General features: G+C 68.9%; 112 protein-coding genes, 1 tRNA gene and 2 pseudogenes (1 of these 115 cut by a window edge). 56 read left to right on the top strand and 59 right to left on the bottom strand.

Features of this window, described 5'->3' with window-relative positions; genetic code table 11:
• From AB0B61_RS21130 to AB0B61_RS21120, 3 genes are all read left to right on the top strand, one after another.
• Positions 1-306 carry the 3' portion of a response regulator transcription factor gene (locus AB0B61_RS21130; RefSeq protein WP_358434189.1) on the top strand. Its footprint begins 354 nt before the window's first position, so the window shows 306 of its 660 coding nt (coding positions 355-660); the start codon falls outside the window, past its left edge; the stop codon is at positions 304-306.
• 80 nt (positions 307-386) lie between these two features.
• Positions 387-1,277: an ABC transporter ATP-binding protein gene (locus AB0B61_RS21125; RefSeq protein ID WP_358434186.1), complete on the top strand. Its 891-nt coding sequence runs from the start codon at positions 387-389 to the stop codon at positions 1,275-1,277.
• Positions 1,274-2,014 (top strand): ABC transporter permease, encoded by a 741-nt coding sequence (locus AB0B61_RS21120; protein ID WP_358434183.1) that lies wholly within the window; start codon positions 1,274-1,276, stop codon positions 2,012-2,014. Before AB0B61_RS21125 ends, AB0B61_RS21120 begins: the two co-directional genes overlap by 4 nt.
• Before the next feature lie 40 nt (positions 2,015-2,054).
• On the opposite strand, the gene AB0B61_RS21115 is transcribed toward AB0B61_RS21120, so the two are convergent.
• From AB0B61_RS21115 to AB0B61_RS21095, 5 genes are all read right to left on the bottom strand, one after another.
• Complete coding sequence (locus AB0B61_RS21115; protein WP_358434180.1) at positions 2,055-3,239, bottom strand: ABC transporter permease; 1,185 nt, start codon at positions 3,237-3,239, stop codon at positions 2,055-2,057.
• Positions 3,236-3,982: an ABC transporter ATP-binding protein gene (locus AB0B61_RS21110; protein WP_358434178.1), complete on the bottom strand. Its 747-nt coding sequence runs from the start codon at positions 3,980-3,982 to the stop codon at positions 3,236-3,238. Before AB0B61_RS21110 ends, AB0B61_RS21115 begins: the two co-directional genes overlap by 4 nt.
• Complete coding sequence (locus tag AB0B61_RS21105; RefSeq protein WP_358434175.1) at positions 3,979-5,346, bottom strand: efflux RND transporter periplasmic adaptor subunit; 1,368 nt, start codon at positions 5,344-5,346, stop codon at positions 3,979-3,981. The genes AB0B61_RS21110 and AB0B61_RS21105 overlap by 4 nt, the downstream gene beginning before the upstream one ends.
• A gap of 138 nt (positions 5,347-5,484) precedes the next feature.
• Positions 5,485-6,279 (bottom strand): pyrroline-5-carboxylate reductase, encoded by a 795-nt coding sequence (proC, locus tag AB0B61_RS21100; protein WP_358434172.1) that lies wholly within the window; start codon positions 6,277-6,279, stop codon positions 5,485-5,487.
• 106 nt (positions 6,280-6,385) lie between these two features.
• Positions 6,386-7,267: a proline dehydrogenase family protein gene (locus AB0B61_RS21095; RefSeq protein ID WP_358434170.1), complete on the bottom strand. Its 882-nt coding sequence runs from the start codon at positions 7,265-7,267 to the stop codon at positions 6,386-6,388.
• Between the two features lie 205 nt (positions 7,268-7,472).
• Between AB0B61_RS21095 and AB0B61_RS21090 the strand changes: the two genes are divergently transcribed.
• The 6 genes and pseudogenes from AB0B61_RS21090 (at position 7,473) to clpB (ending at position 14,771) form a co-directional block, all read left to right on the top strand.
• A complete protein-coding gene (locus tag AB0B61_RS21090; RefSeq protein WP_358434167.1) occupies positions 7,473-7,817 on the top strand; it encodes a hypothetical protein in 345 nt (114 codons plus the stop codon).
• Positions 7,818-8,164: 347 nt separating this feature from the next.
• On the top strand, positions 8,165-10,036 hold the full coding sequence (gene dnaK, locus AB0B61_RS21085) for a molecular chaperone DnaK (protein WP_358434164.1): 1,872 nt from the start codon (positions 8,165-8,167) through the stop codon (positions 10,034-10,036).
• Complete coding sequence (gene grpE / locus AB0B61_RS21080; RefSeq protein ID WP_358434161.1) at positions 10,036-10,632, top strand: nucleotide exchange factor GrpE; 597 nt, start codon at positions 10,036-10,038, stop codon at positions 10,630-10,632. The genes dnaK and grpE overlap by 1 nt, the downstream gene beginning before the upstream one ends.
• A gap of 24 nt (positions 10,633-10,656) precedes the next feature.
• Complete coding sequence (gene dnaJ / locus AB0B61_RS21075; RefSeq protein WP_358434159.1) at positions 10,657-11,841, top strand: molecular chaperone DnaJ; 1,185 nt, start codon at positions 10,657-10,659, stop codon at positions 11,839-11,841.
• Between the two features lie 3 nt (positions 11,842-11,844).
• Positions 11,845-12,150 (top strand): annotated as a pseudogene (locus AB0B61_RS21070) (helix-turn-helix transcriptional regulator); the annotation flags it as partial.
• A 50-nt stretch (positions 12,151-12,200) separates the two neighbouring features.
• Positions 12,201-14,771: an ATP-dependent chaperone ClpB gene (gene clpB / locus AB0B61_RS21065; RefSeq protein WP_358434156.1), complete on the top strand. Its 2,571-nt coding sequence runs from the start codon at positions 12,201-12,203 to the stop codon at positions 14,769-14,771.
• Between the two features lie 190 nt (positions 14,772-14,961).
• On the opposite strand, the gene AB0B61_RS21060 is transcribed toward clpB, so the two are convergent.
• Positions 14,962-15,492 (bottom strand): tetratricopeptide repeat protein, encoded by a 531-nt coding sequence (locus AB0B61_RS21060; protein WP_225299024.1) that lies wholly within the window; start codon positions 15,490-15,492, stop codon positions 14,962-14,964.
• A gap of 164 nt (positions 15,493-15,656) precedes the next feature.
• Between AB0B61_RS21060 and AB0B61_RS21055 the strand changes: the two genes are divergently transcribed.
• Entirely contained in the window at positions 15,657-16,022 is a 366-nt protein-coding gene (locus tag AB0B61_RS21055; protein WP_358434153.1) for a hypothetical protein, read from the top strand.
• A 21-nt stretch (positions 16,023-16,043) separates the two neighbouring features.
• Here the strand turns inward: AB0B61_RS21055 and AB0B61_RS21050 are convergent, their stop codons facing one another.
• From AB0B61_RS21050 to AB0B61_RS21035, 4 genes are all read right to left on the bottom strand, one after another.
• Positions 16,044-16,724: a TetR family transcriptional regulator gene (locus tag AB0B61_RS21050; protein ID WP_358434780.1), complete on the bottom strand. Its 681-nt coding sequence runs from the start codon at positions 16,722-16,724 to the stop codon at positions 16,044-16,046.
• A 43-nt stretch (positions 16,725-16,767) separates the two neighbouring features.
• Complete coding sequence (locus AB0B61_RS21045) at positions 16,768-18,495, bottom strand: SDR family oxidoreductase (protein WP_358434150.1); 1,728 nt, start codon at positions 18,493-18,495, stop codon at positions 16,768-16,770.
• 41 nt (positions 18,496-18,536) lie between these two features.
• Entirely contained in the window at positions 18,537-19,628 is a 1,092-nt protein-coding gene (locus tag AB0B61_RS21040; protein WP_358434147.1) for a CapA family protein, read from the bottom strand.
• A gap of 132 nt (positions 19,629-19,760) precedes the next feature.
• Positions 19,761-20,597 carry a helix-turn-helix transcriptional regulator gene (locus tag AB0B61_RS21035; RefSeq protein WP_358434144.1) on the bottom strand — a complete coding sequence of 279 codons (837 nt, stop codon included), beginning with the start codon at positions 20,595-20,597 and terminating at the stop codon, positions 19,761-19,763.
• Between the two features lie 107 nt (positions 20,598-20,704).
• On the opposite strand from AB0B61_RS21035, the gene AB0B61_RS21030 reads away from it, so the two are divergent.
• From AB0B61_RS21030 to AB0B61_RS21020, 3 genes are all read left to right on the top strand, one after another.
• Complete coding sequence (locus AB0B61_RS21030) at positions 20,705-22,105, top strand: MFS transporter (protein WP_358434141.1); 1,401 nt, start codon at positions 20,705-20,707, stop codon at positions 22,103-22,105.
• 82 nt (positions 22,106-22,187) lie between these two features.
• A complete protein-coding gene (locus AB0B61_RS21025) occupies positions 22,188-22,595 on the top strand; it encodes a Fur family transcriptional regulator (RefSeq protein ID WP_358434139.1) in 408 nt (135 codons plus the stop codon).
• A 19-nt stretch (positions 22,596-22,614) separates the two neighbouring features.
• The gene (locus AB0B61_RS21020; protein WP_358434136.1) at positions 22,615-24,060 is read left to right on the top strand and encodes a catalase; all 1,446 of its coding nucleotides are present in this window, start codon (positions 22,615-22,617) and stop codon (positions 24,058-24,060) included.
• Between the two features lie 275 nt (positions 24,061-24,335).
• On the opposite strand, the gene AB0B61_RS21015 is transcribed toward AB0B61_RS21020, so the two are convergent.
• Both AB0B61_RS21015 and AB0B61_RS21010 read right to left on the bottom strand, forming a co-directional pair.
• The gene (locus AB0B61_RS21015) at positions 24,336-24,563 is read right to left on the bottom strand and encodes a DUF397 domain-containing protein (RefSeq protein ID WP_358434133.1); all 228 of its coding nucleotides are present in this window, start codon (positions 24,561-24,563) and stop codon (positions 24,336-24,338) included.
• Positions 24,564-24,618: 55 nt separating this feature from the next.
• On the bottom strand, positions 24,619-25,482 hold the full coding sequence (locus AB0B61_RS21010; protein ID WP_358434130.1) for a helix-turn-helix transcriptional regulator: 864 nt from the start codon (positions 25,480-25,482) through the stop codon (positions 24,619-24,621).
• A gap of 695 nt (positions 25,483-26,177) precedes the next feature.
• Here AB0B61_RS21010 and AB0B61_RS21005 point away from each other — a divergent pair.
• From AB0B61_RS21005 to AB0B61_RS20980, 6 genes are all read left to right on the top strand, one after another.
• Entirely contained in the window at positions 26,178-26,393 is a 216-nt protein-coding gene (locus AB0B61_RS21005) for a hypothetical protein (RefSeq protein WP_225299041.1), read from the top strand.
• A 1-nt stretch (position 26,394) separates the two neighbouring features.
• Positions 26,395-27,036 carry a hypothetical protein gene (locus AB0B61_RS21000; protein WP_358434127.1) on the top strand — a complete coding sequence of 214 codons (642 nt, stop codon included), beginning with the start codon at positions 26,395-26,397 and terminating at the stop codon, positions 27,034-27,036.
• 147 nt (positions 27,037-27,183) lie between these two features.
• Positions 27,184-29,373: a molybdopterin-dependent oxidoreductase gene (locus tag AB0B61_RS20995; protein WP_358434124.1), complete on the top strand. Its 2,190-nt coding sequence runs from the start codon at positions 27,184-27,186 to the stop codon at positions 29,371-29,373.
• Position 29,374: 1 nt separating this feature from the next.
• On the top strand, positions 29,375-29,986 hold the full coding sequence (locus AB0B61_RS20990) for an HD domain-containing protein (protein WP_358434122.1): 612 nt from the start codon (positions 29,375-29,377) through the stop codon (positions 29,984-29,986).
• Between the two features lie 120 nt (positions 29,987-30,106).
• A complete protein-coding gene (locus AB0B61_RS20985; RefSeq protein ID WP_358434119.1) occupies positions 30,107-30,928 on the top strand; it encodes a Rieske 2Fe-2S domain-containing protein in 822 nt (273 codons plus the stop codon).
• A 75-nt stretch (positions 30,929-31,003) separates the two neighbouring features.
• Positions 31,004-31,843, top strand: a complete 840-nt coding sequence (locus AB0B61_RS20980) for an NAD(P)H-binding protein (RefSeq protein ID WP_358434117.1) — start codon at positions 31,004-31,006, stop codon at positions 31,841-31,843.
• Position 31,844: 1 nt separating this feature from the next.
• Here the strand turns inward: AB0B61_RS20980 and AB0B61_RS20975 are convergent, their stop codons facing one another.
• The 4 genes from AB0B61_RS20975 to AB0B61_RS20960 form a co-directional block, all read right to left on the bottom strand.
• A complete protein-coding gene (locus AB0B61_RS20975; protein ID WP_225299053.1) occupies positions 31,845-32,066 on the bottom strand; it encodes a hypothetical protein in 222 nt (73 codons plus the stop codon).
• Positions 32,067-32,096: 30 nt separating this feature from the next.
• A complete protein-coding gene (locus tag AB0B61_RS20970) occupies positions 32,097-32,852 on the bottom strand; it encodes a sulfite exporter TauE/SafE family protein (RefSeq protein WP_358434114.1) in 756 nt (251 codons plus the stop codon).
• 32 nt (positions 32,853-32,884) lie between these two features.
• Complete coding sequence (locus AB0B61_RS20965; RefSeq protein WP_225299057.1) at positions 32,885-33,808, bottom strand: SPFH domain-containing protein; 924 nt, start codon at positions 33,806-33,808, stop codon at positions 32,885-32,887.
• Between the two features lie 93 nt (positions 33,809-33,901).
• Positions 33,902-34,690, bottom strand: a complete 789-nt coding sequence (locus tag AB0B61_RS20960) for an ABC transporter ATP-binding protein (RefSeq protein WP_225299059.1) — start codon at positions 34,688-34,690, stop codon at positions 33,902-33,904.
• A 70-nt stretch (positions 34,691-34,760) separates the two neighbouring features.
• Between AB0B61_RS20960 and AB0B61_RS20955 the strand changes: the two genes are divergently transcribed.
• Both AB0B61_RS20955 and AB0B61_RS20950 read left to right on the top strand, forming a co-directional pair.
• Positions 34,761-35,528, top strand: coding sequence for a hypothetical protein (locus AB0B61_RS20955; protein ID WP_358434110.1), 768 nt, complete (start codon positions 34,761-34,763; stop codon positions 35,526-35,528).
• A gap of 219 nt (positions 35,529-35,747) precedes the next feature.
• On the top strand, positions 35,748-35,954 hold the full coding sequence (locus AB0B61_RS20950; protein ID WP_358434108.1) for a hypothetical protein: 207 nt from the start codon (positions 35,748-35,750) through the stop codon (positions 35,952-35,954).
• Positions 35,955-36,391: 437 nt separating this feature from the next.
• Here the strand turns inward: AB0B61_RS20950 and AB0B61_RS20945 are convergent.
• The 3 genes and pseudogenes from AB0B61_RS20945 to AB0B61_RS20935 form a co-directional block, all read right to left on the bottom strand.
• Positions 36,392-36,514 (bottom strand): annotated as a pseudogene (locus tag AB0B61_RS20945) (LuxR C-terminal-related transcriptional regulator); the annotation flags it as partial.
• The gene (locus tag AB0B61_RS20940; RefSeq protein ID WP_358434105.1) at positions 36,510-36,704 is read right to left on the bottom strand and encodes a DUF397 domain-containing protein; all 195 of its coding nucleotides are present in this window, start codon (positions 36,702-36,704) and stop codon (positions 36,510-36,512) included. The pseudogene AB0B61_RS20945 and the gene AB0B61_RS20940, both read right to left, overlap by 5 nt.
• Positions 36,695-37,519: a helix-turn-helix transcriptional regulator gene (locus tag AB0B61_RS20935; protein WP_358434102.1), complete on the bottom strand. Its 825-nt coding sequence runs from the start codon at positions 37,517-37,519 to the stop codon at positions 36,695-36,697. The genes AB0B61_RS20940 and AB0B61_RS20935 overlap by 10 nt, the downstream gene beginning before the upstream one ends.
• 177 nt (positions 37,520-37,696) lie before the next feature.
• On the opposite strand from AB0B61_RS20935, the gene AB0B61_RS20930 reads away from it, so the two are divergent.
• Positions 37,697-38,026 (top strand): hypothetical protein, encoded by a 330-nt coding sequence (locus AB0B61_RS20930; RefSeq protein WP_358434099.1) that lies wholly within the window; start codon positions 37,697-37,699, stop codon positions 38,024-38,026.
• Positions 38,027-38,388: 362 nt separating this feature from the next.
• Here the strand turns inward: AB0B61_RS20930 and AB0B61_RS20925 are convergent, their stop codons facing one another.
• Positions 38,389-39,012 carry a response regulator transcription factor gene (locus AB0B61_RS20925; RefSeq protein ID WP_358434097.1) on the bottom strand — a complete coding sequence of 208 codons (624 nt, stop codon included), beginning with the start codon at positions 39,010-39,012 and terminating at the stop codon, positions 38,389-38,391.
• Positions 39,009-40,124, bottom strand: a complete 1,116-nt coding sequence (locus tag AB0B61_RS20920) for a GAF domain-containing sensor histidine kinase (RefSeq protein ID WP_358434095.1) — start codon at positions 40,122-40,124, stop codon at positions 39,009-39,011. Before AB0B61_RS20920 ends, AB0B61_RS20925 begins: the two co-directional genes overlap by 4 nt.
• Positions 40,125-40,236: 112 nt before the next feature.
• On the opposite strand from AB0B61_RS20920, the gene AB0B61_RS20915 reads away from it, so the two are divergent.
• Genes AB0B61_RS20915 through serB form a run of 3 tightly spaced genes read left to right on the top strand, consistent with a single transcriptional unit; the run spans position 40,237 to position 43,167 of the window.
• Entirely contained in the window at positions 40,237-40,893 is a 657-nt protein-coding gene (locus AB0B61_RS20915) for an SDR family oxidoreductase (RefSeq protein WP_358434092.1), read from the top strand.
• Positions 40,890-41,900 (top strand): S-adenosylmethionine:tRNA ribosyltransferase-isomerase, encoded by a 1,011-nt coding sequence (locus AB0B61_RS20910; RefSeq protein WP_358434090.1) that lies wholly within the window; start codon positions 40,890-40,892, stop codon positions 41,898-41,900. Before AB0B61_RS20915 ends, AB0B61_RS20910 begins: the two co-directional genes overlap by 4 nt.
• Before the next feature lie 49 nt (positions 41,901-41,949).
• Positions 41,950-43,167, top strand: coding sequence for a phosphoserine phosphatase SerB (gene serB, locus AB0B61_RS20905; RefSeq protein WP_357954532.1), 1,218 nt, complete (start codon positions 41,950-41,952; stop codon positions 43,165-43,167).
• Here serB and AB0B61_RS20900 read toward each other — a convergent pair.
• From AB0B61_RS20900 to AB0B61_RS20885, 4 genes are all read right to left on the bottom strand, one after another.
• Positions 43,157-43,633, bottom strand: a complete 477-nt coding sequence (locus AB0B61_RS20900) for a histidine phosphatase family protein (protein WP_358434087.1) — start codon at positions 43,631-43,633, stop codon at positions 43,157-43,159. The genes serB and AB0B61_RS20900 overlap by 11 nt on opposite strands.
• A 274-nt stretch (positions 43,634-43,907) precedes the next feature.
• Positions 43,908-46,217, bottom strand: coding sequence for a sodium-translocating pyrophosphatase (locus tag AB0B61_RS20895; protein ID WP_358434777.1), 2,310 nt, complete (start codon positions 46,215-46,217; stop codon positions 43,908-43,910).
• Between the two features lie 610 nt (positions 46,218-46,827).
• Positions 46,828-47,259 (bottom strand): ATP-binding protein, encoded by a 432-nt coding sequence (locus tag AB0B61_RS20890; RefSeq protein WP_358434084.1) that lies wholly within the window; start codon positions 47,257-47,259, stop codon positions 46,828-46,830.
• Positions 47,260-47,261: 2 nt separating this feature from the next.
• Positions 47,262-47,612 (bottom strand): STAS domain-containing protein, encoded by a 351-nt coding sequence (locus tag AB0B61_RS20885; protein WP_020542579.1) that lies wholly within the window; start codon positions 47,610-47,612, stop codon positions 47,262-47,264.
• Between the two features lie 408 nt (positions 47,613-48,020).
• Between AB0B61_RS20885 and AB0B61_RS20880 the strand changes: the two genes are divergently transcribed.
• Entirely contained in the window at positions 48,021-50,417 is a 2,397-nt protein-coding gene (locus tag AB0B61_RS20880) for a DEAD/DEAH box helicase (RefSeq protein WP_358434081.1), read from the top strand.
• Positions 50,418-50,744: 327 nt separating this feature from the next.
• Here AB0B61_RS20880 and AB0B61_RS20875 read toward each other — a convergent pair whose 3' ends face one another.
• Positions 50,745-51,335 (bottom strand): TetR/AcrR family transcriptional regulator, encoded by a 591-nt coding sequence (locus AB0B61_RS20875; protein ID WP_358434774.1) that lies wholly within the window; start codon positions 51,333-51,335, stop codon positions 50,745-50,747.
• Positions 51,336-51,414: 79 nt separating this feature from the next.
• Here AB0B61_RS20875 and AB0B61_RS20870 point away from each other — a divergent pair, with 79 nt between their 5' ends.
• A complete protein-coding gene (locus tag AB0B61_RS20870; RefSeq protein ID WP_358434078.1) occupies positions 51,415-51,855 on the top strand; it encodes a VOC family protein in 441 nt (146 codons plus the stop codon).
• On the opposite strand, the gene AB0B61_RS20865 is transcribed toward AB0B61_RS20870, so the two are convergent.
• Positions 51,832-52,041 carry a hypothetical protein gene (locus AB0B61_RS20865; RefSeq protein ID WP_358434075.1) on the bottom strand — a complete coding sequence of 70 codons (210 nt, stop codon included), beginning with the start codon at positions 52,039-52,041 and terminating at the stop codon, positions 51,832-51,834. The genes AB0B61_RS20870 and AB0B61_RS20865 overlap by 24 nt on opposite strands.
• Before the next feature lie 78 nt (positions 52,042-52,119).
• Positions 52,120-54,600 (bottom strand): hypothetical protein, encoded by a 2,481-nt coding sequence (locus AB0B61_RS20860; RefSeq protein ID WP_358434072.1) that lies wholly within the window; start codon positions 54,598-54,600, stop codon positions 52,120-52,122.
• Between the two features lie 752 nt (positions 54,601-55,352).
• Here AB0B61_RS20860 and AB0B61_RS20855 point away from each other — a divergent pair.
• On the top strand, positions 55,353-56,096 hold the full coding sequence (locus AB0B61_RS20855; protein WP_358434069.1) for a class I SAM-dependent methyltransferase: 744 nt from the start codon (positions 55,353-55,355) through the stop codon (positions 56,094-56,096).
• 30 nt (positions 56,097-56,126) lie between these two features.
• On the opposite strand, the gene AB0B61_RS20850 is transcribed toward AB0B61_RS20855, so the two are convergent.
• The 3 genes from AB0B61_RS20850 to AB0B61_RS20840 are packed head-to-tail and all read right to left on the bottom strand — an operon-like array spanning position 56,127 to position 57,153.
• On the bottom strand, positions 56,127-56,564 hold the full coding sequence (locus AB0B61_RS20850) for an Rv3654c family TadE-like protein (protein ID WP_358434066.1): 438 nt from the start codon (positions 56,562-56,564) through the stop codon (positions 56,127-56,129).
• Entirely contained in the window at positions 56,561-56,953 is a 393-nt protein-coding gene (locus AB0B61_RS20845) for a TadE family type IV pilus minor pilin (RefSeq protein WP_358434064.1), read from the bottom strand. Before AB0B61_RS20845 ends, AB0B61_RS20850 begins: the two co-directional genes overlap by 4 nt.
• 59 nt (positions 56,954-57,012) lie before the next feature.
• A complete protein-coding gene (locus tag AB0B61_RS20840) occupies positions 57,013-57,153 on the bottom strand; it encodes a DUF4244 domain-containing protein (protein WP_358434061.1) in 141 nt (46 codons plus the stop codon).
• Between the two features lie 66 nt (positions 57,154-57,219).
• On the opposite strand from AB0B61_RS20840, the gene AB0B61_RS20835 reads away from it, so the two are divergent.
• The 7 genes from AB0B61_RS20835 to AB0B61_RS20805 all read left to right on the top strand — a co-directional run bounded on the left by AB0B61_RS20835 (position 57,220) and on the right by AB0B61_RS20805 (position 64,436).
• On the top strand, positions 57,220-58,395 hold the full coding sequence (locus AB0B61_RS20835; protein WP_358434058.1) for a tyrosine-type recombinase/integrase: 1,176 nt from the start codon (positions 57,220-57,222) through the stop codon (positions 58,393-58,395).
• 8 nt (positions 58,396-58,403) lie between these two features.
• Positions 58,404-60,941, top strand: coding sequence for a tyrosine-type recombinase/integrase (locus tag AB0B61_RS20830; RefSeq protein ID WP_358434055.1), 2,538 nt, complete (start codon positions 58,404-58,406; stop codon positions 60,939-60,941).
• Complete coding sequence (locus tag AB0B61_RS20825; protein ID WP_358434052.1) at positions 60,938-61,582, top strand: DUF6262 family protein; 645 nt, start codon at positions 60,938-60,940, stop codon at positions 61,580-61,582. Before AB0B61_RS20830 ends, AB0B61_RS20825 begins: the two co-directional genes overlap by 4 nt.
• A 102-nt stretch (positions 61,583-61,684) precedes the next feature.
• Positions 61,685-62,536: a hypothetical protein gene (locus AB0B61_RS20820; protein WP_358434049.1), complete on the top strand. Its 852-nt coding sequence runs from the start codon at positions 61,685-61,687 to the stop codon at positions 62,534-62,536.
• A 20-nt stretch (positions 62,537-62,556) separates the two neighbouring features.
• Complete coding sequence (locus AB0B61_RS20815; RefSeq protein WP_358434047.1) at positions 62,557-63,534, top strand: hypothetical protein; 978 nt, start codon at positions 62,557-62,559, stop codon at positions 63,532-63,534.
• Positions 63,531-64,103 carry a hypothetical protein gene (locus AB0B61_RS20810; protein WP_358434044.1) on the top strand — a complete coding sequence of 191 codons (573 nt, stop codon included), beginning with the start codon at positions 63,531-63,533 and terminating at the stop codon, positions 64,101-64,103. The genes AB0B61_RS20815 and AB0B61_RS20810 overlap by 4 nt, the downstream gene beginning before the upstream one ends.
• Before the next feature lie 75 nt (positions 64,104-64,178).
• Entirely contained in the window at positions 64,179-64,436 is a 258-nt protein-coding gene (locus AB0B61_RS20805) for a hypothetical protein (RefSeq protein ID WP_358434041.1), read from the top strand.
• 66 nt (positions 64,437-64,502) lie between these two features.
• On the opposite strand, the gene AB0B61_RS20800 is transcribed toward AB0B61_RS20805, so the two are convergent.
• On the bottom strand, positions 64,503-65,318 hold the full coding sequence (locus AB0B61_RS20800; protein WP_358434038.1) for an SDR family oxidoreductase: 816 nt from the start codon (positions 65,316-65,318) through the stop codon (positions 64,503-64,505).
• An 881-nt stretch (positions 65,319-66,199) separates the two neighbouring features.
• Positions 66,200-66,679 carry a MarR family transcriptional regulator gene (locus AB0B61_RS20795; protein WP_358434035.1) on the bottom strand — a complete coding sequence of 160 codons (480 nt, stop codon included), beginning with the start codon at positions 66,677-66,679 and terminating at the stop codon, positions 66,200-66,202.
• 50 nt (positions 66,680-66,729) lie between these two features.
• Between AB0B61_RS20795 and AB0B61_RS20790 the strand changes: the two genes are divergently transcribed.
• Positions 66,730-67,116, top strand: a complete 387-nt coding sequence (locus tag AB0B61_RS20790) for a tautomerase family protein (protein ID WP_358434032.1) — start codon at positions 66,730-66,732, stop codon at positions 67,114-67,116.
• Positions 67,117-67,393: 277 nt separating this feature from the next.
• Here the strand turns inward: AB0B61_RS20790 and AB0B61_RS20785 are convergent, their stop codons facing one another.
• A complete protein-coding gene (locus AB0B61_RS20785) occupies positions 67,394-68,482 on the bottom strand; it encodes an FAD-dependent monooxygenase (protein ID WP_358434029.1) in 1,089 nt (362 codons plus the stop codon).
• Here AB0B61_RS20785 and AB0B61_RS20780 point away from each other — a divergent pair.
• The gene (locus tag AB0B61_RS20780; protein ID WP_358434026.1) at positions 68,481-69,056 is read left to right on the top strand and encodes a TetR family transcriptional regulator; all 576 of its coding nucleotides are present in this window, start codon (positions 68,481-68,483) and stop codon (positions 69,054-69,056) included. The two genes, AB0B61_RS20785 and AB0B61_RS20780, sit on opposite strands and share 2 nt — an antisense overlap.
• A 153-nt stretch (positions 69,057-69,209) precedes the next feature.
• Here AB0B61_RS20780 and AB0B61_RS20775 read toward each other — a convergent pair whose 3' ends face one another.
• The 6 genes from AB0B61_RS20775 to AB0B61_RS20750 form a co-directional block, all read right to left on the bottom strand.
• Entirely contained in the window at positions 69,210-69,362 is a 153-nt protein-coding gene (locus tag AB0B61_RS20775) for a hypothetical protein (protein ID WP_358434024.1), read from the bottom strand.
• Positions 69,363-69,581: 219 nt separating this feature from the next.
• On the bottom strand, positions 69,582-70,103 hold the full coding sequence (locus AB0B61_RS20770) for a type II secretion system F family protein (protein WP_358434021.1): 522 nt from the start codon (positions 70,101-70,103) through the stop codon (positions 69,582-69,584).
• Between the two features lie 528 nt (positions 70,104-70,631).
• Positions 70,632-71,342 (bottom strand): type II secretion system F family protein, encoded by a 711-nt coding sequence (locus AB0B61_RS20765; RefSeq protein ID WP_358434019.1) that lies wholly within the window; start codon positions 71,340-71,342, stop codon positions 70,632-70,634.
• Positions 71,343-71,750: 408 nt separating this feature from the next.
• Entirely contained in the window at positions 71,751-72,911 is a 1,161-nt protein-coding gene (locus tag AB0B61_RS20760; RefSeq protein ID WP_358434017.1) for a TadA family conjugal transfer-associated ATPase, read from the bottom strand.
• A 340-nt stretch (positions 72,912-73,251) separates the two neighbouring features.
• Positions 73,252-74,292, bottom strand: coding sequence for a septum site-determining protein Ssd (gene ssd / locus AB0B61_RS20755; protein WP_358434014.1), 1,041 nt, complete (start codon positions 74,290-74,292; stop codon positions 73,252-73,254).
• A gap of 956 nt (positions 74,293-75,248) precedes the next feature.
• Positions 75,249-75,980 (bottom strand): oxidoreductase, encoded by a 732-nt coding sequence (locus AB0B61_RS20750; RefSeq protein ID WP_358434012.1) that lies wholly within the window; start codon positions 75,978-75,980, stop codon positions 75,249-75,251.
• Positions 75,981-76,207: 227 nt separating this feature from the next.
• On the opposite strand from AB0B61_RS20750, the gene acs reads away from it, so the two are divergent.
• The 5 genes from acs (at position 76,208) to AB0B61_RS20725 (ending at position 81,472) form a co-directional block, all read left to right on the top strand.
• Positions 76,208-78,181: an acetate--CoA ligase gene (acs, locus tag AB0B61_RS20745; protein ID WP_358434009.1), complete on the top strand. Its 1,974-nt coding sequence runs from the start codon at positions 76,208-76,210 to the stop codon at positions 78,179-78,181.
• A gap of 284 nt (positions 78,182-78,465) precedes the next feature.
• The gene (gene nhaA, locus AB0B61_RS20740) at positions 78,466-79,674 is read left to right on the top strand and encodes a Na+/H+ antiporter NhaA (RefSeq protein WP_358434006.1); all 1,209 of its coding nucleotides are present in this window, start codon (positions 78,466-78,468) and stop codon (positions 79,672-79,674) included.
• A 31-nt stretch (positions 79,675-79,705) separates the two neighbouring features.
• A complete protein-coding gene (locus AB0B61_RS20735; protein ID WP_358434003.1) occupies positions 79,706-80,122 on the top strand; it encodes a phage holin family protein in 417 nt (138 codons plus the stop codon).
• The gene (locus AB0B61_RS20730; RefSeq protein WP_358434000.1) at positions 80,112-81,032 is read left to right on the top strand and encodes an alpha/beta hydrolase; all 921 of its coding nucleotides are present in this window, start codon (positions 80,112-80,114) and stop codon (positions 81,030-81,032) included. The genes AB0B61_RS20735 and AB0B61_RS20730 overlap by 11 nt, the downstream gene beginning before the upstream one ends.
• Positions 81,029-81,472, top strand: a complete 444-nt coding sequence (locus AB0B61_RS20725; RefSeq protein ID WP_358433997.1) for a DUF309 domain-containing protein — start codon at positions 81,029-81,031, stop codon at positions 81,470-81,472. The genes AB0B61_RS20730 and AB0B61_RS20725 overlap by 4 nt, the downstream gene beginning before the upstream one ends.
• Here AB0B61_RS20725 and AB0B61_RS20720 read toward each other — a convergent pair.
• Positions 81,469-82,659 (bottom strand): MarP family serine protease, encoded by a 1,191-nt coding sequence (locus tag AB0B61_RS20720; RefSeq protein ID WP_358433994.1) that lies wholly within the window; start codon positions 82,657-82,659, stop codon positions 81,469-81,471. The genes AB0B61_RS20725 and AB0B61_RS20720 overlap by 4 nt on opposite strands.
• A gap of 80 nt (positions 82,660-82,739) precedes the next feature.
• On the opposite strand from AB0B61_RS20720, the gene AB0B61_RS20715 reads away from it, so the two are divergent.
• Positions 82,740-83,276, top strand: a complete 537-nt coding sequence (locus AB0B61_RS20715) for a HEAT repeat domain-containing protein (RefSeq protein ID WP_358433991.1) — start codon at positions 82,740-82,742, stop codon at positions 83,274-83,276.
• Positions 83,277-83,285: 9 nt separating this feature from the next.
• Here the strand turns inward: AB0B61_RS20715 and AB0B61_RS20710 are convergent, their stop codons facing one another.
• Entirely contained in the window at positions 83,286-83,933 is a 648-nt protein-coding gene (locus tag AB0B61_RS20710; RefSeq protein WP_358433988.1) for a CoA pyrophosphatase, read from the bottom strand.
• Positions 83,934-83,971: 38 nt separating this feature from the next.
• A complete protein-coding gene (nth, locus tag AB0B61_RS20705) occupies positions 83,972-84,673 on the bottom strand; it encodes an endonuclease III (protein WP_358433985.1) in 702 nt (233 codons plus the stop codon).
• 62 nt (positions 84,674-84,735) lie between these two features.
• Between nth and AB0B61_RS20700 the strand changes: the two genes are divergently transcribed.
• On the top strand, positions 84,736-85,416 hold the full coding sequence (locus AB0B61_RS20700; RefSeq protein ID WP_185069893.1) for a Crp/Fnr family transcriptional regulator: 681 nt from the start codon (positions 84,736-84,738) through the stop codon (positions 85,414-85,416).
• Here the strand turns inward: AB0B61_RS20700 and AB0B61_RS20695 are convergent.
• The 4 genes from AB0B61_RS20695 to AB0B61_RS20680 form a co-directional block, all read right to left on the bottom strand.
• Complete coding sequence (locus tag AB0B61_RS20695; protein WP_358433982.1) at positions 85,398-86,186, bottom strand: MBL fold metallo-hydrolase; 789 nt, start codon at positions 86,184-86,186, stop codon at positions 85,398-85,400. The genes AB0B61_RS20700 and AB0B61_RS20695 overlap by 19 nt on opposite strands.
• Positions 86,187-86,217: 31 nt before the next feature.
• Entirely contained in the window at positions 86,218-87,021 is an 804-nt protein-coding gene (locus AB0B61_RS20690; RefSeq protein ID WP_358433980.1) for an NUDIX hydrolase, read from the bottom strand.
• Between the two features lie 68 nt (positions 87,022-87,089).
• Positions 87,090-87,548 carry a RidA family protein gene (locus AB0B61_RS20685; protein WP_358433977.1) on the bottom strand — a complete coding sequence of 153 codons (459 nt, stop codon included), beginning with the start codon at positions 87,546-87,548 and terminating at the stop codon, positions 87,090-87,092.
• Positions 87,545-87,700: a hypothetical protein gene (locus AB0B61_RS20680; RefSeq protein WP_165959776.1), complete on the bottom strand. Its 156-nt coding sequence runs from the start codon at positions 87,698-87,700 to the stop codon at positions 87,545-87,547. Before AB0B61_RS20680 ends, AB0B61_RS20685 begins: the two co-directional genes overlap by 4 nt.
• 178 nt (positions 87,701-87,878) lie before the next feature.
• Between AB0B61_RS20680 and AB0B61_RS20675 the strand changes: the two genes are divergently transcribed.
• Positions 87,879-88,874, top strand: coding sequence for an ArsA-related P-loop ATPase (locus AB0B61_RS20675; RefSeq protein WP_358180291.1), 996 nt, complete (start codon positions 87,879-87,881; stop codon positions 88,872-88,874).
• Entirely contained in the window at positions 88,871-89,998 is a 1,128-nt protein-coding gene (locus AB0B61_RS20670) for an ArsA family ATPase (protein ID WP_358433974.1), read from the top strand. Before AB0B61_RS20675 ends, AB0B61_RS20670 begins: the two co-directional genes overlap by 4 nt.
• A 44-nt stretch (positions 89,999-90,042) precedes the next feature.
• Here the strand turns inward: AB0B61_RS20670 and AB0B61_RS20665 are convergent, their stop codons facing one another.
• Complete coding sequence (locus tag AB0B61_RS20665; RefSeq protein WP_148036282.1) at positions 90,043-90,339, bottom strand: WhiB family transcriptional regulator; 297 nt, start codon at positions 90,337-90,339, stop codon at positions 90,043-90,045.
• A 286-nt stretch (positions 90,340-90,625) separates the two neighbouring features.
• Here AB0B61_RS20665 and AB0B61_RS20660 point away from each other — a divergent pair, with 286 nt between their 5' ends.
• Positions 90,626-92,791 carry a transglycosylase domain-containing protein gene (locus tag AB0B61_RS20660; RefSeq protein WP_358433971.1) on the top strand — a complete coding sequence of 722 codons (2,166 nt, stop codon included), beginning with the start codon at positions 90,626-90,628 and terminating at the stop codon, positions 92,789-92,791.
• 55 nt (positions 92,792-92,846) lie between these two features.
• Here the strand turns inward: AB0B61_RS20660 and AB0B61_RS20655 are convergent, their stop codons facing one another.
• On the bottom strand, positions 92,847-93,302 hold the full coding sequence (locus tag AB0B61_RS20655) for a GatB/YqeY domain-containing protein (RefSeq protein ID WP_357653642.1): 456 nt from the start codon (positions 93,300-93,302) through the stop codon (positions 92,847-92,849).
• Positions 93,303-93,401: 99 nt separating this feature from the next.
• Here AB0B61_RS20655 and AB0B61_RS20650 point away from each other — a divergent pair, with 99 nt between their 5' ends.
• The 3 genes from AB0B61_RS20650 to AB0B61_RS20640 all read left to right on the top strand — a co-directional run bounded on the left by AB0B61_RS20650 (position 93,402) and on the right by AB0B61_RS20640 (position 94,955).
• The gene (locus tag AB0B61_RS20650) at positions 93,402-94,295 is read left to right on the top strand and encodes a metallophosphoesterase (protein WP_357954461.1); all 894 of its coding nucleotides are present in this window, start codon (positions 93,402-93,404) and stop codon (positions 94,293-94,295) included.
• A 63-nt stretch (positions 94,296-94,358) separates the two neighbouring features.
• Positions 94,359-94,432 (top strand) — tRNA-Pro (locus AB0B61_RS20645).
• Between the two features lie 319 nt (positions 94,433-94,751).
• The gene (locus AB0B61_RS20640; RefSeq protein WP_358433968.1) at positions 94,752-94,955 is read left to right on the top strand and encodes a hypothetical protein; all 204 of its coding nucleotides are present in this window, start codon (positions 94,752-94,754) and stop codon (positions 94,953-94,955) included.
• On the opposite strand, the gene AB0B61_RS20635 is transcribed toward AB0B61_RS20640, so the two are convergent.
• From AB0B61_RS20635 to AB0B61_RS20620, 4 genes are all read right to left on the bottom strand, one after another.
• Complete coding sequence (locus AB0B61_RS20635; protein WP_358433966.1) at positions 94,931-95,110, bottom strand: hypothetical protein; 180 nt, start codon at positions 95,108-95,110, stop codon at positions 94,931-94,933. The two genes, AB0B61_RS20640 and AB0B61_RS20635, sit on opposite strands and share 25 nt — an antisense overlap.
• 205 nt (positions 95,111-95,315) lie before the next feature.
• On the bottom strand, positions 95,316-95,684 hold the full coding sequence (locus AB0B61_RS20630) for a hypothetical protein (RefSeq protein WP_358433963.1): 369 nt from the start codon (positions 95,682-95,684) through the stop codon (positions 95,316-95,318).
• A 330-nt stretch (positions 95,685-96,014) separates the two neighbouring features.
• Positions 96,015-96,182: a hypothetical protein gene (locus AB0B61_RS20625; RefSeq protein ID WP_358433960.1), complete on the bottom strand. Its 168-nt coding sequence runs from the start codon at positions 96,180-96,182 to the stop codon at positions 96,015-96,017.
• Between the two features lie 16 nt (positions 96,183-96,198).
• Positions 96,199-96,594 (bottom strand): hypothetical protein, encoded by a 396-nt coding sequence (locus AB0B61_RS20620; protein ID WP_358433957.1) that lies wholly within the window; start codon positions 96,592-96,594, stop codon positions 96,199-96,201.
• Positions 96,595-97,591: 997 nt separating this feature from the next.
• On the opposite strand from AB0B61_RS20620, the gene AB0B61_RS20615 reads away from it, so the two are divergent.
• Positions 97,592-98,293, top strand: coding sequence for an ATP-binding protein (locus AB0B61_RS20615; RefSeq protein WP_358433955.1), 702 nt, complete (start codon positions 97,592-97,594; stop codon positions 98,291-98,293).
• 43 nt (positions 98,294-98,336) lie between these two features.
• On the opposite strand, the gene AB0B61_RS20610 is transcribed toward AB0B61_RS20615, so the two are convergent.
• On the bottom strand, positions 98,337-100,553 hold the full coding sequence (locus tag AB0B61_RS20610; RefSeq protein ID WP_358433953.1) for an MMPL family transporter: 2,217 nt from the start codon (positions 100,551-100,553) through the stop codon (positions 98,337-98,339).
• Between the two features lie 119 nt (positions 100,554-100,672).
• Here AB0B61_RS20610 and AB0B61_RS20605 point away from each other — a divergent pair, with 119 nt between their 5' ends.
• The 3 genes from AB0B61_RS20605 to AB0B61_RS20595 all read left to right on the top strand — a co-directional run bounded on the left by AB0B61_RS20605 (position 100,673) and on the right by AB0B61_RS20595 (position 102,360).
• Complete coding sequence (locus AB0B61_RS20605) at positions 100,673-101,266, top strand: TetR/AcrR family transcriptional regulator (protein ID WP_358433950.1); 594 nt, start codon at positions 100,673-100,675, stop codon at positions 101,264-101,266.
• Positions 101,267-101,447: 181 nt separating this feature from the next.
• Positions 101,448-101,777, top strand: coding sequence for a hypothetical protein (locus AB0B61_RS20600; RefSeq protein WP_358433947.1), 330 nt, complete (start codon positions 101,448-101,450; stop codon positions 101,775-101,777).
• Between the two features lie 73 nt (positions 101,778-101,850).
• Positions 101,851-102,360, top strand: coding sequence for a hypothetical protein (locus AB0B61_RS20595; protein ID WP_358433945.1), 510 nt, complete (start codon positions 101,851-101,853; stop codon positions 102,358-102,360).
• Positions 102,361-102,433: 73 nt separating this feature from the next.
• Here the strand turns inward: AB0B61_RS20595 and AB0B61_RS20590 are convergent, their stop codons facing one another.
• Positions 102,434-105,916: a serine/threonine-protein kinase gene (locus AB0B61_RS20590; protein ID WP_358433943.1), complete on the bottom strand. Its 3,483-nt coding sequence runs from the start codon at positions 105,914-105,916 to the stop codon at positions 102,434-102,436.
• Positions 105,917-105,954: 38 nt separating this feature from the next.
• On the opposite strand from AB0B61_RS20590, the gene AB0B61_RS20585 reads away from it, so the two are divergent.
• Positions 105,955-106,278: a hypothetical protein gene (locus AB0B61_RS20585; protein ID WP_358433940.1), complete on the top strand. Its 324-nt coding sequence runs from the start codon at positions 105,955-105,957 to the stop codon at positions 106,276-106,278.
• A 197-nt stretch (positions 106,279-106,475) separates the two neighbouring features.
• Here AB0B61_RS20585 and AB0B61_RS20580 read toward each other — a convergent pair whose 3' ends face one another.
• Together AB0B61_RS20580 and AB0B61_RS20575 are read right to left on the bottom strand one after the other, a co-directional pair.
• Complete coding sequence (locus tag AB0B61_RS20580) at positions 106,476-107,588, bottom strand: hypothetical protein (protein ID WP_358433937.1); 1,113 nt, start codon at positions 107,586-107,588, stop codon at positions 106,476-106,478.
• 491 nt (positions 107,589-108,079) lie between these two features.
• The gene (locus AB0B61_RS20575) at positions 108,080-108,451 is read right to left on the bottom strand and encodes a hypothetical protein (protein ID WP_358433934.1); all 372 of its coding nucleotides are present in this window, start codon (positions 108,449-108,451) and stop codon (positions 108,080-108,082) included.
• Positions 108,452-108,944: 493 nt separating this feature from the next.
• Between AB0B61_RS20575 and AB0B61_RS20570 the strand changes: the two genes are divergently transcribed.
• Positions 108,945-110,918, top strand: a complete 1,974-nt coding sequence (locus AB0B61_RS20570) for a right-handed parallel beta-helix repeat-containing protein (RefSeq protein ID WP_358433931.1) — start codon at positions 108,945-108,947, stop codon at positions 110,916-110,918.
• Between the two features lie 146 nt (positions 110,919-111,064).
• On the opposite strand, the gene AB0B61_RS20565 is transcribed toward AB0B61_RS20570, so the two are convergent.
• Together AB0B61_RS20565 and AB0B61_RS20560 are read right to left on the bottom strand one after the other, a co-directional pair.
• Complete coding sequence (locus AB0B61_RS20565; protein ID WP_358433928.1) at positions 111,065-112,492, bottom strand: non-reducing end alpha-L-arabinofuranosidase family hydrolase; 1,428 nt, start codon at positions 112,490-112,492, stop codon at positions 111,065-111,067.
• 33 nt (positions 112,493-112,525) lie between these two features.
• The coding region (locus tag AB0B61_RS20560; RefSeq protein ID WP_358433925.1) for a cellulose binding domain-containing protein at positions 112,526-112,984 on the bottom strand (459 nt) is incomplete at its 5' end.

Genomic DNA, 112,984 nt, shown 5'->3' with positions numbered 1-112,984 from the left:
CACCGAGGCGAGTCCGCCGTGGCGCCGCGCCTGCTGACCCGCCTGATCGGCACGTTCGTACGGGCGTCGCGACCACGCCGCCGGGCGGCTCCCACGAAGCTGGACGGGCTGACCGAGCGCGAGCGCGAGACGCTCGTCCTGATCGCCCGCGGCCGGTCCAACACGGAGATCGCCGAGGAGCTGGACGTCTCCCCCTCGACCGTCAAGAACCACGTGACGAACCTGTTCGCCAAGATCGGCGTCCGGGACCGGGCTCAGGCGGTGATCGTGGCCTACGAGGCGGCGCTGATCACCCCTGGAGAGTAGGAGCAGGCTCCCAGAGGCCGCGCCCGCGAACGGTCCTCCAGCAGGAAGAGATTCCGGTCCCGCACGGCCACGCTTGGGTCATGACCGCGATCCGGGCAACGAACCTGAGCAAGCGCTACGGCGGCACCGTGGCCGTGGCGGACCTGTCCTTCGACGTCGAGCCCGGCCAGGTGACCGGGTTCCTGGGACCCAACGGCGCCGGGAAGTCGACGACCATGCGCATGATCCTCGGCCTGGACCACCCGTCGGGCGGGTCCGTCCTCGTGGACGGCAGGCCGTACGGGGAGCTGCGGCACCCGCTGCGGAAGGTCGGCGCGCTGCTCGACGCCAAGGCCGTGCACGGCGGGCGCAGCGCGCGCAACCACCTGCTGGCCATCGCGCAGACCAACGGCATCCCGGCGAGCAGGGTGGAGGAGGTGCTGGAGGCGGTCGGCCTGGCCAAGGTGGCCAGGCGGCGGGTCGGCGGGTTCTCGCTCGGCATGGCGCAGCGGCTCGGCATCGCCGCCGCGCTGCTCGGCGATCCGGAGATCCTGCTCTTCGACGAGCCCGTCAACGGGCTGGACCCGGACGGCATCCTGTGGATCCGCACGTTCATGCGGAAGCTGGCGGCCGAAGGGCGCACAGTGTTCGTCTCCAGCCACCTGATGAGCGAGATGGCGCAGACGGCCGACCACCTGGTGGTGATCGGCAAGGGCGCGCTGATCGCCGACACGAGCATGTCGGAGTTCATCGGGCGCAGCTCGCAGTCGTACGTACGGGTGCGCTCACCCCGCCTGGCCGAGGTGGCCGATCTGATCAAGGTCGGTGACCTGCACGCCGACCACCTGAGGGTGACCGGGGTGACGCCGCTGGAGATCGGCACGATCACCGCGCGGGCCGGATTGCCGCTGGAGGAGCTGACGCTCGTCCAGCCCTCGCTCGAAGCGGCCTACATGGAGCTCACCAAGGACAGCCTGGAGTACTCATCATGATCGACGTTTTCCGCGCCGAATGGACCAAGATCCGCTCCGTCCGCTCGACGGTGTGGACCCTGGCCGTCACCGCCGTACTGATGCTGGGCTTCTCCGCCCTCGTCAGCGCCGTGGCCCAGAACATGGCCAACGGGCCGGTACCGGGCTCGCAGGTGATCGCGTCGAGCCTGACCGGTGTGATGCTGGCCTCGATCTCCATGGCCACCCTGGGCGTTCTGGTGATCTCCAGCGAGTACCGCACCGGGGGCATCCGCACCTCGCTCATGGCCGTGCCCCAGCGCATGCGCCTGCTGACCGGCAAGATCGTGGTGTTCGCCGCGGTGTCGCTGGTCGTCTGCCTGGTCGCCTCGGTCGGCGCGGTCGGTGTCGCCCTGGCGATCTCCCAGCCGCCGTCCGTCGACATGGGGGAGGTGGCGCGGGCCTCGCTCGGGTCCGGTCTCTACCTGACCGCGTGCGGGCTGTTCGGGCTGGGACTGGGCACGCTGATCAGGCACACGCCGGGCGCGATCGTGTCGGCCATCTCGCTGATCATGGTGCTGCCCACGGTCGCGACCCAGCTCCCGGGCCAGTGGGGCAGGACCGTGGCCGAATACTTCACCACGAACGCCGGCCTGCTGGTCGTGTCCGGCGACAGCCACGGCTCCCTGGGCCCGTGGAGCGGGTTCGCGGTCTACCTCGCCTGGGTGGCGGTCGCCATGATCGCGGGCGCCGTGCTGATGCGGCGCCGCGACGCGTAGCCGTGTCGCTGGGCGCGTCACTCAGCAGTCGCTGGGCGCGTCACTCGGCGCGGAGGGCGATGACCGGGTCCAACCGGCCGGCCCTCCGCGCCGGCGCGACACCGAAGAAAACGCCCACCGCCGCCGAGACGCCGAACGCCAGCGCGACCGACCACCAGGTGACCGAGGCGGGCACCGGCGTGAGCGCCTGAATGGCGAGGGCGCCACCGACGCCGAGCAGGATCCCGATGACGCCGCCGATCGTCGTCAGCAGCACCGCCTCGATCAGGAACTGGGTCAGCACGTCGCGCTGCCGGGCCCCGAGCGCCTTGCGCAGCCCGATCTCGCGGGTCCGCTCCCGGACGCTGACCAGCATGATGTTGGACACGCCCACACCGCCCACCAGCAGCGAGATACCGGCGATCGCGGCCAGCACACCGGTGAGCATGCCGAGCACGCTGCCGATCGTGCCGAGCAGCTGGGTCTGCGTGACGGCCGAGAACTTCTCCCCCGGGTACCTGTCGGTCAGCGCCGCCACGACCCGGCTCTGCAGCGGCTCGATCTCGTCGGGCCCCGACGCGCCGACCGCGATGCCGTTGACCCTGGCGATGCCGAGCAGCCGCTGGGCCGTCGTCACCGGGATGTGCACCTCCTGGTCGCGCGAGACCCCGAAGGTCTGGCCGATCTTGGCGTAGACGCCGACGACCCGGAACCGCGCCCCGGAGATCGTCAGCTGCCGCCCGATCGGATCGAGGTCGCCGAACAGCTTGTCGGCGACCTCGGAGCCGAGCACGGCGACCCGGCGCCGGGTGTCGACGTCGGTCCCGCTCAGGTGGCGGCCCTTGTCGAGCGGGCGGTCGAAGATGTTGGTGAGATTCTGGTCGGTGCCGACGACGGTGACGAACGCCTCGGTCCCGCCGACCCGTACGGTCTCGCCCGACTGCAGCGACACCGTCACCTTGGCCGGGTCGCCGACCACGCGCCGCACGTACGCGACGTCGGCCAGGTTGAGCTTGCTCTGGGTCGGCGCCGCGCCCACGGTGAGCCGGCCCGGGACGACCAGGATGATGTTGGTGCCGAGGCCGGAGATCTCCTTCTCCACCGCGTCCTTCGCGCCGGTGCCGACGGCCACCAGGATCACCACGGCGAGCACGCCGATGACGACCCCGAACATGGTCAGCACGCTGCGCATCCGGTTGACCCGCAGCGCCTCCAGCGCCATGCCGAACGCCTCGCGCCCCCTCACCCCGCGCCGCCGCCGTCCCTCTGCTCGCTCTCCGCGCTCTCCTGGGCGCCGGTGTCCAGCTCGATCAGCCCATCGCGTACGTGGATCTGCCGCCGGGCGTGCCCCGCGACCTCCGGCTCGTGCGTTACCAGCACCACGGCCACCCCGCTGTCACTGTTGAGCCGGTCGAGTATGGCCATCACCTCGGCGCCGTTGCGGGTGTCGAGATTGCCCGTCGGCTCGTCGGCCAGCAGCACCTTCGGCTCGCCCACCAGCGCCCTGGCGATCGCCACGCGCTGCTGCTCGCCGCCGGACATCTGCGAGGGCCGGTGCTCCATCCGGTGCCCCAGACCCACCGCCTCCAGCGCGGCCCGCGCCCTGGACCGGCGCTCGGCCTTGCCGACCCCCCGGTAGACCAGCGGCAGCGCCACGTTCTCCAGCGCCGTGGTCCTGGCCAGCAGGTGGAACGACTGGAACACGAAGCCGATCGTCTTGTTGCGCAGCTCGGCCAGCTGGGTGTCGGACAGCTGGGACATCTCCACGCCGTTCACCCGGAGCCGCCCGGAAGTGGGCCGGTCGAGGCAGCCGAGTAAGTGCATCAGCGTGGACTTGCCGGACCCGGACGGCCCGATGATGGCCACGAACTCGCCGCGGCCGATGCGCAGCGACACGCCGCGCAGCGCCTCCACGGCGATGCCGTCGAGCTGATAGCGCCTGGTGAGATCCACGGCTTCCAAGGCGGCGTCCGGCGCGGCGGCGGTCATGGCAGCCGCTGCCCTTGCCGTACCGAGTCCGCGCCCTTGACCACGATCCGGTCACCGACCGACAGTCCGTTCAGCACCTCGACCACCGCCTCTCCCTGGGCGCCGAGCTTGACCACGCGGCGCTCCGCCGTACCGTTCCTGACCACCCAGACCACGCTCTCGCGCCCGCTGGAGACGATCGCCGAGGCCGGGGCCGCGATGGCGGCGGGCGACTCGCGGACCGTCAGCCGCGTCACCGCGCTCATACCCGGTTTCGGGGTGGGCGCCGCGGCGCCGTCGTCGAACCGGCCCGCGCCGAGCGTGAGCTGCACGGGGTAGCTGACACCGCCCGTCGTGCCGGGCATCGGCGTCACGCCGACGCCCGTCACCCGCGCGGTGTAGGCCGCGCCGGGGACCGCGTCGAGCTCGACCGTGGCCTCGGTGCCCTTCTTGACCAGCAGCACGTCGGTCTCGTCGATGTCGGCGGAGAGGGTGAGCTCCGAGACGTCCGTGACGGTGATGATCGGGTCGCCCACGGACACGGGAACACCGGTCGCCACCGGCGTGCCGCCGCTCGCCGAGCCGCCGGAGGTGTCGGCGGGCAGCTGCTGGCCGCCGGTGGGCAGCTGGCTGAGCAGGCCGTTCAGGCTGCTCGAGGCGCCGCCGCCCGAGGGCCGGCCGAGCGTGACCACCCCGCCGAACGGCGCCTTGACGGTGAGCGACTTCACCGTGCTCTCCGCCGCCTTGACCGCGGCCTTCGCCTGGGACTTGGAGGCCGCCTGCAACGACGCCATGGACGACGTCAGCCCGCCGAACCCGCTGGTGACCCCGGCCAGCACGCTGTTGATCGACTGGTTGAGCTGCGCGGTGATCGACTTCAGTGCCCTGGTCTGCGCCTTCTGCTGGGCCTCGGCCAGGCCGATGGCGCTGAGCAGTTGCCTGCGGGCCTGGGCGTCGTCGATCTTCTTCGCCTCCCTGCGCGCCCTGGCGAAGTGCGCGGCCAGCTTGCGGTCGAACGCGCCGGTGTCGAAGGAGGCGAGGCGGACGTTCGGGCGGCCCAGGGTCGGGGTCGCGGGCGCGGCCGACTTCGACGCCCGCCGGGCCTGCCTGAGCTGGTCCTGGGCCTGTGGCGAACGGATCTTGGCCACGATCTGGCCCTTGCGCACGTGGTCGCCTTCGCGTACGTACAGGTGAGCGATCGTGCCCTGGGCGGGCGAGCGGAGGGTGGCCGTGGCGCGGGCGCCGATGGTGGCGGGCGCCTCGACGACCTCAGTGACGGGGGCGCGCTTGACGTCGGCCAGTTGTACGGCGGCCGGTGCCTCGGCCGAGCAGCCGGTCAGCGCGAGCAGGACGAGCAGCGGGGGGATGCCGCGACGGATCGTCACCCGACCCATCGTAGGAGCAGGGTGCCCAGGGTGGCTTGGGCCTCCCGAACTCGGCCCGGACTCACTCCGGACCGAGCCTGGCCTCAGCCCGGACCTAGCCTGAGGCCAGCCCGGACCGGCCCGAGGCCGGCTCGCGGCTCAGCCCGAGGCCAGCTCGCGGCTCCGGTCGCGGGCGGCCTCGATGGCGGCCAGGAAGGCGGCGCGGACGCTGTGGCGTTCGAGCTCGGCGATCGCCGCGATCGTGGTGCCGCCCGGCGAGGTGACCGCCTCGCGCAGGATCACCGGGTGCTCGCCCGAGTCACGCAGCATCACCGCGGCGCCGACGATCGACTGGGTGACCATGTCGAGCGCGGCCGCTCTGGGCATGCCGAGCAGGATGCCCGCATCGACCATGGCCTCGACCAGGTAGAAGAAGTAGGCGGGCCCGCTGCCCGACAGCGCGGTGGCCGCGTCCTGCTGCGACTCGGGGATGCGCAGCACCTTGCCGACCGGCTTGAGCAGGTCCTCGGTGTGCTTGAGGTGCTCCTCGCTCGCGTGCGCGCCCGCCGAGATCACGCTCATCGCCTCGTCGAAGCGGATCGGCGTGTTGGACATCACCCTGACGACCGGCACCTCGACGCCGAGACGCTGCTCGACGAAGGCGCTGGTGATGCCCGCGGCGGCGGTGATCACCAGGCGGTCGGCGGGGACGTAGGGGGCGATCTCGGATAGCAGCGCCGCCATGTCCTGCGGCTTGACCGCCAGGATGATCGTCTCCGCGGCCTTGGCGGCCTCGGTGTTGGTCACGGTCCGCACGCCGTAGGCCTCGCGCAGCGCCTGCGCCCGCTCCGGCCTCCGGGACGTCGCCATGATGTCGCCCGGATCGAACCCCGCTCGCAGCAGCCCGGACAGGAGGGCCTCGCCCATCTTGCCCGTGCCCAGAATCGCAATCACCCCGGTAGCCTACCGAGCCGGTGCCGGCTGACCGGCGACCGGGCGCTGGCGACCGGCCGACCGACGACCCGGCGGCCGGCGGCCGGCGGCCGGCGGCCGGACGAAGCTAGTGCCGGCTCAGCAGCGACCGGGCGAAGAAGGCCAGGTTGCGCGGGCGCTCGGCGAGGCGGCGCATGAGGTAGGCGTACCAGTCGGCGCCGTAGGGCACGTAGACGCGCACCTGCGCGCCGAGCCCGGCCAGACGGGCCTGCTCGGCGGGCCGCACGCCGTACAGCATCTGATACTCGAAGCCCGTCGCGTCCCGCCCGGTGAGTACGGCCAGCGCCGAGGCGATCTCCACCAGCCGCGGGTCGTGCGTGGCGACCATGGGGTAGCCGGTGCCCGCCATCAGCACCTTGAGACAGCGTGCGAACGACCGGTCGATGTCGGCCCGGGAGGTGAGGGCGCCGGGCGCGCTGTAGGCGCCCTTGCAAAGCCGCACCCGGGCGCCGTCGAGCCGCTCGCAGCGCTCGCGGGCGTCCGGCAGGTACGCCTGCACCACGATGCCCACGTCGGGATGTTCCTTGCGCAGCGTGGCGTGCACGGAGTCGAGCCTGGGGATCGTGTCGTGCTCCTCGGCGTCGAGGGTGACCGTCACTCCCCTGGCGGCGGCGGCCTCGCAGACGGTGGCCGCGTTGTCGAGCGCGAGCCGCTCCGAGAGCCGCAGCCCCAGGGCGGTCAGCTTGACCGACACGTCGGCGTCGCGGGGCAGCCGGCCGAGCAGCGCGAGGTAGCCCTGGACCGCGCGCTCGACCTGCGCCCGGTCGGTGACGTCCTCGCCCAGGCGGGCGATGGTGACGAGCAGCCCGTCGCGGGTCAGCCGGGCGACGACCGCCTCGACGTCGTCGGCGACGTAGCGCCTGACCACGTCTCTGGTCAGCGGTGAGGTGGTGACGACCCGCTCGACGAGGTCGCTCCTGGATACGGCTAGCAGGGCCTGACGCAGCACATATTCCACCCTAACTTCGCCGGCGCGATACCCGCCGGATTCGGTAGCTGAACCTGCGAGCCGTCCCATTCGTCCAAGAGGTATGCGCACAATGACAGCGACTCTTCTGGCCGGATGTCTGGTGCTTGCGACGAGTTGCGGGGCCCCGGCGCCTGCCAAGCAGACCACCGCTCCCGCCCCCCAGACGCCGGTCACCACTGACCCCGTGGCCAGTGTTCCCGCAGAGACCACGCCCACGAAGGCTCCAAAACCGGTCAAGCCCACGGGCGACACCATCAACACGCACAAGGTCCGCTGGACCAAGGCGCAGCCGACGTCGCACGGCCGCAAGCTCAAGCTCATCTGGTGGTCGGGCGTGGCCCCGTGCACCGTCCTGGACCGGGTGAAGGTCAAGGAGACGCGCAAGAGCGTCAAGGTCACCCTGTACGAGGGCACCGCCCCGAAGGCCAAGGACGTCGCCTGCATCATGATCGCGGTGGAGAAGACGACGACGGTCAAGCTCAAGACCCCGCTCGGCAAGCGCAAGGTGGTGGACGGCGCCAAGCCCTGAAACCTCCCAACCAGACCCAGACCCAGACCCAGACCCCGGCCCACGACCCTTGTCACGCCGGGGTCCGCCTGTATCGGGCGGGGGACTTTCGGGAGGGAATGACCAGACCCCGGCACGCGACCCCATCGCGCCGGGGTCCGTCAGTTGCGGGCGGGGACTTCTGGGGGGAGAGACGAGACCCCGGGATGGCGTGCCGGGGTCTCTCAGGGTTTTAGGGGGGAACTCTCAGGGGGAATACGGGTGCCCGGGGGCAGGTTGAGTCGAGTAGGCTCAAGCTGTTTGACAAACACCCCGGGCATTCGTACGTTGAGTCTGACCGACTCAACTTTAACTACAGGGACGTACTCATGGCACGTGCGGTAGGTATCGACCTTGGGACGACCAACTCCGTCGTCTCGATCCTCGAGGGCGGTGAGCCCACCGTCATCGCCAACGCGCAGGGCTCGCGGACCACGCCGTCCGTGGTCGCCTTCGCTAAGAACGGCGAAGTCCTGGTCGGCGAGGTCGCCAAGCGACAGGCCGTCACCAACGTGGACCGGACCATCCGCTCCGTCAAGCGGGAGATGGGCACCAACTGGTCCCAGGAGATCGACGGCAAGAAGTTCTCCCCCCAGCAGATCAGCGCCTTCGTGCTGCAGAAGCTGAAGCAGGACGCCGAAGCCTACCTGGGCGAGAAGATCACCGACGCGGTGGTCACCGTCCCGGCCTACTTCAACGACGCGCAGCGCCAGGCCACCAAGGAGGCCGGCACGGTCGCGGGCCTCAACGTGCTCCGCATCATCAACGAGCCCACCGCGGCGGCCCTCGCCTACGGGCTCGACAAGGAGCAGGACCAGACGATCCTGGTCTTCGACCTCGGCGGCGGCACCTTCGACGTGTCCCTGCTCGACGTCGGCCAGGAGGACGGCCACGGCTTCGTCGAGGTCAAGGCGACCTCCGGCGACAACCACCTCGGTGGTGACGACTGGGACCAGCGGGTCGTCGACGAGCTGGCCAACCGGTTCAAGAACGCCCACGGCGTCGACCTGTCCAAGGACAAGATGGCGCTCCAGCGCCTGCGTGAGGCCGCTGAGAAGGCCAAGATCGAGCTGTCCAGCCAGGCCGAGACCACCATCAACCTGCCCTACATCACCGCCTCCTCCGAGGGCCCGCTGCACCTCGACGAGAAGCTGACCAGGGCCGAGTTCCAGCGGCTGACCGCCGACCTGCTCGAGCGGACCAAGGGCCCGTTCCACCAGGTCATCAAGGACGCCGGCATCAAGATCAACGACATCGCCCACGTGGTGCTCGTCGGCGGCTCGACCCGCATGCCCGCCGTCTCCGAGCTCGTCAAGGAGCTGACCGGCGGCAAGGAGCCCAACAAGGGCGTCAACCCGGACGAGGTCGTCGCCATCGGCGCCGCCCTGCAGGCCGGTGTGCTCAAGGGTGAGGTCAAGGACGTCCTGCTGCTCGACGTGACCCCGCTGTCGCTGGGCATCGAGACCAAGGGCGGCATCTTCACCAAGATCATCGAGCGCAACACGACGATCCCGACCAAGCGCTCCGAGGTCTTCACCACGGCCGAGGACAACCAGCCGTCGGTGCAGATCCAGGTCTACCAGGGCGAGCGCGAGATCGCTTCTTACAACAAGAAGCTGGCCACCTTCGAGCTGACCGGCATCGCCCCGGCGCCGCGCGGCATCCCGCAGATCGAGGTCACCTTCGACATCGACGCCAACGGCATCGTCAACGTCTCCGCCAAGGACCTGGGCACGGGCAAGGAGCAGACGATGACGATCACCGGCGGCTCCGCGCTGCCGAAGGACGACATCGAGCGGATGATGCGCGAGGCCGAGTCCTACGCCGACGAGGACAAGAAGCGCCGCGAGGAGGCCGAGGTCCGCAACAACGCCGACGGGCTCGCCTACCAGACGGAGAAGTTCCTCCGCGAGAACGACGACAAGGTCCCCGGCGAGATCAAGACCGAGGTCGAGGAGTCGCTCGCCGAGCTGAAGAAGGCTCTGGAGGGCACCGACACCGACGTCATCCGTACCTCGGCCGAGAAGCTCGCGACCGTCAGCCAGAAGATGGGCTCGGCGATCTACGCGCAGAGCCAGGGCCAGCAGCCCGGCGGCGAGGGCGCCCCGCAGGACGCCGCGGCCGACGAGCAGCAGAAGGCCGATGACGACGTGGTCGAAGCCGAGATCGTCGACGAAGACCAGCCGAAGAAGGACAAGTGATGCCGACGCGTGACAACGGGCACGACGAGCCGGTGATCCGCGACAACCGCAAGATCGACCCGGAGACGGGCCAGGTGCGCGAACGACCGCAGGACCAGGACGCTCCCCCTCCTCCCGCCGCCAGTGAGGCGGCGGCGCAGGACGGAGACCTGCTGGCGCAGCTCTCCGAGCGGACGTCCGACCTGCAGCGCCTCCAGGCGGAATACACCAACTACCGCAGGCGGGTCGAACGTGACCGCGGAGCCGTGCGGGAGCAGGCCGTCGCGAGCGCCCTTCAGGAGCTCCTGCCCGTGCTCGACGACATCGGCCGAGCACGTGATCACGGCGAGCTCACCGGCGGCTTCGCGAAGGTGGCAGAGTCACTGGAAGCGGCCGTCACCAAGCTCGGGCTCAACTCCTTCGGCCAGAAGGGCGACCCGTTCGACCCGACCGTCCATGAGGCGCTGATGCACAGCTACTCGCCGGACGTCACCGAGCCGACCGCGATCGAGGTGCTCCAGCCCGGTTACCGGATGGGTGACCGGGTGCTTCGCCCGGCGCGGGTGGCCGTGGCGGAGCCAGAAGACGCCCCCCCGGCGTCCGACGACGACAACTGACGAAGAACGAAGGGCGATCAATAGATGAGCACCAAGGACTACCTGGAGAAGGACTACTACGCCGTCCTTGGTGTGCCCAAGTCAGCCACGGCCGAAGACATCAAGAAGGCCTACCGCAAGCTGGCCAGGCAGTACCACCCCGACACCAACCAGGGCGACGTGGCCAAGGAGACCAAGTTCAAGGAGGTCTCCGAGGCCAACGACATCCTGTCCGACAGCAAGCGCCGCAAGGAGTACGACGAGGCGCGCGCCCTGTTCGGGTCCGGGGTGGGGGCCCAGCGTCCCGGCAGTGGCGGCTTCCCGTTCGACTTCGGCGACCTGTTCGGGGGCACCGCCAACCAGCAGCAGCAGGGCCACGGGGCGGGTGAGCGGCTCGGCGACCTGTTCGGCGGGCTGTTCAACCGCGGCGGCGGCGGATCGGCCCGTACGACCAGCGCCACCAGGCCGCGACGTGGCCAGGACGTCGAGTCCGAGGTCACACTCACCTTCTCCGAAGCGGTCGAAGGCTCCACGGTGTCGCTCAGAATGACCAGCTCGGCCGCCTGCACGGCCTGCAGCGGCACCGGGGCCAAGGCCGGCACCACCCCGCGGGTCTGCCCGACCTGCGAGGGCACCGGGGCGGCCAGCCGCAACCTGGGCAACTTCGCTTTTTCCGAGCCCTGCCGCGACTGCAAGGGCCGCGGCCTGCTCGTGGACGACCCCTGCCCGGTGTGCGAGGGCAGCGGCCGGGCCAAGAGCACCCGCAACATCCAGGCGCGCATCCCCGCGGGGGTGGCCGACGGACAGCGGGTCAAGCTCAAGGGCAAGGGCGCCCCGGGCGAGAACGGCGGCCCGGCCGGCGACCTCTACATCCTCACGCACGTCAAACCACACGCCGTCTTCGGCAGGACGGGCGACAACCTGACCATCACGGTGCCGGTGACGTTCTCCGAGGCCGCGCTCGGCGCCGAGATCAAGGTGCCGATACTCAAGGGGCTGCCGGTCACGCTGCGCATCCCGACGGGCACGCCCAACGGCCGCACGTTCAGGGTCCGTGGCAGGGGCGTCGCTCGCAAGGACGGCACCAAAGGCGACCTGCTCGCCACCGTCGAGGTGCTCGTCCCCCAGACATTGGACGACAAATCCCGCGAGCTCCTCACGGAGTTCAACACCGCGACGGCGGGCGAGGACCCGCGGGCTGATCTCATACAGAGAGCCAGAAGCGAGTAGCCGATGGACGCCAACTATTTCGACCTGTCAGACGAGACTCCGGTCTATGTGATCTCGGTGGCCGCGCAGCTGTCGGGCCTCCATCCGCAGACCTTGCGGCAGTACGACCGGCTCGGACTGGTTTGTCCAGGCCGCACGGCGGGGCGCGGCCGCCTCTACTCCACCCGCGACATCATCCAGCTCCGCGAGGTCCAGCGGCTCTCCCAGGAGGAGGGCATCAACCTCGCGGGCATCAAGCGGATTCTCGAGCTCGAGAACGAGGCTCTGCGGCTGCGTGAGGAGGTTCACCGCCTCCGCGCCGAGATGCAGATGGTCAGGGCGCTGATCCGCTACGAGCTGCCACCGGGGGCCTAGAACACATGGACTACAAGCTCACCCAGAAGAGCCAGGAAGCTCTCTCCGGGGCCATGCGGCGTGCCGCCGCGGAGGGCAATCCGGAGATCGCGCCGGCCCACCTGCTGACCACCCTGCTCGCCCAGACGGGCGGCACCGCCGTCCCTCTGCTCGAAGCCGTCGGCGCCGACTGGAAGACCATGCGCGCCAAGGCCGAGGAGCTGCTCGCCGGGCTGCCGAAGGCGCAGGGCTCCACCGTGAGCGCGCCGTCGAGCTCCCGCCAGCTGCTGAGCGTGATCAACACGGCCGCGCAGCGGGCCAAGCGGCTCGAAGACGACTACGTCTCCACCGAGCACCTGCTCGTGGGCCTGGCCACCGACGGCGGCCAGGTGGCCGACCTGCTGAAGTCCCAGGGGGCGACCCCTCAGGCGCTGCTCGACGCCTTCGAGAAGGTACGCGGTCACGCCCGCGTCACCAGTGAGACGCCCGAGGACACCTACCAGGCGCTGGAGAAGTACGGCGTCGACCTGACCGAGCGGGCCCGGGGCGGCAAGCTCGACCCGGTCATCGGCCGCGACTCCGAGATCCGCCGGGTCGTGCAGGTGCTGTCGCGGCGCACCAAGAACAACCCGGTGCTGATCGGCGAGCCCGGCGTCGGCAAGACGGCCGTCGTCGAGGGCCTGGCCCAGCGCATCGTGGCCGGCGACGTGCCCGAGTCGCTGCGCAACAAGCGGCTCATCTCGCTCGACCTCGGCGCGATGGTCGCGGGCGCCAAATACCGCGGCGAGTTCGAGGAGCGGCTCAAGGCCGTGCTCTCCGAGATCAAGGAGAGCGACGGGCAGATCGTCACGTTCATCGACGAGCTGCACACGGTCGTCGGGGCGGGCGCCGCCGAGGGCGCGATGGACGCGGGCAACATGCTCAAGCCCATGCTGGCCCGCGGCGAGCTGCGCATGATCGGCGCCACGACGCTCGACGAATACCGCGAGCGCATCGAGAAGGACCCCGCGCTGGAGCGCCGCTTCCAGCAGGTCTACGTCGGCGAGCCCACGGTCGAGGACACGATCGCGATCCTGCGCGGGCTCAAGGGCCGCTACGAGGCCCACCACCAGGTCCAGATCGCCGACAGCGCGCTGGTCGCCGCCGCCGCGCTCTCCGACCGCTACATCACCAACCGCTTCCTGCCCGACAAGGCCATCGACCTGGTCGACGAGGCCGCCTCCCGGCTGCGCATGGAGATCGACTCGCGTCCCGTCGAGATCGACCAGCTCCAGCGCAACGTCGACCGGATGAAGATGGAGGAGCTGGCCCTTTCCAAGGAGACCGACGAGGCCTCCATCCAGCGGCTCGAACGCCTGCGCAAGGAGCTGGCCGACCGCCAGGAGGAGCTCAACGCCCTCGTCGGCCGCTGGGAGCTCGAGAAGGCCGGTCTCAACAAGGTCGGCGAGCTGAAGAAGCAGCTCGACGAGGCCAGGAGCGGCGCCGAGCGGGCGCAGCGCGACGGCGACTTCGAGGCCGCCTCCCGGCTCATGTACGCCGAGGTGCCGCGCCTGGAGCAGGCCCTGCGGGCCGCCTCCGACGCCGCGACGCCCGACAACGCCATGGTCAAGGAGGAGGTCGGCGCCGACGACATCGCCGAGGTCATCTCCTCCTGGACGGGCATCCCGGCGGGGCGCCTGCTGGAGGCTGAGACGGCCAAACTGCTGCGGATGGAGGAGGAGCTGGGGCGGCGCCTCATCGGGCAGCAGCAGGCCGTACAGGCTGTCTCGGATGCCGTACGCCGGAGCCGGGCCGGGATCTCCGACCCCGACCGGCCCACGGGCTCGTTCCTGTTCCTCGGCCCGACGGGTGTCGGCAAGACCGAGCTGGCCAAGGCGCTGGCGGAGTTCCTGTTCGACGACGAGCGGGCGATGACCCGCATCGACATGAGCGAATACTCCGAGAAGCACAGCGTCGCCCGGCTCGTCGGCGCGCCTCCCGGCTACGTCGGCTACGAGGAGGGCGGCCAGCTCACCGAGGCCGTCCGGCGGCGGCCCTACACGGTCGTGCTGCTCGACGAGGTGGAGAAGGCCCATCCCGAGGTCTTCGACATCCTGCTGCAGGTGCTCGACGACGGCCGGCTGACCGACGGCCAGGGCCGTACCGTCGACTTCCGCAACACGATCCTGATCCTCACCTCCAACATCGGCTCGCAGTTCCTGGTCGACCCCAAGCTGGAGAACGGCGCCAAGCGCGAGGCCGTGATGGGCGCGGTGCGCAACTCGTTCAAGCCGGAGTTCCTCAACCGGCTCGACGACGTGATCCTGTTCGACGCGCTCGGCTCTGAAGAGCTGACGCGCATCGTCGACCTCCAGGTCGACCGCCTGGCCCAGCGGCTGGCCGACCGCCGGCTCACGCTGGAGGTCACCGACGCGGCCCGCGAGTGGCTGGCGCTCACCGGCTACGACCCGATGTACGGGGCGCGCCCGCTGCGCCGCCTGGTCCAGTCGGCGATCGGCGACAAGCTGGCCAAGGCCGTGCTGTCGGGCGAGGTCGTGGACGGTGACCGGGTCCTGGTGGACCTCGGCGACGACGAGCTCTCCATCGTCCGCGGCTGAGGCCCGGCAGCTGAGGCCCGGTAGCTGAGACCTGGTAGCTCTGGTAGCCGAGGTCCGGTAGGTGACGCCCGGGAACCGGTGGGTTTCCGGGCGTCGTCGTTCCACGATCGGCGGGTCGCGTCACCTGCCTGTGGGCAGGCTCGCGCCACCCACCGGGCCGGTCGCATCCGCCCTCTCGTGGCGTCCCTGGTCAGGACACCAGGGCGTCGAGGTCGTCTTCCGGTAGGCCGAGGTCCACCCTGATGCGGTAGCGAGTACGCAGCAGGGCCACGTGCTCGGGGTCGTCCTCGTCGCAGGCCAGGACCGCCTGGGTCGCCCACTCGTGCCCAGCCCGCAGGTCACCGTAGGCGACCAGGGTCTCGGCGATCGTGTGGGCGGTCGCCGTGGTGGCTCTGCCCTCCGCACGGATGGTCTCGATGACCTCCCTAGCCTCATCCGGCCGGTCGAGCTCGAAGAGCGTGTCGGCGATGCCGGCTCGCGGGTCGATGCTCGACTCCCCACCGTCCTCCATCGCACGCTGGAAACACTCCATCGCACGCGCGGGCTGTCCCGCCGCCCGCCATTCCTCGGCGGCCAGAACCAGGATGGATGCCCTGGAAACGTCGCCCGTCGAATAGCCGAGCGCGACGTCGTACAGCCGCTTGGCCAGCGAACCGTGGTCGTCGGCCAGCAGTGCCTGCTCTAGCAGGCGATCAAGGTGCTCACGGGTCACATGCGCCACACCGCGAGACTACCGAGCCGCTTGCGGTTTTGCCCGGTCAATACACATCGCGGATCTCGCACAGGTTCGGCAACGTAGCGTTAAAGTGTGACTACAGTCAGCGTGTCTGTACTGGTCGGAGGGGATATTACCGTCGCGCTCGTCCGCCAGTGGAGGGAGTCGCGATGGGCCTGTCCAGGCAGATGACCTTCATTTTGGTCTGCCTCGTCGTGCTGTCCGCCGTGATTCCGGGGGCGGTCGGCTACCTTTCGGCCCGTCTGGAGGCCATCGAATCGGCGGAGCGAAACCTGCACGCGCTTGAGGCGAGGCTGCACACCAGGATGGTCAGGGAGGCCCGTGACGCACGGTCGGTGACGTTCCTGACACCGTGCGCGCCGGGCACCGACACCTCTCGCACCCAGTCGCACCCGCCGCCCGCCTCCGCGCTCGTCCCGGAATCGGGCGACCGGCTCCAGTCCAGGTACGACCCTCGCGGCTCGACCCCCGCCTGGCTGCCGGAACTCCTCAGAGAGCTACACGCGGCTCACTGAACGCCCAGCAGCCCGACGCCTTCACGAGGCCCGTGGCCCTTCGTCGCGGGTCAGGACGCCTCCCGAAGGCCAGGACTTGAGCTGGCGGGACAGGAAGCCGCGGATCAGCTGCTTGGCCGCCTCGATGATCTCCGGCGCGCCGTCAGGATCGCGGCGGAAGGCCAGCTTCAGCACCGCGTCGCCCGCTTCGACCGCGACCAGCACGGCCATGTCGAGCTCCTGGCTGTCGGCCAGCCCGAACTCCTTCAGCAGCAGCCCGCGCAGCCGCCCGGCGATCACCATGTTGTTGTCGGAGTCGGAGTCGAGCAGGTTGAGGTCGACCACGTCGCCGAAGCGCAGGTTCCTGAATCCGGGCACACTCCGGTGCATGTCGACGAACTCGTCGATGATCGCGTCGACCGCCTCCCACCAGCCGCGGTAGTCCTCTTCGAGGAACCGGCGGCCGACGCGGGAGACGAACTGCTCGACGTTGCGCCGGGTCAGCTCCTGCGTGATGGCTCGCTTGTCGGGAAAGAACTGGTAGACCGACCCGATCGCGACGCCGGCTCGCTCGGCGATGCGGGTGGTCGAGAGCCCCTCGTAGCCGATCTCGTCGAGCAGCTCGGCGCACGCGTCGAGCATCCGCTCGACGCGGCGGGCACTGCGGCGCTGCGTCGGCCGTCGCCGGAGCGATTTGGGCGCTGCGCAGCCGTCTTCAATCATCGGGGAGGACACGTGCTCCATCTTCCCCCCAAGTGCACGATCGTTACCTGGCGAATGGCGGATTTCTCGTGACGGAGGTCACTCTCGCGAACCGCCGCAGCGCTCCCGGCGAGATCCTCGACAGCGCGTAGCCGATCTTCCCCTCCGCGTTGACCGGCACAACGGCCTGGTCACGGTGTACGGCGCGGAGGATATGAGCGGCGACGCGCTCGGGCGGGTAGCCGCGGCGGGCCAGCCCTCGTTCGGCCGACTCCCTCATGTCCGGTCCGACGTACGTGGCGTTGCGCGCGATGGGTGTGGACACGAAACCGGGGCAGATCACGCTGACCCCGATGCCCTGCCCGGCCAGCTCCGCTCTCAGGCAGTCGCTCAGCATCTTCACCCCCGCCTTCGAGGTCGAGTAGGCGGGCAGCAGTCGCGAGGGGACGAACGCGGCCGCCGAGGCGATGTTGATGATGTGGCCGCCTTCTCCGCGTTCGACCATCTGGGCGGCGAACAGCCGGCAGCCGTGGATGACGCCCCACAGGTTGACGTCGAGGGTCCTGCGCCAGTCGTCGACCGAGTGGTCGAGGAACGGCCCGCTGACCGCGATCCCGGCATTGTTCACCACAATGTCCGGCACTCCATGCTCAGAGCGGATATTTCTGGCGAAGTCTTCCATCTGGGTGGTGTTGGCGACATCGACTTGTACGGCGTGTGCCGTACCGCCGAGGTCCTTGGCGATGCCGTCAGCCGTACGCGCCGCCGCTTCGCGATCGAGGTCGGCGCAGACGACCTCGGCGCCGTGCGCCGCGAAGGCCCGCGCGGTGGCGCGCCCGATGCCGCTGCCCGCACCGGTGATCACCACCAGCCGCCCGTGAAAGGCCTTGCGCCCCTCCTCGACGCGGGCCCCGCGCAGGCTCCTGGTGGGCGCGCCGCCGTCGGCGTGGGTGGCGAACTCGGCGATCATCCTGGCGATGACGTCGGGATGGCTGCGCTGGACCCAGTGCCCGGCCGCGATCTTGCGGTGCCAGAACTTGGGGACCCCCTCCCCCAGCGCGGCCAGCAACGCCGGGCCGACGAACGGATCCCGCGTCGCCTCGATGAGCTGAACGGGCACGGCAACGACCGGATCACCCTCACCACCGTCGTCGCCGCCCCCGGTCATGTTGCTTCGGTAGAGGCACAGCCCGTTGCGGGCGTCGCTCCTCAGAGTCTCGGCCGGGTGGCCCGGCCTGGGCTCGAGGCCGTCGCCCCGCCGCATCGACCGCTCCAGGACTCGCGGCATGAACGTGCTCCAGGCCAGCTCGGGCAGCACCGGGAGCCGGAAGGCGCCGATGTACCAGGACTTGGCCGCCTGCGACAGGACGTCGCGCCGCCTGCCGTGCCGCATGAAGTGGCGTGCCCGCGCGAGCCCAGGTCCGCCGAAGCTGGTGAAGGAGGCGATGCGGTCCCGCAGGCCGGGACGGGTCACGGCGTCCCAGCCCTGCAGCGAGCCCCAGTCGTGCCCGGCGAGGTGGACACGGGGCTTGCCGATCGCGTCGAGCACCGCCGCCAGATCGCCCGCGAGCCGGTGGAGGGTGTAGTCGCCGGTGTGGCGTGGGGCCGTCGAGGCGCCCGCGCCGCGTACGTCGTAGCGGACCACGTGGAAGCGGTCGCGCAGCCGCTCGGCGACCTCGTCCCAGACCCGGTGGGTGTCCGGATAGCCGTGGATGAGGACGATCGTGGGGTCGCCGGGATCGCCTTCCTCGAAGACCGCCAGCCGTACGTCATCGGACTCGACCCAGCGCATGGCGACCTCCTATTGGACGTGAAGTCCAATGATAGATCTCGTCAAGGGCGGGCTGCCAGCCCCGTACAGGATCGCAGGGCCCGCCAGTCGGCCACCGCCTGGGTCTTGGCCGTGCCCGTCATCGGGATCGGTATACCCCCCTGGATGGTGGCGGGCGTCCACTGGTCCTTGAGCACCTTGCGGCCCTTGATGGTGAGCGTCAGCACGCCGGTCCTGCCGGTGGTGCCGGCCGTGGAGTTGTAGAAGACGAAGTTGCCCAGGCCGTAGCTGACGTAGCCGTTGCCGATGTACCCGGCGCCGAGCAGGATGTGCGCGTGCCCGCCGACCACGACGTCCGCGCCCGCCTTGACCAGTTTCGGGCCGAGCGCGAGCTGCGCCGGGTTGGGGCATTTCTGCATCTCGGTGCCCCAGTGCAGGTGCACGATGACGGTGTCGGAGTTCTTGCGTGCCTGCCGTACGGCCTGAAGCAGGCGGTCCTCGTCCTTGGCCGACGCGAGCCCGCCCTTGTCGGGCGTCGCCGTCCATGCCTGGACGAACTCGGCGTCGAGCACCTGCGTGGCCCCGATGATGGAGACCCGGTTGCCGTTGACGGTCTTCCTGTACGGCTTGTAGGCCTGGGTGGAGTTCGCCCCGATGCCCACGATCGGGAACTTGCTGCGCTTGATCGCCGCCAGCGAGTCGGCGAGCCCGGTCTCCATGTAGTCCATGCCGTGGTTGTTGGCCATCGACGCCACGTCCACCCCGGCGGCCTTCAGCGCGCCGAACGCCGTCTCGGGCGCCCTGAACGTGTACTGCTTGCCGGGCGCGGGCGTGCCACCCGTTGTGATCGCCGTCTCCAGGTTGACCATCGCCAGGTCGGACGAGCGCAGCACCTGCGCGATCGGTCCGAGCGCCGTGCGCGGCGCGGCGAGCCGGTTACGGAGCCCGCCCTCGAAGTGCACGTCCCCGCCGAACGAGATCGTGTACGGCTTCCGGGTGGGGGCGGCGGGGGTGGTTTCGACGGGCGCTTCCTTCGGTTTCTCCGCCGCCTGTTCGCTCTTCAGCGGCTGCTTCGACTCGGCCGCCGAGCACGCGGCGGCCGAGGCCAGCAGCACGGCGAGGGGCGCCGCGAGAAGGGGGCGGGGGACTCTCATGTGCGGCTACTTCCGCTCGATCCTGACTTTCAGCCATCGAGCATGCCATGACCGGATGAATCGCGCGCTACCTAGGGGCGCTGACCTTTGGTCATGAGACCGGTCATGTCATGAGGTCGAGAAACCGCGGGGTTACGACGCCGAGGCAGCGCCGGCCATGAGGCGGGTCATGGCGTCGAGGCACCGCTGGTCCTGCGGCGAGTAGACGATCATGCGGGTCTCCGGCGCCGACGAGAGGTGGAAGCTGGTCGTGCTGAAGCCGATCCGGCCCATCTCACGATGCTCGTACGTCTTCACCCGCGGCCCGGGCTCGGCCACGTCCTGCCTGGCCCACAGCCTGGCGAACTCGGCGCTCTCCGCGGCGAGCCGCCGGACGAAGTCCTGCCAGCACGGGTCGTCGGTGTGGCGGCTGTAGGCGCCCCTGAAGACGGCGACGGCGCGCGGCAGCTCATGGTCGCGGTTGACGAGCATGGTCGTCCACGAAGGGCTGATGAACGTCTGCCAGAGCGAGTTGCGCTCGCCCTCCGGGGCGTCGACGATCTCGGGAAAGATCGTCGCGTAGGCGGGGTTCCAGGCCAGCACGTCGCAGCGGCTGTTGGTGATGCACGCGGGCATCGCGCCGAGCTGGTCGAGTATGGCCTGCATCTCCGGCGTCACCGGAGTGGAACCGGCCAGAACGGGCGTGCCCGGCTGGCCCGCCAGCCGGTAGAGGTGCTCCCGCTCGGCGGTGTCGAGCCGGAGCGTACGCGAGATCGCGTCGAGCACCTGGCTGCTGGCGTTGATCGGCCGCCCCTGCTCCAGCCACGTGTACCAGGTGACGCCCACCCCGGCGAGCTGGGCGACCTCCTCGCGGCGCAGGCCGGGAGTGCGCCTGCGGGGTCCCGGCGCCAGATCGACCATCTCAGGGGTGATCCGCTCGCGCCGGGTGCGCAGGAACGCCGACAAATCGGAGCGCCTTGCCTCTGTCACGGTCACCCCTTCACTATGGTGGAGCGGGCGTAAGCCATCCAGGTGTTGTTAATACCAGTATAAAGGGGCTCTCGTTACTGGTACTGGTTTGCCGCCAGACTCTATCTATGACCCAATCTGCCCATCTTGCTCCCCCGATCCCGGCCGTACAGCCGGAGAAGGGCAAGGCCAGTGGGCTGCTCCTCGCGATCATCCTCGTAGGACAGTTCCTGGCCATCTTGAACGTCAACATCGTCAACGTGGCCACCCCGACCATCGAGGCCGATCTGCACTCATCAGGTGCCGGGCTGCAGATGATCGTGGCGGGATACACCATCGTCTACGCCGTCCTGTTGATCACCGGTGCCCGGCTCGGCGACCTGCTCGGCTACCGCAAGGCCTTTCTCGCCGGGCTCGCCTTCTTCACGCTCACCACGCTCGCCGCGGGGCTCGCGCCCACGACCGGCACGCTGGTCGCCGCCCGGCTCGCCCAGGGCGCCGGGGCCGCGCTGATGATGCCCCAGGTCATGACGCTGATTCAGCGCAACTACCAGGGCGCGGCCAGAGGCCGGGCGCTGGGACTGTGGTCGGCGGTGGTGAGCGGCGGCATCGTGGTCGGCCAGGCGCTCGGCGGGATCCTGCTCGGGCTCGGCGCCGGCTGGCGGATCGTCTTCCTCGTGCTGGTGCCGATCGGCGCGCTGCTGCTGATCGCGGGTCTCCGGGTGCTCCCCGCCGACCACGGTGGCGGCCAGGGCGGGCTCGACCCATGGGGTCTGGTGAGCCTGTCGGCCGCCGTGCTGCTGTTCGTGGTGCCGCTCGTGCTGGGCAGGGACCTCGGCTGGCCGCTGTGGGGCTGGGCCTCGATGGCGCTGAGCGCGGTGGTCTTCGTGGTGTTCGTCCGCGTCGAGCGTTGGGTGACGAGCCGTGGCGGGCGCCCGCTGGTCAACGCGCGCGTGCTGCGCGCGCCCGGCATGCGGCCGGGGCTCGCCGTGCTGCTGCTCGGGCCGGCCACCTGGGGCGCGTTCCTGTTCACCTCGGCGCTGCACCTCCAGGGCGACCTGCGCCTGTCGCCGCTGGCCTCGGGCATGATGCTGGTGCCGTGCGCGCTGGCGTTCGCGCTCGTGGGCCTCTGCTGGCCGCTGCTGCCGCCCGGCCTCCAGCGCTCGCTCGTGCCCTTCGGCTACGTGGTGGCCGCGCCGGCCTACCTGGGTCTCGGGCTCGCCTCCGGAGGCGGCGTCCTGTACGCGGTCATGAGCGCGCTCATCGGCGCCGGACTCGGCGTGCAGGTCGCGGTGACCAACATGGCGACCCAGCAGGTGGACGACGTCTACGCCGCCGACGCGAGCGGGGCGCTCCTCACGGTGATGCAGCTCGGCCAGGTGATCGGGGTGTCGACCGTGGGCACACTGTTCATCTCCCTGAGCCAGGGTGGGGGCACCGGCTCCGCGTCGATGGCCACCGCTGTGGCGCTCGCGGCGCTGGCCGTACTGGCCGGGTTGAGCTCGATCTTCCTGGTACGGCGCCGCTGAGACCCTTCTTGGTACGGCGCGGCTGAGACCTGTACCAGTCCTTTACTTGAATCATTCAGGTTTAGCGCTAGCGTGTCCGGATATGGGGGACAACGACCTAATTCGCCAGGCGGGTCTGCGGGTGACCGCGGCCCGCTTGGCGATCATGCGGACCGTGCGCGAAGGCGACCACCTCGATGTGGAAGCCGTCCACCGCGGCGTGCTCGACCGTGTGGGTCAGGTGTCCCTTCAGGCCGTCTACGACTCGCTGCACGCGCTGCACCAGGCCGGACTGCTCCGCAAGATCGAACCCATGGGCAGTCCGGCGCGCTACGAGGCCAGGGTGGGTGACAACCACCACCACCTCGTCTGCCGGCGCTGCGGCGGCATGACCGACGTCGACTGCGCGACCGGGATGGCCCCGTGTCTGGCGCCCGTCGACGCGGCCGGATTCGTCGTGGACGAAGCCGACGTCACCTACTGGGGCGTCTGCCCGAACTGTCAACGATGATTTTCGGAGGACCGCGCTGATGACGAACAGGCCTATCTCCACCGACGACGCCGGCATTCCCGCGCCGAGCGACGAGCACTCGCTCTCCGTCGGCCCCAACGGCCCACTTCTTATGCAGGATCACTATCTGATCCAGAAAATGGCGCACTTCAACCGGGAACGTGTTCCCGAGCGCGTCGTACACGCGAAAGGCGGCGGCGCCCACGGGGTCATGCGGATCACCGAGGACGTCAGCCAGTTCACCAAGGCCGGCCTCTTCCAGAAGGGCAAGGAGACCCCGCTCTTCCTGCGCTTCTCGACCGTCGCCGGCGAACTCGGCAGCCCCGACACCGCCCGCGACCCGCGCGGGTTCGCGATCAAGTTCTACACCGAAGAGGGCAACTACGACCTCGTCGGCAACAACACCCCGATCTTCTTCATCCGTGACCCGCAGAAGTTCTCCGACTTCATCCACAGCCAGAAGCGCCGGGCCGACAACCACCTGCGTGACAACAACATGCAGTGGGACTTCTGGACCCTGTCGCCGGAGTCGGCGCACCAGGTCACGTTCCTCATGACCGATCGCGGCATCCCGGCCTCGTGGCGGCACATGCACGGCTTCGGCTCGCACACCTTCCTCTGGTACAACGCCGGGGGCCAGAAGTTCTGGGTGAAGTACCACTTCAGGACCGAGCAGGGCATCAAGAACTACACCGGCGAAGAGGCGGCCGCGCTGCTCGTCGACCCCGACCACCACATCCGCGACCTGCACACGGCCATCGAGGCGGGCGACCACCCGTCGTGGAAGGTGAACGTGCAGATCATGCCGTTCGAAGCCGCGGCCGACTACCGCTTCAACCCCTTCGACCTGACCAAGGTGTGGCCGCACGAGGACTACCCCGAGATCACGATCGGCAGCTTCACCCTGAACCGCAATCCGCGGAACTACTTCGCGGAGGTCGAGCAGGCCGGCTTCGAGCCGTCGAACCTGGTGCCCGGCATCGGCGCCTCACCGGACAAGATGCTGCAGGGCCGCCTGTTCTCCTACCCCGACACGCACCGCTACCGGATCGGCCCCAACTACCTGCAACTGCCGATCAACCAGCCGCGCGCCGCGGTCAACTCCTACAACTTCGACGGTCCGATGGCCTTCAGGAACTCGCAGGACCCGGTGTACGCCCCTAACAGCGTCAACGGCCCGGCGGCGGACCCGGCGTTGTACGAGGGTGAGAACTACCAGGTGGCCGGCGAGATCATCCGGTCCGCGTACACCAAGCACGCCGAGGACGACGACTACGTCCAGCCGCGTGCTCTCTGGGAGAACGTGCTGTCCGACACGGACCGCGCGCACCTGGTGAGCAACATCGTCGGGCACGCCTCGGCCCCCGAGGTCACCTCGGAGATGAAGCAGCGCGTCGTGGAGTACTGGAACAACATCCACAAGGACCTCGGCGAGGGCGTCTCCAACGGCCTCGGCCTCTCCTGACAGCGCACGCGAAACGGCCCGCGCCCATGTTCCGTGGCGCGGGCCGTTCCCGTTGTGGGTGGTCCAAATGAGGGGCAGAGGGCTCTTCGGCTGGAGTCGTCAGACCGTACTCCGCGATCGAGGACTGATCCCCTGCTTCTGACAAGGTGTGGCTAGTTGATCTCCAACGCGGTTCAAGCCAAGATATGAAGATCTTCGGATCTCGCGTACAAGGTCGAGCTGGAGTGCGTGGCGGCCCTGATGGTGTTGTGCCAGCAACCTGCCAGGGCCGTTTTTCATGAAGCGGTAGCGGCGAGCGAGCTCAGGTCGAACTCGCCGTCACGGACCCCCGCTGTGAAGGCGGCCCATTCACTCGGCGTGAAGACCAGAACGGGGCCGTCCTGCTCCTTGCCGTCTCGCAAAGCGACGTTTCCGTCGGCAAGGGGCGCGACTTCGACGCAGCTGCTCGCGCCGTTGCAGAAGCTGCTCTTCTGCCAGGTCGCTACCACGGGATCGATGTACATTTTCTCCCCAAACGGGCGAAAGGGGCACCATTGCCCCTTGTTGTGATCTGTGTCGCTAGCCCCGCCACATCATGGCCTTGCGCTGGATGAGGACACGTGACTCGTCCTCGTCGAGCGCTTGGGACTTGATGTAGTCGAAGGCCTCCTCATATCCAGCCACTCGTCCCAGGTCCTCGACGAAGTTGGCCGTGTAGAGCTGCTCCAGGTATACAACATCGTCGAATTCCGCGAACTTCAGATGGATGAACGCCCCCGTGTTGACGGGGTGCAGCGCATCCGTCGCCAGCACCTGCACGCTGACGTGCGGCAACAACGACATCTCCAGGAGATGCTCCATCTGCGCACGCATGACCGAGGGCTCACCGAAACGGCGCATCAGGGCCGGCTCGTCGAGCACGAAGCGTAGCTCGGACGGTTGTGGGCGGTGCAACACCCGCCGCTGCCGATCCAGGCGCGCCTCGACCCGGCTCCGGACACCGCTGTGCGTGATCCGTGAGATGCCACGGACGGAGAGGACGACCTCCCGTGCGTAGTCCTCAGTCTGGAGGAGACCAGGCACGATCTGGGGTTCCCAGTTGCGCTGGAATGTCGCCTCCGCTTCCAGCCCGAGGAATCTTGTGTATTCCTCCGGGAGGGCGTCTTCGTAATCCTCCCACCACCCGCGCTGATCCGCATCCCTCAGCAGGGCGAAGAGTTCGTCACGTTTCTCACTGTCGATCTTGTAGAGCTCTGCCATTGCCTTGATGTCCTCGGCACTTGGCATGGTCTTGGCCGCTTCGATCCGGCTGATCTTGCTGGGACTCCAGCCCAGGTCACCAGCTGCCTTGGCCCCCGTCAGCTTCTTTCGTTCGCGGAGGAGACGTAGCTCCTGACCGAGTCTGAGCCTGCGAACAGTCGGACTGCCCTGCTGCGATGGCACCGTCCACTCTCCTCGTCGGAAATGAAGGTGAATGAAGGTGAAGGTGTAACGGTGAAAGGCCGCTTAGCCGTTCGGTCAATCTTACACTGCAACTTGCACGAGCACTGCCACTGAGGCTTGCCGTAAGGGTTTCACGGAGTGAGCATAAGGGGCAAGAGGGGGCCCAACCCGGCGCGGCCGGCAGCCGCCGCTTCCCCTCCTCCGCTCTGGTCTCAGGAGCATCTGACGGTTGGCGTGCAAGTTGCATCCACACATGCACCGCAAACTATCAAGCAAGGTCCGAAGAAAACTAAATCTTCTCTTGCTGAATGTATTGCACCAGGCCCATCCGGGAGAGACGATCGAGCCCTGGAAGGTAACCGAGGGATGGGGGGCCGAGATGACGACACGGCCTACCACACCGGGCCTACCGCTTTTCATCGCTGGCGGCCACGCGGGCCGCACCTCCGGCAACGTCGCCGTCCCGGATCTGAATCTCTGCCCCAGGGAGGCCACTTGCCGGAAGGACCCCGTACGCATCTGACTGACCACAGCGAATGTCGCTCATTCGAGCACGCAGAAACACGAAGAAGCCAGACCCAGGCTGACCACCTATTAGCCGCTCAAAAGGGCTGCCACCCTGCGGCGTCACCGGTCATCAGCCTGCGATCCGGCGAAAGAACCCACCTCGAGTAATGCCGCGAAAGAGGTGTTCCATGTACTCACAAGGTACCAAGGGACTCAGCCGAATCAAGACCCGGATCCGGGAACTCATGGCATGGGCGGATCGAGAGATCTGCATGGAGCCGGATGAGTTCGCCTACCGGCGCGGCTGGACCGTGGCCAAGACCGGATTCGGCGCCCGTCGCTACCGCGACCCCCGATTCGACCAGCTCACGATCCCCTCCCGAATCGCCGAGGAGGTGTCCTGAGATGTCGAGGAACCCACGCAACCAGATCTACCCCGCCAACGAGGACCTGCCGCCCGCCCGTACCGGGCTGACTGCCAGGCTCTGGCGGATCCGTACCGAGTTGCTGCTGATCGGGGCACTCAGCCTGTTCGTGCTGACCCTGCTGGGCGGGACCCAGCAGGGCCGGTGGTGGCCGTTCATCATGCTGACCAGCGCGATCTCCGCGCCCGCGGTGACCAGGACCGGTCGCAACTGGGTGACGGCGCACTTCTGGTGCGTGGCGTCCAGGCACCGCCTGCAGAAGACCTGCCTGGAGACCACCATGCACACCCGCGCGGGCCGGATCCCGCTGGTGTTGTGGATCACGCCCACGCGTACGGGCGAGAAGGCCCTGGTGATGACCAGGGCGGGCATCTCCGCCGCGGAGTTCGAGGCGTACGCCGAGGAGATCGCGGCCGCGTGCTGGGCCAGGAGCGCCAACGTCTACCGGCATCGCAAATGGGCGCACCTGCTGATCGTGGAGATCGTCCGGCGTGACGAGCTGCCCGGCGCCGCCTCCCCCGGACTCGACCGGCTCTACGGCCGCGCCTGGGCCTCTCTGAGGACCGACCTCGAGGAGCCTCCTGATCTGGCCAGGCCGTTCGCCCTGCCGCAGGTCGGCTGACGGCCTGCCCATGACCTGGGGAGTGGCGGCTCGGGCCTGGGCCGAACGCTCCCCAGTGCAAGCCCCGGAGACCGCGGGGGCTCCGGGGCTTCCCCATATGTGTCGTACGAGCAAAGATGAGTTCCACCGACGAACTCAGGAGCCGTGATGACGTCGACCGTTCACCGGACCTGTCCCCTGTGCGAGGCCGTGTGCGGCCTGACGCTCACCCTCGACGAGGGCGGGCACGTGACGAGCGTGCGGGGCGACAAGGACGACCCGTTCAGCAAGGGCTTCATCTGCCCCAAGGGCGCCAGCCTGGGCCGCCTGGACGAGGACCCCGACCGGCTGCGCAAGCCGCTGATCAGGGAGGGCGAGCTCTGGCGCGAGGTCGGCTGGGACGAGGCGTTCGCCGCCGTCAAGCAGGGCCTCGACCAGGTCACGGAGCGGCACGGCCGTCAGTCGGTCGGCGTCTATCTCGGCAACCCCAACGTGCACAACATGGCGGGCCAGCTCTACGGCACGCCGCTGCTCAGGTCCCTCGGCACCCGCAACATCTTCTCGGCCAGCACCGCCGACCAGATGCCCAAGCACGTCGCCAGCGGGCTGATGTTCGGCCATCCGCTCGCCGTCCCGGTGCCGGACCTCGACCGGACCGACTACCTGCTCATGCTGGGCGCCAACCCGCTGGAGTCCAACGGCTCGCTGTGCACCGCGCCCGACTTCCCCGGCCGGCTCAAGGCGCTGCGCGCCCGCGGCGGCCGGCTCGTCGTGGTCGATCCCCGCCGTACCAGGACCGCCGGACTGGCCGACGAGCACGTGTTCGTACGGCCGGGCACCGACGCCTACCTGCTCTTCGGGATCGCGCACACGCTCTTCGCCGAGGACCTGACCACGGTGTCCCACGAGGTCAACGGCCTGGAGGAGTTACGCGAGGCGGCCAAGCACTTCGCGCCCGACGTGGTGTCCCGCCGCACCGGCGTGCCCGCCGAGGTGATCGTCCGGCTGGCCAGGGAGCTGGCGGCGGCCAGGACGGCGGCCGTCTACGCCAGGATCGGCACGTGTACGGCCGAGTTCGGCACGCTGGCCCAGTGGCTGGTGGACGTGCTCAACGTGCTCACCGGAAACCTCGACCGGCCCGGCGGGGCCATGTTCGCCAAACCCGCCACCGAGTTCGGCCTGGCCCGCCGCCCCTACACCGTGGGCCGGTGGAAGAGCCGGGTCAGGGGCCTGCCCGAGGCCAACGGCGAGTTGCCGGTCGCCACGCTCGCCGACGAGATCGAGACGCCCGGCGACGGGCAGATCCGCTTCCTCCTCACCGTGGCGGGCAATCCGGTGCTCTCCGCGCCGCACGGCCCCCGGCTCGACGCGGCCTTCGGGCGGCTCGACTTCATGGTCAGCGTCGACCCCTACCTGAACGAGACCACCAAGCACGCGAACGTCATCCTGCCGCCGCCGCGGGCCCTCCAGTCGGGCCACTACGACTTCGCCCTGCTCAACTTCGCGGTGCGCAACTACGCCCGCTACTCGCCGCCGTCGCTGCCGTTGGACGGGCAGCCGTCGGAGGCGCAGATCCTGGCCAGGCTGACCATGATCGCCTCCGGGCAGGAGGGCGATCTCGATGAGTTCGTCCTCGACCAGATGCTGCGCAAGGCGGTCGACCTGCCGGGCTCGGGCGTGGAGGGGCGCGACGTGGCCGAGCTGCGGGCCGCGCTCGAAGGCGACTGCGGGGCCGAGCGCCGGCTCGACCTGATGCTCAAGCTCGGCCCGTACGGAGAGTGGGCGGGCAAGGGCGACCTGTCGCTGCGCAAGCTGCTCGACAACCCGCACGGGCTGGATCTCGGGCCGCTGGAGCCCCGGCTGGGCGAGGTGGTGAGGACCGCCTCCGGGGTGATCGAGCTCGCGCCGCCGCAGCTCATCGAGGATGTGGAGCGGCTGCGCGCCGGGCTGGAGCAGGAGCCGCCGGAGATCGTCCTGATCGGGCGGCGCCACCTGCGCTCCAACAACAGCTGGCTGCACAACGTGGGCCCGCTGGTCGGCGGCAGCAACACCTGCACGCTCCAGATCAACCCGGCCGACGTGGCCAGGCTCGGACTGGACGGGGAGGCCCTGGTCCGCTCGGCCACGGGAGAGCTCAGAGTGCCGCTCGAACCCACCGACACGATCATGCCGGGCGTGGTCAGCCTGCCCCACGGCTGGGGACACGCGGGCAGCGCTCAGCTGATCGCCGCCGAACACGCCGGAGTTAGCGCGAACATACTGACCGATGAGTCGACAATCGACGTTCCGTCGGGAAATGCCGTGTTCAATGGGGTTCCGGTGACGATTTTGCCAACCGGGGTGATCACCGCACATTAAGGTGTCGCGCGTGACTATCGCACCAGAAGAGGACCGCCTGACCGCCCAGATCGCCTTCGCCGTCGAGATCGACAAGTTGAAGCGGGTCATCCGCCGCAACCATCTCATGGACGGCTCACGGCGAGAGAACGACGCAGAGCACTCCTGGTACGTAGGCATGCTGGCCATGGTCCTGGCCGAGCACGCGCCACCCGACACCGACATTCAGCGGGTGGTGTCCATGCTGCTCGTGCACGACCTGGTCGAGATCGACGCCGGTGACACCTTCGTCTATGACACGGCCGCGGTGGCCGCCCAGCCCGCGGCGGAACGGGCCGCCGCGGACCGCATCTTCGCGTTGCTCCCGGGTGAGCAGGGGGCGGCGATGCGGGCGCTCTGGGATGAGTTCGAGGCCAGGGAGACGCGGGAGGCGAGGTTCGCCCGAGCGCTCGACCGCTTCGCGCCGATCCTGGCCAACCACCACACCGAGGGCGGCACCTGGCCGCTGTTCAAGGTGACGGCCGCGCAGGTCAAGGAGAAGGTGCGGCTCATCGAGGACGGATCGCCGTCGCTCGGGGCGTACGCGCTCGAGCTGGTCGAGCTCTCCATCGCCAGGGGTCACCTGTCCGAGTGATGCCCTTATGGCCGGGGTAGGGGACTTGTCGTGAAAGAGAAAGTACGAGCGAGAAGGCGGCAGTCGCGGCGTTTTGTGGGGCCGGTCGACCTGGCCGACCGGCTCGAAAGGTCCAAAGCCATGGACGAGCCGATCCGAGTGCTGGCCAAGGCCATACGCAAGGGGATCCGGCCGGGACGGCTGCGCGACTGGCTGCACGGCGTGCCCACGGGCAAACCGCTGCACCCGCCGCTCGCCACCTTCAGCCTGGGCTGCTGGATGTCCACCGCGGTGCTCGACTGGACCAATGCCGATCCCCGGGCCGCGCGGCTGCTGCTGGCCACGGGGCTCGGCAGCGCGCTGCCCACCGCGGCCGCCGGCCTGACCGACTGGTCGTCTCTCCATCGCGAGCAGCAGCGTGTCGGGTTCGTCCACATGCTGTCGAACGTGACCGCGCTGGGGTTCTTCTCCGCCTCGCTCGTGGCCCGGCTGCGCGGGAACGAGCGCGCCGGCAAGATGCTGACCATCGCCGGTCTGGGCGCCGGCAGTATGGGCGCCTACCTGGGCGGGAATCTGGCCTACCGGCAGGCGGCGGGCGCCAACCACGCGCCCCAGGTCACCCATCTCGTGCCGCTGGGCTGGCACGACCTTTGCCTGGTCAACGACCTGCCGCAGGGCCGCCCCGTGTCGCGGCGGCTCGGCTATATCCAGCTCTTCGTGCTGCGGCACAGCTCGGGCGTCACCGTGCTCGCCGACCGCTGCTCACACCTCGCGGGCCCGCTCCACCAGGGCCGGCTCGTCGTGGAGAACGGCGAGGCGTGCGTGGTCTGCCCCTGGCACGGCAGCACGTTCCGGCTGGTGGACGGCTCGGTGAAGCACGGTCCGGCGACCGCGCCCGCGCCGACGTTCGAGACTCGGATCCGCAGCGACGGCACGCTCCAGGTACGGCCGAGCATGACCTGAGCAGCGCTACGGACGGCCGAGCATGACCTGAACACCGCTTGACCTGAACATTGGTTGAAGTTCTACGGTCCGTCCATGAGCAGAATTCTGGTGACCGGCGCGACCGGCAACGTAGGCCAACACGTGATCTCCCAACTGGCCGGGGCGGGCCTCCAGGTCCGCGCCCTGGTCCGCGACCCGGAACGGGCGAAACTCCCGGAAGGGGTCGAGGCGGTCCAGGGCGACCTGTCCGTCCCCGAGACCCTGGAACCTGCGCTGAAGGACGTCGAGTCCGTCTTCCTGATCTGGCCCGGCTTCGCCGCCGAGACCGCCCGGGACGTGGTGAAGGTCATCGCCGCCCACGCGCGCCGCGTCGTCTACCTGTCGGCCGACGTCGAGGATCTGGCCGATGGTGAATCGCCGACGCTGTTCCACCAGGCGGTGGAACGCCTGATCAGGCACACCGACCTGAGCTGGACGTTCCTGCGGCCCGTCGGTTTCGCGGCCAACACGCTCGGCTGGGCCGACCAGGTCAGGCAGGGCGTGGTGCGCTGGCCGTACGGGGAGGCGCGCAGGTCGCTGATCCACGAGAAGGACATCGCGGCGGTGGCCGTGCACGTGCTCACCTCGGCCGGGCACGGCGGGGCCAAGTACGTCCTCAGCGGGCCCGAGCAGCTGTCACAGGCCGAGCAGGCGCGGATCATCGGCGAGGCGGTCGGCCGGGAGGTCCGGTGGACGGAGCTGCCGCTGGACGTCGCCCGCGAGCAACTGCTGGCCGCCTGGGGCGACGCCCGGTTCGTCGACGGCGCGCTCGCGGGCTGGGGCGCGTTCGTGGACACGCCGGAGCGGATCACGGACACGGTCCCGAAGCTCCTCGGCCGCCCCGCGCTGACCTTCCGTCAGTGGGCCACCGACCACGCGGCCGACTTCCGCTGACTCAGCTCTCGTCGGCCGGATGTTCCACCAGGGCCAGGATGCGGCTGGACATGAACCGCGCCGTACGCACCGCGGTGCCGCTCCTGGTCACCTCACTGACCTCGACCAGCCCCCGCCGCGTGGCCACCTCAACACGGCGGCCCGCGCGGGTGGCGACGATCTCGTAGGTGCGCGGGGATGAGTCGCCCGCGTCGATGACGATCTCCACCCGATCACCCTTCATGTACGGATTTATACCCAGAATGCCCGGTATTTATCCGTACACCAGTTTGATAATCGCGACAATTCCCACACACACGATGATGCCCCGCAGCACCGGAGCGGGGATGCGGCGCCCGACCTTGGCCCCGACGAACCCGCCCACCGTGGCCCCCAGCGCCACCGCCAGCACCGCCCACCAGTCCACGTGGGCGATGAAGACGAACAGCACGGCCGCGGTGCCGTTGACGATCAGGGAGAGCACGTTCTTGGCCGCGTTCACCCGCTGCAGGGGTTCGGTCAGGAAGCTGCCGAGCAGCCCGATCAGCAGCACACCCTGGGCCGCGCCGAAGTAGCCGCCGTAGATCCCCGCCCCCAGCACGCCGAGCCAGAGCAGCAGCCCGCCGTGGGGATCGTCGTTCTGGCGCCGGGCCGAAAGCCAGCCGTTGAGCTTGGGCTGCACCACGACCAGTACGCAGGCCAGCCCGATCAGCACCGGAACCACGACCTGGAAGACCCTCGGGTCGAGGAACAGCAGCAGGATCCCGCCGATCAGCGAGCCGATCGCCGAGGCGGGCCCGAGGCGCAGCAGCCGTTCGCGCTGCCCGGCGAGCTCGGCGCGGTAGCCGTACGCGCCGGTGAAGGAGCCGGGCACCAGGCCGATGTTGTTGGAGACGTTCGCCACGACCGGGTCGATGCCGACGGCCACGAGCGTGGGAAAGGTGATCAGCGAGCCCGACCCCACCACTGCGTTGATGGCTCCGGCCGCGACCCCGGCCGCGAACACCGCGACCGCCTCCCACACTGTCATCCGACAGAGCTTAGAGGCGGAGGCTTTCCCGGCTACAGGTCGGGGTCATCCTTGGGCGGTGAGAAGAGACCGCCCAGATTCTCCAGCGCCCGGCCCATCTCCGACGGGACGATCCAGATCTTGTTGGCGTCGCCCTTGGCGATCTCCGGGAGCATCTGCAGGTATTGGTAGGCGAGCAGCCGCTGGTCCGGTTTGCCCTCGTGGATGGCCTTGAACACCATCCCGATCGCGTCGGCCTGCCCCTTGGCCCGCATGGCCTGCGCCTCGGCCTCGGCCTGGGCGCGCAGCACGGCCGCCTCCGCCTCGCCACGGGCGCGCAGGACCGCCGCCTGCTGCTCGCCCTCGGCCGTCAGGATGGCCGCCTGCCGCTGCCCCTCCGCGGCCAGCACCGCGGCCCGCTTGTCGCGGTCGGCGCGCATCTGCTTCTCCATCGAGTCCTGGATGGAGGAGGGCGGGTCGATGGCCTTGAGCTCGACCCGGTTGACCCGGATGCCCCACTTGCCGGTCGCCTCGTCGAGCACGCCGCGCAGCTCGGTGTTGATCTCCTCGCGGGAGGTCAGCGTGCTCTCCAGGTCCATGCCGCCGACCACGTTACGCAGCGTGGTGACGGTCAGCTGCTCGACGCCGACCAGGAAGTTCGCGATCTCGTACGTGGCCGCCTTCGGATTGGTCACCTGGAAGTAGATGACGGTGTCGATCGAGACCACCAGGTTGTCGGAGGTGATCACCGGCTGCGGCGGGAACGAGACCACCTGCTCACGGAGGTCGATCAGATCCTTGATCCGGTCGACGAACGGCACCACCAGGTTGAGCCCCGGCTTCAGCGTGCGGTGATAGCGGCCGAGCCGCTCGATGATCGCCGCGGTCGCCTGGGGGATGATGCGGACCGTCCGCGTCACCCCGAACCCCACCGCCGCGACCACGACGATGGCGACGATGAGCTGCTCCGTGGACATGCCAACGCTCCGAGGCCGAGGGGATCGCCTTGGTAAATGCTAATGGGCGTTCAGCGGATTGACGCGATCTAGTGCGCGCGGGCGTACCAACGTCTAGTGCGCACGGGCGTACCAGCGTCCTTCAGCGCTGCGGTCGAGCGTCAGCGGCACCCCGAACGTCTGCGACAGGTTGTCGGCCGTCATCACGTGCTCCAGCGGCCCCTGGGCCACGACCGAGCCGTGCTTGAGCAGCAGCCCGTGGGTGAACCCGTTGGGCACCTCCTCCACGTGATGTGTGACCAGCACCAGCGTGGGTGAGCGGAGGTCGTTGGCGAGCACCGACAGCCGGCGTACGAGGTCCTCCCGGCCGCCCAGGTCGAGCCCGGCCGCCGGCTCGTCCAGCAGCAGCATCTCGGGGTCAGGCATGAGCGCGCGGGCGATCTGCACCCGTTTACGCTCCCCCTCGGACAGAGTGCCGAACCTGCGCCTGATCAGGTGCGCGGCGCCCATCATGTCGATCAGCTCGACGGCCCTGGTGACATCGTTGGAGTCGTATTCCTCGGTCCAGCGGCCCATGATCGCGTAGGACGCAGTCAGGACCAGGTCGATGACCTTCTCCTCCGGCGGAATGCGCTCGGCCAGCGCGGCGCTCGCCAGGCCGATGCGCGGCCGCAGGTCGAAGACGTCGGCCTGACCCAGCCGCTCGCCGAGCACCTCCACGATCCCCTCGCTCGGATAGAGCAGCGTCGCCGCGACCTGCAACAAGGTCGTCTTGCCTGCTCCGTTCGGCCCGATGACGACCCAGCGCTCGTCCTCGTTGACCGTCCAGTCGATGCCGCGCAACAGGGCTGCTCCGTCGCGCCGGACGGCGACGTCCTGGAGCCGCAGCACCTGACCACCCATCCCCGTATCCCTCCTTTAGGAGTAACGCTCGGGACAAACCTATTGCAGGGCGAGCGCATATCGTGGATCGGTGCTCCCTGAATCACCTGTCTCTCCTCCGCTGGTCGCCTGGGGCAACGCCTGGCTCGCCGGTCACGTCGGTCTCGACGAGGCCGTGGACCGGGTCGAAGCCGCCGCCGGTCCCGCCGTCGTGGGTCCCGCCGAGGCGCCCGGCTCCCCCGCCGTTGCCGTCGGTCCTGTCGCGGGCGACCTGCCGTTGCGTGCCTACCTCGCCGAGCTGCGATCCGACGGGCTGACCGAGCTCCGGCTCGCGCTGCCCGCGCCCGGCGACCCGCTCGGGCTCTCTGGGCCGCCCGTCTTCAACGCGGCCGCTGTGGAGGCCGGTCAGGCGGTCATCGCGGTGCTCTCCGACCGGTGCCTCGGGCTGGTGCCCTCGCCCGATCTGCGCGGGTCGTCCTACGTGGGGGTACGACTGGCCGTACACACCTCGGGGCCCGTACGCGTGGACCTGCCCTCCATGGCCGAAGCGGAGCGGGAGCTGTCCATCGCGATGCGATCGGCGACGGACGCGCTGACCTCGGTCGACGGACCCGCACCAGAGCGGCCCGACCGGCTGGGACGGCTCGGCGGCGAGCTGGCCCCCGGCTATCCGGGACGGGCGCACCGCGTCTCCACCCTGGCCACGCGGCTGGGCGCGGTGCTGCGGGTAGCCGACGAGAGGGGGCTCACCTCGGGCCAGATCGCGGCGAGCGGCGAAGCCCTGCGGGAGCTCGACCGCGCGGTACGCCGCGCCCTCGTAGCCGCGCACCACTCCATCTTCGAACCGGTCAGGCCATAGCTGCAGGCAGGTTTTCCCGACGATCCGGCCTTAGCCGCAGGTGGGTTTTCGGGATGATCCGGCCCGAAAATCGGACATTAGCCGGGCACGCGGCAGCGAATCCTGGTGGGTGGCTGAGCGGATGGCTGGCAGCTGCGCGTGTTTATCGCGGCGATGAGCGCGCCTGATCACCATCGACGATGGTGATCAGGCGCGCCGCCCCGAGTGAAAGGCCGGGGTATGACACAACCGCGGCCAACCATTCAGCCGACCGTCCACGGGCACGTCGTCGGCCGCAGCATGCTGCCAACGGGCAAGTGCCAGATCTCACTGGCCATATTCGCCGGACCGGTCGGCACCTACCGGCAGTGCTCGGAGCCAGCCAAGCCCCAGCGCGACCTGCTGGCCACCCTCGGCCTGCTCGCCTCAAGTGCATCACCGCACTGACCCCGCCGAGTAGCATCACTGCGCTGACCAGTCACAACTGTCAATGGCCATGAGGCCCGACTCGCCGACGACCCGGCGGCGGCCTTGTTGTGGGACGAGCAGCGGTGGCGTGACGCCTACCGGGCCGTAGCCCACCACCGCGCGGCCGGCACGCGCTGCGGTGCAGGCCGAGCAGAGCCGAGCGGTGCTGGAGCAGATGCGACCAGGCTGGCCGCTGGGTGAGGTGACCGACCCGCTCCAGTCCGGGCGGGAGGTGCATCGGGCCATCGACACCGGCTGCTTCGTCCCTTTTGGTGCGCGCGGTGGAAAACGTGCTGGACGCCCACGACGTCATCGAAGGCGAACTAGGTTCGCTGCGGCTGCTCACGCAGGACTCGAAGCTAGGGCAGTCCGGGCGGCAGTTGTCGGTGTGGGGGCGGTGTATCGGCGAGCAGTGGTCAAGCTAAGCCGTGGCGGACTGCGTACAGGGCGGCCTGGGTGCGATCCTGGACGCCGAGCTTCATCAGCACGTTGGACACGTGGATCTTGACCGTCTTCTCGGCGACCGACAGGCTCCTAGATCTTGTCTGCCTTCACCTGCGCGATGAAGTCGGCCCACACCTCGGGAGCGAACACCAGGGCTGGGCCGCTGGGGTCCTTACTGTCGCGGACGGCGACGATGCCGGGGAGGTTGGTGGCCACCTCGACGCAGTCACCACCAGTGCCGCCGCTGTGGCTGCTCTTGAACCAATGGGCGTCCGTCAGGTCCATGATCCCATCGCTTTCTCCATCAGGGCCACCGACGCGGCCTGTGGCAGTGCGCACGCCCGAAGGGCGTCGAGGTGGATCAACAGGGTCTCGATTTCGGCGAAACCGTTGACTATTTGCCCCTCGGCCGCAGTTTCCAAACAGACTATATCGGGCGACCCTCTGAAGCTCGCGATCACGAAAGCCCCGGTTAGACCGGCATGCGCGCCCACTTCAAGCGGGATGACTTGAATGGTGATTCGAGGCCACTGAACCAATTCGAGAAGGCGCTCCAACTGCTTACGCATGACTTGCGGACCGCCGACGGGACGGATCAACACGGCTTCGTCCAGGGTGGCCAAGAACATGGGCGGGTCCGGCTTGGTGAGAATTCGTTGCCGTTCCATGCGTGCGGTCACCAGATCTTCCACTTGCTCGTCAGTATCGGCCGGTCGACCTGCTCGTAGAAGCGCTCGGGCGTAGTCCTCGGTTTGCAGCAGTCCCGGGACGAGGACGGGTTGGAAGCTCCGTAGGGTCCGAGCCTCTCGTTCCAGTTCGACGAACGGCCGGAACCATACAGGGTAGACGTCTCTGCCGACCAAAGGCCATAGACGGACGAGAGCGCCATCCGTCTCCAATGCGTCATCACACTTCTCCGCGAACTCCCTCGTCGGCGCGCGCTTGGCCGTCTCGACGAGGCCGACAAGAGACGTGGAATAGGAGATCCTACGCGCGAGATCCTTCTGACTCCATTGCGCCGCCTCCCGATATTTACGGAGTTCGGCGCCCCAGTAGGCAAGAACACTCGCGTTCGCGTCCAGCTCACTCGGTGGGGGCATCGCTTCTCCTGTCCTACATGGGACTACACGAATCGTTGTGTGTCCTACCAAAGACGCGACCAAATCTGCGGAATCACCGTCGAAGGCCTTCCACTACCGAACGTAGCCGTCTCGCTACACATTTGGAAGAGCCATCCGACTGCGAACATCAACCGCGCCGAGAGGAGACGGACACCGATGATCGCTCCCGCTCTGCCGACCAGGCCACCTGCCGTACACGCCGCTGACCGGCTGAGTAACGCACTGCAACAGCACGGGATCTTCGCTGACGTTCATGATGGCTACGGCGTCGCCCTGGTGTCGGTCTGGGTTGATCTGCTGGTCTGGACGGACGGCTTCGTCTACCGCTGGTGGACGGGACAGATCTCGGGGCGGACGGGCCGACGGCTCTACACGGTCTACAACGTGGATAACCCGGCTACCGTCGCCCGTTGTGTCGTTCGTCGGTACGTGGAACTACATCAAAGCCGCTCGTTGTCGGAGCCGGTCCACGAAGGCACGTCGTGAAGTCGTCGGAAGAGTGCTTGAGCCCGCACGTGGCCATGGCCCAGCGCGGTCACACGCGGTTGGTGTGGCGGAATCCGTACCGGACGTCTGATCGCATAAGGCCGGTGAGCTGGACCTGCGCCTGCCGCGCCACGGTCTATGAGCTGTGCGAGGGCGGCGGGCAGGCGTTCATCCGGCGAACCGTTCAACTTGACCACAAGCACAAGATCCACGAGACCAGCCGATGGTCTCTCGCCGAAGCTCGGGCGATCTGGACGGCGTTGCTGTCCGGTAGAGCCCGATAGACGGGCGTGGCGGCGTGGGATCTGGAGGGACGGCGTCGCCACGCCTGCCAGGGGCCGGGGGTCGACCGAATCGCGAAATCAAGCTAACCCATGGCGGACGGCGTACAGGGCGGCCTGGGTGCGGTCCTGGACGCCGAGCTTCATCAGCACGTTGGACACGTGCGTCTTGACCGTCTTCTCGGCGACCGACAGGCTCCTGGCGATCTCCCGGTTGGAGTGGCCGGCCGCGATCAGCGCCAGCACCTCGCGCTCCCGTTCGGTCAGCGGCACCGGCCCCACCACCGACGGGGAGCCGTTGGCGTCGGCCAGCATCGCCTCCGCCGCCTCGGGGGCGAGCAGCACCTGCCCTCCATGTACGGCCCGCACCGCCTGCACGAGCGCGTTCGGATCGACATCCTTGTAGAGGAACCCGGAGGCGCCCGCCCGCATCGCGGGGCCAACGTCGGACCGGTCGCTCACCGAGGTCAGCACGATCACCCTGGGGAGCGCCCCCGAGAGCCGGCCCAGCGCGCCGAGCCCGTCGAGCACCGGCATCTTCAGATCGAGCAGCAGCACGTCGGGAACGAGTTCATCGGCCAGCTCCACGGCCTGGGCCCCGTCGGCCGCCTCGCCGACGACCGTGATGTCCTCCTGGAGGTCGAGGAAGGTCCGCAGGCCCTGCCGTACCACTGGGTGATCGTCGGCGATCAGCACCCGGATCACACACCCACCTCCACGCGGACCGTCGTCCCCTCGTCGCGGACCGAGGCGACGGTCATGACGCCGCCCACGGACTCCGCCCTGTCCCTCATCGACACCAGGCCCAGGCCGCGCGACTCGGCCTGCTCGAAGCCCTTGCCGTCGTCGCGTACGGTCAGCACCAGCTTGCCGCCCTCGTCGGCCAGCCGCACCTCGACGTGGCCGGCGTCCGCGTGCCTGAGCGCGTTGTGCAGCGCCTCCTGCGCGACCCGCAGCACGGCCACCTCCACCGCCGACTCGAGCGGTGGCAGCTCGCCGCCCTCGAAGGTGACGCTCGCGGGCTGGAGCCGGTCGAGCAGGCGTACGTGCTTGCCCAGCGTCTCCGCCAGCCCGTGCCGGTCGAGCTCGGCCGGGCGCAGCTCGACGATCACCGCCCGGAGCTCGGCCAGCGCCTCGCCCGCCAGGCGCTGCACGCGTTCGAGCTCGGCGGCGGCCTGGTCGGGGGCGTTGGGCAGCAGGACGGCGGCGGACTGCGCGGTCAGCCTGAGCGAGAACAGCTTCTGGGTGACGGCGTCGTGCAGCTCGCGGGCCATCCGGTTGCGCTCTTCGAGCATGGCCAGCTCGCGACCCCGCTCGTACAGCCTGGCGTTGGTCAGGGCGATGGCGGCGTGCGCGGCGAACAGCGTGAGCAGGTCCTGGTCCGCCTCCGTGAACCCGTCGGGCGAGCGCTTGTTGGCCAGGAAGATGATGCCGAGCACCTCCTCACCGTCGCGGATCGGAGCGCCGAGGAAGTCCTTCATCACCGGGTGCGCCTTGGGCCACCACTCGAACCTGGGGTCCTCGCGCAGGTCGGGCAGCCGCACCGGGGCCCCGTCGCGCAGCATCGCGCCGAGCATGCCATGCTGCCTGGGCAGCGGACCGATCGCGTCCCACTGCTTGTCGGTGAGGCCCTCGGCGACGAACTCGGCGAACGAGCCGTCCTCGTCCGGCACGCCGAGCGCGGCGTAGCGGGCGTCGAGCAGCCGCTGGGCCGAGCGGACGATGACCTGCAGCACCTCGCGCACCGAAAGGTGCCGGGTCACCGCGAGCACGGCGGTGCTCACCGCCTGCATGATCTCGTCCCTGTCGGAGGCCACGGCACCCACTCTATGGTCCTAGGTCCCTATGCCGGTCCTAGGTCCATATGCCCAGGCGGAGGCGGCCCTTCAGCCCGATGTACGGCCGCTTCCGCGCTCCTACCGTCGAGACATGACGAACACCGCACTGATCACCGGTGCTTCCCGCGGCCTCGGCCTGGCCCTGGCGACGACACTCGCCGGCGCCGGATGGGAGCTCCTGCTCACCGCCCGCGGCGCGGCGGACCTGGAGCGGGTCGCGACCGAGCTGGGCGCCACCGCCATCACCGGTGACGTGAGCGACCCGGCACATGTCGAGCGGCTCGCGCGCGCCGTACCCGAGCTGGACCTGCTGGTCAACAACGCGAGCGGGCTGGGCGTGACCCCGCTGCCCCCGCTGTCGGTGTACCCGAGGGATGAGTTCAGGGCCCTGCTGGAGACCAACGTGATCGCGCCCCTGGCCCTCATCCAGGCGACGCTGCCCGCGCTGCGCGCCACGCGCGGCGCGATCGTGAACATCACCTCCGACGCCGCCACCGGCGCCTACGAGGGCTGGGGCGGCTACGGCGCCTCCAAGGCCGCCCTGGAGCAGCTGTCCAACGTCCTGTCGGCCGAGGAACCCGACCTGGCCGTCTGGTGGGCCGACCCCGGCGAGATGAACACCCGCATGCTCGCCGACGCCGTCGGCGCGGAGGAGGCGGCCGGCGCGGCGGATCCCGCCAAGGTTGCCGCGGCACTGTACGACCTGGTCAGGGCCCGTCCGGCCAGCGGCCGGGTGAGCCTGCAATGACCGCCGCGCTCGACTTCGCGCTGCCGGACACCCTGTCGGCGCACGAGCCGCCCGAGGCCCGAGGGCTGACCCGCGACTCGGTACGGCTGCTGGTCTCGCGCGGCCATCTCCCGCCGGAGCACCGCCGCTTCACCGACCTGCCGGGGCTGCTCGACCCCGGCGACCTGATCGTGGTCAACAACTCGGCGACGCTGCCCGCCGCCATCAGGCTCGACCGGCTCGCCGTGCACTTCTCCACCGCGCGCGAGGACGGCACCTGGCTGGTCGAGCTGCGCCGCCGTACCTCCAAGTCCTCCGAGCCGTACGGCGGCGGCGAGCCGGGCGAGTGGCTGCCGCTGCCCGGACGGGCGACGCTGCGGCTCATCGAACGCGAGACGCCGCGCCTGTGGCGAGCCAGGCTCGACCGTGACGTGGAGGCGTACCTGCGCGATCACGGCGTGCCCATCCGCTACTCCTACGTCTCGCGCGACTGGCCGCTCGACGCCTACCAGACCGTCTTCGCCACCGTGCCGGGCAGCGCGGAGATGCCGAGCGCGGCCCGGCCGTTCACCGCCGAGCTGGTCACGGCTCTGGTGGCGCGCGGCGTCGGGATCGCGCCGATCACCCTGCACACCGGGGTCGCCTCGCCGGAGAAGGACGAGCCGCCCTACGCGGAGCGGTATGAGGTGCCCGCGGCCACGGCCCGCCTGGTCAACCTGACCACGTCGAACGGCGGCCGGGTGGTGGCCGCCGGGACCACCGTGGTGCGCGCGCTGGAGACGGCCGTCGGCGGCGACGGGCTGGTGGCCGCCTCGGCGGGCTGGACCAGGCACATCGTGACGCCAGAGGTAGGGGTCAAGGCCGTGAGCGGGCTGATCACCGGCCTGCATGAGCCCAGGTCAAGCCACCTGATGATGCTCACGGCGATCGCCGAGCGGGAGCCGCTCGCCCGCGCCTACGAGGCGGCGTTGCGGGAGGGGTACCTGTGGCACGAGTTCGGTGACACCCACTTGCTGCTGCGCCGATAGTGGCCCCTAGTGCTCGTGTGTCAGGGTACGCCCAGTAGCCTGGCTCAATGTGGACCAGCGCACCCTCCTGATCACCCTGACCGGCCCGGACCGACCGGGCGTCACCTCGAGGCTCTTCTCGGTTCTGTCGGGTTTCCCGGTCACCGTGGCCGACATCGAGCAGGTCGTCATCCGCGGGCGGCTCACGCTCGGCGTGCTCGTCGCCTACGCGGGCGGTCCGTCGACCGGCACAGGCAGCACACTCGGCGCCATGTGGACCGCCGTCGAGCGGGTCGCTGAGGACCTCGGCCTGGAGCTGGAGCTCTCCACCGGCTCCCAGACCAAGGAGCAGCGCCGGCGCGGCCGCCTGTCGGTCAGCGTGCTGGGCGCGACGCTCCAGCCCGCCGCCATCGCGGGCATCGCCGGGCGCATCGCCGCCGCCGGCGCCAACATCGACCGCATCGAACGCCTCGCCCAGTGGCCGGTCACCTGCATCGAGCTGTCGGTCTCCGGCGCCGACCCGAGCGCGCTGCGCGTCGAGCTGGCCGCCGAGGCCGCCGCCCTGCACGTCGACGTGGCCGTGCAGCGCACCGGTCTGTCGCGGCGGGCCAAGCGGCTGGTCGTCATGGACGTCGACTCGACGCTCATCCAGGGCGAGGTCATCGAGCTGCTGGCCGGCCACGCGGGCTGCCTCGAAGAGGTCGCCCGGGTCACCGAGGAGGCCATGCGCGGCGAGCTCGACTTCGCCGAGTCCCTGCGCCGCCGGGTCGCGCTGCTCGAAGGGCTGCCGGCCGAGGTGTTCGAGCAGGTGCGGCAGCAGGTCGTGCTCACCCCCGGCGCCCGTACGCTGGTCCGCACGCTCAAGCGGCTCGACTACCGCTTCGCCATCGTCAGCGGCGGCTTCACCCAGATCACCGACAGCCTCGTCGAGGATCTCGGCATCGACTACTCGGCGGCGAACGTGCTGGAGGTCGTCGACGGCAAGCTCACCGGCCGCGTCGTCGGCGAGATCGTCGACCGGCCGGGCAAGGCCCGCGCGCTGGAGCGGTTCGCCCGCGAGGCGGGGCTGCCGATCAGCCAGACGGTGGCCATCGGCGACGGGGCCAACGACCTCGACATGATCGCGGCGGCCGGGCTCGGGATCGCGTTCAACGCCAAGCCGGTCGTCCGCGAGGCGGCGGACACCGCGGTCAACACCCCCTACCTCGACTCGATCCTCTATCTGCTCGGGATCTCCAGGGACGAGGTGGAGGCGGCGGACGCCGAGGACGGCGTGCTCACCCGGTGACCTCTCCCTTGGGGTCCCAGCGGGTGATCAGCTGGGCCTCGCCCGGCCACAGGTCCACCCAGTCCGCTTCGGTACGGATGACCGCGAACGACCCCGGCCGGAACCCGTAGTCGCCCCCGGCCAGCGCGATCGCCAGCTCGTGCACACCCGGGTTGTGGCCGCACAGCACGACCGTCTCCAGCTCCGGATCGGTCAGCTTGACCAGCGCCAGCAGCTCCTCGGGGTATGCCTGGTAGACGTCACGCTCGTAGCTGACCGCCACCTCGGGGAAGGCCAGCTCGGCGGTCTGCTTCGTACGCAGGGCCGGGGAGCACAGCACCAGGTCGGGCTCCAGCCCGAGGGCCCGCACCTCGTCGCCGGCCCGCTTCGCGTCGCGCTCGCCCCGGTGCGTCAGCGGACGCTCGCTGTCCTCCAAGCCGGGGACCTGCGCGGCCTTGGCGTGGCGGAGCACGATCAACGTACGCACGGGCTCAGGCTCCTCTCGTCGCCCACACACCCAGCGCGACGATCACCGCGAGGATGGCCAGCATCGCCAGCAGAATGTAGGCCAGCGCCTTGCCGCCGCTGGACCGCTTGTCTTCCATCCGCCCAGTTTCCCACCGGGGGCAGCGGGTGCCGCATCTGACCCACGATCCTTCTTTGTTTCTTGGGACCCGCAGCCCTTGGGGGGAGGTTGCTTCTTGAGACGTGGAACGCCCGCTCCCCCAGACCTCGGAGGAGCGGGCGTCCGGATGGGGTCGCTAGGAAGCCACCGGCTGGTGCTCCCGGTTGTTGTCGTTGCTGGCCGACTCGTTGGTGACCGAGCGGCGCTTGGAGACGAGGATGGCGCCGACCACCACGCCCACCGCCACGACCGTGATCCCGATGCGCAGAGCCGGGTTGCCCGCGTACAGGACCACCGCCGGCGCCACCAGGAGCGCCACCAGGTTCATCACCTTGATCAGCGGGTTGATGGCCGGTCCGGCCGTGTCCTTGAACGGGTCGCCGACCGTGTCACCGATGATCGTGGCCTCGTGGGCCTCGGAGCCCTTGCCGCCGTGGTGCCCGTCCTCGACCAGCTTCTTGGCGTTATCCCAGGCACCGCCCGAGTTGGACAGGAAGACCGCCATGAGCGTGCCGCAGGCGATGGCCCCGGCCAGGAACGCGCCCAGCGGCGCGTACCCGAGGGCGAACCCGACCGCGATCGGTGTCATGACCGCCAGCAGGCCGGGCGTGGCCAGCTCGCGCAGCGAGTCACGGGTGCAGATGTCGACGACGCGGCCGTACTCGGGCTTCTCGGTGCCGTCCATGATGCCCGGGTGGTTGCGGAACTGGTCGCGTACCTCGAAGACCACGCGCATCGCGGCCCGCCCGACCGCGCTGATCGCCAGCCCGGAGAACAGGAACACGACCGCCGCGCCGATGACCAGGCCGACGAGCACGTTGGGCTGGTCGATGCTCAGGCTGAAGGTGGAGAACGCGCCGAGCGCCTCCTTGGCCGCCTGGCTCGCCTTGCCGAGCTCCAGCTCCACGGCCGTGCGGAACGCGCCGAACAGCGCGGTCGCCGCGAGCACCGCCGTGGCGATCGCGATGCCCTTGGTGATGGCCTTCGTCGTGTTTCCGACAGCGTCGAGGCTGGTGAGCACGCGCGCGCCCTCACCCTCGACGTCGCCGGACATCTCGGCTATGCCCTGCGCGTTGTCGGATACCGGCCCGAAGGTGTCCATCGAGACGATGACGCCGACCGTGGTCAGCAGGCCGGTGCCGGCCAGCGCCACCGCGAACAGCGCGATCGTCACGTTCCCGAAGCCCAGCAGGAACGCGCCGTAGACCGCGCCGGCGATGATCAGCGCCGAGTAGACGGCCGACTCGAGGCCGACGCTGATGCCCGCCAGGATGACGGTCGCCGGCCCGGTGGCCGAGCTCTCGCCGATCTCGCGGACCGGACGCCTGGTCGTCTCGGTGAAGTAGCCGGTCAGCAACTGGATGGCGCCGGCCAGAACCAGACCGATGATCACCGCGCCGATGGCGATGAGCCGCGGGTTGGCGGTGGACTGCACGGCCGAGCCGGTCAGGTCGCTGAAGGTGCTGGGCAGGTACCAGAACGTCGCCGCCGCGACCAGCACCGCGGAGATCCCGGCGGAGATGAAGAAGCTGCGGTTGATGGCGGCCATACCGCTGCGGTCGCCGTCGCGCATCCGGGTGACGAAGATGCCGATGATCGCGGTGAGCACGCCGATCATGGGCACGATCAGCGGGAAGATCAGTCCCTGCTCGCCGAAGGCCACCTTGCCCAGGATGAGGCTGGCGACCAGCATGACCGCGTACGACTCGAACAGGTCGGCGGCCATACCCGCGCAGTCGCCGACGTTGTCGCCCACGTTGTCGGCGATCGTCGCCGCGTTACGCGGATCGTCCTCCGGGATGCCCTGTTCGACCTTGCCGACCAGGTCGGCGCCCACGTCGGCGGCCTTGGTGAAGATGCCGCCGCCGACTCGCATGAACATCGCCAGCAGCGCCGCCCCGAAGCCGAAGCCTTCGAGGACGCCCGGCGCGTCACCCTGATAGACGAAGACGACGATGGCCGCACCGAACAGGCCGAGGCCCACGGTGAACATGCCGGCCACGCCGCCCGTACGGAAGGCGATGCGCATGGCGCGCTTCTCGCCCGCGTCACGGGCGGCCGCCGCGACGCGTACGTTTCCGCGTACGGCCAGCCACATGCCCATGAAGCCGGTCAGCGCGGAGAAGACCGCCCCGACCACGAAGAAGATCGAGCGGCCGATGCGCACATCGGCGGTCTCAGCCGGTAGCAGGAGTAGTAGGAAAGGGATCACGACGACGAAGACCGCCAACGTGCGGAACTGCCGCGCGAGATAGGCGGCGGCTCCCTCTTGTACGGCACGGGCGATGTCCTGCATGCGCTCCGTGCCGGGGTCGGCGGACAGCACCTCACGCACCAGGCCGCCGGCGACGGCTAGGGCGATCAGTGCGACCGCGGCGACCACGATCACGATAGTGAGATTGTTACCGCTCAGGGCCAGATTGGACGCTGGCTCCACCGCCAGCATGTGCCTAAACATCGTTCTCCTCGGCAAGACCGGTCGTCCTGCCCGGGCGGTGCGCAAAGATCGGCGGGCTGGTGCGGCACCATCCGGGTTATGGGTGCCGCTTCCGGTTGAGTCCGCAGTTTCGCCGGATCACCTTGGCCGGTGCCGGGAGTCTACGCACGGGCTGCGCGGATATGAAGGCTCTGCCGGTCGCTATTTGGCCACGCGTCCAGTAATCCCCCAGTAATCCCCAGCCAGCAAGGCGATTTGCCATCTGACAACCGATATTTCCCCGGGTTTACGGCCATGACAAGGTGCCCGAAACGGCACGCCCGAAACATGAGTTTGGGGCACGCCAGAGGGATGACACGCTGTGCGTCACCTGGGAGCCGCCCCGGGGTCCAGCGGCCGGAATGGCATGCCGGAGCCGGGCCGTGGATGCCCACGACCCGGCCGGTCACTCGGAAGAGACGGCGACGGCCCTATGGCTGTTGGCTTGTGGAAGCCATGGGTGCCGTGCCTCGTGTCGGCGCCCAGCCCCGTATCACCAGAGGAGCGTATCCCTGGACAGGGCCTAGCCACGGTCGGCGGGCGGGGCCCACCGTGCCGTGCCGTAAAAGAGAGATTGTCGTTATATCGGCGCGTGGCCGTTGGTGGCGGCGGGCCAGCTCATGCGGATGCGCATCCCCTTGGGACTGGGGAACACCTCCACGTCGTCGGCCAGCCCCGCGATCACCGCGATGCCGAACCCCGACATGAACGAGTCAGAGAGCATGCTCAAATCGAGAGGTTGCTCCTGCTTGATCTCGTCACTGGGGGCCTGATCGCTGACCGTGACCTCGAACCGTCCCGAGTCGTCCTTCAACTCGATGCGGATGGGCTCTCCCGGGCAGTGCGCGCGATGCGCCTCGACCGCCCGGGAGCAGGCCTCACCGACGGCGAGCCTGACCTCGTCCAGCAGTGACTCCTCCACGCCGGTGCGCCGGGCGATCGCCGTCGCGACCAACCGGGCGGTCCGCACATGCGCGGGGAGGGCGCTGAACGTCAGCTCGACGGTAGCCATGACTACTTGTCTTTGCCGTGAGCTTCCTTGGCCTCGTCGACCGAAGCGTAGATCCCGAAGACCTTGGTCAGTCCGGTGATCCGGAAGATCTTGAGGATGCGCTCCTGCGTGCACACCAGCTCGAGCGAACCGTCGTGCGCCCGAACCCGCTTGAGCCCCCCGACCAGGACACCGAGGCCCGTCGAGTCGAGGAAGTCGACCTTCTCCATGTTCACGAGAAGGTGGAAGTTGCCCTTGTTCACCAGGTCGATGAGGAGCTCACGCAATCTCGGCGCCGTGTAGACATCGATCTCACCCTCAACCTCGACGATGGTGAGTCGGTCCTCGTTGTGGTGATCCAACTTCAGATCCACAGATCCTCCAGCGCCTCGCCTGCGAAAGTACCCTTGCGGGCCTGGCAGTCTGGAACGGGGCTCCAGACCGTCTGACCCTGACGCGCGGCATTCAACCACGCGTCTGGCTTGTGTCTATACGAAATCACGATTCCCGGCGACTTTGCCCACGGATGCAGACTGGAAACAGTGACTTCCTCCGCTTCCTCCCCACACCGGCCAGGTCCACTCCTCGGTCACCTGCTCGGTGTTCCCGCACGTCATGAGCGCGTCACTCATGTGGAGCATGTTCCAGCACGTCAGGCGGGTCAAGTGAGTTGGCCGAAATGGGCGCCGGAACTCTTGGTTACGCGCTTGGCGAACCGCGGAATCCCGGGATTGTGGCCACACCAGTACGAAGCGGCTGACCTGGCCCATCGTGGCCGAAATGTGATCATTTCCACCGGAACGGCGTCCGGGAAGTCGCTCGCGTACCTCACTCCGGCCGTCGCGTCCTGCCTCGACGGCGGCACGGTCCTTTACCTCACGCCTACCAAAGCCCTGGCCGCCGACCAGCTCCGCGGCCTCCGCGAACTCCGCATCACCCAGCTCCGCGCGGCCTGCTTCGACGGCGACACTCCGTTCGAGGAACGTACGTGGGTCCGGCAGCACGCCAACTACGTACTGACAAATCCCGACATGCTGCATCGCAGCCTCCTCCCCCGGCACGCCCAGTGGTCGTCGTTCTTCCGGCGGCTGCGGATGGTCGTGGTGGACGAGTGCCACGGCTACCGCGGGGTGTTCGGCTCGCACGTGGCCCAGATCCTGCGCCGCCTGCGCCGCGTCTGTGCCCGCTACGGCTCGCAGCCCGTCTTCCTGCTGGCCTCAGCGACGGCCAGCGAGCCGGGAGCGTTCGCGATGCGGCTGACGGGGCTTGAGATGGCCGAGGTGACGTCGGACGAGTCTCCCAAGGGTGCGACGACCATCGCGCTCTGGGAGCCGCCCCTGACCGAACTACGGGGCGAGAGAGGCGCTCCGGTGCGCCGCACGGCCACCGCCGAGGCCGCGGACCTCCTGACGGACCTCGTCCTGGCGAACGTCCGCACACTCGCCTTCGTCCGCTCCCGGCGCGGCGCCGAAACAGTCGCCCTGACCGCCCGCGCCAAACTCGCCGACGTCGCCTTCTCCCTGGCCGGAACCCCGGGGCCGCTAGCGGGTGACGGCTCATCGAGTACGGCCTCCGGCCCCGCGGCTGGTACTCCCGGCGCGCTCTCCCTGTCTGGTGGCCACGCCATCCCCCCAACGCTCCCAAACCACGACATCTCTCCGCCCTCCTCTGCCCCTCACCCCGCGTCTCCCGACCGCGACACCCCCATGTCACCCCTGGACCCCAGCATTTCCCCGCCACCCCTCACCCAGGGGGCTCACCCAGCATTGCCCTCCCCCGAGCAGGAGGCTGACCAGAGCGCGCTGTCCTGGGGGGTGCCCGACTCCGCCGACTGGGCCGACCTTCCAGACCGGATCGCCGCCTATCGGGCCGGATACCTCGCCGAAGACCGCAGGCTCCTGGAGAAGGCCCTCCGCTCCGGCTCCATCATGGGCCTGGCCACCACGAACGCCCTCGAACTCGGCGTGGACGTCTCCGGCCTGGACGCCGTCCTGATCGCCGGCTGGCCGGGCACCCGCGCCTCCCTCTGGCAGCAGGCGGGCCGAGCCGGCCGCGACGGCCAGGAGGCGCTCGCCGTACTCATCGCAAGGGACGACCCCCTCGACACCTACCTCGTACACCACCCCCAGGCCCTTTTCGGTCAGCCCGTAGAGGCGATCGTGCTCGACCCGGACAACCCGTACGTCCTCGGCCCCCACCTCTGCGCCGCCGCCGCGGAGATCCCGCTGACCGACGCCGACCTGCCCGTCTTCGGCCCCGCCACCCCGAACGTCCTCGACGACCTGGTCACCCAGGGCCTGCTCAGGAAGCGCCCCGCCGGCTGGTTCTGGACCAAGCGCGAACGTGCCACCGACCTGGCCGATATCAGGGGCGGCGGAGGAGCGCCCATCCAGGTCGTGGAGTCCGCGACCGGCCGCCTCCTCGGCAGCGTGGACGAGCCGTCCGCCCACACCACCGTCCACACCGGCGCCGTCTACCTGCACCAGGGCGAGACGTACCTGGTGGAGCTCCTCGACCTCGAAGCCGGGGTCGCCCTGGTAGGCGGTCCGGAGCCCGACTACACGACGTTCGCGCGCGACGTGACGGAGATCTCGGTGCTCGCCTCCCTGCGTTCGCACGACCTCGGCCCCGGCAGCCTCCACTTCGGTGAGGTGGAGGTGACCAGGCAGGTGGTCTCGTACCTGAAGCGCCGCCTCCAGTCCGGCGAGATGCTCGGCGACGAGCCCCTGGACCTCCCGCCGCGCACCCTCCGCACCCGCGCGGTCTGGTGGACGCTCCCCGCCTCAGAAGTCGCCACTCTGGCCGAGGAGGGCTTCGACCTGGGCGGCGCCGCCCACGCCGCCGAACACGCCGCCATCGGCCTGCTTCCCCTGTTCGCCACCTGCGACCGCTGGGACATCGGTGGCGTGTCCACGGAACTCCACGCGGATACGGGCCTGCTGACGGTGTTCGTGTACGACGGGCACGAGGGAGGCGCCGGATTCGCCGAACGCGGCTACGCCCGCGCCACCGACTGGCTCACAGCCACCCGCGAGGCCATCGCCTCCTGCGAGTGCGAACGCGGCTGCCCATCCTGCATCCAGTCCCCCAAATGCGGCAACGGCAACGAGCCCCTGGACAAACGCGGCGCCATCCACCTTTTGGACACCTTGCTACGCTCCACCCCCACCGCAAGCTAGTCGGGTGCCGACGAACGTTCGCCAGGCGTTCCGTGCCCCCTCTCCCAAGGGGGCATCCCCCGCAGAAACCCCCGCCAGGACGAACCATCAGAGGGATCGGACCAAACCCGGGCCCCTGGTGGTCACCCCCGCATGGTGGTCACTGCGCTAGGCAGCGCGGGACCGCCCGAACCGCAATACGCCCAGGCGAGACCACCCACTGACCGACCCCTCCGAGGTCCCTGGCGGGTAGGTCGAGGCGAGACCACCCACTGACCGCATTCCTTCAGGGTTTCTGGGCGGGCTAGCGCGCCCAGGCCCACTCATAGAACGCGACAATGCGCGCGCTCACTCGATGCGCAGCCCCCGCAGGATCCGAGACAAGGCGGCCCACACGTCGTCCAAGTCGCCGGGATCTCCGGAGCTGACCAGCCACAGGGCGGCCTCGTTCATCGCCCCCGACAGCAGGTGAGTCAGCGGGGCAACCGGCTGTCGGGCGATGATCCCTGCCTCGATGAGGCCGGACAGCGCCTCGGCCAGATGGCGGGCGGAGGCGGCCTCGTCCAGCGCGCGCCACTCGCTCCAGCCCAGGACGGAGGGTCCGTCGATGAGCATGATCTGCTGGATGTCCGGATCGGTGCAGGCTGCGAGGAACGCCCGGCACCCGGCCACCAGTTGCTCCCAGGGGTCGTCCTGGGCCTCGGCGGTCGCGGCCACCGTCTCGGCCACTTCCCCCTGTACCTGCTCCAGGACCGTACGGAACAGGTCGGCCTTGCTCTCGAAGTGGTGGTACAGCGCACCCTTGGTGACCCCGGCAGCGGCCACGATCTGCGACAGGCCCACCGCCCCGTAGCCCCGGCTCGCGAACAACAGCCTGCTCTCGCGTACCAGAATCCGCCTGGTCTGCTCGCGCTGCTCGATCCTGCTGCCCTGGTGCATCGCGGCCACCCCTGTTGACGTACCGATGGTATGCCAATAGCGTAGCTTGACATACCATCGGTATGCGAAGGAGCTTTCCGTGACGCTGACCAGCTTCTATCCGGTCCTCTGCACCTCCCTGCTGCGGGAGTCCCGGGACTTCTATGTCGGGTGGTTCGGGTTCGAGGCGACGTTCGAGGCGGACTGGTACGTGAGTCTGCGCCGACCGGGAACCCCGCCGTACGAGCTGGCCCTTCTCGACCACCGCCATCCGACGCTGCCCGAGGGCCACCGCGCGCACGTTCAGGGGCTGCTGCTCAACTTCGAGGTCGAGAACGTGGATGCGGAGTGGGAACGGCTAGTGGTACGGGGAGGTCTGCCGGCCGTGCTCGAACTGCGCAGTGAGGACTTCGGGCAGCGGCACTTCATCGTGGCCGACCCCAACGGAGTGCTCATCGACGTCATCACACCCATCGTTCCCACCGCCGAGTACGCCGGCCAGTACCAGACTCAGGACTCACGAAGATCTGCAACCCTTTGACGCACAACAGAGCCCGTCCGGCCTCAGCTCAATAACGGCTTGCTCGCTGTGCCAGATGACCTCACCCGCCACATCAGCGCCCAGGTCAAGCAGCTCAAAGTCCGACGGCATGCCGATGATCTCGGCAAGACCAATCGCATCCGGAAGACCGATCGCATCAGGCACGCCCTCGACGCGAAGGAACACGCCGAAGAGCTAGCGCTTGCCGAGGCAAGCGCTCCCCCAGGCCGATTCCTTCGGCGGTCTTGGTGGGTTGGTCGTGGGCTAGCTATCGCCGCCGCGATGGCGGTGGCCCGCGAAGGCGTTCTCGTCGTCGTCAGCCGCCCAGAAGTCACCTGCTCCGGGCTGCGGGCGCTCCCAGAAGCCGCTGTCCTCCATCGCCCTGGGAGCGGGCGGCAGGTAGTCGTCCCAACGCTCCTCGATGCGTACAGCGGGCGGCGTAGCGGCGACGGCCGACTCGGACACCTCGATCACGGCCGAACTGGGCAGCGCGATCCGTACGGGCTCCTGACGGGCCGCCCGACCATCCAGCTCAACACGCATCCGACCGGGCTGGTCGAGAGGCTCCCGATCACCCTGAGCCGCTCCCCTCCAGCCGTCCTGATCGACGGACACCCGGTCATATCGACCGGCGCCCGTCCAGCCATCCCGATCCCCGGGCGCCCACGAAGCCTGCTCAGCACCCGCTCCCGCCTGGCCATCCCGACCGCCAGACGCCCAGGAAACCTGCTCCGCACGCGCCTCCGCCTGGCCATCCCGACCGCCGGACACCCAGGAAACCTGCTCAACACCCGTCCGACCATCCTGATCGCCGGGCGCCCAATCATCCGGATCAGCAGGCCGCATGTCGGCGTCGCTGAGGTGCAGCGGGAGGGCGGCGCGTACCTGCGCACGAGCCTGCCCCGGCATTGGCCCGTAACCCCGACCGGCATTCGGCCCCTCTGCGTAACGCCGTGCTGCGGACGGCGTGGCCAGCAGGTCAGACGCTGTCGAGTTGAAGCGATCGGACGACATCGCATCGACCTGTTCACGCCCACCCGAACCAAGCCCATCGGACCCGCTCGGACCGGACCGATCAGACACCTCCAGACCAGACCGGTCAGACACCCCGGGACCAGACCGGTCGGACGCCCCCAGACCAAACCGATCGGACATCCCGAGACCGGAAACCCCCAGAGTGGACCCTCCCAGGGTGGACGCTTCCAGGCCAGGTGCTCCCGGACCGGGTTGGTCGGACACCCCCGAATTGGCTCGGTCGGACGCCGCCGAGCCAGGGTGTTCGAGTGACTGCATGTGGGATTCCAGTGCCCGCATGCGGGACCGTGCGGGCGTCTGCGCGCCGGAGCGTCCTGGTGGCGTACGCGAGGCTTCAGGAGCCTGGGCGCCGGCACCAAGCCGCTCTGACGCGCGCGAACGCTCAGCCGACAGAACGCCGGACCGCTCCGACGCGCGGGACTGTTCAGGGGGCTGCGTACGAGGATGCTCACCGGCCGGTCGAACCTTGGCGACTGCCAGCACCACGGCAGGGCGTCGGGGTGCCGAAGCGGTGGGCGGGATGCTATCCGTACTGTGTTGAGCAGTAATGCCGGGACTTGGCGAAGCCGCAGCCGAGTGCGGCACCGAACCTCCAGCACCAGCGGCGGCGAGAGATCGGCGACGCGCCCACGCGCCTCCGTGCGCGGCCAGCAGCAGCAAGACGAGCCCGCCTGCGACGTACAGGCCGTACTGGCCGATTCCTCCGGCGGCCGACTCCGAGGACTGGGCCTTCACCTTGGAATCGATGGCAGCGGAGTCAGCGTCGCCTGTGGTGCCGTTCGGGGTGAGGCCGTCGGTCTTGCCCGAATCCCCGGTCGTGTCGGCGGTCGGAATCGGGAGATTGCCCTTGGGGTCGGTGTCGGGCATGGCGGGGAGTTTGTCGGTCTTCTTCGTCGTGGTCGCCCTGCGCGTGGGCGCGACCGTGGACTGCGCATGCTTCTTGGCGGGCAGCGTAGGCAGGGTCTCGACGCCCTTCTTGGTGCTCGGCGTCTCCTGTTTTGTGGCGGTCTTCTTCGGCTGAGCGGCCGGGAGTGCGGGGATGGTCACGTACGCGGCGCCGGAATTGCCGGACTCGATCGACCCTCCGTCGCCGTCACCCCTGAACGCCTTCACGGTGAAGCCCACTCGCTGCCCGGCCGCCTTGGTCGGTACGGCGAGCACGGCCTTGCACGATGATCCGGAGCAGGCGCTGTCGGCGGGCAGCCTGCCCACGATGCCGGACTGGCTGGTAGCCACCTCATACGACTGGAGATCCGGCTCCGAACCCTTGCTCCAGGTCACCACGATCTTCTCGGTCCCCTGCAAGGCTGCGGCGACGTTGTCCGGCGCGGCAGCGGGGCGCCTCAGCTTGAAGGTGCTCGTCGCGTAGGTGCTGCCGGTGATCTCACCCTTGAGGATCACGCTGAAGGTCCCGTTGGGTGCACTGCCCGCGTCGAACGTCCCGGAAATCGTCTGGTTGGCACCTCCACCGGCGACTTTCTGCCTGGTGGTCGAGGGGCCCTCCACGTACACGCCCATGTTGAGCTGCATCAACCCGGTATGCGCAGAGATCGGCACGGATCCGCTCGTGACCACCTGACCGTCGGACGGAGACGTGATCTCCCCGGGGGCCGCACCTTGCCGCGTCAGCACGGCCGCCTGAGCGGACCCACCGAGCACGATGGTTCCCGCCACGACCGCCGTCGCGACTATCGCTCTGCCAACCGTCACGGCGCTTCCCTCCATAGAGAGCCTCGCGCCGCCTGACCACCCTGGGGCACTCACGCGACGACCGGAATGCAGTCCGCTTGGCCGATGTCGATCACCGACCGCCCCTGAACCCGCACCCTAGCGGCTCAGGTCCGGGCTATCCCAGACTCCGAACCCAGACGGCATGGACTCACGAGTAAGCGGCACCTTATGTGAGCTATCTAACTCTTGGACACTCTGTCTAAGAAGTCGTAATTCGATTGCGACCTAGCCCCGACAGCCCCACAAGCCACATTGTTCGTAGAAGTGAAAAACGCCTCTGCTTTCACGAACATTGCGCTAAATACCGGTCCGCCCGGCCCTTTGCCCTGAGCATGGGGACGCCCTCAGCCTGGGACCGGCATCCACTCCCCGCCCAGAACGATGGGCCATCTTGAAACCGAGGCCCACAGCCCGCAGTCTCACAGCGCAGGCCCGGGCCGGGGAGGCGACAACCCAGAACTGGGGCCTGGGGCCTGGGGCCAGGATCAAGCCCCAGAACCGGGCTCGATATCCAGGACCCGAGACCAAGACCCGGGGTCCGGAACCGAGACCGAGGTCCGGGGCCAGGGCCAGGGCCAGGGCCGGAAGCACACTCACGCCTCCGCCCACCTCAGCGCCGCTTTAAGTAACTGGCCCTCAGCGCCGCTCCCAGTGCCGCCCTTGGTACCGCTCAGTGCCGTCTTCAGTACCAGCGTGTCGTCAGGCCGGTCGATCGATCTACACTCCGCATCGTGACTGCTGAATCCCAGCGTGGTGGCTCCTTCTACGACTCGCCCAAGATCTTCCATAGGTATCGCGACCATCGTCACAGTGGGGCAATGAGCCCAAACCACGTCATGGAGGAGCCAGCGCTACTGGATGTTCTTGGCACGGTCACCGGTCTGCGGGTTTTGGATCTCGGCTGCGGGGATGCGGCCATCGGGCGGACCCTGCTGGACGCCGGCTGCCGTAGCTACCTGGGCCTGGATGGCTCGGCGGCCATGGTGGAGGCGGCCAGCGCGACCCTTCGAGGCACCTCTGGGCGGGTTGAGCGGGCGGACATGGAGGACTTTGCCGCTCCTCCTTCATCATTTGATCTGATCATTTCTCGTCTGGCTCTGCACTACGTCGAGGATCTAGCGGCGGTGCTGACGGCTTGCCAGGCATGCCTTTCGCCTGGTGGGCGGATCATTCTTTCGGTGGTTCATCCCGTTCTCAGCTCATACGACGCCGGGACGGGAGAGCCACGCACGAACTGGATCGTCGATGACTACTTCCTCAAGGGGCCACGGCGGCGGAACTGGTTGGGCGGCAGTGTCATCTGGTTTCACCGGACTGTTGAGGACTACGTAGATGCTCTGATGAACGCCGGGTTTGCACTGTCGGCTCTGCGTGAGTGCGCCCCTCAGGAAGAGCGGTTCGATGGCGACTTGGCCGAATTGGCGCGCCGCCGCCGTGTGCCGCTCTTCCTGCTGCTCAGTGGCACGAGGATCTGACCGGCCAGGAGGAACGGCCAGGCAAGGTCTTCACCCCGCGTACGCACCGGGGGTGTGCTCTGCGGAGGTTGGGTACCCGCCTGGGCCGGCGCGGGCCCTGCCGGTCAGGGTTCGGGTTCCTAAGACGGGCAGGGTGATGGTCAGTGAGGTTCGGACATCCGCGATTTCACCTGTGAGCGTGCATTGGAGGAGGTGGGCGCCGTTTTTCGCGGCTACGGTCTTCGCTCTGTCGCAGGCTGCTCGGGGGTCGAGGAGCGCTAGCCTCGCCGCCGCGAGTGCGCTCAGGTCGGCTGCGTCGTGTACGTGATGGCGAGCGACGCGTACGGAGCCCACAGTTGCTAGGGCTGTGGCGACCGCCATGAGCAGGCCCATGAGCGCGACACCCCACAGCGTCGCGGAGCCCCGGTCTGCTCGCTTGTCGAACGTTGGCGCTCGATGCTTCTTCGCCGAGGTGTGCCAGCGCGTCATGATTCCGTGTCGGCCGTCGCGGAGGCGACCACTTGTACTGCGGGCAGGGACGCTCCCCATGCTGCTCGTACCTCCACCGAGATCTCTACTTTTGTGCTCTCCGGGCTGCGGCTGATGTCTACCTGTGCGTTGGGGCGGGTGGCGGATCGTACGAGTTCGCGTACTTCGTCTAGTGGCTCGCCTCTGGCTGCGGCCCGGGCTGCCGCGCGGGCCGCGTCGACGCACTCCAACTGGACCCCGACTGCTTGGATCGCCCACAATGCGGCGGCCAAGACGACCATGAGCGCGGGCAGGACCATAGCGGTCTCGGCGGTCACGGAGCCGCGCGACGTCGGCTGCCGCTTCACCCGCGATGTCGGCCGCTTACGACGCGCTACAGATCGCTTCATGCGCGAGACCTGTGACGTCGGCCGCTTCGCGCGCTTGGAGGTCTCAGCTTGGGGCGGGGTCATCCGGCTGTCTTGAGCGCCTTGTCGATGAGCTTCGAGAGCATCTCTTGCACCTCGGGGCTGTTGACCACCTTGAACAGCAGAGCCGCGAAGGCGCACGCGGCGATCGTTATCTTGTGTGACTCTTGGTAGTCAGGCATGTTCGGCAAGTAAGGTTGGCGTGTACTTGCCGAACAGATATCTAGGGGTCTTCAGGCATGTCAGGCATGTCAGGTGCGCTGCCTCGGTACTTCCGGCCTGAGCGGGCGGTGGCCGCCGATGAGTCGGTGTCGTGGGTGGTGGTCGATGAGGACTTCGGGTTGCATGTCGAGGCGTGCGCGTATCTGGCGGGGCTGCGTGCGGCGGATCGGGCGTTCAACACCGAGAAGACCTACGCGGGCCGGATCGCCTTGTACTTGTCGTACTGCGTGGGGCATGGCGTGGACTGGTCGAGCCCGAGTCTGGCGCAGCTGATGGCGATGATGCGGTGGCTGGTGGACGAGCCGATGCCGGCGCGGTCGCGCAGGCCTGGGGCGACGGTGCGCTACCGCAGCGAGGGCACCGCGAACGCGATCATGGGGACGGTCGGCGAGTTCTTGTCGTGGTGCTGCCTGCAGGGATGGGTGCCGCCGACGCTGGTCAACGCGTTGTCCCGGCCGAAGTATCTGCGCTATCTGCCGACGGGGTTCGACGCGGGCGAGGACGGCCAGCACCGGACGGTGATGGCCCGCACGATCAAGTTCCGCGTCGCGGTCCCGGGCTATGAGTGGCTGGCGGATGAGGAGATCGGCGTGCTGCTCGGCCTGGCCCGGCACGCCCGCGACGCCTTCCTGATCCAGCTGCTTGCGGAGACCGGCATGAGGATAGGGGAAGCGCTGGGGCTCCGCAGGCAGGACATGCACCTGCTGCCGGACTCCCGGGTGCTGAACTGTCGGCATGAGGGGCCGCACGTCCACGTCCGGCGGCGGGTGAACGCCAACGGCGCGTTCGCCAAGGCGCGGCAGTCGCGGGCGATCCCGGTGGAGCGCGACACGATCGAGGCGTATTCGCACTACCAGTACGAGCGGGACGAGGTCGGCGAGGCCGCCGGGGCCGACATGGGGTCCGACATGGTGTTCGTCAATCTGTTCCACCCTCCGCTGGGCGAGCCGATGAAGTACGCCAACGCCTACGAGCTGTTCTGCCGCCTGGCTAGGCGGGCCGGGTTCCGGGCCCGGCCGCACATGATGCGACACAGTGCCATCACAAAAATGCGGCGGGCCGGGGTCGACCGCAGGGTGGTCCAGGAGATCGCCGGGCATGTCTCGGCGTCGTCGCAGGATGTGTATTCCCACGTCACCGACTCCGACAAGCGCCAGGCCGTCGAGATGGTGGCCGCCGCGAGAAGGCAGGCGCGGTCGTGATAGACAACGTGATCGCTCTTCACGAGCGGGGCGGCGGCACCGACGGGGGCGGGGCGGGCTCGGAGACGTTGGCGCCGACGGAGGCCGCGGCCTGGGCCGAGTGGTTGTCGTCGAACACGCCGCCTGCCTGGCGGCCCGGGGAGTGGGATGCGGCGACGCGGTTGTTCACCGGCGATGTCGGCAACCGGTCCACGGTGGCTTACCGGTGCACGGTGGCGGTCTGCGACCGGATCTCGCGCACCCAGGTCTTGTGTGATCTGTGTGAGAAGGCGTTCGCCAAGTCGGAGCTGACGGTCGAGGAGTTCCGGGCCTGTTTCGTCCCGAACCGCAACCGGGTGATCGACGGGGTGGCCGAGCCGTGCATCGTCGGAGGCTGTCCGCGGGACGGGGAGGTGTGGGGGCTCTGCGCTGCGCATGGGTCGCTGCGGTATGAGGACATGCAGCGCAAGCGGTCCGGCGCCGATGACCTGGAGGTCTGGGCCGCCGCCGCGACCCCCTACGATCCGCTTGCGAAGTGTCTGGTCGGCGGCTGCCCGCGCGATGGCCGGTCGAGTTCGGGCATCTGCGACCTGCACACCCGGCGGCTGAGGGCGGCCGGCCTGGAGGTCGCGAATGCGGCCTGGCTGGACCGGCAGGCCCCTTACCTGATCGTCAACCAGTTCTCCCTGGCTCCGCTGGAGCCGCTGGCCCGCTTGGAGGTGCTGTTCGCGCTGGCCACGCGGGACTCCCGGGGGCAGCGGCTGGACCCCACCGCGGTCCGTCAGTCGGTCGCGGTGCTGGCCAAGCACCAGGTCGCCTCAATCGCGGCGTTCTCGCTGGGGGCGCTGCCGCGGAGGGCCACGGCCAACGTCGATGCGCTGCTGCGCGAGACGTTCCGGGTGGTGGGGACGGCGTTCGACCGGTTCCGCGGCGTGGACCCGGCGAGTCGGCCGACGCTGGACCTGGCCGACCTCGGAGCCCGGGGCAAGAGCGGCAAGCCCACCGCCAGGCCCGGCGACCTGGTCATCTCGATGATCCGGCAGACCTGGGCGCGGGAGATCCTGGTGGCCTGGATCGAGGAGACCAAGCCGAAGACCGGCGAGGTCCGCCGGGCGCACAAGGCGATGCAGACCGCGGCCCGGGCGCTGGACGCCCGCCCCGGCGGCGGGCTGGACATCGCGGCGCTGGGGTTCGCCGACATGAACGCGGTCGTCGCAGGCTTTGAGCACCTGGTCAAGGCCGACGGCCAGGACATGGGCTTCAAGCACAAGTCCAACCTGCTGACGATGTGGTTCAAGGTGCTGGACTGGGGCCGGCTCACCGAACGCCTGGAGGGCATGTCGGCCACCTTCGTCCGGCACTCCAGCCACGTCATCAAGCAGCCCGAGCCGAACGAGGACGAGATCGGCAAGGCCATCCCCGATTCGGTGATCGCCCAGTTGAACGACCACCTCGCATTGCTGGGCGACGGCGTCCGCCACGGGCGGCTGTCGAAGGAGCAGGTCCACGCCATGTCGGTGGCGATCTATGAGCTGCTGCGCGACACCGGCCGCCGCCCTTACGAGATCGCGCAGTTGGAGACCGATTGCCTGGAGAAGGACGGGGAGCATTGGCAGTTGCGCTGGGACAACGGCAAGGGCCTGCGCAACGGGCGCCGGCTGCCGATCCCGGCCGAGACGGTGAGCACCGTCCACACCTGGCAGGCCGTCCGCGCCACGATCGAGTTGCCGAGCGGGTCGCAGGAGTTCCTGTTCCCGCCCGCCGGCGAGTTCGGGCAGGTGCGGCACCTGGAATCCGACCACATCTCGCCGATCATCCGGGCCTTCGCCGATGCGGTGCCACAACTGCTGGCCGAGGAGTTCGGCCCGGACGGGCGGCGGCTGCCGTTCGACCGCTCGCTGATCTTCCCCTACGCATTCCGGCACTCCTACTGTCAGCGGCACGCTGATGCGGGAGTGCCGATCGACGTGCTGCGGGAGCTTATGGATCACCGATCCATGCAGACCACGGCCGGGTACTTCAACGTCTCCCTCAAGCGGAAGCGGGAGGCGGTCGAGGTGGTCAGCCGCCACAGCTTCGACCGCACCGGGCAGGCCCGGCCGGGCTGCTCCGGCGTCGCCTATGAGGCGCGGTCGGTGGCGGTGCCTTTTGGCCTTTGCGAGGAGCCGGCCAACGTCAGGGCCGGGGGGAAGGCCTGCGTGCTCCGCTATCAGTGCGCCGCCTGCAAGTTCTTCACCCCCGACCCCTCGCACCTGCCGGCCATGGACGAGCAGATCGCGGCGATGCGGGCCGACCGGGAGACGGCGATCGCCTGGGAGGTCGACGAGTTCGTGATCCGCAACTTCGACGACAACATCAAGGCGATGGAGAAGATCGCCGGCATCGCCCGGGCCAAGCTGGAGGACCTGCCCGCCGATGAGCGGGCCGCGCTGGTGGAGGCCACCGAGGTGCTGCGCATCGTCCGGGCCAAACACGCGCGCGCTGCCACCGAGAGCGGGGTCACCGATCTGGGCATGCCCCGCTTTCCGGGCCGGCCCGGGAATGAGCGCGGGCAGGAGAGCGCGTGAGCGGGCCCCAGCCGACCACTGGGCCGACCAGTGGGCCGACCACTGGGCACACCTCGCAACGCACCACGGAGCGCACCTCTGGGTTCAGCTCGGGCGAGGTGCTGCGGGCCTCGCGGCACAAGGACAGCCGGGTCAAACGCGGCAGGGTGATGGCCGCGCTGGAGAAGCTGAAAGCCGGCGGGGAGCCGATCACGTTCCGCGGCGTCGCCCGGGCGGCCGGGGTGTCGCCCTGGCTGGTCTATGCCGAGGGCGTCCGCGAGCACGTCGAGACGGCGATGGCGGGGCAGGCCAAGGCGGCGCGGCGCGCCGCGGCGGCCGGGGGCAGCGCCTCGGCGGCGTCTCTGGCCTGCGATCTGGAGCTGGCCCGCGCGCAGCTCAAGGAGCTGCGCGCGGAGCGGGACACGCTCAAGGCCGCCGTCCAGCGGGGGCTGGGGGCGGCGCTGGAGACGGCCGGCACCCGGGAGCTGACGGCGCGGATCAACGAGTTGCTGGCTCACGGCGAACGCCTGGCCGGCGAGCGGGACGCCGCGGTGGCCGAGAACGGGGAGCTGAAGGCCAGGCTGGCCGAGTCCGAGAACAACCTGACCGCCGCCCGGACGGCGCTCAAGAAGATGATCAAGGAGGTCAGCCGCAGCCGGTGAAGCACCGGACGGCATGCCCGCCCGGCAAGGATTCGGCAGATGCGTACGCGCTTGATTACACTGCGTGCTCGTCTGTCAGTCCGGCTTCGGCGAGGGGTTCGCATGAGTTTCACCGAGAACGACGTTCACGAATGCCGCCGCCTGATGGTCGGCTGCCGGGTCAGCCAACTGGCGATCGGCGACATCCTGGCGGCCGAGTGGGCGCAGAGCGCTGACTCCCTGGGGGAGTTCTGCGAGCGGGTCGGTCTGTCGGTGACCACCGCCAAGGAGTGGCGGGCGACGGCGGCGGCGGTCACACCGGCGCTGCGGGAACGGCTGAACACCTGCGGGGTGTTCGTCTCCTACAGCGTCTTGCGGGAGGGAGCACGCCCGCGGGGCGGCCAGGTCCTGGATCCCGGCTACGTCAAGCTGCTGCACCTGATCGACGACGCGAAAGCGGCAAGGATGGACCGGGTCAACCGCGCCACCTACCAGACCGTCCTGGGCACGGCGCCCCCGCTGGCCGCGGTCATGAACCCCTCAGCGCGGGAGACCGACGAGGGCGTCATCGACTACGTCACCGAGGTGCGCAACAGCCCCAACCGGGACGAGCTCCTCAGGGTGCTGGTCGCCGATGACCAGGTGACCCGCGCCGAGATGACCGCTGTCTTCGACAAGCAGCGGGCCCAGCAGGCCGAACAGCGGGCCGGACGCGGCGGCGAGACGCCGCCGGCGCGGCCGGTGGGCACCGGTGCCGCGCTGGTCGCGGAACTCCGTGCCCTGGCCGAGCAGTCCGCTCGGGTCGTCAAGCGCTTCCCCGGTTTGGTGCGGCTGGATGTCACGCAGCGGGCCGACGCCGCCGTCGCGCTGGACGACCTGGACGTCTTCATGACCTGGGCGCGTCAGGCCGCCTCGATCCGCCCGGTCGCCGTCCCGGCGCAGCGACGCGCCCCGCGCAAGACCGTGACCACGTGAGGGGCGAGACGATGGGCGACGTGACGGGCAGTGTTGCGGGCGGGGACCTGCCCGAGCAGGCCATCGGCGACGACGGCGAGGAGGCCCTCGGCGCCGACATCGCCCAGTTCGCCACCTTGGAGCGCAAAGGCCCGTGGCTGATGGCCTATCTGGTCGCCCGGCGGGTCGAACCCGGCGAGGGCGACGGCGTTGGATTCGAACAGCAGTCCACAAAGTGTTTCGACCGAAACACTTTCCGCCGCATCAGTGCCCGGGAGTTCGCCCGCCGGGCCGGCACCAGCGCCAAGCGAGTCATGGCCCTTTGGGAGGCATGGAACCGGCTGGCCGCCGACGGCGTCGTTCCCCCCTCCACCGACCTGCAGCCGGGCATGGACATCGAACTTCCCGACACCGAGCAGTATCCGTTCTTTGGCCAGAACGGCTACTACCGCAGCTTGGATGCCAGGCGCATCTCGGCCGAGCGGCGCGAGGCGATCGAGCGGGAGGCGGAGAAATCCGGCACCCGCCCGTCGGCCATCACCTACGTCATCGGCCATCCGACGGCGGTCAAGACCGCTCTGCTGGCCGATGAGGGCACCCGATCGGCGGCGCGGGAAGCCCTGCAGGAGTTCGACGCCCGCCAGGCCGCCGCTGATGCGGCCGACCGCGCCGCGGCCGCCGACGTCACCAGCCGGCGGCAACGCGAGTACGACGAGGCCCTGCGCCGCGAGCGGGAGGCGATCGCCGCCCAGGCCCGGGCGGCCGGCGACGGAACCGAGGCTGATGCGTCCATGGACGTCTTCCACGCCATGGCCGAGATCCGCATGGCCGCCTCGCGGGCGCTGTCGCTGCTGCACAAGCAGCAGATCAGGTTCACCACCGATCGCGCCCAGGCCATCGCCGAGCTCTGCGACGGCGCCGAGGCGACCATCACCGCCGTCCGGGACCTGGCCACCGGCTCCGCCCTGGACGACGCCGCGCTGGCAAAGTTCCTGGACGACAGCGGCGGGCTGCTATGAGCCAGCGGCGTGACGCGATGGGCTGGACGCAGGCCGAGAACGACGTCGCCGACGTGATGATCTGGCTGCGCTGCAACCACGGGCGCGAAGTCAGTTACGCCGACATCGCCGCCGGCGTCGACATCCCCGACGGTCACCGGCTGCGACGGGCCGTCCGCGTCGTCCGCGTGATCGCGGCCAACCGGGGCGACCGCCTGGAAAGGTTCATGCCCGCCACCGACCCCGACCGCGCCCGACGAGACCCTGCCCGGCGCCGGATCTTCGTCACCCGCTACATGCGCGACGGTCACGGCGATGAGTTCAGCGCCCGCGACGCCATGGCCGCCGCCCGAGCGGCGATGACCTCGGTCAAGGACATGCACCGCGCCACGACGTTCGAGGCCGCCAACCCCCGCTCGATCGCCCGCGGGGAGTTCGCCACCATGGCCCAAGCCGCCGACGAGTGCATCACCAAGGTCGCCGGCATCGACAAACTCGGCCCGCAAGCGGTCCGGCGCGAGAACACCAGCCTGCTCACCCAGATGATCACCGACCTCGAAGCCCGGCTCACCGAACCGGCCTCAGGTTGACCGGGACCGTCATCGGGCCATGGCAGCCGGTCCCGGACGCACTACAACCCCCACGACCCGGCCAGGAGGTCCGTCATGACCCCGCTCGAACGCACCCTCGCCAAAGCCCTCACAGAGATCGTCATCTGGCTTGATCTCAGCGATGACAACGTCATCAGGCCCGAGGCCACGATCAAGGTGCTGGAACCGGTGGTCGCCCTCCTGCAGGACCTCCCCGCACAGGACCGGCAGGCCCTCGCCGACCTGATCAACCAGTTCGCGCACCAGGAAACCGACCCCGACCGGCAGCTGACAGCCTGGGAAGCACCCGAAACCCTGGGTCTCCTGGCCTGAGGGCATCACCGAACCCTTCAGGCTCCTCCCGCAGGTCACGGGTCACGGTCTTTCCCATCAGTGCTGTCATTTGACCCAGCGTCGGAACCCGCCCTCGGAGTTGATCACCTGTCCGGTGATCCATGCCGCTTCGTCCGAGGCGAGCCAGCGGACCAGGCGAGCGACCTCCTCCGGCCGACCCCACCGGCCTGCGGGCAGCGCGTTGCCTACCTGCCGGGTCAGTTCGGGGCTGGCCCACCCGGTATCAACCGGACCGGGATTGACGGTGTTGACGGTGATGCCGCGATCGACGAGCGCCTCGGAGAGGCTGGCGGTCATCTGGTGGATCGCGCCCTTGCTGATCGCATACGGCAGCTCGGCCGGCATGGGGGCCAGGTGCTGGCCGGACGTGAACAAGATCACCCGGCCGCCGGGGCGGCGATCGTCATGTTGAGCAGCGAACGCCTGGGTCAGCAGCACGCTGCCGCGAGCGTTCACTGCCCAGGCCAGATCGAGCTCGGTCGCGGTCACCTGCTCCAGTGACTGTTTCGAGCTGCGGGCATGGTTGGCGACCAGCGCGTCAACGTGCCCGAACCGCTCGACAGCCTGCTCGATCACCCACGCTGGTTTCAGCGGATCGGCGAAGTCGGCCTGGACATGCGCCAGCCGGTCGTCCAGGCCGCCCAGGGCCTCCAGCACGCCAGCCATCCCCGCCGGGTCGCTGCCCCATACCTGATCAGCGTCATGAGGTGTCCATGACTGCACCAGCACTTTCGCCCCGGCGTCCAGCAGCTCCCGCGTCACAGCGAACCCGATCCCCGCCTGCCGACTCACGCCGGTCACCACCGCGACACGACCGGCCAGAGGACCTCGCTGCGCACCTGCGCTCTCTTCGACGGTCATCTGGAGATCATCGCTGGTCCGGGTGAACACCACCACCCCCTTTGCCGTCAGCCAACTCGGACCTCGGTGCGGCAGCGCGGGCCAACCCACTTGCCTCACATGCCTGACAAGCCTTCATGCCGCTGACCAGCTACTTCGCTTGAGAACCCCAGATAAGGCGGGTGCCTACGGCGTATTCGGCTGTGGACATGCCGCGCTCGCGGTGTGGTCCCGACCAACGGGCCCACCTGTCGGCGAGCCAGCCGTGGTGGCGGACGGCTGGGCCGGCCGCTTTGGCGATCGGCGGGGCTTGCGGCGATGTGGTGGTCGGCGGGTTTTGTGGCGGTGTGGCGGTCGACGGGTCATGGGGCGGGGTGGCGGCGGCGTTCGGGGTGGTTGCCGCATGGTGCATGGTGCCTCCAGGTGATCGGAGCCGGGTGTCGTCCGGCGTGGGTCCAACAGTGGCTCAAGGCTTCATGCGGCGGATGACCCGAACGCCGTTCTGTGGATAACGTTGGACTAACCCATAAGCCAGGGTCTGACCTGGACGTTTACCGGCACGCTGCCCCGTCTTGCGGCAGTTGACCTCTTCTCGTGCTCTCGACGTCGATGCAGCGGGGCGTAGGTGCTCAGCGACCACCGCCGCGCGCGTCCATGCCTGCCTGCATGAGCGCGCGGACGTTCGCGCACCCGACCGGCCGTGCGATGGCGCCAGTAAGCGTCGAGGTCACCGCTGACGATCGATCCGGTGACGCGCAGACGCGGCGCCGAGGAGCTGGCCGGTCCGTCCGTGAAGATCATTCTGTTGTTAACACCATGCTCAGATGGCCATCGAGGAGCTAACCGGTTGCTCAGCTGACGAAGCGCACTAGCCGGTTTCCCCTACATGCGCGATCTTCAGCTCAGCCGTGCATCCGCTTGCCCAAGGCGGTCTCGTAAGCCCGCATCGTCCGCACGATCGTGGCGCGTTCGGCTGGCGTGAGGTCGGACAAGACCTCGGTCCACGCCAGGGCGCTGCCCGACAGCCACTCGCGGATCGGCTCGACGTACTGCGGTGCGATCGCGACGACCCGCCGTCGCCGGTCGGCGTCATCCTCTTCCCGCGTCAGGACGCCGCGGCGCGACAGGTCACCCACCATGAGGCTGACGGTCGTCGGAGCGACCTCCAGCCGCTCCGCCAACTGGCTCACCGCGAGAGAACCGTCGTACTGCAAGTAGGCCAGCAGTGACAGGTGGCGGGGCGCGAGGTCGAGCATCCGCAGCGCCTCTGGGACGGGCAGTCGCTTGGCTCGGCCGACCATCCTGGGCATCAGCAGCAGCATGGACCGCACCGCCTGGTCGGTGGTCATGCCGTCCGCGTTGTTGACCATCGGGTACTTCACCAATTACCTTTGATGTTAAAGCTAATTTGGGAACAAACAGGAGGCCCATAGTGCCACATCTGACGGTCCGAGTCCTGGAGCCGCAGCTGCAGGGCAACGAATCAGCCCTCATCGCCGCGCTGACCGACGCGGTGGTCGACGTATACGGCGAGTGGGCGCGCGACGTCGCGGTCATCCACCTCGACGGCGTACCCGCCGGACGGTGGGGCGTGCGGGGCAAGCCGGTCGACGAGGCGCCACCCGCGATCATGTTCGGCATCCGCGAGGCGGCGTTCACCCGTCCCGACAGCGGCGAGCTCATTGCCAAGCTTGTACGAACCGTCACCGATGCCGTCGCCGACGTCCTAGGAGCGCACTTGCGCGACACCATCACGGTCGAGTTCGTCGCCACCCCGGCCGGCCGCACTGCGGTCGGAGGTGTGCTCGTCAACAGCTAGCCGTATGTGCGTGATCTTCGGCGGAGGACTCGGGTCGATGTCGATGAGGTCCAGGAGGCGGGGTTGAAGGCCGGTGGCTGCGCGATGGTCAGTGGTGACTGGCCGGTCGGGCTGGCCTTCCGCTTCGGCAGGGCTCCCGAAAGCTACCTCGCCCGCCCCCACCTACGCGGAGCCATCTTGTGGATCCGAACCCTGCAACCCGTATGAAGATCAGGAGGTCGTGGACATTCCTGCAATGGCCCTTGGCCACGCTGTCGTCAGCCGTGTTATGGCGACGCTATGAGGTGGTACGTTGCGCGCCCGCCGGGGTGGCTTGCCCTCCGAACATTGTCGCGGCTTGCTGGCCTTTCACCTGGTTCTCCGTGACATAGGGCCGCAGTTCCGCCTCGTACGCGGCGAAGGCGGTCGTGAAGTCGCCGTCCGCCTCAACCAGGCTGCGAGCGAGCGTCCATGCTCCGATCAGCGCCTGCGAGGTGCCCATGCCACTGGTGGGCGCGGCGCAGTAGCCCGCGTCGCCGACCAGCGTGACCCGGCCGTGGGACCAGCGGTCCAGGTGGACCTGGCAGGAGGAGCCGAAGTAGAAGTCGTCGGCTTCGTTCATCGCTTCCAGCAGCCGGGGCGCTTCCCAGTCGTGCCCGGCGAAGGCGGCCCGCACGGCCTGTTCCTGCTCCTGGCGGTCGCGGCGGTCCAGCGCGGGCGAGGCAGTGGCGAAGGAAAGGCTGACCGTGAGAGGGGCCGCCGCGTCGAGGCTGAACAGGTAGATCGCCGCGTTCGGGGTTGACTGGAGCAGTCCGCCGCGGTCGAGGCCGAGGTAGTTGGGGGTGCTGAAGCCGACTCCGGAAAGGCCGAGGTGCCGCAGCGCGTCGGCGTGCGGGCCGAAGGTCAGCAGCCGAACCTTGGAGTAGACGCCGTCGGCACCGATCACGAGGTCGAAGTCGCGGGTGGCGCCGCGCTCGAACTCGACCGTGACGCCGGACTCGTGTTGAGCCAGCGCGCTGATGGAGTCGTCGAACACGTACGCGACGTTGTCCGCGGTGATGCGGTGCAGGATCCGGGTCAGTTCCTGCTTGGGCACCTCCAGCTCGCCGGCGAATGCCTCCGCGGGCAGCTGCCTGATCTCGGCGCCGTTTTCGTCCACCAGCGTGGTGCCGCGCATCTTCGTGTCGTGCGCCCGGACTTCGGCGAGGATGCCCATCTCCTCCAGTACGCCGAGCGCCTGGCCGCGGAAGTCCACCGCGTAGCCGCTGTCGCGCAGGTGCGGGGCGCGCTCGATCACGGTCACGTCGTACCCGTCGCGGTGCAGGAAGTAGGCGAGGGCGGGCCCGGCCACGCTGGCACCCGAGATCAGAACCGTCGGCTTGGTCATGGAGATGACCGTAATCGCAACTTGCCCATTTGGTCAAACCAAATGGATAGACCGTTTGGTTAAGTTCTTCGGTATGCTGCGCCGCATGGGAAACCGAGAGGATCTGCTGGCCGGTGCCAAGCGGTGCCTGATCGAACGCGGCTGGGCTCGCACGACCGTCCGGGACATCGCCTCGGCCGCTGGAGTGAGTCACGCCGCCATCGGCTACCACTTCGGCTCCAAAGACGCTCTGCTCACCCAAGCCCTGGTGGAAGCGGTCGACGAACTCGGCGACGAACTCGCCCGTCGCACCCCGTCCGACAAGCCGGAACAGCGCTGGCAGACGCTGATCGACAGCTTCACCACTCATCGGGCGTTGTGGGTGGCCCAACTCGAGGCAGCGGTACAAGCCGAGCGATCACCAGAGGTACGTGAACACCTCGCCAAAGGACAACGCCAGGGGCGAGAGGGGCTCGGCGGTTCCGTGCCGCTCGCCTTGCTGACCGGTCTGATGCTGCAGTGGCTGGTGGATCCGGACCACGCGCCCACCGGAGCAGATGTGATCACCGAGCTCCGATCACTGCGTGACCTGTGACGTCGGCCGGTGAAGCGCAGGGGATCTCAACCCTCCGAAGATCTGAACTCCATACAGCTCTCTAGGCCGTCGGGCTGGTCAGGGCGTTGATGAGGGTGGCGGCGAACCCGTCGGGCTGGGACCAGTAGCCGGTGTGGTCGCCCGGGAAATCGGTCACGGGTTTCCCCCAGCGGCCGCGATGGCGTCGAACAGGTCGGCGTCGCCGTTGCTTCCAGGGATGAGCAGGAGGGCGGGGCCTTGCCCGCGCACCTGGTAGTGGAGACGGGCACCGGGCACGTCCAAGGTGTGGGCCTGCTTTGCGGGCATGGCAGTGATCCTTTCCGCAGCCAGTTGCCTGCCGTAAGGCAAGCTAGTTTACTAACCGGCCGTCAAGTAAGTAATCGCATCGCTGATCGAGATGCTTGACGGGGAATCCGAGGTGATGGCTGGACCCGGCGGACCTTCTCCCGTTGACGCCTGGCTCGAGTGCCTCGCTCGTGTTCACGACAATTGCCCGTGCAACGTTCGGTGACGGGTCACCACGTATTAGGGGACGGTGATGGCGGTGGCGAGGCCGGCGACGATGGGGATGATGCCGAGGAGGACGAAGGCCGGAAGGAAGCAGAGGCCGAGGGGTGCTACCGCCTTCACGCCGACGCTCCTGGCTGCGGCCACAGACGTGGCGCGGGTGGATTGGCGGGCGTCGTTGGCCAGGCGTGTCAGGACATCAGCCACTGGGGCGCCGGTCTGAGCCGCTCTGCTCATCGCTCGCGACAGTTGTGCGGTGGCGGGTTCCTGGGCGAGGAAGGCCCACGTGGGGTCGGGGTCGGCGCCCAGCCGGAGTTGGCGGCTGACCCACGACAGGCGTTGGCCGAGCGGGCCGGCCAGCGCGCTTGCCGCCATCTCGGTGGCTGCGCTGACCGGCTGACCGGCGAGGAGGCAAGCTGCCATCAGGTCAGCGGCGAACGGCAGGTCGATGGTGATCTGATGGCTGTCTCGGCGAGTTTCCGGGTCGTCTTGTCTGTGCAGGACCACGCCGACGATGGGGGCGACGAGTAGGGCGGCCATCAGTCCGGCTCCTCCGCCGACGAGCAGGACGGTGATGAGGGCAGCCCCGAGGGCTCCGACCAGCGTGCGGCGGTTGATGCGGCGGGGTGAGGTCGCGGCCTGATCGAGCCAGGTCGGTGGGGCGAATGTGTCGGCGTCCGGGTCTGTGGAGCCTGGGTTCGGGAGCTGGTGCGTTCCGGGCGGGTGTAGGGGTCTGCCTGCTTCTGGCCGGGGTTGGGTGGCGGCTCCTGGTGATAGCAGGCGGGTCAGGCGTTCGGCTGGGGTTGTCGGGGAGATCCACAACCAGGTTGCCATGCAGGCACAGACTGCGGAGAGCAGCTCGTACATCGTCTGGAGTCCGTTCCGGTCGTTGGTTGCACTTACGCGATCACCCGAAGGAGCCGGGCGGCTTCCTCGGGTGATCGTCCGAGGGAGCGACGCGATCGTCGGAAGGAGCCGAGCGATCACCCGAGGGAGCGGCGCGATCGTCCGAAGGAGCGGGTGATCGTCCGAAAGAGATCCGAGCGGGCGGTGGTGAAGCGGGTGTCGCTATGAGTTTTCGGCGCGGGTTGCCATCTGGTGGGTCCACCACAGGCCGCAGGCGTCGAGGGCGATTCCGGCCGTGAGGCAGGCGAGGCCGGGGAGGTTGCCGAAGAGGAAGGCGAGCGGACGCATGCCCAGTGCGCTTCCCATGAGGAGGCCGAGGGCAGGGAGTGCGGCCAGCATTCTCGCGGTGGTGCGCGGGCCTGCCAGTTGTGCCGTGACGTCACGGCGGTGGGCCTGGCCTGAACGTAACGTGCTGCCAACGCGTTCGACGAGGGCTGCCAGGCCCGCGCCCACGGTCACGCTGACGTTCCAGCAGGCGGCCAGGCGGCGTAATCCCTCGCCGCCCTGTAGTGGAGCCACGGACAGGAGGGCTGTGGAGACGTCGCCGCCGTCTCTCGCCGCCGCCACCACCGGGCGCAGGGCTTCCGGGTCGGGGAAGTCGACTGTGGCGATCGCCCTGGTGAGGGCTTCGCCTGGGGTACGGCCTGCGGTCAGCTCGGCTGAAAGGGCTTGGCAGAGTTCGATGGATGCCTGACGCCAGGCGTCGGCGCGACGGGCTGGAGTGGGGCGGGTGATCAGGTGCTTTATGGATCGCTGCTGGAATGGCTCGCGGATAGAGGTCAGCCTGTCGAGGCGGGCTGTGGCGGTGTTCGGGCTGGTCCATAGCCATACGGCGATTGCTGTGGACAATGCGGCCACCAAGGCTGCGATCACGGGTCTGGGCCTCCGTTCGCTCGTCGCGGGTCTACTCGGGTGAAGCTCACCGGTGGAGGGACAGGTGAGTGGAGTGGATGGGTGGATGGTGAGCGGGGTTCGGGCTAGCAGGGCTGCTGGGTGCGGGTGGGAGGTTTGGGCTGAGTGGTTGAGCTGGGGGCTGGGCTGGAGGGCTGGGCTGAGCGGTTGAGCTGAGGGGCTGGGCTGAGCGGGTGGGTGCGGGTGAGCGGGGTGCGGGTGAGCGGGGCTGGCCGGGGGCTAGGCGGGGTTAAGGGCTATCGGGGTTGATCGCGGTGTCTGCTGCAACCGTGGGTGGGGGCAGAGGGGATGGGTGCATGTACGGCGTTCGACAGGGTTCGTTGGCGAAGGCGGTCGTCCGTGGCGTGCTCGACGCGGCATCGAGTGGGGTCACGGAGGGGTTCTCCGCGCCAGGGTGGCGTATCCCGGGCCGGCTTGTGGCTGGCCGTGCGGGTCGAAGGTCAGGGCGGGCAAGGATTCGACGAAGCCGGTCGAAGTTCTCGACAGGAGGCAGATCTCCGCTACGCGGCGGCGGCCGTCGGAGCGGTTGCGGGTCAGGTGGATGACCACGTCGAGGGCGGCGGCGAGTTGGCTGTGCACTGCTTCCCTGGTCAAGCCTGCCGCACAGCCCAGTGCCTCCAGCCTGGGTGGTACGTCGGCGGCCGTGTTGGCGTGCAGGGTGCCGCAGCCGCCCTCGTGGCCGGTGTTCAGGGCGGCCAGTAGGTCCACCACTTCTGCGCCTCGGACCTCTCCGACCACGACTCGGTCGGGACGCATGCGCAGGGCCTGGCGTACCAGGTCTCGTAGGCCGACGCCGCCGGCGCCTTCGAGGTTCGGCGGACGGGACTCCAGGCGTACGACGTGAGGGTGGAGCGGGCGGAGCTCGGCCGAGTCTTCTACGAGCAGCAGGCGTTCGCCCGGGTCGGCCAGGGACAGCAGGGCGGACAGAAGTGTTGTCTTGCCTGTGCCGGTGCCGCCTGTGACCAGGAACGCCAGCCTGGACGTCACGATGGCCGTCAGCAGCGGCACCGCCGACTGCGGGATCGTGCCCGCCGCCACCAGGTCGGGCAGCGTGAATGTACGTCTCGGCGGCAGGCGTAGCGACACGCAGGTGCCGCCTGAGGCGATCGGTGGGAGCACGGCGTGCAGGCGTACGCCTCCGGCCAGCCTGGCGTCCACGTACGGCGAGGCGTCGTCCAGGCGTCTGCCTGCGGCGGCGGCCAGGCGTTGGGCCAGCCTGCGGACGGCGCCGTCGTCGGCGAACGTCACCGGAGTTCTGCGCAAACCGTGGCCGTCGTCGACCCAGACCTCGCGCGAGCCGTTGACCAGGACGTCGGTGACGTCAGGTTCTGCCAGGAGAGGTTCCAGGGGGCCGGCTCCTATGAGGTCCGCGCAGAGGGATCGGGCTACGGCGAGGATCTCCGCGTCGCCGTATACGGCTTTTTCGGCTCGTAGGGCTACTGCCACCTGGGCGGCGCTTGGCTCGACGCCGGTTCGTGCCAGCCGTACGCGGACGGCCTCGATCAGCTCGGGTGACACGCCTGCGTTCACGTGCCCACCTCTGTCCGCCCCGGCAGCCCCAGCGCGAGCACGGAGATTATTGATGCGGGCACAGGCACGAACGCGGATAGGGATCCGAGTCCGGTCCCGGGTACGGATGCGGACGCCCACGCCCACGCCCACGTCGGCGTCGGCGTCGGCGTCGGCGTCGGCGTCGGCGTCGGCGTCGGCGTCGGCGTGGGCACGGATGCGGACACCCCCGCGCTCCTCGACAGGAACGGCTGAGGGCCGTGGACGACCGACACCCCCGCGCTCCTCGACAGGGACGGCTGAGGGCCGTGCGCCGCGGACGCGTCCGGGCGCAGGGAATGCTGAAGGTTCGGTTGGCTGGTCACGATGGGAGCAAGTCGCGTAGGAGGGAGGTGCAGAGGGCGCCGAGGACGGTGCGGGGGCCGAGTTTGGGGAGTTCGCCGCGGTTGAGGGTGGTGGGGAGGCGGGGTTGGTCGGGTAGGTGGCCGGCGGAGGGGATGCCGAGGGAGCTTGCCACCACGGCGTCGTCCAGGATGCCGGAACGGATCACCGCGCGGATGTCCGCGGTGTGCCGGTTTACCTCTGTGAGGACCTGAGCGGCCGCCAGTACGCCGCGTACGTCGGCCGTGGCCACGAGCAGCGTGCCGCTTGCCCTGGTCAGCGCTTCGATGGCGGCGGGGTCGAGGTGGCGTGGGAGGTCGACGACCACCACGTCGAAGCCGCGGCGTCCGGCTTCCAGCACCGAGCGCATGGCCTGGGCGGGGATCGCCCGTACCTCTCCGCGGTGGAAGGACAGGACCGTCAGGTCGCCGAACGCGGGCAGCGCGGCCCGCAGGGCTGCCGAGCCGACCCGGCCTTCGCGGGCCACCAGGTCTCCCCAGCGCGCGCCGGTGGCCTCCTCCTGCCCCAGCAACGCGTCGATGCCGCCGCCCAGCGGGTCGGCGTCGATCAGCAGTGTGCGCAGGCGGTCGCCGGAGGCACGCAGGGCCAGGCAGGCCGCCAAAACGCTCGCTCCCACTCCGCCCCGGCCGCCGATGACGCAGAGCGCGACGCCGGAGCGGGGATCGGGCTCCATGGCATCGGCGAACTCCTCCACCAGGCGCCGCTCACCTCCCGGCAGATCGACGACGGCCTGGGCGCCCACGGCCACACATCGGCGCCAGCTGTCGGGGTCTTCAGGGTCGCGGGTGACCAGGAGCACGCCGTCCCGGGCGGGTGGTGAGGTGGCGGCCACCGCGTCGGCCAGGTCGCCGCCTATCACCACCAGCGGCGCGAGGTTCCAGTACGGGCGCGCGTGGGCTGGGGCGTGGGCCACGTCGAGCTGGGCTCCGGCTGCGGCGGCCATGCGGACGAGGTCGTCGAGCAGGTCGCGGTCCTCAGTGATGACCAGTGGGCGGTGCATGAGGGGCCTCCTGATCTGGGGGTCGGGAGGTACACCATGCGTCGCGGGGGTGGGGCGGCGGGCCACCGAACGGGGTTCTGTGGATGGCGAGCTCACCCGCGCGTACGTGGCCATCAGCGGGCCGTCGGTGAAGGGTTGGAGGTGGGGAGTCCCTGTGGATAACGCAAGCCCCTGTGGGACGACGGGCTTGGGGGCGGGGATCCCTGTGGATAACAGGAGCCCCTGTGAGGCGACTGCGGCTGGAGGCGGGGCTCCCGAAGGCGCGCGGAGGGACTCAGCCGGAAACGGGCCCGGGCAGAAATGGGGCGACCCCCGCCGGGGGGGAGAGCGGGGGTCGCCTGATCGGTCCGGCTCCGGGGGGGTAGAGCCGGTCCCGTTTCAGAAGAAAGCTTTCATCACTTGACCGGAGCATGGCAAGAGACTGGCAAACCAAACCCGTGCACAGTCGCCCCAGTTTCCGGCGATACCCCCGTATGCTGCCCGATCGACTCGAGTTTCGTCGAGGAGCAATCTCGCATTTTCGCCAAGTTTTTTTCGTGCCCCCATAACGATCACATAAAGCAGATCACTCTGCGTGATCGTCACAGGTTGATAATCGTAACAAAACCCACGACCCCCCGAAATCTTCACCCCCGGAGGGCCCCGCACGGGTAAAGGTCTTGGTGCAAGGGGTTCCCATCAGGGCGGATCCGTCGTACAAAGGGGACACGGACCACTTGTCCGGGTGCGTCAACCAGGCACCCACGCGCGACCAGCCGCGGGAGGCGCGTCGTGACGGGCTTGTCCCGCTCCGACGAATAGAGGTGCACGCTTGGTAACCCGGTGTGACGTATCGGCAGACGGCGTCTCATGACTGAGACGCCGTCAGCTATGTCAGGGCCCTTGCGGCGCCCCCAGATCAGCCCTTGCGCGGCATCGCGCAGGTCAGCGCCTCGCTGACCTGCGCCTCTTCCAGATCAGCCCCTCTGCAGCGCCTCGCAGATCGCGGTCGTCTCGCGTACGCCGAGGGTGACCGCGGCGGCACAATGTCGTACCCATTCCGCCACCCCGTCAGGTGACCCCGTCAGGTAGGCCCGCAGGCCATCGGCATAGGGCAGCTCCAGATGCCCCACCTCGACGGCCACCAGCGACTTCGGGTCCAGCCCGTACTCCACCAGCGTGAGCCGTTCGGCCGAGCGCGCGACGACGCCGTCGGCCGTACCGAAAGGCCGCAGCACGGCCAGCTCCGCGTGGACGACGGCGGCCAGCACGAGCGCGGGGGCCTTCGTGGGCGCTTCGAGCAGCCCGAACAGACTCTCCAGACGCGCCGCCAGCTCCTGGTCCTCGGTGCGCGGGCGGCCGAGTGCGTCCGTGAGACCGGCCGCGGCGAGCGTGTGCAGGCGGGCCAGCACCTGGCGGGGGGCCTTGCGCCAGGTGGCGCCCAGCCGGCCCAGCTCCGCCGACGCTCGCAGGGCGCCCTGGACGACGGGGTCCTCGATCGAGCCTCGGCGCAGCTCGTCCAGAGGTACGTCGACGCCCTCGATGGCCGCCGACGCCCGCGCGCCGCGCAGGGACGACTCGGCCGATACCGCCGGGCTCGCGCGGCGAAGGACGCGATGGCGATAGAGCCCGTCGACGGCCTGTCTGGCCTCCTCCACCGCTTCGGGAACGCCGGGAAGTGCCGCGATGACAGCCAGTGGATCACTCACGGCATTCCACCCTAGTAGGGGACCCAATAAACCCACCCATTGGCCCGTTCCATATTGGTGTGGTGCCAAAATGACAACAGTTCAATAGCAGTTGTTAGTCCCGTTGATAACCGGATCACCCGTGCGGCGCCACATGTACAGACCTGTCTAGACCTCTTGTGTGCGGAGCACGTGAGCTGGTGGAGTGGGACTCGACCTGTCCGATCTGGCCCTTGAAGGAGCACGAGGTGGCCCCGGAAACCCCTGGCAACGAGCCCCAGGCGTTGTCGAACCTGCTGCAGGAGAACCGCCGGTTCGCACCGCCGGCCGACCTGGCGGCTGCGGCGAATGTGACCTCCGCCGCGTACGCCGAGGCGTCGGCCGACCGGCTCGCGTTCTGGGAGAGTGCGGCCGACCGGCTGACCTGGGCCAAGCGGTGGGAGACCACGCTTGAGTGGAACGCGCCGTTCGCCAAATGGTTCGTCGGCGGCGAGCTGAACGTCGCCTACAACTGCGTGGATCGCCACGTCGAAGAGGGCCGCGGCGACAAGGTCGCCTACCACTGGGAGGGTGAGCCGGAGGGCGACACCCGCACCCTGACGTACAACGACCTGAAGACCGAGGTCAGCAAGGCCGCCAACGCCCTGCTGGAGCTCGGCGTACGCAAGGGCGACCGGGTCGCCGTCTACATGCCGATGATCCCCGAGCTGCCGATCGCGATGCTGGCCTGTGCCAGGATCGGCGCGGTGCACTCGGTGGTGTTCGGCGGGTTCTCGGCGACCGCGCTGAAGAGCCGCATCGACGACGCCGACGCCAAGGTGGTCATCACGGCCGACGGCGGCTACCGCCGCGGCGCCCCCTCGGCGCTCAAGCCGACCGTGGACGAGGCCGTCGCCGAGTGCCCGCAGGTCGAGCACGTGCTGGTCGTACGGCGTACCGGTCAGGACGTGGCGACCAACGACAAGGACGTGTGGTGGCACGACCTGGTCGAGCGGCAGAGCGACCAGCACACCCCCGAGCCGCACGACGCCGAGGACCCCCTGTACATCCTGTACACCAGCGGCACCACCGGCCGGCCCAAGGGCATCCTGCACACTTCGGGCGGATACCTGACCCAGACGGCCTGGACGCACCACGCGGTCTTCGACCTCAAGCCGGAGACCGACATCTACTGGTGCACCGCCGACATCGGCTGGGTGACGGGACACTCCTACATCGTGTACGGCCCGCTCGCCAACGGCGCGACCAGCGTCATCTACGAGGGCACTCCGGACACCCCGCACCGCGGCCGGTTCTGGGAGATCGTGCAGAAGTACAAGATCACGATCCTCTACACCGCCCCGACGGCGATCCGGACGTTCATGAAGTGGGGCGATGACATCCCCGCCAAGTACGACATGTCCAGCCTGCGCATCCTCGGTTCGGTCGGCGAGCCCATCAACCCCGAGGCGTACGTCTGGTATCGCGAGCACATCGGCGACAACCGCTGCCCGGTCGTCGACACCTGGTGGCAGACCGAGACCGGCGCCATCATGATCAGCCCGCTGCCGGGCGTCACCAGCGGCAAGCCGGGCGCCGCGATGCGCCCGCTGCCGGGCATCAGCGCCGACGTGGTCGACGACCAGGGCAACAGCGTGCCCGACGGGGGCGGCGGCTTCCTCGTGGTCCGCGAGCCGTGGCCGGCCATGCTCCGGACGATCTGGGGCGACGACCAGCGCTACATCGAGACGTACTGGAGCCGGTTCGAGGGGATGTACTTCCCCGGCGACGGTGCCAAGAAGGACTCGGACGGCGACCTGTGGCTGCTCGGACGCGTCGACGACGTCATGCTCGTCTCGGGCCACAACATCTCCACGACGGAGGTGGAGAGCGCGCTGGTGAGCCACCCGAAGGTCGCCGAGGCGGCCGTCGTGGGCGCGACCGACCCGGTGACCGGGCAGGCCATCGTGTCGTTCGTGATCCTGCGCGGTGCTGCGGAGGAGGGTGCGGACATCGCCTCTGAGCTGCGGAACCACGTGGCCAAGGCGCTCGGGCCCATCGCCAAGCCGCGCCAGATCCTGGTGGTGCCTGAGCTGCCCAAGACCCGCTCGGGGAAGATCATGCGACGGCTGCTCCGGGACGTCGCGGAGAACCGCAGCGTGGGTGATGTCACGACGCTGGCCGACAGCACCGTGATGGACCTCATCTCGGAGAAACTGCCGTCGGCGAAGAGCGAGGACTGACAGGCAAAACGAAAAGGCGACACCCGCTCGTTTTCAGCACGGCGCCTTGACGCCGCCCGCCGTACGTGGCGGGCGGCCTTGGGGGAATAGTGGCCGACCTGACGCCGCCCGCCGTACGTGGCGGGTGGCCTCCAGGGGAACGGCCGCTGAGCCCGTACTGGGTCGGCCGCCGTGACGTGCGTGTTCTTGGCCGGTTACCGGGTTAGGGTGGATATCGGTGTGCCGGGAAGTCGGGTCGGCGTCACGGGGAAGCGATCCTCGCGACAGCCGCCAGAGGAGACCCCGTGCGCCCAACCGCCGAGATGTGGCCTTTCCAGCCAACTGTCCGCTATGCCCGCACCGTGGCCGAGGCGCTCCGTGCCGAGACGATCGGCGGCATCGTCATGCTGGCGGCCACGGTCGCCGCCCTGATCTGGGCGAACGTCGCGCATGAGGGCTACACCGCGCTCCAGCACACCGCGCTCGGCCCGATGGAGCTCTACGAGTGGGCGCAGCACGGCCTCCTGGCGATCTTCTTCTTCGTGGCGGGGCTGGAGGTCAAGGAGGAGTTCGTCCACGGGGAGCTGGCCAACCTGCGCAAGGCCGCGCTGCCCATCGTCGCCGCCCTCTGTGGCATGGTCGTGCCCGCGCTCGTGTACCTCGCGGTGAGCTGGGGAGCGCCGGACGCGGCCCGTGGCTGGGCGATTCCGACCGCCACCGACATCGCCTTCGCGCTGGCCGTGCTGGCCGTGACCGCGAGTTCGATGCCCCCGGCGCTGCGGGCGTTCCTCCTGACCAGCGCGGTCGTCGACGACCTCGGCGCCATCACCATCATCGCCGCCTTCTACACCGCCCATCTGAACCTCCTCATGCTGCTGGCCGGCGCCGCCCTGATCGCCGTCTACTGGGTCCTGCAGCGCTCGGGCGCCGGGCGGCTGTGGATGTACCTGCCACTGGCCGTGGGCGCCTGGTACGCGGTGGAGGCCAGTGGCGTACACGCGACCGTGGCGGGAGTGGCGCTCGGCCTGCTCACCCGCGTGACCACGCGCGAGCACGAGACCCGCTCCCCGGCGGAGGCCGCCGATCACTATCTCCGCCCCATCTCCGCGGGCCTGGCGGTGCCGATCTTCGCGTTCCTGTCGGCGGGGGTGAAGCTCGACGGCTCCAGCATCGGCGGTATCTTCTCCGATCGGGTAGTTCTGGGAGTGATAGCCGGGCTCGTGATCGGGAAGTTTGTGGGTGTGTTCGGCGGTGCCTGGCTGTCTGTACGGCTTGGCCTGGCGAAACTGTCCAAAGAGCTCCACTGGCGGGACATGGCGGCGGTGTCGCTGCTGGCCGGGATCGGGTTCACGGTGTCGCTGCTGATCGGCCATCTGGCTTTCGGCGCCGACCAGGAGCGGGTCGACTCCGTGACGACCGGGATCCTCGTTGCCAGCCTCACAGCGTCCGTCCTGGCGGCGCTACTGCTTCACGTACGGATGCGCAAGCGGCGCATCGCGCTGGATGATGTTTGACACGGCCACCAGGCCTCGATAGGAGACGTTCATGCCCCAGACTCCCGAGGAAGAATCCCTGGGCTCGCTGGTCGCCCAGGCGAGCGATCACATCTCGACCCTGATCCGCTCGGAGATCGAGCTGGCCAAGGCCGAGTTCAGGTTCGACGCCAAGCGGATCGGCACGGCCGGTGGTCTGTTCGCCGCCGCCGCCTTCATGGCGCACCTGTGCCTGATCCTGGCCTCGTTCACGATCGCCTATGTGCTCGCCCAATGGTTGCCGAACTGGGTGGCCTTCCTCATCGTCACCGTCTTCTATCTGCTGGTGGCCGGGCTGCTGGTGTTCATCGGGATCCGTAGGCTTAAGGGGCTGGCCGGGATGAAGCGTACGGCCCGGTCGATCAAGGGACTCAAGGAGATCGCCAGCCCGGAGAAGGAGATAGAGCCGGTGACCAGTGATGGCACCTGACGAGTCGGTCGTCCAGATCGAGGGACCGTGGAAGCACCGGCAGGTGCACGCCGGCGGCACCCGCTTCCATGTCGTGGAGGCAGGTGAGGGGCCGCTGGTCCTGCTGCTGCACGGGTTCCCGCAGTTCTGGTGGACATGGCGCAACCAGCTGCGGGCGCTGTCCGCGGCGGGATACCGCGCGGCCGCGGTGGACCTGCGTGGCTACGGCGGCAGCGACAAGCCGCCGCGCGGCTATGACCTGCCCACACTGGCCGGCGACGCGAGCGGCCTGATCCGGGCGCTCGGCGAGACCGGGGCCATCGTGGTCGGCCACGACTGGGGCGGGCTGCTCGCCTGGACGATGGCGGTGCTCGATCCCAAGTGCGTACACCGGCTGGTCACCGTGTCCGCGCCACACCCCCTGCGACTGCGCAGGTCGCTGCTGACCGACCCGTTCGGCCAGCTGAGGGCGACCAGCCCGGCGATCGGCTATCAAGTGCCGTTCCTGCCCGAGCGCCGGCTCACCCGTAACGGCGGCTCGCTGGTCGGCAAGATGCTCGACGCCTGGTCGAGTCCCGGCTGGCCGGACGAGCAGACCGCCCGCGTCTATCGCGAGGCGATCCGCATCCCGACCGTCGCCCACTGCGCGCTGGAGTACCACCGCTGGTTCGGCCGCTCCCAGTTCCGCCCCGACGGCCTGCGTTTCGCCCGGACGATGCGCGCCGAGATCGAGGCCCCCACCCTGCACCTGCACGGCGCCCTCGACCGCCGGGTGCTGCCGCGTACGGCCCTCGGTTCTGGCCGCTACGTGGCCGCCCCATACCGATGGCGGCTGATCGAGGGCGCAGGCCACTTCCCCCATGAGGAGACCCCCGACGTGTTCGACGCCGAGCTGATCGGCTGGCTGTCCGACCCGGAGCCTGGCCGATGAGAGACCGCGACCCCGAAGGCAAGCCGCGCAACGCCCGGCCACGCGACTCCTATGGCCGGCCGCTCCCCTACGGCTCGACCGGCGTGGACAGAGTGCCCGACGACTACGCGCCCACCACGCCGCAGGCCCTGTCCGACGGGCGCCGCTTCCTGAGCGAGGGCCTGCCGTTCAACGCCCACGAGGTGTTCGAGGGCCGCTGGAAGTGCGCCCCCGACGATGAGCGCGAGCTGTGGCAGGGGCTGGCGCAGATCTGCGTCGGGCTGACGCACCTGCAGCGCGGCAACGGGCGCGGAGCGCTGACGCTCTTCAGTCGCGGGGCCGCCCGCGTGCAGTCGTACGGGACGCCGTACGACTCGGTGGGGCGGGCGGCGTCGGGCCTGAGCGACGACAGCGACCCGGCGCAGGCCATCGAGCTGATCCTGAGCCGGCTGCCCGGCTAGTCGCACTCCTGAGTGCCGGCCGGGGTGGTGTCGTTTCTGCCCTGGTCGGCGTCGGGTCTGACCTCGTTGGCCGTCAGCACGTAGCCGGTGTCCTCCTGGCTGACCGCGGCGGCGAAGACGACGCCGAACACCTGCCCGTTGACGGTCAGGAGGGGGCCGCCGGAGTTGCCGGGCAGCACCTTGCCGCGGATCGCGTAGACCTTCCTGGTGACGTTCCGGCTGCGGTAGATGTCGGGGCCCTCGGCGTTGAGCTGGCTGCGGATGCGGGCGGGCTCGGCCGTGAAGCCCTGGCCCTTGGGGAAGCCGGCGACGATGGCGTTCTCGCCCTTCTCCGCCTCCCCGTCGAAGGAGAGCTGCGGCAGGCCCAGCCCGGGCACGTACAGGATGGCGATGTCGCGCTGCGGGTTGTAGCGCACGACGGTGGCCGGGTGGCGCTTGTTGTCGTAGGCGAGGACCTGGAGGTCACGCGTCACGCCGGCGACCACGTGCGCGTTGGTCATGATCCGGTCCTTGGCGTAGACGAACCCGGTGCCCTCGATGAGCTTGTTGCAGCTCTCGGCGTTGCCCTGGACCTTGACGATGGCCCGTTGCGCCCGTTCGAGCTTGGCGCCCTGCAGGATGCTGCGCGCCGGCGGCGGCACGTCGACGAGCTGCCCCGCGCCGATGGCGTCGAACACCGGCGGGAACTCCGACCGGTCGATGAACTTCTTGAACGGCTGCTGCCAGTTGCGCGCGGTCTGCGGGATCGAGTCGTCGACCGTGGTGAGCAGCATGGAGTTCTTCACCTGGTCGACGAGCTGGGTGAACCCCGTCGACACGATCAGCGAGCCGATCAACCAGGCGATCACCAGCACCGACAGCGCGCTGGCGAACGTACCGCCGACCGCGTCCGCGACCTTGGCCGGCTCCCAGGTGACGTGGCTGCGCACCACGGCGCCGATCGTCGAGGAGGCGAACTGGCCGATCGTCGCGGCCAGGAAGACGATCACGATGGCCAGCAGCGCCTGCGGCGTGTCACCGTCGACGACGGCCTTGGAGATGGGGGGCGCGATGAAGACCCCGAGCACCGCCCCGCCGATGAAGCCGACGAAGCTCATGGCACCGATGATGAAGCCCTGCCGGTAACCCGAGACGCCGAAGGCGATCACGAGGCCGATCAATATGAGGTCAAGCAGATCACCGCGCACGTTTCAAAGGTAACCAGCGATTCGGTCAAGTGTGCACGTCTTCCTCAGGACGGCGACACGCGCTGGTTACCTTGGGCGGCATGCCGCCGATCGACGAAACAGTGCGCGGCCTCATCGAAGCAGCTCTCGACGACGACGATCCCGACGGGGCGGTGCGCTGGCACGTGATCTCCGTGCTACGGGAGCGCGGCGATCTTGAGTCCTTCATCGAGGCGCGGCGGCTCTGCGCGGCGGACGACGTCACCCAGCGTCTGCTCGGGGTGGACATCCTGGGCATGCTCGAGGCATACGTGGATCGGATCCTGCCCGTCCTGCGCTATCTGGCGGCCAGCGAGGACGACGTCATGGTGCTCTACTCGGTGCTCATCGCCTTCGGCCACCTGGCCGACCCCCGGTCGCTGCCGTCCGTGATGGATCTGGCCGGGCACGAGGACCCACGGGTCAGGTACGGCGCCGCGTACGCGCTCCAGCACGTGCTGGGCGACCCGCCGGACCGCGCCGGGCTGAACGCGCTGCGGACACTGGCGGCCGACAGTGACGCCGACGTGGCCGACTGGGCCTCGCTCGGCGTCGCCCTGACCACAGGCGATCAGGACCGCCTGGGCCCGTTCGTGTGAAGCCGTGCTTCAGCCCCGTGCGGCCATGTCCAGGACGTCGGGCGGCATCTCCTCCACCCGCCCGGGGTCCCACGGCCGCTCAAGACCGCCTTCGCGCAGCACCCCGTCGAGCACCATCGCGGTGAACCCCCACACCAGCATCCCGCGCACCCGGAAGGCGGGCCCGGCGTAGCCGCCCGGATGCCGCAGCGTGAACCGGTTGCCCGGATCGACCAGCTCGGCGATCGGCACCCGCTCCACGGACTCGACCTCGGCGGGCGAGGCCGCGTGCACCGCCGACGGGGTACGCCACCAGCCGACGACCGGTGTGACCCGGTTGTCGCTGCGCCAGATGTAGAGCTCGGGCATCGTGCAGAGCACCGTCACGCCCCGCGGATCGAGACCGGTCTCCTCCTCGGCCTCGCGCAGCGCCGCCCCGACGGGCCCGCCGTCCTCCGGGTCCACGCCGCCGCCGGGGAAGGCCGGCTGGCCCGCGTGCCTGCGCCCGCGCGAGCTGCGCTGGATGAGCAGCACGTCGGGCCCGAGCGGGCCCTCGCCGAACAGCAGCAGGACCGCCGCGGGCCGCCCTCCCTCAGCGGGCGGGCGCAGCCCGGCGGGCACCGAAGTGATTACGGCCTGCGCCGCGAGCGTGTCGAGCCAGTCGGGCACCTGAGTCACGCAATCTCCAACACACCAGGGGTTCTGGGACTTCCCATTCAGGAAAAGGGGCCCGGTCTGACGAGCTTCTGGGCCTTGACGGCGTCCGTGGGGCCGGTTCCGTACGAGGGGCAGAGGGCGGCCAGCGGGCAGACGCCGCAGGCCGGCGTACGGGCGTGGCAGATGCGGCGCCCGTGCCAGATGACCCGGTGCGAGAAGATCGTCCACTCGCGTTTGGGGATCAGCTCCGCCACCACGTGCTCGATCTTGACCGGGTCGGTCTCGTCGGTCCAGCCGAAGCGGCGGACCAGCCGCTGGAAGTGGGTGTCGACGGTGAGCCCGGGCACGCCGAAGGCGTTGCCGAGCACCACGTTGGCGGTCTTGCGGCCCACGCCGGGCAGCTTGACCAGGTCCTTCAGCTTGCCGGGCACCACCCCGCCGTGCTGCTCGCACACCGCCTGGGCCATGCCGATGATGCTGTTGGTCTTGGCGCGGAAGAACCCCGTCGAGCGGATGATCTCTTCCATCTCGGCTCGGTCGGCGCCCGCATAGTCATCCACCGTCGGGTACTTGGCGAAGAGTAGCGGAGTAACCATGTTGACCCTCTTGTCCGTACACTGCGCCGAGAGGATCGTCGCGACCAGCAGTTCGAGCGGGGTACCGAAGTCGAGCTCGCAATGGGCCTCGGGGTAGGTTTCCGCCAGGATGCGATTCATCCGGCGTGCGCGACGCACGAGGGCGAGCCTGGACTCAGTGGGCATTCCCATAGCCTACGTGCGCCGCCTGGAGTGGGGTGCGTCACAATGGCAGCAGAGGAGGCAGAGTGAACACCGAAGATGTGCTGGGCAAGGCCCCCCTGTTCGCCGCGCTTGACCGCGAGAGCGCCGCGGCGCTGCGGACGAGCATCACCGAAGTCCAGCTGTCCAAGGGGCAGACGCTCTTCCATGAGAACGAGACGGGCGACCGTCTCTACGTCGTGCTCGAAGGCAAGATCAAACTGTCGCGCACCTCGCCCGACGGCCGCGAGAACCTGCTGAGCGTGCTCGGCCCGAGCGAGATGTTCGGCGAGCTGTCGCTGTTCGACCCGCGCCCCCGTACGGCCTCCGCGACCGCGCTGACCGACGTGCGCCTGGCCGGGCTGGGCCACGACGACCTGCGCCCCTGGCTCACCGGCCGCCCCGAGGTGGCGCTCCACCTGCTGCGGGCGCTGGCCCAGCGGCTGCGGCGCACCAACGACGTGCTGGCCGACCTGGTCTTCACCGACGTGCCCGGCCGGGTGGCCAAGCAGCTGCTCGACCTGGCCGAGCGGTTCGGCACCAAGACCGACGACGGGCTGCGCGTCCACCACGATCTCACCCAGGAGGAGCTGGCCCAGCTCGTCGGCGCCTCACGCGAGACGGTCAACAAGGCCCTCGCCGACTTCGCGCAGCGCGGCTGGCTGCGGATCGAGGCCAAGGCCGTGGTCATCCTCGACATGGACCGCCTCTACAACCGCTCGAGGTAGTCCAGCTGGGCCCGCACCGACATCTCGGCCGCGGGCCAGAGTGACGTGTCGACGTCGTTGTAGACGATCTCCACGATCTGGCGGGGCGTCTTGGCGCCCTGGCGCAGCGCCGCCCTGATCTGGTCGAGGCGCTGGCGCCGGTGCGCGATGTAGCCGTCCAGCACGCCGATCGGATCGGCCAGCACCGGGCCGTGGCCCGGCAGCAGCGCCGCCACGCCCAGCTCGTCGGCCATGGCCCTGAGGCGGTCGAGGCTGCGCAGATAGTCGGCCAGGTCACCGTCGGGGGCGATCACCGTGGTGCCGCGGCCGAGCACGGTGTCGCCGGTCAGCATGGCCTGGTCCTGGGGCAGCCAGAAGCAGAGCGAGTCGAACGAGTGTCCCGGTGTGCCGTACACGCGCACCTCGACGTCACCGGCGCTCACCACGTCGCCGTCGCCCAGTCCCTCGTCGCCGAGCCGGTGCTTGGGGTCGAGCGCCCGCACGGGCGCGCCGACCAGTTCGGCGAAGCGCCGGGCGCCGCCGCTGTGGTCGTGGTGGCCGTGGGTGAGCAGGATCCAGCTCACCCGGCGCTCGGCCAGGTGGTCGGCGACCCGGCGCAGGTGCCCCTCGTCGTCGGGGCCCGGATCTATGACGATGGTGTCCCGGTCGCCGATGATCCAGGTGTTGGTCCCGTCGAGGGTCATCGGCGACGGGTTGGGGGCGAGCAGGTTCTCGGCGTGGGTCGTACGGGATCCGTCGGGCGAGCCGGCCGGAATGTGCAGACCGCTCATTTCTCCACCAAACTCATGCCGTCACCAAAGCTCATGCCGTCACCAACTGGAACTCGCCGTCGACCTCCACGACCCTGGGCAGGATCGTGACGATCTCCCGCCGCGCGGCCAGGACGTCCGCGACGGAGTCGCAGGCGGCCAGCTCGGTCAGCGTGCGGTAGGTGGGCGGCATCAGGAAGATCTTCCCCTCGTGCGCCAGCTCGACGGCGTCGGCCGGGCGCTTCCAGGCGACCTGGTCGGCCTCGCCGCCGACGTCGCGGGTGCGCTGCCCCTCAGGGAGTACGGCGGCGAAGAAGCGGGTGTCGAAGCGCCGGGTCTCGATCTCCGGCGTGATCCAGTGCGCCCACGGCTTGAGCAGGTCCGAGCGGAGCACCAGGCCGCGCTTGGCGAGGAAGTCGGCGAAGGACAGGCTCCTGTCGATCAGCGCGAGCCGGTCGGCCTCCCAGTCGTCCCCGGTGGTGTCGTCGACCACCGAATCGGGCCCCGGCCCCGCGAGCAGTACCCCGGACTCCTCGAACGTCTCCCGTACGGCCGCGCAGACCAGCCCGCGCGCGACCCCCTCGTCCGCGCCGAAGACCGCGCCCCAGTCCGCCGGAGACGGCCCGGCCCAGGCGACCGCGTGGTCGGTGTCACGGGGATCGACCGAGCCGCCTGGGAAGACGTACGCGCCCGCGGCGAAGGCCATCGTGGACTTGCGCCGGAGCAGATAGACCTCCGGCCCCTCACGCAGGATGACCACCGTGGCGGCGTCCCGCGCGGGGACCGGCTGGACGCGTCCGGCGAGGATGTCCCTCGCCCGCTCGGCGAGCTCGTCTGGGAGTTGAAGACCAGTCACATGACCTCCTTCTAGAACAACTCAGGCTTCTAGAACATCACTCGGGTCATGGTGACATATCCCGACTCTCAGGAGACCTCGGCGATCAGCTCCACCTCGACCGGAGCGTCGAGCGGCAGGGACGCGACGCCCACCGCGCTGCGGGCGTGCTTGCCCGCCTCCCCCAGCACCTCGGCGAGCAGCTCACTCGCCCCGTTGGCGACCTGAGGCTGCTGCGTGAAGGCGGGGTCGCTGGCCACGAACGCCACGACCTTGACGATCCGCACGACCTTCCGCAGGTCGCCGACCTCGGACTTCAGCGCGGCCAGCGCGTTGAGCGCGCAGATCCGGGCCAGCTCGCGGGCGTCGTCAAGGCCGACCTCGGCGCCGACCTTGCCGGTCTGCGCGAGCTTGCCGTCGACCATGGGCAGCTGGCCCGAGGTGTAGACGAGGTCGCCGGTCCGTACGGCCGGCACATAGGCGGCCAGGGGCGCGACGACCTCGGGCAGCGTCAGCCCGAGTTCGGCGATCTTCTCTTCGGGCGTCACTGCTTCTCCCTCTTGAAGTAGGCGACGAGCTGCTCGGGCGTGGCACCCTGCAGGATCTGGACCAGCTCCCAGCCGTCGGCCCCGAAGTTGTCCAGGATCATCTTGGTGTTGTGGATCAGCACCGGAGCCGTCAGGTACTCCCATTTCTTCATGGGGGCAAGCGTAGGTGCTGAGAACCGCTACCTGTGGCGCACCGCTGAACGCGGCACGCCATAGGCGCTCAAACCCGCAACCCGGGATGCACCCGCTGGACGAGGCACCTCATAGTGTGAGCAATCTCAAAGGGTGGTCGTCGGCTTTCGGCAAGTGACCGTTCGGTAGCCTCGAAACGTGGACTCTCGGGACACCGATTGGGACGGCGTGCGACTGCACGTGGTCACCGGCAAGGGCGGCACAGGCAAGACCACGGTCGCCGCGGCCCTCGCCCTGGCACTGGCCTCGGGCGGGCGCAAGGTGCTGCTCGTCGAGGTGGAGGGCAGGCAGGGCATCGCGCAGATCTTCGACCTGCCACCGCTGCCGTACGAGGAGCGCCGGATCGCCGTGGCCCCATCGGGCGGCGACGTCTACGCGCTGGCCATAGACCCTGAGGAGGCCATGCTCGAATACATGGAGATGTTCTACGGCATGCGCAGGGCGGGCCGGGCGCTGACCAAGATGGGCATCGTCGACTTCGCGACCACCGTCGCCCCCGGTTTCCGCGACGTCCTCGTCACCGGCAAGACCTCCGAGGCCGTACGCAGGCGCGGCAAGAACGGCAAGCGGATCTATGACGCCGTCGTGCTCGACGCGCCGCCCACCGGCCGCATCTCGCGCTTCCTGAACGTCACTCAGGAGGTCGCCGGGCTGGCCAGGGTCGGCCCGATCAAGAATCACTCCGATCTGGTGAGCAAGGTCGTGAAATCTCCGGAAACGGCGGTGCACTTCATCACCTTGCTGGAGGAGATGCCGGTGCAGGAGACGCTCGACGGCATCGCCGAATTGCGGTCGGCGGGGCTGCCGCCCGGCGGAATCTTCATCAACATGGTTCGTGAATCACTCCTTCCACAGGCCGCACTTGACAGTGCTGTCAAGGGCCGATTCGACGTCGCCGAGCTCACACTCGGGCTCAAGGCGGCCGGTCTCTCCGACGGCGCCTCCACAGTGGCGGAGGCTCTGGCCGAAGAGGTCGCCGAGCATGCCCGCCGTACCGAGCTGGAGCGGGCCGAGCGCGCCTCTCTGGCGGAGGCGACGCTGCCGTCCTACGAGTTGCCACTGCTGGCCGACGGCGTCGATCTGAGCGGCCTGTACGAGCTGGCCGAGGCCATCCGCACCCAGGGAGCAGCGTGAAGAAGCCCCCCGTACTCGACGTCGACGCCATACTCGACGACCAGGGCACCCGGATCATCGTCTGCTGCGGCGCCGGCGGCGTGGGCAAGACCACCACGGCCGCCGCGCTGGGGCTGCGGGCCGCCGAGCGCGGCAGGTGCGCGGTCGTGCTGACCGTGGACCCCGCGCGGCGGCTGGCGCAGTCGATGGGGCTCACCGAGCTCGACAACACCCCGCGCCTGATCAGCTCACCCGAGGGCGGCGGCCAGCTGTTCGCGATGATGCTGGACATGAAGCGCACGTTCGACGAGATCATCGAGGCGCACGCCGACCCCGACCGGGCCCGCCAGATCCTGTCGAACCCCTTCTACCAGTCGCTGTCCTCCAGCTTCGCCGGCACCCAGGAGTACATGGCGATGGAGAAGCTGGGCCAGCTGCGCCGCTCGGACGAGTGGGATCTGATCATCGTCGACACGCCGCCCTCGCGGTCCGCGCTCGACTTCCTCGACGCCCCTGAGCGGCTCGGCCGCTTCCTCGACGGGAGGTTCATCCGGCTGCTGACCGCGCCGGCCAAGGCGGGAGGGCGCAGCGCGTTCCGGCTGCTCAACGCCGGGTTCGGGATCATGGCGGGCGCGATGACCAAGCTGCTGGGCGCGCAGGTCATCAAGGACCTGCAGACGTTCGTGTCGGCGCTGGACGCCGTCTTCGGCGGGTTCAGGCAGCGCGCGGAGATGACCTATCGGCTGCTCCAGGCGCCAGGCACCGCCTTCGTGGTGGTGGCCGCGCCGGAGCGCGACGCGATGCGTGAGGCCTCCTACTTCGTCGAGCGGCTCGCTGAGGAGCGCATGCCCCTGGCCGGCCTGGTGGTCAACCGGGTGCACGAACCCACCGCAGCGGCGCTCTCGGCCGCGCGCAGCGCCGCCGCGGCGGAAGACCTGGAGTCGCGGGGCGAACACGAGTTGACCGCCGCCGTACTGCGGCTGCACACCGGCAGAATGCAACTCGCCGCCCGCGAACACCGGGAGCAGGACCATTTCCTGTCGGCCCACCCCACAGTGCCGGTCGTCCAGGTACGTGCGATGTCGGAGGATGTCCACGATCTAGCGGGTCTGCACCGGATCGGGGAACTCCTCGCGAGCACATGAGAGTACGGCCGGTGCGAGCACCGGCCGTACGCCCGAGGCTAGGGTCAGCCTGCGATCAGCTCGTTAGTCCGTTCGTACTCTTCCTTGGCAGACTCGAGCAGCTCTCGCCATGAGTCCACGTCAGGACGCCGCCGTAGCAGAGCCCGTCGTTCCCGTTCCGTCATGCCGCCCCACACGCCAAACTCGATGCGGTTGTCCAGCGCATCGGCGAGGCATTCGGTACGGACCGGGCATCCTCGGCAGATCAGCTTCGCCCTGTTCTGAGCGGCTCCCTGGACGAACAGCGCGTCCGGGTCCGCTCCTCGACAGGCGGCACGGGAGGTCCAATCCGTGATCCACATTTCGACCCCACTCCCCTTAGGTGGTCAGTCGTCATTTGGGGCCGACGGGCGCGGGCGCCGAGCCTCCGTATTCAGTTGCCGCAGAGGAGAACGTACGCAACTAGACGTTCGGGCCGACAGACCCCAGAGGACCAATTTCTCGCTGGACTCTTGACCGGGAATGACTAGTCACCCCCGTCAGTCAAGGCGAAATGGTGCCGAGTTACCGATAAGGTCACTCATTCGACGTACTCTTGGACTTGTGCAAGCTCAGGGCAAAGATCGTTCCTCGCCGATCTTGAACATCGTGCGGCTGATCGCCGCAGGCGCGGTCGCGGGAGTGCTCACGGCCGCCATAGCCCTTCCCGCGGTCGGTGGGGCGGGGATATCCGCCAAGTCCGCGATGACGGGGATCAACCTGAAGCCCGAGGACCTGGCCGAACCCCCGTTGCCCGAGCGCACGAAGCTGATGGACGCCAACGGCAAGAAGATAGCCCAGTTCTTCTACGAGAACCGCGAATCGGTGAGTCTCGACAAGGTCGCCCCCATCATGCGGACGGCGCTGATCTCGATCGAGGACTTCCGGTTCTACCAGCACGGCCCGATCGACGTGGAGGGAACGGCCCGCGCCCTCGTCAAGAACCTCACCCAGGGCGGCGTGACCCAGGGCGGCTCGTCGATCACACAGCAGTACGTCAAGCAGGTGCTCCTCAACTCGGCCGAGACCAAAGAGGAGCAGGCCGCGGCCATCGAGACCAGCGTCGGCCGCAAGCTCAACGAACTGCGCTACGCCATGGCGGTCGAGAAGAAGTACTCCAAGGACCAGATCCTTGAGAAATATCTGAACATCGCCTACTTCGGCGCCGGCGCGCACGGCATCCAGGCCGCCGCCAAGCGCTTCTTCGGCAAGCCGGCCTCCGCCCTCAACCTCGTCGAGGCGGCCACGCTCGCGGGCGCCGTCCAGAACCCCAACAGGACCGACCCGAACGTCAGCAAGGCGTCCAGGGAGCTGCTGAAGGCCCGCCGCAACGTCGTCCTCGACCGGATGGCCGAACTCGGCAAGATCACGCCGCAGGAAGCTGCCGAGGCCAAGGCCAAGAAGCTCGTCTTCAAGGACACCAAGGTCGAAGGCGGTTGCGAGGAGAGCAAGTACCCGTACTTCTGCCTCTACGTCCAGAACGAGATCCTCAACGACGAGGATTTCGGCAAGACCCCCAAGGAGCGCCTCAGACTGCTCCAGCGCGGCGGTCTCACGATCAAGACCACGATCGACCCGAAGATGCAGAAAGCCGCTGATAAGGCCATCAAGGAGTACGTCAGCACCAAGGACAAGCCGGTGGCCTCGCAGGCGATGGTCGTGCCGGGCACCGGCGAGATCAAGGCGATGGCGGCCTCGCGCAAGTTCGGCGGCAGCAAGAAGAAGAACGAGATGAGCTACAACGTCGTCGCCGACGCCAAGCACGGCGGTGGCGGCGGCTTCCAGCAGGGCTCGACGGCGAAGGCCTACACGCTCGCCACAGCGCTCGAGGAGGGCCTGAAGTACGGGGACGGCTACCCGGCGCCCGCCGGCTTCACCGCGTCCGGCTACGGCGCCTTCAAGAACTGCGACGGCAAGCGGGTCGGCGACCCCACCCATGAGGTGCGCAACTCCAGCGAGGGCGGCGGCGGCTTCAAGACGCTGCAGACCGGCACCTGGGGCTCGGTCAACACCTTCTTCATGCGACTGGAGGAGCGCGTCACGCTCTGCAAGGTCGTCAAGCTGGCCAAGCGGATCGGGCTCAAGCGGGCCGACGGCGCGAAGCTGCGCGAGTTCGAGACGTTCACCCTCGGCATCAACGAGGTGGACCCGGTCACCGTGGCCAGCACCTACGCCGTCTTCGCCTCACGCGGCCAGTTCTGCAAGCCGCTGGCGATCACCGAGATCAAGGACCGCAACGGTAAGGCAACGCAGTACAAGCCCAAGTGCTCCAAGGTCATGGAGGAGGAGGTCGCCGACGCCGTCAGCGGCATCCTCTCGGGCGTGTTCACCAAGGGCACGATGCAAGAGGTCGGTGGCATCGGCCGGGACGCGGCGGGCAAGACGGGCACCACCGACGGCTACACGGCCGCCTGGTTCGCCGGTTACACCCCGAACCTGGCCTCCGCCGTCAGCCTCGGCGACCCGCGCGGCGCCTTCACCCACAACCTGATCGGCGTCACCATCGGCGGCCGCTACTACAGCTACGTGTACGGGGCCACGATCTCGGGCCGCATCTGGAAGCAGGCGATGATGGGGGCGCTCAAGGGCGTCGAACCCACCGAGTTCACGCCGGTCAACCACGATCGGTTCGGCGGCTGCGCCGACAACTGCGCCCCCAAGCCCAAGAAGGAGAAGAAGGACGACCAGGGCGGGCCTCCGGACGACTTCTTCGACCAGTTCGACCAGTTCAACCGCGACGACAACGGCCGGGGACGCGGGCGCGGGCGCAACTGACCTGAATGCCCTGGGTGCCCGCGTTCGTGGCGGGCACCCGGTCTTCGGGTCTTGGTCAGGCGGACAGTCGCGCGCGAACGGCGGCGGCGACCCGTCCCCCCTCCGCGCGACCGGCGACCTTGGGATTGACGACCTTCATCACCTGACCCATCGCCTGCGGGCCGGCGGCGCCGGTCTCGGCGACGGCCTCGTCGACGAGGCGGCCGAGCTCCTCGTCGGAGAGCTGCGCCGGCAGGTATTCCTCCAGCACCGCCTGCTCGTCGAGCTCCGCCTGCGCCTGCTCCGCGCGCCCGGCGTTCCCGAACGCCTCGGCCGCCTCGCGGCGCTTCTTGGCCTCCTTGGTCAGCACCTTGATGATCTCGTCGTCGGAGAGCTCCCTGGCCGCCTTGCCGGCGACCTCCTCGACATTGACCGCGGCCAGTGCCATACGAACCGTCCGGAGACGTACCTCGTCCCGGCTCTTCAGCGAGGCCGTCAGATCGGCCTTCAGCTTGTCCTTCAATGCGCTCATGCCGTCCATCTTGCCGCCTGTAGGGACGGCTACGTGCTCACGGAGCCCCATCTCACGTACTCGGGACGCCTGGGGCCGGATGTCGGGCATCATGAATGAGTGAGGAAAGCTGCCGCCATACCACTGTCCATCCTCGGCCTCGGCCTGGCCGGTCTGGGTTACGCCTCCGTCGTCGAGCGCAACTGGTTCCGCCTGCGCCGCTTCGACGTGCCCGTGCTGGAGCGCGGGCAGCGGCCCGTACGCATCCTCCACCTGTCCGACCTGCACCTGACGCCGGGCCGCAGGATGCTGATCAACTGGGTCCGCTCGCTCGGCTCCCTGGAGCCCGACCTGGTCGTCAACACGGGCGACTCGATCGCCCACCCTGAGGCCGTACCCGCGCTCCTGCACGCCCTGGAGCCCCTGCTGGCCCGTCCCGGCATGTTCGTGTACGGCTCCAACGACCTCTACGCCCCCAAGCCCAAGAACCCGGCCCGCTACCTCTGGCGCACCTCCAAGAACGAGCGCCGCCAGCACGTCCCGACCCTCCCCTGGGAGGAGCTGGGCGCCGGCATGGCGGCCGAGGGCTGGCTCGACATGAACAACACCACCGCCCGCCTCAAGATCGGCGACCTCGACGTGGCGGTGGCGGGCATCCACGACTCCCACATCGACCGCGACCGCTACGACCTGGTCGCCGGCCCCGCCCCGGCCGACGCCGACCTCCGCCTCGGCGTCATGCACTCCCCCGAGCCCCGCAACATGACCCGCTTCGCCGCCGACGGCTACCAACTCCTCCTGGCCGGCCACACGCACGGCGGCCAGCTGTGCATCCCGTTCTACGGCGCCCTGGTCACCAACTGCGGCATCGACCGGCCCCGCGTCAAGGGCCTCAACCGCCACGACAACGCCTGGCTGCACGTCTCGGCCGGCCTCGGCACCTCGCCGTACGCGCCGGTCCGCTTCGCCTGCTTCCCGGAGGCCTCGTTGCTCACCCTGGTCCCGCGCCGATAAACGCGGTCACAAGCACCCGCGAAGTCAGCTAGACTTCTCAAGCACGCGCAAGAGGGCGTGCACCGGGGTGTAGCGCAGCTTGGCAGCGCGCTTCGTTCGGGACGAAGAGGCCGTGGGTTCAAATCCCGCCACCCCGACCCAGATAGACCAGGTAGAGGGCTTGATCCGCTAAGCGGGTCGGGCCCTTTTCCGTTTCTGGAAGTCGATAGCAGCGCCAATCGGGGAGCCATCTCACTTGGACTCAACCCGTCGGCTTGTCACCAAAGACGGTGTTCATGGCGCGGGTAGCCTTAGTGATCACTGGCTTGAGCTGGTGCCGGTAGACCGCTTCCGTGACATAGCCTCTCAAGCTCCCGGCCGGTCGGGTTCCAACCCCTCACAGGAGGCACACGTGAACGACAACGCTAAGCGGTCCCTGCGTACTGTCCTAACGGCGGATGTGGGCCGGGGTCCCGTGTGGTGATACGGGCCCTGCTCCTCGACGCCCGCGATGAGCCATGCGCGATGCTGCTGTCCCGGCCGGACACGCCAGCGCACGCGATGTACCAGCGGTGGGGGTGGCAGATCGTCGGCACCGTCCGGTCCGCACCGGATGCGGTCGTCACCGACGCGATGGTGATCGACCTCTCGGCGGATCAGGCTGACGGCGGCCCGGCATAGGAGATGCGCTTGCGATCAACGCAGGGCGTCACGCCCTCGGCCCAGTCGAACGCCGCGTTCTGGTCGTCGAGGGGGGTGACTGCGGTGAAGTAGGCGGGCGGCCCGTCGACGCCGACCGGCCGTACAGCCCACCCGCTGTTTTCCCGCGTGAGCACCCAATGGGCTGTCGTTGGCGGCCCCGCCGGTGGTGCGGACCGGGCGATGCGAGCAATCGCGCCCGGTAGTGCTCGCCACCGGGCTGTGAATCGGGCGAGTCCGGTCTGGCCGGAGGACGCGTAGCCGAGTACGCCGCGGCGGGGCCGGCCGGTCAGGCACAGACGGAGCACGTCTGCGAGGTGGCCCAACGCGGCCCGGCGCCGTTCACCCGGTTCCACAGTCATCGGCGCTCACCACCCTCTCAGGCGAGTCCTTCTGTGCGGGCTCGTACTCCTTCACCTTGCCATCGCTGCCACGCAAAGCGCCAACTGCGGTGCCTCGCGCCCGCCAGAGGCCGGGGATGCACGGCGCCGCCGTAGTCAGTGTCCGCTTCTCCTCGGTGGGAACCTGGCGGTCGTCCTGCTCATCCAGGGTCACCCAGCGGCCGTTTGTGTCCCGCAGTTGTAGTCGCAGCGAGGTGCGTTGACGGATCGGCGGCGTTTCGCACCAGTATCGGAGAGTCGCGCCGATCCCGGCCGGGGACACGCTGATGCCGTCATGCAGGATCTCCATGAAGCAGGTCGGGTCGGGCACTCGCCCTTTTTCGCCTATTGGATCCTGCTGGTCGCATCCGCCTGGCGAGGCGGTAGCTAACGACGCGGCGACAACAAGACGTCCGAATAGGCGCGGCCTCATCAACTCAGGCTCCTCACCCTGCAATGTCGTTACAGAATGTAGTCAGATAGTTACGATTATGCAAGTGCTGTGACTTGCTCGTGAAAGCACAGCAGGAAGCGGTCGCCGACCTGCAGGGCGCGCGGAGCGAGGTCGGGGGAACGGCCGTCAGCCCGGCCGTCGAGGGCGCTGTCTTCAACGAGCCGGTCGGTCTTCATCGGCAGGGGCAGCGGAGGGGGCGAACGTTATTCACAGCGACGCCCTTGGGAGGGGTTCGATGCTGACCTCGGGGCGGCTGCAGCCGGCGGCGCGGAGCAGCACCGCTCCGACGATCGCCCCGGTAAAGGCAAAGGTGGCCGCGATACCCACGATGACGGTGAACGCCCCACGACGGCTGGTGATGTCTTGTGGCTCCACGGAGCTCTCCTTGCGGTCAGGTCGAAGGCCAGTGTTGGATCGGGGCGGGCCGCAGGTCTTCGAGCACGACCAGCAGTTGCTTGGCGAGCGCGTACTCCAGGCGGCGGAAGGAGTCGAGAGAGATGACGACGTTGCGCTCCAGCTCGACCGGCCGATCCCGTGACGGCCGCAGAACATCGCCGATGACGCCGTACGGCTCGGCGCTGCCCACGCTGTAGACGGCCGCACCGTGGCGCAGGCGCGGGCAACTGGCGATCGCCGCCGAAACGCACCGGGCGCACGTGGGCGGCGCGTTGGTGTAGCCCGCCCCGGCGGGGGTGTCGCCGGGGTCATCGCCCAACACCCACGAGATCCGGCTGTCCACGGGATCGGCCGCCGCTTCGCCGCACACCTGGCAGAGCAGGTGCAGCATGCACCGACGCTGTCGGAGCGTGTTGACGACCTTCCACTCAGGACGCCTCGGCGGTGTAGTCCCTGTCGCGCCCAGAGCACGCCGTACATCCAGTCCTGCGGGACGACGTCGGCGTAGCTGAGCCTCACTCCGTCCGTCGCCTCTGGGTCCGCGGTGAACGCGAGAGGATGCAGTGCGAGCTCTTCGCTGTAAGCAGTGATGTACGGCACCCGGACGGCGATCGTGGTCATGCCGCCTCCAACGCGTCCATGTGCCACATGGCTTCTGCACGATCCGGAGTCGCATCATTGGGCAGATGCTCGACGGCCTGCCGGAGAAGGGCCGCGAGTTGGAGTCCGCTCGCGAGTTGCGCGATCTCACTGCGGGGCCGTCGAGCGACGCCTAGCGGCGGCGGGCGAACCGTCCGCGTACCTCTCGCTTGCGACGGCAGCGCGGGCACGGCCGGTACCGCCACGGCAGCACCCACGACCGCAGCACGCCCTTGCCGCCGCACCGCCAGCACTTGGTCAACGGGTTGCGGGCACTAGCAACGCAGAGTACGACGACCGACGCGGCGGCGACGTGAACCTGCTCGGCATCTACTCGACATGATCGACGGGGCGATGCACCATGGCACAGCGATGGGCGCTCTACCCCGACGAACTCGGCTGGCTGCGCGAAGCCCTGGCCCCAACCCGGTGGACACCGACGACGATGAGGACGACTTGGAGCCGGTGCGCTGATCGGCAGTGGCAGGACCGCACGGTCACTGATCGCGGCCGCGGTCGACGACCATGCCGGCGCTGTCGGTTATGGTGGCGGCATGGGTTGCTTCGCCGCTATGAACATCCGCGCCGCCGCTTAGCGGCGGTATCGCGGTTGCCGTAAACCGCGGCCTTATTGCCTGCCCCGCTGGAGTCGGTGCCAGGGCGTACCGCCGGATCAGTGTCCCGCCGGCAGCCCATCGCGTGTCTCGCTGTGCTGCCGGATCGTCCCGCGTGATCCGGGGAGCGAATCCATGTCGCAGCAGTTCCGTCCAACGCACCAAGAGCCGCTTCCTCGCACGTCCGAGGCTTTCCTCGCCGTCGCCGACGAGCCGGCCGCGGCCACCGCGGAAGCGAAGCCGAAGCATGACGTGCGGCCCGAACCCGCCAAGCTTCTCCTGATGGTCGGGCTCCCCGGCGCCGGAAAGACCACCCGGGCCAAGGAGTTCGCCGCGGCGCACCACGCGCTGCGGCTGACCCCGGACGAGTGGATGATCTCCCTGTTCGACGGGTCGCAGCCCGACGGCAAGCGCGACATGCTGGAAGGACGGCTCATCGCGCTAGCCCTGCAAGCGCTGCGACTGGGCACCAACGTCGTGCTCGACTTCGGGCTCTGGAGCCGCGACGAACGGTCGGCGCTGCGCTGGCTGGCAACATCGGCCGGGGCGGCCTGCCACGTCATCTACCTGCCCATCGACAAGGACGTCCAACGCGCCCGGATCGCACACCGCCAGGCAACCGCACCGCACACGACATTTCCGATGAGCGAGGCGGACATCGACGAATGGCGGAAGCAGTTTCAGGCACCGGATGCCACCGAACTCGGCGGCGGCGACATCCCCGGTCCGCCACCGGGGTGGCTGGGCTGGCCGGAGTGGGCCGCGGACCGATGGCCCTCGCTCGCACACGGCAACGCCTCCGAGACGCGGCGGCGACATCGGCCAGCGGCCGAGTGACGGATCCGTCAGGCACCGGCAGGTATGTCCGCCCTCGGCGGAGTCAGCGTGCCGATCCCGGCGTCGCGGCCGCAGCACACTCGATCGCGCGGTGGACCGTGGACGCGTGACCTCCAGGCCACCAGTTGAGCGGTCCGGCCAGGCGCATGAGGCTCGGCACCAGTACCGCCCTGATCACGGTCGCGTCCACCAGCACGGCCACCGCCATGCCGATGCCCAGCATCTGCACGAACATCACCTGCGCGGTGGCGTAGGCGGCGAAGGTGAGCGCCAGGATGCCGCCGGCCGCGGTGATCAGCGGAGCGCCCCGCTGCAGGCCGGCGGCCACCGCCTGCTCGGTGTCGCCGGTCCTGTCGTACTCCTCCTTGATCCGCGACAGCAGAAACACCTCGTAGTCCATCGACAGGCCGTAGGCCACACAGAGCATGAGGATGGGGATGCTGGGGTCGAGCGTGCCCGTCGGGGTGAAGCCGAGGAGACCCGACAGGTTGCCGTCCTGGAAGATCCAGACGATGGCGCCGAACATGACGCCGAGGCTGAGGACGTTCAGCAGGGTCGCCTTGATCGGGATGATCAGGCTGCGCGTCATGAGGAACAGGACCACGAATGTCACGCCCAGCATGAGCGCGAGCACCAGCGGCAGCCGGTCCACCACCGAGGCCCGGTAGTCGGACAGCTCGGCGGGATAGCCGCCGACCAGCACCTCGAAGGGCGGCGGCACCGCGCGTACGGCCTGGACGAGCCGCACGGGGTCGTCGGCCAGGGCCGCGGCCGACGGGACCACCGACAGCCACGTGCCCTCGCCCTGGAACCTGGACGGGTCCCCGTCACCCACCTGCTGCCCGCCGGCGAACGACCCGGCGGCAGAGTCCACCTGGGCCACGCCGGGCAGCCGGGACAGGCTCGTCGCGTACGCCGTGACGTCCGCCGTCACCGCCTCGCGCGAGATCAGCTGGATGGCGTCGGTCTCCTCGGCGGGGAACGACTGACGCACGACCTCCTGCGTCTGCCGGGAGGACGCCTCCAGGGGCAGGATGCGGTCGTCGGCCACGCCGAAGCGCAGGCCCAGGAAGGGCGAGGCCAGCACCAGCAGCAGCACGGTCGCCAGGCCGCCGAACACCAGCGGCCGGCGCATCACGCGGGTGGCCAGCCCGTGCCAGAACCCCGTCGCCCGCTCCGGCCGCTCCCGTCTGGGCAGCATCGTGCCGCCGATGGAGGCGAGTACGGCGGGCAGCACCAGCACGGCCGCGACCAGGCCGCCGATGACGACGGCGATGCCCGAGTACGCGAAGGAGCGCAGGAAGTCGAACGGCAACGCGAACAGCACGGCCAGCGACGTGGCCACGGTCAGGCCGCTGAACAGCACGGTCCGGCCGGCGTGCTCGACCGCCCCCGCGACGGCCGCCGCCCGGTCCTTGCCGCCCCGCGTCTCCTCGCGGAAGCGCTGGATCACGAAGAGGCAGTAGTCGATGCCGAGGCCGAGCCCCATGGCCAGCGTAAGATTCAGGGCGAACGTCGAAATTTCGGTAAACGTAAGGACGCCACGGAGCAGCGCGAGGCCGATCATCATCGCGAACAGGCCGGCCAGGATCGGCACCAAGGCAGCCATCGCGCGCCGCTGGTAGAGCCAGAGCAGCACGAACGCCAGCGGGAAGATGACCAGCTCGGCCCGGACGAAGTCCTGCCTGGCCAGCGGCACGGTCTCACGGAAGACCTCCTCCCCTCCCCCGGCCCGCACCTGCAGCAGGTCCGTGCCCCGGGTGATCTCGGGGACGAGCTTGGGCAGCACCTGTGTCCGCACGTGGTCGGCGTCCCCCGGGATGCGGACCACGATGAGCGCGTGCCTACCATCCTCGCTGCGCATCGTGGCGGGTCTGCCGCGGGTCCAGTACGAGTCCGCCTCGGCGACGTCGGCCTCGCTCCCGATCCGGGCGGTCAGCTCCCTGCCCGCGGCCTCGACCGCCGGAGCGTCCACCGTCCCGCTCTTGGCGGTCACCAGGAAGATCATGTCGGGGTTGCCGGTGTCGAACCGCTTGACCAGCTCGGCCTGCGCCCGGTCGGACTCCGAGCCTGGGGCTTCGAACCTGGCCAGCGACAGCCGGGGCACCGCGCCCGCGGCGAGCACTCCGGCCGCGATCAGGCCGAGCAGGGCCAGCGTCAGGACAAGACGGCGGCGGCGGACCAGAAAGTAGCCGAGCCTGCGCAGCGGCGGCTCCGCGGTGGCCGCGTGGACGGGGCGGGGCCGCGTGCTGACCGTCATCGCGTGAGTCCCGGGGCGGTTCGCATGGGGTCTCCGATCAAAACTCGGTAAACTACTCGTGTTTGCTGTTCCGAACCAGAAATACAAGTAAATGCTCGCATTTGTCAACGAGGTGCCGCATGGCTGAACGCACGGTCCGCCGACAGGCGAGGGGTCTGAAGCGCATGGCGGAGATCCTCGACGCCGCTGAACTGGTGATCGCCGAGGTCGGGTACCCGGACATGACGACGAACCAGGTCGCCGCGCGGGCGGGGATGTCGCCGGGCTCGCTGTATCAGTTCTTCCGCAACAAGGAGGAGATCCTGGACGGGCTGGTGTCCCGCTACACCGACGACCGCCAGGAGTTCTGGGCCGCCAGGCTGGCCGAGGTCACCCCGGACGTCCCACTGGAGCTGCTGGTGGGGCAGCTCGTGGACGAGAGCGTGCGGTTCAAGAGCCGCTCACCGGCGTACTGGTCGCTGCTCTACGGCTCGGCCACGGGCGACAGGTTCGCCGCGGCCTCGCAGCGGCTGCACGAGGACATCGCCGGGCAGATCGCGGGCATGCTGCGCCGCCTGCGGCCGGGACTGTCCGAGCACCGGGCCCTGCTCATGGGCACGATGGTGTTGTCGATGGTGAAGGCGGTGATGCCTATGATCACCACCGAGTCGCCCGAGCGGAGCGCCGAGCTCGTGGACGAGCTCAAGCACATGCTCGTGCGCTACCTGAACTAAGGGCTGCTTCCTGGGTGACTAGTCGTGGCTATCTTGTCACGATGAGTGCATAGGACGTGGTGGCTTAGCGAACGCCGAGTGGGATGTGTAGACGGCGTCTCCCTCTGGCGTGCGGCCCAGTCCAGGAAGCTCGACGGATTCTCAACATATCCTCAACACCCGTAAACCTACATTTCCGGACATGAGATCCGTAGGAAAGATCGCCACACTGACCGTGGCGGCCGCGCTCACCTCCGGCGTGCTGGTCTCCTCAGCGCACGCCACCAGCGCCACCGAAGGCGCCACCAAGGCCTCGGCCGCTCTGTGGCCCTGCGTCGTCCAGGCGAAGTGGGCGGTCAAGGTGCACAAGCGCAAGAGCCTCAGCTCCGGCTACCGGGTGGCCAAGAAGGGCACCAAGTTCCACGGCTACTGCTGGGACAACAAGCCCACCTGGAAGTGGACCGAAGTCTGGAACCTGGGCGGCGGGGGACACGGGTACGTCTGGCACACCGGGCTCAAGATGGTCCGCTAGGCCGAATCGCGTAGAGCAGCGTGCCATACCTCCTCGCAGTCCTCGCCCTCATGGCAAGTGCTGGGCGTCGTTCGTGCGAATCTTCGGCCGCCGTCCTTCACCCGCGACTGCCCGCCGAACGGGCCTGATCAGGCGTACTCGACTTATTGCCCAGAAGTGGAAGAAGCAGATGATCAATAACTCTGAATCAGGCAGTCGCAGGGCCACCTCGCATGCTCTGGAAGATCACCTGGCGGAATGGTCGCTGCAGACCGGGATCACCGTGGAGATATGGGCTCTGCCGAAACAACCGCTTCCCGCTCTCATCACCGAGATCGTCCATGGCACGATCCGTGACGTTCTGCAGGAAGTGGAACAGCAGGCACAGGCCCGTACCGTCTCCATTGCCCTCACCGTGGCTCCCGCCGGGCTGCGCTTGACCGTCAGCGATGACGGCCTCGGCACGTCGGCCAAGGCGTATGGGGCCAGCCTGGGTGGCAGACGGGTCGAGCTGGCAGGAATAGGCGGCCGCCTCACCGTCAATGGCGTACAAGGAAATGGCACCACGGTGAGCGCCACAGTACCCCGAAGGGCCTTCGGCTAGTTTTGCGCTCGCGCGTCCGTCACGATCCAAGGTCGTGGAAACAGAACGGAGGGGCTCACCAAGGCCCTACTAGCTAGGGGCACATCGTGAATGGTTCGATGCCAGGCAGGTGGCGGGACCATTCACTGGCGGTGAGCGTACGACCGGCGCGCACGCACAGGGTCGCGGCCACGTGCCGCTCGTCCACGTCGAACACACGGATCGTGCCGTCGGGAGCGGCGGTGTGGAGTTTCGTGCCGTCCGCGGAGAATGCCACCCACCCGCCGTCGGCGCCGTCCGCCGCCTGCTTGCCGTCGAAGACGACGCCCAGCGGTCGCCGGCTCGGCACGTCCCAGAGACGTACGCGCAAGCCCTTCTCGTACGTCGCGATCGTGCGCCCATCAGGCGACCAGGCCAGCATGGTGACCTCGCTGCCCGGCACCGCGGGGAACTCGGCGATTCTGGTCCTGACGTCGCCGTCCCACAGAGTGAGCCGGCCGGGCCCGGAGAAGGCCACCTGCCGGCCGTCCGGGCTGAAGGCGAAGGCGCCGGCGAGCTGCCCGGTGCCCTGTTCGGGAGGCAGGGTGGCGCCCTTCTCCGGATCGATGAGCTGGAGCGGGTTTCCGGTCACGAGCAGCCGTCCGTCGGGGCGGAAGGCGAGGTCTTTCGCTCCCGTCCCGGTCTCCGCTCGTCGAGATCCGCGTTCGAGGTCCCACAGTTCGACGCGACCGCGCTCCCCAGAGCGCGACACGGCCAGCGCGCGTCCGTCCGGACTGAACGCCAGCGCTTGGGTGCCCTGCTCGACGCCGCCCCCCAGCTTGAGCCGGGCCGACACCTTAGACCCGGTCAGATCGACGATGTGGACCGTGTCGTCGGCGGCCAGGGCGAGCCGGCGGCCGGCGGGGCTGAAGGCGGTCGCGCCGCCACCGCCCGACCGGCTGATCAATTTCAGCAAAGCGCGGCCCGTCGCCGTGTCCCTGGCCTCTATCCGGTCCTCCCAGATCGCGGCCAGCACGCGCGTGGAGGGGGCCAGCCGTACGTTCCCGCTCTCGCTGCCGCCGCCGATCGGCCGGTCGAACACCATCGAGACGTCCTCGGTGTGGACGGCGCCATGTTCGTCCAGATAGCGGACGGCCCGGTCGGCGAGGTCGAAGCGGAGCCCGCCGACGAAGGCGGGCATGGCCTGGCTGTACACCGTTTCATAGGAGTCGAGCATGGCCTGGCTGTACCCGATGCCATAGGTGGAGCGCCGCTGAAAGGTCAGCTGCTCCCGGCCGCCCCAGTTCGCGATGAAAGCATCGCCGAAGACGAAACCGGCCTCCGGGCCTACCCCGCCTTCCGGGCCCGCCCCGCCCACCTGGCCCATCACTCCCTCGCCGGACGGCAGCTCGAACATACGGATCCTGGTCCTCTCTTCCGAATTCAGAAGTTCCGTGGTCATCATCATCTTGCCGTCGTCGCTGAAGGTGGTCTGGTTGATGACGCCCGTGTCCGGCTCGGGCGCGATCGGCGTCCTCTTGCCCCGGCGCAGGTCCCACAACTCCGCGTCATGGCCCTTCACCACGTAGCCGAAGCGGCCATCCCGGCTGATCGCGTTGAGCACGGCCCCCGAGGGCGCGGTGAGCTCCTTACGCTTGGCGACATCCCACCATTCGGGCAGGGCTTTCGCTCCCCAGGGGATGGCGAGGTAGCGGCCGGAGCCGTCGAAGCTCAGTGTGCCGCCACCCGATCGCCTGCCTTGACGGGCGATGGGGGCGCCGAGCGGTCTTCCGGTGCGCGTGTCCCACAGCCGTACTCCCTCGTGGTCGAGGAGGGCCAGGGTGTGCCCGTCGGGGGCGAGCGCGGCTTGGAGCACGTCCGCGCTCACCCCGGACAGCACGCCGATCCGTCGTTGGACGGTGACGTCCCAGATCCTGGCCGTCCCGCCGTCCACGGACACGAGCAGGCGGCCGTCCTGGCTGAGGTTCTGCGCGGTCGCGGCCGTGTAGTCAGGGTCGAGGAAGACGGAGACCGCGGTCTGAGAGAGCGAGCCGTAGAGCGCGCCGCGGGTCTCCGGCAACTCCGGGCTCAACCGCCAGCCGGCCACGCTCAGCAGCTTCGCGACCTGAGGATCGCTCTGCCGCAGGTCGGCGGCTCGCAGCGCGAGCTCCCGCGCCAGCGCGTCGTCGCGCTGGCGGCTCGACTCCCTGCGCAGGTACTCCGCGGTGCCGAGCCCGCCGAGCGCGACCACGAGCAGTACGGCCAGGGTCGCCGCGACCAGACGGCGTCTCCTCGCCCTCGTACGGGCCAGGCTCACCGCCTCGTCGAGGAACTCGCGTTCGCGCCGTCGCAGCGTGAGGTCCTTGTGCGCGGTGGCGGCCCACTGCAGCGTCCGGTCGAGTGCCGAGCCGTGCAGCAGGTCGGCCGGTCTTCTGCCGTGCTCGTTCCACAGCGCGGCCGCCTCGGCGAGTCGCCGGTGGACGGGCAGCCCTTCGCGGTTGCCCGCCACCCAATCGCGCAGCCGGGGCCAGGCGTGCAGGAGCCCGGGTGTGGCCAGTTCGTACGCGGCACCGGACCGCGTGACCAGGCCCGCGGCGCCGAACACGGTGAGCATCGCGTCCACGGCCGGCGAGTCCGGCAGCTCGTCCCTGCCGACGGGCCGGAGTTCGTCGCCGTCGATCATCCGCAGGAACACCTCGGGCGCGGTCGCACGCTCGGCCTCGGTCAGCTCACCGTAGAGCTCCTCCGCGATCGCGCCCAGATCGGGCTCGGGCCGTCCGGTCAGTGCACCCGCCTGCGTAAGGCCGCGTTCGAGCAGGTCATCGCCGCGGCCGAGCGGCTCCTCACCGCCATGGCCCAGCAGCCGCAGCAGCACCTCCCCGGCGGCCGGCCGCCTCGTGGGATCCCGGGCAAGCGCCGCGGCCACCAGCGCATTCAGGGGTTCAGGCAGGCCGTACGCGTCCGGTTCGAACTCCATCACCCGCCCAATGACGGCGGCCGGATCCCCCTCCTCGATCACGTCCTTGCCCCGGGCCGCGAACAGCACCACCATCGCCCACGCCCACAGGTCGGCCGCCTCGCTCGCGCCCCGCCCCGAGAACACCTCCGGCGGCATGTATCCGGGCGTGCCCATGATCGGCCCGCTCGTCGTCGGCCCCACCTCACGGGCCACACCGAAATCGATCAGGCGTGGTCCGTCCGGCCCCATGATGATGTTGTCCGGCTTGAGATCGCGATGCACAATCCCGCACTGGTGGATGGCGGTCAGCGCGGTCGCCACCCCGATCGCCAGCCGGCGCAGCGCGTCCTTCTCGTACGACCCCGACTCCGCCACCACCCGCCGCAGGCTCGGCCCTGGCACGAACTCGCTGACGATGTACAGCGGCGCCGAATTGACCTGTGCCTCGATCACCTTGGCGGTGCAGAACGAGGCCACCTGCTGGGCCGCCGCCGCCTCCGTCGCGAGTCTGGCGCGTGATTCGGCGCTGTCGTACCTGGGGACCTTGATCGCGACCCGCTCTCCCGCCTCCCCGTAGCCCTCGTAGACGACGCCTTGGCCGCCCGCGCCCAGCCGGCCGGCCAGCCAGTAACGCCCCAAACGCCGCGGGTCGGATGGGGTGAGAGGAGCTATTGAGCGTGCCATTTCGGGAAACTCCGGATGGGCTGAAGGTCAAGGACATCAACCGGGTGCTGAACACCGGCGTGGAGCCCAAGCACGCCGAGAGCGTACGCGCGGTCGGCCAGGGCGTCCTCATCGAACCCGAATCAGGCCTCTCCATCCTGTGTCAGCCGCACGCATCATGCGGCGAGCATGTCGAGCGGTCCGCCGACAAGCACCAGAGCGAACGCCGCCCAGCGGAACAGATGCAGCGGCCGAGTGCGATGCAGAAGCGCGCCGAGAAGCATCTCGAGAACGCCCCCTACAGCCCACCACGCTGCCTTGGCGAGCGTGGGCGGTAATGCCCTTTTCGGGGTCGAGAAGGTCCAACACGATAGACAGCGCGGCGAAGTACAACATGACCTTCCCGACACGGCCCCACACCAGCATGCTCGTGGTCGAACGGCCGTCGAACCACGTGGCGATGACGTCAACCAGTTCGTTCACGGGCTGCTCCTTCGCGTGCGCGGCGAGCGCGACCGGGCTCCTACGCGTGAGGTCACTTGGCGTGTGGATAGGCGACCATGGTGTTCGTGGAGTCTTCCCAGAACAGACCGTATCCGGAGTAGTCGCCGAAGGGAGCCACGACGTAGTTGCCGAGCTGGACCTGGCCTGTGGCGAGGTCGATGGTGACCCGCGGGTCGGCCTGGTCGGCAGCCGAGGCGCCGATGCCGAAGGCGACGCCGCCATCGGTCACACCGGTCAGATGGACTGGCTTGTCGCGGTCGGTCTCCTCGAAGCAGTGGCCGGTGCCTTTGTCCAAGTCGAAGGCCGTGTGGCCGCGGACGAGATAGCGGCCGTCGGCAGACAGGGAGGCCCCCTTGGAGTCGTCGGCCGTCACGCCCTGATCCGGCGCGCAGTCGACCTTGGCGCGAGCCTTTCCCGTGGCGGGGTCCAGGACGGCCCACGTGTCGTTGGGCACGCCTTCATCGCGCCACTGCGCGACGAGGGAGTCCTTGACCGGGGCGATGAAGAGCTGGTGGTCGCTGTCGGTGGTGAGAGTTCCGCCTGACCAGGCTCCCGGCACCCAGTAGTGGCGGCGGGGCTGGGTGTTGGTAGCCAGCAACGGCCCGCGAGGGGTGACCGCTACGGCCTTGGTCGAGGCGAAACACAGCTTGCACTCGCTGGCTGGGGGTTTCATCTTCCTCAGGTCGTACGTCTTCGTCGTGCCGGTGGCCGGATCCACGGTCACCACCACGTCGTTGTCCAGTTGCACCAGCAGTCCGCCACCGCCGTTGGTGACCGCACCCTCGCCGTCCAGTTCGAGATGGTGAGCCGGCTTGACGCCGTCTCCAGCGGCACGGGCCGGGAAGATGTCGATCGTCGTGACCTGCCGGCCCTTGCTGACCACGTCCGCGCCCTGAAAGCCGGACGCGGTGGCGACCAGGTAGTCCTTTCCCTGCACGGTGACCGAGAGCGCTGACATCAGGCCGGGGCCCTTCACCTCGCTCTTCCACAGACTTTGGCCGCTGGTCACATCGAGCACGGTGAAGGTGCCGTCGTTCTTGCCGCCCTGCCGGAAGACGGCGACCGCCCCGGAGTGCGGCAGGGTGAGCTGGTCCCCCGGCAGGTCCGACTCCCAGCCGCGGGAGGTGTCATAGAGGCTGGGCACCGACAGCTGTGTCTTCGGCGCGACACGCTCAGGGGAGGCGGACGAGGACGGCGTCGGCGTGCCGGTCCGGGGCCCGTGCGACTTTCCCGAGTCATCGCTTCCCGCACCTCCTCCGCAGGAGGTGAGAAGACCTGCGGCCACCACTGCCACGATTACGCGCCTGGGCCGATTCACGCGAATCCTTCCATAAAAACGGAACGTATCGGGCGCCAATAGATGGGCACCCTTGATCCGGAGTCCCCGCCGGAGGCACCCTCTTTCAACGCCACTCGATTTTCAACGCCACTCGATGAACCCGGCAGTGTCGCCATCTCATCAAGTCGCCGATGAAAGCGAGTGGCTCTGAAATAGGGGCGAGGTTGCAGCGTCGGTCGGGAAAGCGCACCTGTGCCGCTTTCCGCAATGGCCGAACCACCTGCTGACAACAGCAAATCCGACGATCGCTCAAGCGATCACGCCACACTGGTTCTTGATTCTCACGAGGAGTTCTTCTATGTGTGATCGCGATCGGCGTTCGGCCTGCACGTCTCGTAGTTCGAGTGACGGATGGTACGGAAGTTGTCGATCGACATCCACCCGTACTTGCTCGTCCCCTTCACTCGGCCATAGGCCCAGAGGTTGCCGTGTCGGTTCCGTACCCAGCAGTGGAAGTAGATCACCCGCCCCCTGCCGAGCCTGGTCACGCTCCCGCACCGGTCCATGTAGGGCCCCTTCTTGAGGCTGTAGGAGCCCTTCATCACGCCGTAGCCGCCGTCCAGGTTGGAGATGGAGTCGTCGTACACGGCGCATGGAGACGGGGTGGCCGACGCGGCCGGCCCGTTCACGAGTGTCGCCGCCATGATCGCGCCGGTCGTAACCAGCATTCCAACCGTCCTGGTCCCGAATCGCATGTTGCCCCCCTTTGTCCTGTTGACCAGCTGGCGATCCACATGGTGCGCCGGACGATGTTGAGAACTTGTTGAGGATTCGTTGAGGGGACCGGCATGGGGACGGGGCGCAGGCCAGCCCCGGGTCCAGCCGAGATACGGGTAGAACCGACCATGAGGCCAGTTGGGGCGTTCGGCCGGTGGAAGGTCAGGTCCCGGAAGTTGCGGATACGGCCGGAAGCCGAAGACCTCAGTCTCCGCTGTCCCTGCCGTCCCTCATCCACGCCTGACCTGCGGATGTGTGCGCCACGGGAGGAGGACATCTCAGGGACGTGATGTCTATCGCCGTCCTTGATCCACAGGACGCCGACATCGGCCCGCAGGCCATTTTCAGAGTTCGATCTGAGGGGTAGGCGCGAGCTGGCTACAGTGGCGACGGCCAGCAGTCAAATGCAGTTAAGGCTGGCCGAAAATCCAGAGGAGAACAGGAATGCGAAGAACCTGGCCACTGGCGCTGATGGCCCTCGCCACGGTTGTCATGGGCGGCGCGACGCCGGCGAGTGGTGACGCGGTCGGTAAGGCAACCAATTCGACGACGGCGACGGCAGCGGTCTGCGGCAGCTCGTCGCTGAACGGCCCGACCACACCGCCCGCCGGCGCGGTCGTGGTGCCTGCGGGCGACAACAGCGGCGTGGACTTACGCAAGGCGAACACCACGTACTACTTCCAGACCGGCACGCACAAGCTGGGCACCGACCAGTACTCCCAGATCATGCCCGGCAACGGCGCGACGTTCATCGGCGCGCCCGGCGCGGTACTGGACGGGCAGGGGCTGAACCGGTACGCGTTCACTCAGCAGGCGACCGGCGTCACGATCCAGTACCTGACCATCACCGGATTCGTCGCGCCCCGCGATCAGGGTGTGGTCAATCACGACTCCGGTGACGGCTGGGTCGTGGAGCACAACACGATCCGCGACAACACCGGCGCGGGGCTGATGGCCGGGGCCACGAACAAGATCCGTGGCAACTGCCTCAAGGACAACGGACAGTACGGCCTGAACGCCTATAAGGCCGGCAACACCATCACCGGCCTGGTTGTGGCGGACAACGAGTTCACCGGCAACAACACCGAGGACTGGGAGCACCAGGAACCTGGGTGCGGATGTACCGGTGGCATGAAGTTCTGGGCGGTTAACGGCGCCGACGTGACCGGCAACTGGATCCACGGCAACCACGGGCCGGGGGTCTGGGCGGACACCAACAACAACGACTTCCTCATCGAGGACAACCTCATCGAGGACAACGAGTCGCTCGCGATCTTCTACGAGATCAGCTACAACGCCGTGATCCGCAACAACACCATCCGCGGCAACGCCTGGGCCTCCGGTGCCGAGCGGGCAGCGAAGGGCGACCCGTTCCCCGAAGCGGCGATCTACCTGTCCGAGGCGGATGGTGAGCCCCGCGTGCAAGCGCGGACCAGCAAGATCGAGATCACCGGCAACCGACTCGAGAACAACTGGGGCGGGATCACCGCGTGGGCGAACGCCGACCGGTTCTGCAACAGCCCAGCCTCGACGACCGGCGACTGCACGCTGATCGTCGGGCCGACCAACACCTCACAGTGCTCGGCTCCCGCCATCGCCGGCGAGCCGCTCTACACCAACTGCCGCTGGTGGACGAAGAACGTCGACGTCCACCACAACACGTTCGCCTTCAACCCCAGTGCCGTCAACGGCGGCTGCCCGACACAGTACTGCGGGCACATGGCCTTGCTGTCCAACTGGGGCACGTACCCGGACTGGTCCCCGTACAAGGGCGCCGTGATCCAGCAGTCGATCGTCCACGGGTCGAACAACTCCTGGCACGACAACACCTACACAGGACCGTGGCAGTTCAGGGTCACCGACATGGGCACTCGCATCGCGCCCGGCCAGTGGGTCGGCCCCCAGTACGGCCAGGACGCCGGCAGCACGTTCGACGGCGGCACGCCCGTCCCGCCGGCGATCACCGAGCAGGACTTCGAGTCCGGCTCGACGACCTCGCCCTACGCCCCGTGGTACGGGTCCAGCGTCGCGCACCAGACCGGCGGCGCGCATGGTGGCACGGGCTCGCTGCAGATGACCAGCACCCAGTCGGGCGGCAGCGCGGTGGCGCTTGACAACTTCCCCGGCTACAGCGGTGTGGTCGCCGGTACGAGCTACCACGTGTCGCTGTGGTATCGGGAGGCGGTGGCGACCATGCCCGCCGTCACGTGGAACGTGCGGTGGCGCGACGAGTCCGGCACGGTGCTGCGTACCGACGCCATCTCCCTGGCCCAGAAGACCGCCTGGACCGAAGCGGCCGGCACGTTCACCGCGCCCGCGGGCACGACCCGTGTCGACTGGACCTTCGTCTGGAACGCGAGCACCGCCGGGCCCGCGTTCCAGATTGATGATGTGGCCATCCGTCCCGGGAATGCTTGAGCGAAAGACCTGAAGAACATCAGCCCGGTGACGGCGCTTCGCCCGTCTTCCTGGCACGCTACGCGCTAAAGAGCGGCTGCGACACGGACCTCCGTGTCGCAGCCGCTCTCTGTCAGGAACACCTGAGCCGGACCCGCGTCATGCCATTAGCGCTGCAGTGTCAGCACACCCGGCCGGTAGGGCAGGAGACCGTAGTCGCCGCCCGAGCTGGGGGCACGTCCCTGGTAGAGCAACTGCAGATTGCAGGGATCAACGGTCATGGTCTGATCGGGGTTGGTGCGAACCAGATCGCCGTGGCTGATGTCGTTGGTCCAGGTGGCGCCGCTGTTGGCCTTGCCGGCGAAGGGATTGCCCTCGGTCGCGGCTTGCGGTGTCCACGAACCGCCCAGACTGGTGGCCGTGAACGAGCGGAAGTAGCGACCCTGCGAGCCCATCGCCTCGACGAGCATGAGGTATCGGTTCTGGCCCTGGAGCTGGTAGACCTGAACGCCTTCGAACAGATTGTTCGTCGTGTCGCTCATGATCGTCGTCGATGTCGCGCCAAAACTGCCCGGGAAATTTCCGATGGGCATAGTGGCCCGGTAGATCTTGCCGTTGTCCCCGGCGAAGAACAGATACATGTTCGTGCTGTCACCGATGAGTGTCTGGTCGATGGGTCCTGTGCTGGAGCCGGAGATGCTGCCGGAGAAGAGCACCTGCTGCGCTGACCAGCCATTCGGATTAGTGGGGTCGCTCGACGTCCGGTAGGAGAAAGCGGTCCCACCCCACTGGTAGGTGAGCACCCAGATGTTCTTCGGGGCGAAGTAGAAGAGCGTCGGCGCGACAGTGGAGAAGGACATCGTGTTCTGGCCGGCCGAGGCCATGTCAGACCAGTTGGTGAAGAGGCCGAAGTTCATCGAACCCCACTTCGTCCCCGTGTCGTGCGTCGTCGCATAGACGAGATGCCTGCCGTTGTAGACGACGTTGGTGAAGTCCTTGAGCGAGACCCATCCCGACTTCGGGTTCGCCAGCTGGCCCGTCGATGTCCAGCGGTACGTCGATGGAAGAGCGCACGTGCCGGTCGGCGTCGGCGTCGGTGTGGGCGTCGGAGTCGGTGTGGGGGTGGGAGTGCCGGGGTCGCCGCAGGTCACGCCGTTCAGGGCGAACGAGGTGGGCACCGGGTTGCTGCCGTTCCACGAGCCGTTGAACCCGAAGGTGGTGCTGCCGCCGGAGGGGATGGAGGCGTTGTAGGCGACGTTGGTGGCGGTCACCGACGAGCCGGACTGGGTCTGGGTGGCGTTCCAGATCTGGGTGATCTGCTGGCCGGCGCCGAAGGACCAGGTCAGCCGCCAGCCGTCGACCGCGTCACCGAGGTTGTTGATGGTGACGGCGGCACCGAAGCCACCCTGCCAGCTCGAACTGACGGTGTAGTCGACCCGGCAGGCCACGGCGGCCTGGGCGGGCTGTGTGGTCAGCAGGCCGGCTCCGGCCAGCAGGACCGCGATGGCGCCGATCGCCAGGCCGCGGCGCGAGACCCGCCGGGGCGGCGCCGCGGCCGTGGCAGCGGAGGGGTGCGCTGGCCAGGGCAGACGCATCTGTATTCTCCTCATCATCATGTCCGGTCCCCGTCAGGGGCTGGTGCAGGTAGCGGTCGGGGTGGCCGCGGTGCCGTTCGCGGTGAACCCGAAGGTCGTGGAGCCGCCGGCCGCGATGGAGCCGTTATAGGCGGCGTTGCGTACGGTGACGCTGGAGCCGGACACGCTCTGCTGACCGTTCCACAGGCTGCTGATGCTCTGCCCGCCGGGCCAGGTCCACCGCACGGTCCACGCGCTGATCGCCGCGCCGCCCGCCTGGACGGTCACCGTCGACTGGAAGCCGCCCTGCCAGCTGTTGGTCGTCGTGATCGTCGCCGCGCACCCGTCCGGGACCGGTGTCGGAGTGGGCGTCGGGGTCGGTGTCGGAGTGGGGTCGGGGCCCGGCGAGGCGGCGTTCAGGGCGTTGAGGACCGCGTCGTAGGCGGGCTTCTTGTTGGCGCCGTTGAACAGCAGCGGGGTGTCACCCGACCGCCAGGAGTCCTGGTCGCGTAC

Origin of the sequence: Nonomuraea sp. NPDC049158, assembly GCF_040648335.1 — a bacterium.
In the GTDB taxonomy this organism is placed as follows: domain Bacteria; phylum Actinomycetota; class Actinomycetes; order Streptosporangiales; family Streptosporangiaceae; genus Nonomuraea.
Note: the sequence above shows the minus strand (reverse complement) of the source record. Positions and strands in the feature narration are given on the sequence as shown.

Coding starts and splice junctions, on each gene's coding strand:
- AB0B61_RS20810 (WP_358434044.1), top strand. CDS start 63,531: ATGAGCCAGCGGCGTGACGCGATGGGCTGGACGCAGGCCGAGAACGAC.
- AB0B61_RS20935 (WP_358434102.1), bottom strand. CDS start 37,519: ATGCCCCCACCGAGTGAGCTGGACGCGAACGCGAGTGTTCTTGCCTAC.
- AB0B61_RS21005 (WP_225299041.1), top strand. CDS start 26,178: ATGTACTCACAAGGTACCAAGGGACTCAGCCGAATCAAGACCCGGATC.
- AB0B61_RS20970 (WP_358434114.1), bottom strand. CDS start 32,852: ATGACAGTGTGGGAGGCGGTCGCGGTGTTCGCGGCCGGGGTCGCGGCC.
- AB0B61_RS21050 (WP_358434780.1), bottom strand. CDS start 16,724: ATGATTGAAGACGGCTGCGCAGCGCCCAAATCGCTCCGGCGACGGCCG.
- dnaK (WP_358434164.1), top strand. CDS start 8,165: ATGGCACGTGCGGTAGGTATCGACCTTGGGACGACCAACTCCGTCGTC.
- AB0B61_RS20980 (WP_358434117.1), top strand. CDS start 31,004: ATGAGCAGAATTCTGGTGACCGGCGCGACCGGCAACGTAGGCCAACAC.
- AB0B61_RS20975 (WP_225299053.1), bottom strand. CDS start 32,066: ATGAAGGGTGATCGGGTGGAGATCGTCATCGACGCGGGCGACTCATCC.
- AB0B61_RS20680 (WP_165959776.1), bottom strand. CDS start 87,700: ATGAAGAAATGGGAGTACCTGACGGCTCCGGTGCTGATCCACAACACC.
- AB0B61_RS20875 (WP_358434774.1), bottom strand. CDS start 51,335: ATGCACCAGGGCAGCAGGATCGAGCAGCGCGAGCAGACCAGGCGGATT.
- AB0B61_RS21040 (WP_358434147.1), bottom strand. CDS start 19,628: ATGAGAGTCCCCCGCCCCCTTCTCGCGGCGCCCCTCGCCGTGCTGCTG.
- AB0B61_RS21055 (WP_358434153.1), top strand. CDS start 15,657: ATGGGCCTGTCCAGGCAGATGACCTTCATTTTGGTCTGCCTCGTCGTG.
- AB0B61_RS20775 (WP_358434024.1), bottom strand. CDS start 69,362: ATGCCCGCAAAGCAGGCCCACACCTTGGACGTGCCCGGTGCCCGTCTC.
- AB0B61_RS20995 (WP_358434124.1), top strand. CDS start 27,184: ATGACGTCGACCGTTCACCGGACCTGTCCCCTGTGCGAGGCCGTGTGC.
- AB0B61_RS20915 (WP_358434092.1), top strand. CDS start 40,237: ATGACGAACACCGCACTGATCACCGGTGCTTCCCGCGGCCTCGGCCTG.
- AB0B61_RS21015 (WP_358434133.1), bottom strand. CDS start 24,563: ATGTACATCGATCCCGTGGTAGCGACCTGGCAGAAGAGCAGCTTCTGC.
- AB0B61_RS20845 (WP_358434064.1), bottom strand. CDS start 56,953: ATGAAGCGATCTGTAGCGCGTCGTAAGCGGCCGACATCGCGGGTGAAG.
- AB0B61_RS21110 (WP_358434178.1), bottom strand. CDS start 3,982: ATGACCGCCGCCGCGCCGGACGCCGCCTTGGAAGCCGTGGATCTCACC.
- AB0B61_RS20770 (WP_358434021.1), bottom strand. CDS start 70,103: ATGGCCGCCCTACTCGTCGCCCCCATCGTCGGCGTGGTCCTGCACAGA.
- AB0B61_RS20785 (WP_358434029.1), bottom strand. CDS start 68,482: ATGACCAAGCCGACGGTTCTGATCTCGGGTGCCAGCGTGGCCGGGCCC.
- AB0B61_RS21000 (WP_358434127.1), top strand. CDS start 26,395: ATGTCGAGGAACCCACGCAACCAGATCTACCCCGCCAACGAGGACCTG.
- AB0B61_RS20950 (WP_358434108.1), top strand. CDS start 35,748: ATGACACAACCGCGGCCAACCATTCAGCCGACCGTCCACGGGCACGTC.
- AB0B61_RS20575 (WP_358433934.1), bottom strand. CDS start 108,451: ATGCTGGTTACGACCGGCGCGATCATGGCGGCGACACTCGTGAACGGG.
- AB0B61_RS20890 (WP_358434084.1), bottom strand. CDS start 47,259: ATGGCTACCGTCGAGCTGACGTTCAGCGCCCTCCCCGCGCATGTGCGG.
- AB0B61_RS20800 (WP_358434038.1), bottom strand. CDS start 65,318: ATGACCGTCGAAGAGAGCGCAGGTGCGCAGCGAGGTCCTCTGGCCGGT.
- AB0B61_RS20895 (WP_358434777.1), bottom strand. CDS start 46,217: ATGCTGGCGGTGGAGCCAGCGTCCAATCTGGCCCTGAGCGGTAACAAT.
- AB0B61_RS20610 (WP_358433953.1), bottom strand. CDS start 100,553: ATGACGGTCAGCACGCGGCCCCGCCCCGTCCACGCGGCCACCGCGGAG.
- AB0B61_RS21125 (WP_358434186.1), top strand. CDS start 387: ATGACCGCGATCCGGGCAACGAACCTGAGCAAGCGCTACGGCGGCACC.
- AB0B61_RS20615 (WP_358433955.1), top strand. CDS start 97,592: ATGTCGCAGCAGTTCCGTCCAACGCACCAAGAGCCGCTTCCTCGCACG.
- AB0B61_RS20960 (WP_225299059.1), bottom strand. CDS start 34,690: ATGGGTGGTCAGGTGCTGCGGCTCCAGGACGTCGCCGTCCGGCGCGAC.
- AB0B61_RS20985 (WP_358434119.1), top strand. CDS start 30,107: ATGGACGAGCCGATCCGAGTGCTGGCCAAGGCCATACGCAAGGGGATC.
- grpE (WP_358434161.1), top strand. CDS start 10,036: ATGCCGACGCGTGACAACGGGCACGACGAGCCGGTGATCCGCGACAAC.
- AB0B61_RS20605 (WP_358433950.1), top strand. CDS start 100,673: ATGGCTGAACGCACGGTCCGCCGACAGGCGAGGGGTCTGAAGCGCATG.
- AB0B61_RS20570 (WP_358433931.1), top strand. CDS start 108,945: ATGCGAAGAACCTGGCCACTGGCGCTGATGGCCCTCGCCACGGTTGTC.
- AB0B61_RS20840 (WP_358434061.1), bottom strand. CDS start 57,153: ATGCCTGACTACCAAGAGTCACACAAGATAACGATCGCCGCGTGCGCC.
- clpB (WP_358434156.1), top strand. CDS start 12,201: ATGGACTACAAGCTCACCCAGAAGAGCCAGGAAGCTCTCTCCGGGGCC.
- AB0B61_RS20565 (WP_358433928.1), bottom strand. CDS start 112,492: ATGCGTCTGCCCTGGCCAGCGCACCCCTCCGCTGCCACGGCCGCGGCG.
- AB0B61_RS20600 (WP_358433947.1), top strand. CDS start 101,448: ATGAGATCCGTAGGAAAGATCGCCACACTGACCGTGGCGGCCGCGCTC.
- AB0B61_RS21045 (WP_358434150.1), bottom strand. CDS start 18,495: ATGCGCTGGGTCGAGTCCGATGACGTACGGCTGGCGGTCTTCGAGGAA.
- AB0B61_RS20730 (WP_358434000.1), top strand. CDS start 80,112: ATGGCACCTGACGAGTCGGTCGTCCAGATCGAGGGACCGTGGAAGCAC.
- ssd (WP_358434014.1), bottom strand. CDS start 74,292: ATGCACCGCCCACTGGTCATCACTGAGGACCGCGACCTGCTCGACGAC.
- AB0B61_RS20725 (WP_358433997.1), top strand. CDS start 81,029: ATGAGAGACCGCGACCCCGAAGGCAAGCCGCGCAACGCCCGGCCACGC.
- dnaJ (WP_358434159.1), top strand. CDS start 10,657: ATGAGCACCAAGGACTACCTGGAGAAGGACTACTACGCCGTCCTTGGT.
- AB0B61_RS20835 (WP_358434058.1), top strand. CDS start 57,220: ATGTCAGGTGCGCTGCCTCGGTACTTCCGGCCTGAGCGGGCGGTGGCC.
- AB0B61_RS20850 (WP_358434066.1), bottom strand. CDS start 56,564: ATGACGCGCTGGCACACCTCGGCGAAGAAGCATCGAGCGCCAACGTTC.
- AB0B61_RS20735 (WP_358434003.1), top strand. CDS start 79,706: ATGCCCCAGACTCCCGAGGAAGAATCCCTGGGCTCGCTGGTCGCCCAG.
- AB0B61_RS20930 (WP_358434099.1), top strand. CDS start 37,697: ATGATCGCTCCCGCTCTGCCGACCAGGCCACCTGCCGTACACGCCGCT.
- nth (WP_358433985.1), bottom strand. CDS start 84,673: ATGCCCACTGAGTCCAGGCTCGCCCTCGTGCGTCGCGCACGCCGGATG.
- AB0B61_RS20655 (WP_357653642.1), bottom strand. CDS start 93,302: ATGAGCGCATTGAAGGACAAGCTGAAGGCCGATCTGACGGCCTCGCTG.
- AB0B61_RS20665 (WP_148036282.1), bottom strand. CDS start 90,339: ATGTGGATCACGGATTGGACCTCCCGTGCCGCCTGTCGAGGAGCGGAC.
- AB0B61_RS20965 (WP_225299057.1), bottom strand. CDS start 33,808: ATGTCCACGGAGCAGCTCATCGTCGCCATCGTCGTGGTCGCGGCGGTG.
- AB0B61_RS20940 (WP_358434105.1), bottom strand. CDS start 36,704: ATGGACCTGACGGACGCCCATTGGTTCAAGAGCAGCCACAGCGGCGGC.
- AB0B61_RS20805 (WP_358434041.1), top strand. CDS start 64,179: ATGACCCCGCTCGAACGCACCCTCGCCAAAGCCCTCACAGAGATCGTC.
- AB0B61_RS21020 (WP_358434136.1), top strand. CDS start 22,615: ATGACGAACAGGCCTATCTCCACCGACGACGCCGGCATTCCCGCGCCG.
- AB0B61_RS20780 (WP_358434026.1), top strand. CDS start 68,481: ATGGAGATGACCGTAATCGCAACTTGCCCATTTGGTCAAACCAAATGG.
- AB0B61_RS20715 (WP_358433991.1), top strand. CDS start 82,740: ATGCCGCCGATCGACGAAACAGTGCGCGGCCTCATCGAAGCAGCTCTC.
- AB0B61_RS21120 (WP_358434183.1), top strand. CDS start 1,274: ATGATCGACGTTTTCCGCGCCGAATGGACCAAGATCCGCTCCGTCCGC.
- AB0B61_RS20820 (WP_358434049.1), top strand. CDS start 61,685: ATGAGTTTCACCGAGAACGACGTTCACGAATGCCGCCGCCTGATGGTC.
- AB0B61_RS20620 (WP_358433957.1), bottom strand. CDS start 96,594: ATGCTGCACCTGCTCTGCCAGGTGTGCGGCGAAGCGGCGGCCGATCCC.
- AB0B61_RS20910 (WP_358434090.1), top strand. CDS start 40,890: ATGACCGCCGCGCTCGACTTCGCGCTGCCGGACACCCTGTCGGCGCAC.
- AB0B61_RS21030 (WP_358434141.1), top strand. CDS start 20,705: ATGACCCAATCTGCCCATCTTGCTCCCCCGATCCCGGCCGTACAGCCG.
- AB0B61_RS21025 (WP_358434139.1), top strand. CDS start 22,188: ATGGGGGACAACGACCTAATTCGCCAGGCGGGTCTGCGGGTGACCGCG.
- AB0B61_RS20695 (WP_358433982.1), bottom strand. CDS start 86,186: ATGAGCGGTCTGCACATTCCGGCCGGCTCGCCCGACGGATCCCGTACG.